Annotated in this window: 120 protein-coding genes, 10 tRNA genes, 2 rRNA genes, 1 other RNA gene and 4 pseudogenes (2 of these 137 cut by a window edge); 90 read left to right on the top strand and 47 right to left on the bottom strand. The window is 25.1% G+C overall.

Annotation, left to right across the window (positions count from 1 at the left end):
* From hscA to FQV33_RS02015, 4 genes are all read right to left on the bottom strand, one after another.
* Positions 1-327: the 5' portion of a Fe-S protein assembly chaperone HscA gene (hscA, locus tag FQV33_RS02030; RefSeq protein WP_158348134.1), read on the bottom strand. The gene continues 1,500 nt to the left of window position 1, outside the view; 327 of the gene's 1,827 nt are visible here — the first part of the coding sequence; its start codon is at positions 325-327; its stop codon lies beyond the left edge, outside the window.
* A 40-nt stretch (positions 328-367) separates the two neighbouring features.
* Complete coding sequence (gene hscB, locus FQV33_RS02025; RefSeq protein WP_158348132.1) at positions 368-865, bottom strand: Fe-S protein assembly co-chaperone HscB; 498 nt, start codon at positions 863-865, stop codon at positions 368-370.
* A gap of 93 nt (positions 866-958) precedes the next feature.
* On the bottom strand, positions 959-1,345 hold the full coding sequence (iscU, locus tag FQV33_RS02020; RefSeq protein WP_158348130.1) for a Fe-S cluster assembly scaffold IscU: 387 nt from the start codon (positions 1,343-1,345) through the stop codon (positions 959-961).
* A gap of 33 nt (positions 1,346-1,378) precedes the next feature.
* Positions 1,379-2,593, bottom strand: a complete 1,215-nt coding sequence (locus FQV33_RS02015; RefSeq protein WP_158348128.1) for an IscS subfamily cysteine desulfurase — start codon at positions 2,591-2,593, stop codon at positions 1,379-1,381.
* A gap of 171 nt (positions 2,594-2,764) precedes the next feature.
* Here FQV33_RS02015 and FQV33_RS02010 point away from each other — a divergent pair.
* The 9 genes from FQV33_RS02010 (at position 2,765) to FQV33_RS01970 (ending at position 10,685) form a co-directional block, all read left to right on the top strand.
* A tRNA-Trp gene (locus tag FQV33_RS02010) sits at positions 2,765-2,840 on the top strand.
* Positions 2,841-2,981: 141 nt separating this feature from the next.
* Positions 2,982-4,835 carry a dihydroxy-acid dehydratase gene (gene ilvD / locus FQV33_RS02005; RefSeq protein ID WP_158348126.1) on the top strand — a complete coding sequence of 618 codons (1,854 nt, stop codon included), beginning with the start codon at positions 2,982-2,984 and terminating at the stop codon, positions 4,833-4,835.
* A 43-nt stretch (positions 4,836-4,878) separates the two neighbouring features.
* Positions 4,879-6,351 (top strand): ketol-acid reductoisomerase, encoded by a 1,473-nt coding sequence (gene ilvC, locus FQV33_RS02000; protein WP_158348124.1) that lies wholly within the window; start codon positions 4,879-4,881, stop codon positions 6,349-6,351.
* 61 nt (positions 6,352-6,412) lie between these two features.
* Positions 6,413-8,428, top strand: coding sequence for a DNA helicase Rep (gene rep / locus FQV33_RS01995; protein WP_158348122.1), 2,016 nt, complete (start codon positions 6,413-6,415; stop codon positions 8,426-8,428).
* A 147-nt stretch (positions 8,429-8,575) separates the two neighbouring features.
* Positions 8,576-8,902 (top strand): thioredoxin TrxA, encoded by a 327-nt coding sequence (trxA, locus tag FQV33_RS01990; RefSeq protein ID WP_158348120.1) that lies wholly within the window; start codon positions 8,576-8,578, stop codon positions 8,900-8,902.
* Between the two features lie 119 nt (positions 8,903-9,021).
* On the top strand, positions 9,022-10,281 hold the full coding sequence (rho, locus tag FQV33_RS01985) for a transcription termination factor Rho (protein WP_158348118.1): 1,260 nt from the start codon (positions 9,022-9,024) through the stop codon (positions 10,279-10,281).
* Positions 10,282-10,415: 134 nt separating this feature from the next.
* Positions 10,416-10,489, top strand: a tRNA-Arg gene (locus FQV33_RS01980).
* Between the two features lie 35 nt (positions 10,490-10,524).
* A tRNA-His gene (locus FQV33_RS01975) sits at positions 10,525-10,597 on the top strand.
* Between the two features lie 14 nt (positions 10,598-10,611).
* Positions 10,612-10,685, top strand: a tRNA-Pro gene (locus FQV33_RS01970).
* A gap of 6 nt (positions 10,686-10,691) precedes the next feature.
* Here FQV33_RS01970 and FQV33_RS01965 read toward each other — a convergent pair.
* From FQV33_RS01965 to cyaY, 4 genes are all read right to left on the bottom strand, one after another.
* On the bottom strand, positions 10,692-11,135 hold the full coding sequence (locus FQV33_RS01965) for a uroporphyrinogen-III synthase (RefSeq protein WP_158348116.1): 444 nt from the start codon (positions 11,133-11,135) through the stop codon (positions 10,692-10,694).
* Positions 11,093-11,440 carry a uroporphyrinogen-III synthase gene (locus FQV33_RS01960; protein ID WP_158348114.1) on the bottom strand — a complete coding sequence of 116 codons (348 nt, stop codon included), beginning with the start codon at positions 11,438-11,440 and terminating at the stop codon, positions 11,093-11,095. Before FQV33_RS01960 ends, FQV33_RS01965 begins: the two co-directional genes overlap by 43 nt.
* Positions 11,441-11,442: 2 nt before the next feature.
* Complete coding sequence (gene hemC, locus FQV33_RS01955; protein ID WP_158348112.1) at positions 11,443-12,381, bottom strand: hydroxymethylbilane synthase; 939 nt, start codon at positions 12,379-12,381, stop codon at positions 11,443-11,445.
* A gap of 90 nt (positions 12,382-12,471) precedes the next feature.
* Complete coding sequence (gene cyaY, locus FQV33_RS01950) at positions 12,472-12,819, bottom strand: iron donor protein CyaY (RefSeq protein ID WP_158348110.1); 348 nt, start codon at positions 12,817-12,819, stop codon at positions 12,472-12,474.
* 141 nt (positions 12,820-12,960) lie between these two features.
* Between cyaY and dapF the strand changes: the two genes are divergently transcribed.
* The 3 genes from dapF to FQV33_RS01935 all read left to right on the top strand — a co-directional run bounded on the left by dapF (position 12,961) and on the right by FQV33_RS01935 (position 16,580).
* On the top strand, positions 12,961-13,785 hold the full coding sequence (gene dapF, locus FQV33_RS01945; protein ID WP_193201191.1) for a diaminopimelate epimerase: 825 nt from the start codon (positions 12,961-12,963) through the stop codon (positions 13,783-13,785).
* Between the two features lie 29 nt (positions 13,786-13,814).
* Entirely contained in the window at positions 13,815-15,020 is a 1,206-nt protein-coding gene (locus FQV33_RS01940) for an MFS transporter (protein WP_158348106.1), read from the top strand.
* A 102-nt stretch (positions 15,021-15,122) separates the two neighbouring features.
* The gene (locus FQV33_RS01935; RefSeq protein WP_158348104.1) at positions 15,123-16,580 is read left to right on the top strand and encodes an inorganic phosphate transporter; all 1,458 of its coding nucleotides are present in this window, start codon (positions 15,123-15,125) and stop codon (positions 16,578-16,580) included.
* Between the two features lie 57 nt (positions 16,581-16,637).
* On the opposite strand, the gene FQV33_RS01930 is transcribed toward FQV33_RS01935, so the two are convergent.
* Positions 16,638-17,381, bottom strand: a complete 744-nt coding sequence (locus FQV33_RS01930; RefSeq protein ID WP_158348101.1) for a class I SAM-dependent methyltransferase — start codon at positions 17,379-17,381, stop codon at positions 16,638-16,640.
* A gap of 222 nt (positions 17,382-17,603) precedes the next feature.
* Between FQV33_RS01930 and FQV33_RS01925 the strand changes: the two genes are divergently transcribed.
* Positions 17,604-18,020: a hypothetical protein gene (locus FQV33_RS01925; RefSeq protein ID WP_158348099.1), complete on the top strand. Its 417-nt coding sequence runs from the start codon at positions 17,604-17,606 to the stop codon at positions 18,018-18,020.
* 218 nt (positions 18,021-18,238) lie between these two features.
* The gene (locus FQV33_RS01920) at positions 18,239-19,129 is read left to right on the top strand and encodes a hypothetical protein (protein ID WP_158348097.1); all 891 of its coding nucleotides are present in this window, start codon (positions 18,239-18,241) and stop codon (positions 19,127-19,129) included.
* A 90-nt stretch (positions 19,130-19,219) separates the two neighbouring features.
* Here the strand turns inward: FQV33_RS01920 and coaD are convergent, their stop codons facing one another.
* Positions 19,220-19,720, bottom strand: a complete 501-nt coding sequence (gene coaD, locus FQV33_RS01915) for a pantetheine-phosphate adenylyltransferase (RefSeq protein ID WP_158348095.1) — start codon at positions 19,718-19,720, stop codon at positions 19,220-19,222.
* Between the two features lie 106 nt (positions 19,721-19,826).
* Between coaD and epmA the strand changes: the two genes are divergently transcribed.
* Positions 19,827-20,801: an elongation factor P--(R)-beta-lysine ligase gene (epmA, locus tag FQV33_RS01910; protein WP_158348093.1), complete on the top strand. Its 975-nt coding sequence runs from the start codon at positions 19,827-19,829 to the stop codon at positions 20,799-20,801.
* 6 nt (positions 20,802-20,807) lie between these two features.
* On the opposite strand, the gene FQV33_RS01905 is transcribed toward epmA, so the two are convergent.
* From FQV33_RS01905 to FQV33_RS01885, 4 genes are all read right to left on the bottom strand, one after another.
* Positions 20,808-21,563 (bottom strand): FAD-binding oxidoreductase, encoded by a 756-nt coding sequence (locus tag FQV33_RS01905; RefSeq protein WP_158348091.1) that lies wholly within the window; start codon positions 21,561-21,563, stop codon positions 20,808-20,810.
* 720 nt (positions 21,564-22,283) lie between these two features.
* Complete coding sequence (hslU, locus tag FQV33_RS01895) at positions 22,284-23,615, bottom strand: HslU--HslV peptidase ATPase subunit (protein ID WP_158348089.1); 1,332 nt, start codon at positions 23,613-23,615, stop codon at positions 22,284-22,286.
* A gap of 11 nt (positions 23,616-23,626) precedes the next feature.
* Positions 23,627-24,157 carry an ATP-dependent protease subunit HslV gene (hslV, locus tag FQV33_RS01890; RefSeq protein ID WP_158348087.1) on the bottom strand — a complete coding sequence of 177 codons (531 nt, stop codon included), beginning with the start codon at positions 24,155-24,157 and terminating at the stop codon, positions 23,627-23,629.
* 162 nt (positions 24,158-24,319) lie between these two features.
* A complete protein-coding gene (locus FQV33_RS01885; RefSeq protein ID WP_158348085.1) occupies positions 24,320-24,565 on the bottom strand; it encodes a hypothetical protein in 246 nt (81 codons plus the stop codon).
* 95 nt (positions 24,566-24,660) lie between these two features.
* On the opposite strand from FQV33_RS01885, the gene rpmE reads away from it, so the two are divergent.
* The gene (rpmE, locus tag FQV33_RS01880; RefSeq protein ID WP_158348083.1) at positions 24,661-24,867 is read left to right on the top strand and encodes a 50S ribosomal protein L31; all 207 of its coding nucleotides are present in this window, start codon (positions 24,661-24,663) and stop codon (positions 24,865-24,867) included.
* A gap of 152 nt (positions 24,868-25,019) precedes the next feature.
* Here the strand turns inward: rpmE and FQV33_RS01875 are convergent, their stop codons facing one another.
* The 3 genes and pseudogenes from FQV33_RS01875 to orn form a co-directional block, all read right to left on the bottom strand.
* Positions 25,020-25,721: an N-acetylmuramoyl-L-alanine amidase gene (locus tag FQV33_RS01875; protein WP_226856639.1), complete on the bottom strand. Its 702-nt coding sequence runs from the start codon at positions 25,719-25,721 to the stop codon at positions 25,020-25,022.
* A 191-nt stretch (positions 25,722-25,912) separates the two neighbouring features.
* A tRNA-Gly gene (locus FQV33_RS01870) sits at positions 25,913-25,988 on the bottom strand.
* 117 nt (positions 25,989-26,105) lie between these two features.
* Positions 26,106-26,647: pseudogene (gene orn, locus FQV33_RS01865) on the bottom strand (oligoribonuclease).
* A gap of 171 nt (positions 26,648-26,818) precedes the next feature.
* Between orn and pgi the strand changes: the two are divergent.
* The 14 genes from pgi to dut all read left to right on the top strand — a co-directional run bounded on the left by pgi (position 26,819) and on the right by dut (position 43,021).
* Positions 26,819-28,477 carry a glucose-6-phosphate isomerase gene (gene pgi / locus FQV33_RS01860; protein ID WP_158348081.1) on the top strand — a complete coding sequence of 553 codons (1,659 nt, stop codon included), beginning with the start codon at positions 26,819-26,821 and terminating at the stop codon, positions 28,475-28,477.
* 125 nt (positions 28,478-28,602) lie between these two features.
* Positions 28,603-30,489: a PTS mannitol transporter subunit IICBA gene (locus FQV33_RS01855; RefSeq protein ID WP_158348079.1), complete on the top strand. Its 1,887-nt coding sequence runs from the start codon at positions 28,603-28,605 to the stop codon at positions 30,487-30,489.
* Positions 30,490-30,510: 21 nt separating this feature from the next.
* Positions 30,511-31,689 (top strand): mannitol-1-phosphate 5-dehydrogenase, encoded by a 1,179-nt coding sequence (locus FQV33_RS01850; RefSeq protein WP_158348077.1) that lies wholly within the window; start codon positions 30,511-30,513, stop codon positions 31,687-31,689.
* 37 nt (positions 31,690-31,726) lie between these two features.
* Positions 31,727-33,466 (top strand): DNA mismatch repair endonuclease MutL, encoded by a 1,740-nt coding sequence (gene mutL / locus FQV33_RS01845; RefSeq protein ID WP_158348075.1) that lies wholly within the window; start codon positions 31,727-31,729, stop codon positions 33,464-33,466.
* Between the two features lie 38 nt (positions 33,467-33,504).
* On the top strand, positions 33,505-34,416 hold the full coding sequence (gene miaA / locus FQV33_RS01840; protein ID WP_226856638.1) for a tRNA (adenosine(37)-N6)-dimethylallyltransferase MiaA: 912 nt from the start codon (positions 33,505-33,507) through the stop codon (positions 34,414-34,416).
* A 196-nt stretch (positions 34,417-34,612) separates the two neighbouring features.
* Positions 34,613-35,842, top strand: a complete 1,230-nt coding sequence (gene hflK / locus FQV33_RS01835; RefSeq protein ID WP_158348071.1) for an FtsH protease activity modulator HflK — start codon at positions 34,613-34,615, stop codon at positions 35,840-35,842.
* A 4-nt stretch (positions 35,843-35,846) separates the two neighbouring features.
* Positions 35,847-36,770, top strand: a complete 924-nt coding sequence (gene hflC, locus FQV33_RS01830; protein ID WP_158348069.1) for a protease modulator HflC — start codon at positions 35,847-35,849, stop codon at positions 36,768-36,770.
* A gap of 26 nt (positions 36,771-36,796) precedes the next feature.
* The gene (locus tag FQV33_RS01825; protein WP_158348067.1) at positions 36,797-38,089 is read left to right on the top strand and encodes an adenylosuccinate synthase; all 1,293 of its coding nucleotides are present in this window, start codon (positions 36,797-36,799) and stop codon (positions 38,087-38,089) included.
* Between the two features lie 77 nt (positions 38,090-38,166).
* On the top strand, positions 38,167-40,371 hold the full coding sequence (rnr, locus tag FQV33_RS01820) for a ribonuclease R (protein WP_158348065.1): 2,205 nt from the start codon (positions 38,167-38,169) through the stop codon (positions 40,369-40,371).
* Between the two features lie 197 nt (positions 40,372-40,568).
* Positions 40,569-40,910, top strand: a complete 342-nt coding sequence (gene rpsF / locus FQV33_RS01815; protein WP_158348063.1) for a 30S ribosomal protein S6 — start codon at positions 40,569-40,571, stop codon at positions 40,908-40,910.
* 105 nt (positions 40,911-41,015) lie between these two features.
* Positions 41,016-41,243, top strand: a complete 228-nt coding sequence (rpsR, locus tag FQV33_RS01810) for a 30S ribosomal protein S18 (protein WP_158348061.1) — start codon at positions 41,016-41,018, stop codon at positions 41,241-41,243.
* 48 nt (positions 41,244-41,291) lie between these two features.
* Complete coding sequence (gene rplI / locus FQV33_RS01805) at positions 41,292-41,744, top strand: 50S ribosomal protein L9 (protein WP_158348060.1); 453 nt, start codon at positions 41,292-41,294, stop codon at positions 41,742-41,744.
* A gap of 22 nt (positions 41,745-41,766) precedes the next feature.
* The gene (cysQ, locus tag FQV33_RS01800; protein ID WP_158348058.1) at positions 41,767-42,519 is read left to right on the top strand and encodes a 3'(2'),5'-bisphosphate nucleotidase CysQ; all 753 of its coding nucleotides are present in this window, start codon (positions 41,767-41,769) and stop codon (positions 42,517-42,519) included.
* Positions 42,520-42,553: 34 nt separating this feature from the next.
* Entirely contained in the window at positions 42,554-43,021 is a 468-nt protein-coding gene (gene dut / locus FQV33_RS01795; protein WP_158348056.1) for a dUTP diphosphatase, read from the top strand.
* Positions 43,022-43,032: 11 nt separating this feature from the next.
* Here dut and pyrE read toward each other — a convergent pair.
* Together pyrE and FQV33_RS01785 are read right to left on the bottom strand one after the other, a co-directional pair.
* Positions 43,033-43,676: pseudogene (pyrE, locus tag FQV33_RS01790) on the bottom strand (orotate phosphoribosyltransferase).
* 83 nt (positions 43,677-43,759) lie between these two features.
* Positions 43,760-43,832: transfer RNA gene (locus FQV33_RS01785), tRNA-Ile, on the bottom strand.
* Between the two features lie 135 nt (positions 43,833-43,967).
* On the opposite strand from FQV33_RS01785, the gene FQV33_RS01780 reads away from it, so the two are divergent.
* A tRNA-Asn gene (locus FQV33_RS01780) sits at positions 43,968-44,040 on the top strand.
* An 81-nt stretch (positions 44,041-44,121) separates the two neighbouring features.
* On the opposite strand, the pseudogene FQV33_RS03160 reads toward FQV33_RS01780, so the two are convergent.
* Positions 44,122-44,298 (bottom strand): annotated as a pseudogene (locus tag FQV33_RS03160) (DUF496 family protein); the annotation flags it as partial.
* A 118-nt stretch (positions 44,299-44,416) separates the two neighbouring features.
* Here FQV33_RS03160 and sbcB point away from each other — a divergent pair.
* Positions 44,417-45,877, top strand: a complete 1,461-nt coding sequence (gene sbcB, locus FQV33_RS01775) for an exodeoxyribonuclease I (protein ID WP_158348054.1) — start codon at positions 44,417-44,419, stop codon at positions 45,875-45,877.
* On the opposite strand, the gene murI is transcribed toward sbcB, so the two are convergent.
* The 3 genes from murI to mutY all read right to left on the bottom strand — a co-directional run bounded on the left by murI (position 45,864) and on the right by mutY (position 48,020).
* Entirely contained in the window at positions 45,864-46,646 is a 783-nt protein-coding gene (gene murI / locus FQV33_RS01770) for a glutamate racemase (protein WP_158348052.1), read from the bottom strand. The genes sbcB and murI overlap by 14 nt on opposite strands.
* 64 nt (positions 46,647-46,710) lie before the next feature.
* The gene (locus FQV33_RS01765; protein ID WP_158348050.1) at positions 46,711-46,950 is read right to left on the bottom strand and encodes an oxidative damage protection protein; all 240 of its coding nucleotides are present in this window, start codon (positions 46,948-46,950) and stop codon (positions 46,711-46,713) included.
* A gap of 29 nt (positions 46,951-46,979) precedes the next feature.
* Positions 46,980-48,020, bottom strand: coding sequence for an A/G-specific adenine glycosylase (gene mutY, locus FQV33_RS01760; protein WP_158348048.1), 1,041 nt, complete (start codon positions 48,018-48,020; stop codon positions 46,980-46,982).
* A 115-nt stretch (positions 48,021-48,135) separates the two neighbouring features.
* Here mutY and trmB point away from each other — a divergent pair, with 115 nt between their 5' ends.
* Complete coding sequence (trmB, locus tag FQV33_RS01755) at positions 48,136-48,852, top strand: tRNA (guanosine(46)-N7)-methyltransferase TrmB (protein ID WP_158348046.1); 717 nt, start codon at positions 48,136-48,138, stop codon at positions 48,850-48,852.
* 8 nt (positions 48,853-48,860) lie between these two features.
* Here the strand turns inward: trmB and hemW are convergent, their stop codons facing one another.
* From hemW to dnaB, 5 genes are all read right to left on the bottom strand, one after another.
* Entirely contained in the window at positions 48,861-49,991 is a 1,131-nt protein-coding gene (hemW, locus tag FQV33_RS01750; protein ID WP_158348044.1) for a radical SAM family heme chaperone HemW, read from the bottom strand.
* Positions 49,992-50,033: 42 nt separating this feature from the next.
* Entirely contained in the window at positions 50,034-50,711 is a 678-nt protein-coding gene (locus tag FQV33_RS01745; protein ID WP_158348042.1) for a YggS family pyridoxal phosphate-dependent enzyme, read from the bottom strand.
* Positions 50,712-50,737: 26 nt separating this feature from the next.
* On the bottom strand, positions 50,738-51,145 hold the full coding sequence (ruvX, locus tag FQV33_RS01740; RefSeq protein WP_158348040.1) for a Holliday junction resolvase RuvX: 408 nt from the start codon (positions 51,143-51,145) through the stop codon (positions 50,738-50,740).
* Between the two features lie 16 nt (positions 51,146-51,161).
* Positions 51,162-52,121 (bottom strand): glutathione synthase, encoded by a 960-nt coding sequence (gene gshB / locus FQV33_RS01735; protein WP_158348038.1) that lies wholly within the window; start codon positions 52,119-52,121, stop codon positions 51,162-51,164.
* Between the two features lie 136 nt (positions 52,122-52,257).
* A complete protein-coding gene (gene dnaB / locus FQV33_RS01730; protein ID WP_158348036.1) occupies positions 52,258-53,655 on the bottom strand; it encodes a replicative DNA helicase in 1,398 nt (465 codons plus the stop codon).
* A gap of 824 nt (positions 53,656-54,479) precedes the next feature.
* Here dnaB and FQV33_RS01725 point away from each other — a divergent pair.
* Positions 54,480-54,989 carry a single-stranded DNA-binding protein gene (locus FQV33_RS01725; protein WP_158348034.1) on the top strand — a complete coding sequence of 170 codons (510 nt, stop codon included), beginning with the start codon at positions 54,480-54,482 and terminating at the stop codon, positions 54,987-54,989.
* Positions 54,990-55,060: 71 nt separating this feature from the next.
* Here FQV33_RS01725 and bioH read toward each other — a convergent pair whose 3' ends face one another.
* Positions 55,061-55,837 carry a pimeloyl-ACP methyl ester esterase BioH gene (gene bioH, locus FQV33_RS01720; protein ID WP_158348032.1) on the bottom strand — a complete coding sequence of 259 codons (777 nt, stop codon included), beginning with the start codon at positions 55,835-55,837 and terminating at the stop codon, positions 55,061-55,063.
* Positions 55,838-55,974: 137 nt separating this feature from the next.
* Here bioH and FQV33_RS01715 point away from each other — a divergent pair, with 137 nt between their 5' ends.
* The gene (locus FQV33_RS01715; RefSeq protein ID WP_158348030.1) at positions 55,975-56,550 is read left to right on the top strand and encodes an NfuA family Fe-S biogenesis protein; all 576 of its coding nucleotides are present in this window, start codon (positions 55,975-55,977) and stop codon (positions 56,548-56,550) included.
* Between the two features lie 33 nt (positions 56,551-56,583).
* On the opposite strand, the gene ansA is transcribed toward FQV33_RS01715, so the two are convergent.
* The gene (gene ansA / locus FQV33_RS01710) at positions 56,584-57,609 is read right to left on the bottom strand and encodes an asparaginase (protein WP_158348028.1); all 1,026 of its coding nucleotides are present in this window, start codon (positions 57,607-57,609) and stop codon (positions 56,584-56,586) included.
* Positions 57,610-57,816: 207 nt separating this feature from the next.
* Here ansA and FQV33_RS01705 point away from each other — a divergent pair, with 207 nt between their 5' ends.
* The 3 genes from FQV33_RS01705 to deoD are packed head-to-tail and all read left to right on the top strand — an operon-like array spanning position 57,817 to position 61,412.
* Entirely contained in the window at positions 57,817-59,403 is a 1,587-nt protein-coding gene (locus FQV33_RS01705; protein WP_158348026.1) for a peptide chain release factor 3, read from the top strand.
* 35 nt (positions 59,404-59,438) lie between these two features.
* Positions 59,439-60,671, top strand: coding sequence for a phosphopentomutase (locus FQV33_RS01700; RefSeq protein WP_158348024.1), 1,233 nt, complete (start codon positions 59,439-59,441; stop codon positions 60,669-60,671).
* Positions 60,672-60,704: 33 nt separating this feature from the next.
* Positions 60,705-61,412, top strand: coding sequence for a purine-nucleoside phosphorylase (deoD, locus tag FQV33_RS01695; RefSeq protein WP_158348022.1), 708 nt, complete (start codon positions 60,705-60,707; stop codon positions 61,410-61,412).
* Between the two features lie 13 nt (positions 61,413-61,425).
* Here the strand turns inward: deoD and FQV33_RS01690 are convergent.
* Positions 61,426-61,510 (bottom strand) — tRNA-Ser (locus FQV33_RS01690).
* Positions 61,511-61,972: 462 nt separating this feature from the next.
* Between FQV33_RS01690 and aroK the strand changes: the two genes are divergently transcribed.
* From aroK to trpS, 4 genes and pseudogenes are all read left to right on the top strand, one after another.
* Entirely contained in the window at positions 61,973-62,494 is a 522-nt protein-coding gene (gene aroK, locus FQV33_RS01685) for a shikimate kinase AroK (RefSeq protein WP_158348020.1), read from the top strand.
* A 42-nt stretch (positions 62,495-62,536) separates the two neighbouring features.
* On the top strand, positions 62,537-63,619 hold the full coding sequence (aroB, locus tag FQV33_RS01680; RefSeq protein WP_226856618.1) for a 3-dehydroquinate synthase: 1,083 nt from the start codon (positions 62,537-62,539) through the stop codon (positions 63,617-63,619).
* Between the two features lie 324 nt (positions 63,620-63,943).
* Positions 63,944-64,630, top strand: coding sequence for a ribulose-phosphate 3-epimerase (gene rpe / locus FQV33_RS01675; RefSeq protein WP_158348016.1), 687 nt, complete (start codon positions 63,944-63,946; stop codon positions 64,628-64,630).
* 28 nt (positions 64,631-64,658) lie between these two features.
* Positions 64,659-65,665 (top strand): annotated as a pseudogene (gene trpS / locus FQV33_RS01670) (tryptophan--tRNA ligase).
* An 88-nt stretch (positions 65,666-65,753) separates the two neighbouring features.
* Here trpS and tsgA read toward each other — a convergent pair.
* Positions 65,754-66,923, bottom strand: a complete 1,170-nt coding sequence (tsgA, locus tag FQV33_RS01665) for an MFS transporter TsgA (RefSeq protein ID WP_158348014.1) — start codon at positions 66,921-66,923, stop codon at positions 65,754-65,756.
* A gap of 338 nt (positions 66,924-67,261) precedes the next feature.
* Here tsgA and FQV33_RS01660 point away from each other — a divergent pair, with 338 nt between their 5' ends.
* From FQV33_RS01660 to rplQ, 37 genes are all read left to right on the top strand, one after another.
* The gene (locus tag FQV33_RS01660; protein WP_158348012.1) at positions 67,262-68,476 is read left to right on the top strand and encodes an acetylornithine/succinyldiaminopimelate transaminase; all 1,215 of its coding nucleotides are present in this window, start codon (positions 67,262-67,264) and stop codon (positions 68,474-68,476) included.
* A gap of 349 nt (positions 68,477-68,825) precedes the next feature.
* On the top strand, positions 68,826-69,581 hold the full coding sequence (gene fkpA, locus FQV33_RS01655) for an FKBP-type peptidyl-prolyl cis-trans isomerase (protein WP_158348010.1): 756 nt from the start codon (positions 68,826-68,828) through the stop codon (positions 69,579-69,581).
* A gap of 26 nt (positions 69,582-69,607) precedes the next feature.
* Complete coding sequence (gene tusD / locus FQV33_RS01650; RefSeq protein WP_158348008.1) at positions 69,608-69,988, top strand: sulfurtransferase complex subunit TusD; 381 nt, start codon at positions 69,608-69,610, stop codon at positions 69,986-69,988.
* 18 nt (positions 69,989-70,006) lie between these two features.
* Positions 70,007-70,366: a sulfurtransferase complex subunit TusC gene (gene tusC, locus FQV33_RS01645; RefSeq protein WP_158348006.1), complete on the top strand. Its 360-nt coding sequence runs from the start codon at positions 70,007-70,009 to the stop codon at positions 70,364-70,366.
* Positions 70,367-70,378: 12 nt separating this feature from the next.
* Positions 70,379-70,666, top strand: coding sequence for a sulfurtransferase complex subunit TusB (gene tusB / locus FQV33_RS01640; RefSeq protein WP_158348004.1), 288 nt, complete (start codon positions 70,379-70,381; stop codon positions 70,664-70,666).
* Positions 70,667-70,783: 117 nt separating this feature from the next.
* Complete coding sequence (rpsL, locus tag FQV33_RS01635) at positions 70,784-71,158, top strand: 30S ribosomal protein S12 (RefSeq protein ID WP_158348002.1); 375 nt, start codon at positions 70,784-70,786, stop codon at positions 71,156-71,158.
* Positions 71,159-71,211: 53 nt separating this feature from the next.
* Positions 71,212-71,682, top strand: a complete 471-nt coding sequence (gene rpsG / locus FQV33_RS01630) for a 30S ribosomal protein S7 (protein WP_158348000.1) — start codon at positions 71,212-71,214, stop codon at positions 71,680-71,682.
* Between the two features lie 81 nt (positions 71,683-71,763).
* A complete protein-coding gene (gene fusA / locus FQV33_RS01625) occupies positions 71,764-73,872 on the top strand; it encodes an elongation factor G (RefSeq protein ID WP_158347998.1) in 2,109 nt (702 codons plus the stop codon).
* A 44-nt stretch (positions 73,873-73,916) separates the two neighbouring features.
* Entirely contained in the window at positions 73,917-75,101 is a 1,185-nt protein-coding gene (gene tuf / locus FQV33_RS01620; RefSeq protein ID WP_158347996.1) for an elongation factor Tu, read from the top strand.
* Positions 75,102-75,363: 262 nt separating this feature from the next.
* Positions 75,364-75,675 carry a 30S ribosomal protein S10 gene (gene rpsJ, locus FQV33_RS01615; protein WP_053940444.1) on the top strand — a complete coding sequence of 104 codons (312 nt, stop codon included), beginning with the start codon at positions 75,364-75,366 and terminating at the stop codon, positions 75,673-75,675.
* Positions 75,676-75,701: 26 nt separating this feature from the next.
* The gene (gene rplC, locus FQV33_RS01610; protein ID WP_158347994.1) at positions 75,702-76,331 is read left to right on the top strand and encodes a 50S ribosomal protein L3; all 630 of its coding nucleotides are present in this window, start codon (positions 75,702-75,704) and stop codon (positions 76,329-76,331) included.
* 17 nt (positions 76,332-76,348) lie between these two features.
* Positions 76,349-76,954, top strand: coding sequence for a 50S ribosomal protein L4 (gene rplD, locus FQV33_RS01605; protein ID WP_158347992.1), 606 nt, complete (start codon positions 76,349-76,351; stop codon positions 76,952-76,954).
* Complete coding sequence (gene rplW / locus FQV33_RS01600) at positions 76,951-77,253, top strand: 50S ribosomal protein L23 (protein WP_158347990.1); 303 nt, start codon at positions 76,951-76,953, stop codon at positions 77,251-77,253. The genes rplD and rplW overlap by 4 nt, the downstream gene beginning before the upstream one ends.
* A gap of 15 nt (positions 77,254-77,268) precedes the next feature.
* Entirely contained in the window at positions 77,269-78,090 is an 822-nt protein-coding gene (gene rplB, locus FQV33_RS01595; RefSeq protein ID WP_158347988.1) for a 50S ribosomal protein L2, read from the top strand.
* A 17-nt stretch (positions 78,091-78,107) separates the two neighbouring features.
* Entirely contained in the window at positions 78,108-78,386 is a 279-nt protein-coding gene (gene rpsS, locus FQV33_RS01590; RefSeq protein WP_158347986.1) for a 30S ribosomal protein S19, read from the top strand.
* A gap of 15 nt (positions 78,387-78,401) precedes the next feature.
* Entirely contained in the window at positions 78,402-78,734 is a 333-nt protein-coding gene (gene rplV, locus FQV33_RS01585; protein WP_158347984.1) for a 50S ribosomal protein L22, read from the top strand.
* Between the two features lie 18 nt (positions 78,735-78,752).
* Positions 78,753-79,457 carry a 30S ribosomal protein S3 gene (gene rpsC, locus FQV33_RS01580; protein ID WP_158347982.1) on the top strand — a complete coding sequence of 235 codons (705 nt, stop codon included), beginning with the start codon at positions 78,753-78,755 and terminating at the stop codon, positions 79,455-79,457.
* A gap of 12 nt (positions 79,458-79,469) precedes the next feature.
* Positions 79,470-79,880 carry a 50S ribosomal protein L16 gene (gene rplP / locus FQV33_RS01575; RefSeq protein WP_158347981.1) on the top strand — a complete coding sequence of 137 codons (411 nt, stop codon included), beginning with the start codon at positions 79,470-79,472 and terminating at the stop codon, positions 79,878-79,880.
* Positions 79,880-80,077, top strand: coding sequence for a 50S ribosomal protein L29 (gene rpmC / locus FQV33_RS01570; RefSeq protein ID WP_158347980.1), 198 nt, complete (start codon positions 79,880-79,882; stop codon positions 80,075-80,077). Before rplP ends, rpmC begins: the two co-directional genes overlap by 1 nt.
* A complete protein-coding gene (rpsQ, locus tag FQV33_RS01565) occupies positions 80,074-80,328 on the top strand; it encodes a 30S ribosomal protein S17 (protein ID WP_226856637.1) in 255 nt (84 codons plus the stop codon). Before rpmC ends, rpsQ begins: the two co-directional genes overlap by 4 nt.
* A gap of 111 nt (positions 80,329-80,439) precedes the next feature.
* On the top strand, positions 80,440-80,808 hold the full coding sequence (rplN, locus tag FQV33_RS01560; protein WP_158347978.1) for a 50S ribosomal protein L14: 369 nt from the start codon (positions 80,440-80,442) through the stop codon (positions 80,806-80,808).
* Positions 80,809-80,829: 21 nt separating this feature from the next.
* Positions 80,830-81,147 carry a 50S ribosomal protein L24 gene (gene rplX, locus FQV33_RS01555; RefSeq protein WP_158347977.1) on the top strand — a complete coding sequence of 106 codons (318 nt, stop codon included), beginning with the start codon at positions 80,830-80,832 and terminating at the stop codon, positions 81,145-81,147.
* A 22-nt stretch (positions 81,148-81,169) separates the two neighbouring features.
* Positions 81,170-81,709: a 50S ribosomal protein L5 gene (rplE, locus tag FQV33_RS01550; RefSeq protein ID WP_158347976.1), complete on the top strand. Its 540-nt coding sequence runs from the start codon at positions 81,170-81,172 to the stop codon at positions 81,707-81,709.
* A 29-nt stretch (positions 81,710-81,738) separates the two neighbouring features.
* Positions 81,739-82,044, top strand: coding sequence for a 30S ribosomal protein S14 (gene rpsN / locus FQV33_RS01545; protein WP_158347975.1), 306 nt, complete (start codon positions 81,739-81,741; stop codon positions 82,042-82,044).
* 20 nt (positions 82,045-82,064) lie between these two features.
* A complete protein-coding gene (gene rpsH / locus FQV33_RS01540; RefSeq protein WP_158347974.1) occupies positions 82,065-82,466 on the top strand; it encodes a 30S ribosomal protein S8 in 402 nt (133 codons plus the stop codon).
* A 10-nt stretch (positions 82,467-82,476) separates the two neighbouring features.
* A complete protein-coding gene (rplF, locus tag FQV33_RS01535; RefSeq protein WP_158347973.1) occupies positions 82,477-83,013 on the top strand; it encodes a 50S ribosomal protein L6 in 537 nt (178 codons plus the stop codon).
* 1 nt (position 83,014) lies between these two features.
* Complete coding sequence (gene rplR, locus FQV33_RS01530) at positions 83,015-83,380, top strand: 50S ribosomal protein L18 (protein ID WP_158347972.1); 366 nt, start codon at positions 83,015-83,017, stop codon at positions 83,378-83,380.
* A gap of 13 nt (positions 83,381-83,393) precedes the next feature.
* Entirely contained in the window at positions 83,394-83,900 is a 507-nt protein-coding gene (gene rpsE / locus FQV33_RS01525) for a 30S ribosomal protein S5 (RefSeq protein WP_158347971.1), read from the top strand.
* Positions 83,901-83,910: 10 nt separating this feature from the next.
* The gene (gene rpmD / locus FQV33_RS01520) at positions 83,911-84,090 is read left to right on the top strand and encodes a 50S ribosomal protein L30 (RefSeq protein ID WP_158347969.1); all 180 of its coding nucleotides are present in this window, start codon (positions 83,911-83,913) and stop codon (positions 84,088-84,090) included.
* Between the two features lie 3 nt (positions 84,091-84,093).
* Positions 84,094-84,528, top strand: coding sequence for a 50S ribosomal protein L15 (gene rplO, locus FQV33_RS01515; protein ID WP_158347967.1), 435 nt, complete (start codon positions 84,094-84,096; stop codon positions 84,526-84,528).
* Positions 84,529-84,538: 10 nt separating this feature from the next.
* Positions 84,539-85,858 carry a preprotein translocase subunit SecY gene (gene secY, locus FQV33_RS01510; RefSeq protein ID WP_158347965.1) on the top strand — a complete coding sequence of 440 codons (1,320 nt, stop codon included), beginning with the start codon at positions 84,539-84,541 and terminating at the stop codon, positions 85,856-85,858.
* Between the two features lie 32 nt (positions 85,859-85,890).
* Complete coding sequence (rpmJ, locus tag FQV33_RS01505) at positions 85,891-86,007, top strand: 50S ribosomal protein L36 (protein ID WP_071880116.1); 117 nt, start codon at positions 85,891-85,893, stop codon at positions 86,005-86,007.
* A 104-nt stretch (positions 86,008-86,111) separates the two neighbouring features.
* On the top strand, positions 86,112-86,468 hold the full coding sequence (gene rpsM / locus FQV33_RS01500) for a 30S ribosomal protein S13 (RefSeq protein WP_158347963.1): 357 nt from the start codon (positions 86,112-86,114) through the stop codon (positions 86,466-86,468).
* A 17-nt stretch (positions 86,469-86,485) separates the two neighbouring features.
* Positions 86,486-86,878 carry a 30S ribosomal protein S11 gene (gene rpsK / locus FQV33_RS01495; RefSeq protein ID WP_158347961.1) on the top strand — a complete coding sequence of 131 codons (393 nt, stop codon included), beginning with the start codon at positions 86,486-86,488 and terminating at the stop codon, positions 86,876-86,878.
* A 25-nt stretch (positions 86,879-86,903) separates the two neighbouring features.
* Positions 86,904-87,524 (top strand): 30S ribosomal protein S4, encoded by a 621-nt coding sequence (rpsD, locus tag FQV33_RS01490; RefSeq protein ID WP_158347960.1) that lies wholly within the window; start codon positions 86,904-86,906, stop codon positions 87,522-87,524.
* Between the two features lie 30 nt (positions 87,525-87,554).
* Positions 87,555-88,544, top strand: a complete 990-nt coding sequence (locus FQV33_RS01485; protein ID WP_158347958.1) for a DNA-directed RNA polymerase subunit alpha — start codon at positions 87,555-87,557, stop codon at positions 88,542-88,544.
* A 60-nt stretch (positions 88,545-88,604) separates the two neighbouring features.
* The gene (gene rplQ / locus FQV33_RS01480; protein WP_158347957.1) at positions 88,605-89,006 is read left to right on the top strand and encodes a 50S ribosomal protein L17; all 402 of its coding nucleotides are present in this window, start codon (positions 88,605-88,607) and stop codon (positions 89,004-89,006) included.
* Positions 89,007-89,089: 83 nt separating this feature from the next.
* Here rplQ and fmt read toward each other — a convergent pair whose 3' ends face one another.
* Both fmt and def read right to left on the bottom strand, forming a co-directional pair.
* Positions 89,090-90,037 (bottom strand): methionyl-tRNA formyltransferase, encoded by a 948-nt coding sequence (fmt, locus tag FQV33_RS01475; protein WP_158347955.1) that lies wholly within the window; start codon positions 90,035-90,037, stop codon positions 89,090-89,092.
* 15 nt (positions 90,038-90,052) lie between these two features.
* On the bottom strand, positions 90,053-90,562 hold the full coding sequence (gene def / locus FQV33_RS01470; protein WP_158347953.1) for a peptide deformylase: 510 nt from the start codon (positions 90,560-90,562) through the stop codon (positions 90,053-90,055).
* Positions 90,563-90,817: 255 nt separating this feature from the next.
* On the opposite strand from def, the gene FQV33_RS01465 reads away from it, so the two are divergent.
* From FQV33_RS01465 to cspE, 7 genes are all read left to right on the top strand, one after another.
* Positions 90,818-91,291 (top strand): DUF494 family protein, encoded by a 474-nt coding sequence (locus tag FQV33_RS01465; protein WP_158347951.1) that lies wholly within the window; start codon positions 90,818-90,820, stop codon positions 91,289-91,291.
* A gap of 36 nt (positions 91,292-91,327) precedes the next feature.
* The gene (locus FQV33_RS01460) at positions 91,328-91,900 is read left to right on the top strand and encodes a Sua5/YciO/YrdC/YwlC family protein (RefSeq protein ID WP_158347949.1); all 573 of its coding nucleotides are present in this window, start codon (positions 91,328-91,330) and stop codon (positions 91,898-91,900) included.
* Positions 91,893-92,723 (top strand): shikimate dehydrogenase, encoded by an 831-nt coding sequence (aroE, locus tag FQV33_RS01455; RefSeq protein ID WP_158347947.1) that lies wholly within the window; start codon positions 91,893-91,895, stop codon positions 92,721-92,723. The genes FQV33_RS01460 and aroE overlap by 8 nt, the downstream gene beginning before the upstream one ends.
* A 157-nt stretch (positions 92,724-92,880) precedes the next feature.
* A tRNA-Glu gene (locus tag FQV33_RS01450) sits at positions 92,881-92,952 on the top strand.
* 157 nt (positions 92,953-93,109) lie between these two features.
* Positions 93,110-96,022, top strand: a 23S ribosomal RNA gene (locus FQV33_RS01445).
* A 113-nt stretch (positions 96,023-96,135) separates the two neighbouring features.
* Positions 96,136-96,251, top strand: a 5S ribosomal RNA gene (rrf, locus tag FQV33_RS01440).
* A gap of 292 nt (positions 96,252-96,543) precedes the next feature.
* Positions 96,544-96,753 (top strand): transcription antiterminator/RNA stability regulator CspE, encoded by a 210-nt coding sequence (gene cspE, locus FQV33_RS01435; RefSeq protein WP_009874442.1) that lies wholly within the window; start codon positions 96,544-96,546, stop codon positions 96,751-96,753.
* A 112-nt stretch (positions 96,754-96,865) separates the two neighbouring features.
* Here the strand turns inward: cspE and ybeD are convergent, their stop codons facing one another.
* Positions 96,866-97,129 carry a DUF493 family protein YbeD gene (gene ybeD, locus FQV33_RS01430; RefSeq protein ID WP_158347945.1) on the bottom strand — a complete coding sequence of 88 codons (264 nt, stop codon included), beginning with the start codon at positions 97,127-97,129 and terminating at the stop codon, positions 96,866-96,868.
* 256 nt (positions 97,130-97,385) lie between these two features.
* Between ybeD and cysS the strand changes: the two genes are divergently transcribed.
* A complete protein-coding gene (cysS, locus tag FQV33_RS01425) occupies positions 97,386-98,777 on the top strand; it encodes a cysteine--tRNA ligase (protein WP_158347943.1) in 1,392 nt (463 codons plus the stop codon).
* 18 nt (positions 98,778-98,795) lie between these two features.
* Here the strand turns inward: cysS and folD are convergent, their stop codons facing one another.
* Complete coding sequence (folD, locus tag FQV33_RS01420) at positions 98,796-99,653, bottom strand: bifunctional methylenetetrahydrofolate dehydrogenase/methenyltetrahydrofolate cyclohydrolase FolD (protein ID WP_158347941.1); 858 nt, start codon at positions 99,651-99,653, stop codon at positions 98,796-98,798.
* Positions 99,654-99,781: 128 nt separating this feature from the next.
* Here folD and FQV33_RS01415 point away from each other — a divergent pair.
* Positions 99,782-99,855, top strand: a tRNA-Arg gene (locus FQV33_RS01415).
* Here the strand turns inward: FQV33_RS01415 and adk are convergent.
* The 4 genes from adk to dnaX all read right to left on the bottom strand — a co-directional run bounded on the left by adk (position 99,829) and on the right by dnaX (position 104,007).
* Positions 99,829-100,506: an adenylate kinase gene (gene adk, locus FQV33_RS01410; RefSeq protein ID WP_158347939.1), complete on the bottom strand. Its 678-nt coding sequence runs from the start codon at positions 100,504-100,506 to the stop codon at positions 99,829-99,831. The genes FQV33_RS01415 and adk overlap by 27 nt on opposite strands.
* Before the next feature lie 73 nt (positions 100,507-100,579).
* The gene (htpG, locus tag FQV33_RS01405) at positions 100,580-102,454 is read right to left on the bottom strand and encodes a molecular chaperone HtpG (protein ID WP_158347937.1); all 1,875 of its coding nucleotides are present in this window, start codon (positions 102,452-102,454) and stop codon (positions 100,580-100,582) included.
* Positions 102,455-102,526: 72 nt separating this feature from the next.
* Positions 102,527-102,859: a YbaB/EbfC family nucleoid-associated protein gene (locus tag FQV33_RS01400; RefSeq protein WP_158347935.1), complete on the bottom strand. Its 333-nt coding sequence runs from the start codon at positions 102,857-102,859 to the stop codon at positions 102,527-102,529.
* 47 nt (positions 102,860-102,906) lie between these two features.
* Positions 102,907-104,007: a DNA polymerase III subunit gamma/tau gene (gene dnaX, locus FQV33_RS01395; RefSeq protein WP_158347933.1), complete on the bottom strand. Its 1,101-nt coding sequence runs from the start codon at positions 104,005-104,007 to the stop codon at positions 102,907-102,909.
* A gap of 135 nt (positions 104,008-104,142) precedes the next feature.
* Here dnaX and ffs point away from each other — a divergent pair.
* Positions 104,143-104,236: signal recognition particle sRNA small type (gene ffs / locus FQV33_RS01390), an RNA gene on the top strand.
* Between the two features lie 21 nt (positions 104,237-104,257).
* On the opposite strand, the gene FQV33_RS01385 is transcribed toward ffs, so the two are convergent.
* Both FQV33_RS01385 and FQV33_RS01380 read right to left on the bottom strand, forming a co-directional pair.
* Positions 104,258-106,000 (bottom strand): SmdB family multidrug efflux ABC transporter permease/ATP-binding protein, encoded by a 1,743-nt coding sequence (locus FQV33_RS01385; RefSeq protein WP_158347932.1) that lies wholly within the window; start codon positions 105,998-106,000, stop codon positions 104,258-104,260.
* A 16-nt stretch (positions 106,001-106,016) separates the two neighbouring features.
* Positions 106,017-107,765 carry a SmdA family multidrug ABC transporter permease/ATP-binding protein gene (locus FQV33_RS01380; protein WP_158347930.1) on the bottom strand — a complete coding sequence of 583 codons (1,749 nt, stop codon included), beginning with the start codon at positions 107,763-107,765 and terminating at the stop codon, positions 106,017-106,019.
* 153 nt (positions 107,766-107,918) lie between these two features.
* Between FQV33_RS01380 and queC the strand changes: the two genes are divergently transcribed.
* Positions 107,919-108,629 carry a 7-cyano-7-deazaguanine synthase QueC gene (queC, locus tag FQV33_RS01375; protein ID WP_158347928.1) on the top strand — a complete coding sequence of 237 codons (711 nt, stop codon included), beginning with the start codon at positions 107,919-107,921 and terminating at the stop codon, positions 108,627-108,629.
* A 73-nt stretch (positions 108,630-108,702) separates the two neighbouring features.
* On the opposite strand, the gene FQV33_RS01370 is transcribed toward queC, so the two are convergent.
* The 5 genes from FQV33_RS01370 to tig all read right to left on the bottom strand — a co-directional run.
* Positions 108,703-110,562, bottom strand: a complete 1,860-nt coding sequence (locus tag FQV33_RS01370) for a SurA N-terminal domain-containing protein (RefSeq protein ID WP_158347926.1) — start codon at positions 110,560-110,562, stop codon at positions 108,703-108,705.
* Positions 110,563-110,684: 122 nt separating this feature from the next.
* Entirely contained in the window at positions 110,685-113,018 is a 2,334-nt protein-coding gene (lon, locus tag FQV33_RS01365; RefSeq protein ID WP_158347924.1) for an endopeptidase La, read from the bottom strand.
* Positions 113,019-113,192: 174 nt separating this feature from the next.
* Positions 113,193-114,473 (bottom strand): ATP-dependent Clp protease ATP-binding subunit ClpX, encoded by a 1,281-nt coding sequence (gene clpX / locus FQV33_RS01360; protein WP_158347922.1) that lies wholly within the window; start codon positions 114,471-114,473, stop codon positions 113,193-113,195.
* A 113-nt stretch (positions 114,474-114,586) separates the two neighbouring features.
* Positions 114,587-115,180, bottom strand: a complete 594-nt coding sequence (gene clpP / locus FQV33_RS01355) for an ATP-dependent Clp endopeptidase proteolytic subunit ClpP (RefSeq protein ID WP_158347920.1) — start codon at positions 115,178-115,180, stop codon at positions 114,587-114,589.
* 117 nt (positions 115,181-115,297) lie between these two features.
* Positions 115,298-115,343, bottom strand: the end of a protein-coding gene (gene tig, locus FQV33_RS01350) for a trigger factor (protein WP_158347918.1). Its footprint extends 1,262 nt past the window's final position; 46 of the gene's 1,308 nt are visible here — the last part of the coding sequence; the start codon falls outside the window, past its right edge; it ends in the stop codon at positions 115,298-115,300.

The following is a 115,343-nucleotide window of genomic DNA, read 5'->3' as shown; positions in this document are numbered from 1 at the left end:
AAATAAAATATCTCCATTTTTATCTTGTTCTATAATATAAGGTAAAACTGGAAATTCTTTTTTAATAAAACTAATTGATCGACCAATTAAACGTTTTACTGACACAATTGTATTCGTTGGATCATTAAGTATTTTTGTTTCAGCTTCCCAACCAACTGTAAAATTATTTTTTTCATAATTTACAATAGATGGTAATAAATAACGTTGTTTGTTATCAGTTAGTAATATAGGATGATTTTTTTCTATAGTAGATATAAGAGAGTAGGTAGTACCGAAATCAATGCCTAAAATTAATTTTTTATTAAATTTTTCTTTTAAAAAAATCATATAAAAACATCCTAATTTATTTAATTTAAGTAAAAAATTGTTATGTTTTTAAGTTTTTTTTTATTTTTGTTAAAAACAGTAATTGAGATATCACATTAATAATTTTATTCCAATTCTTATTTTGAAATTCATAGTTAATTATATTTTCACAATCTTTTATTTCACTTTCTATTTTTTTTAAAAAATTATTAAAATGAATTACATTTGAATTATTTCTTGTTTTTAAAATTTCTAATTCTTCATATAAAAAAAAATATTTTTTTAAAAAACATTGATTTTTAGATAATAATTTTTCTTGGTTAACTTTAATACCATTTAATAAAAGTAAATAAATTGATCGATCTAATGAATTGTTTAAAATTTTATATCCTTTATTAATTTTAATAGATTTTTCTAAAACCCATTGTTTTTTAGACTCAGAGTCGTTGATAAATAAATCAGGATGAAATTGTAATTGCAATTTATAAAAATTTTTATCTAATAAATCTTTATTTATTTTAAATTTCATTGGCAATGTAAATAATGTAAAATAATTCATAAAATACCTAAATTACACTAATTTTAAAATATTCAATTAAAACTTAATGTTGAAAAGACTTTCTTTTCAACATTAAATTATACAAAAGAAATCTTATTCTTTATTTTTTTTATTTTTATAATCTGTAATAGCTGCTTTAATAGCATCTTCTGCTAAAATTGAACAATGAATTTTTACTGGTGGTAATTCTAATTCTTCTACTATACTTGTATTTTTAATAGATTCTGCTTCTTTGATTGATTTTCCTTTTATCCATTCTGTTACAAGTGAACTAGATGCAATTGCAGAACCACAGCCATATGTTTTAAAACAAGCATCTTCAATAATACCTTTTGAATTAACTTTAATTTGTAATTTCATTACATCGCCACAAGCAGGAGCTCCTACTAAACCACTTCCAACATTGATATCTTCATTAGAAAAAGAACCAACATTACGAGGATTTTCATAATGATCCATAACTTTTTTACTATATGCCATGTTGACTACCTTTCTATATTAAATTTTATTGCTTTAACTATGATCCCACTCTATACTATTTAAATCAACTCCTGATTTAAACATTTCCCATAATGGTGAAAGTGCTCGAAGTTTAGAAATTGATTTATGAACTAATTTGATTGTATGTTGAATTTCTTCTTTTGTCGTAAATCTACCAATAGAAAAACGAATTGAACTATGTGCTAATTCGTCTTTTATGCCTAAAGCTCTTAATACATAAGATGGTTCTAAACTAGATGAAGTACATGCTGAACCTGAAGAAATAGCTAAATCTTTAAGCGACATAATTAATGATTCACCTTCAACATAGTTAAAACTCACATTTAAAATATGAGGTGCTCCTTGTTTTAAATCACTATTTAAATACACTTCTTCAATGTTTTTAATTCCATTCCACAAATCATTTCTTAAGTCATTGAGATGAATAAAATCATTTTTTATTTTTTTTCTTGCTAATTCAAAAGCTTCTCCCATACCAACAATTTGGTGAACTGGTAAGGTTCCGGCTCTCATTCCTCGTTCATGTCCTCCTCCATGTAAAGATGCTAATAAACGAACTCGAGGTTTACGACGAACATATAAACCCCCGATACCCTTTGGTCCATATAACTTATGTGCTGAAAAAGACATTAAATCTATAAATGAATTTTTTATGTTAACATTGATTTTCCCTATACTTTGTGTTGCATCGACATGAAAAAAAATATCACGAGATTTACAAATTTCAGAAATACTATTAATATCTTGTATGATTCCAGTTTCATTATTTACATGCATTATGGAAACAAGTATAGTATTTTTTCTTATATTTTTTTTTAAATCGTTTAAATCAATAATTCCATTGTTTTTAGGGGTTAGATACGTTACAGAAAAACCTTCTCCTTCTAAATATCTACAAGTATCCAAAACTGATTTATGTTCTGTTTTACTTGTAATAATATGATTTCCTTTTTTTTTATTAAATAATGCAATACCTTTAATAGCTAAATTATTTGCTTCAGTTGCTCCAGAAGTAAATATAATTTCACGTGAATCTGCTCCAATCAAATTGGATATTTGATTGCGAGCAATATCAACTATTTCTTCTGCTTCCCAACCAAATTTATGAGATCGAGAAGCTGGATTTCCAAACATTCCATCTATTGTTAAATAATTCATCATTTTTTTAGCAACTTGTAAATCTACTGGAGTAGTAGCTGCATAATCTAAATAAATTGGAGTTTTCATAAAATTAATCACCTTACTTAAGTTTTTAATCAAACCAACATTCTATCATTTTCAGAAAAATTTAGATCTAAAAATTAATATACTTTTGTAATTAGATTTTTATAAAATACAAACTAGACTTTTTTATTAATTAAGAATATAATTAATTTTTTTAAAGATTTAAATATCATTAGGGGTGTAGTTCAATTGGTAGAGCATCGGTCTCCAAAACCGAAAGTTGTAGGTTCAAATCCTTCCACCCCTGCCAAAATTTCACTCATCATATTTATAAAATAATTTTTAAAATCTATTGATCATAAAAAATTATCATTCCTATAAAAAATAAAAAATATATATATTTTTAAAATTATATTAAATAAAACTAATATTCTATGAGGTTATTTAAAAAATGCCTAAATATCGTTCTTTTACAACGACACAAGGAAGAAATATGTCTGGAGCCAGATCTTTATGGCGTGCAACAGGAATGAATGATGAAGATTTCAAAAAACCAATTATTGCAATAGTTAATTCATTTTCTCAATTTGTACCAGGTCATATTCATTTACAAGAAGTAGCTAAAATTATTTCCAAAGAAATTTCGAAATCAGGTGGTGTGCCTAAAGAATTCAACACTATTGCAATAGATGATGGAATAGCGATGGGACATTCAGGAATGCTATATTCTTTACCTTCTCGTGAATTAATCGCAGATTCTATAGAATATGTGATTAATGCACATTGTGTAGATGCAATGATATGTGTATCTAATTGTGATAAAATTACACCTGCAATGTTTATGGCTGCAATGCGTTTAAATATACCTTCGGTATTTGTTTCAGGAGGACCGATGGAAGCAGGAAAAATACAAATTAAACAAAAAACAGAAAAAATTGATTTAGTTGATGCAATTGTCCATGCTGGAAATCCTAATAATTCAGATGCATTTATAAAAAAAATTGAATTATCATCATGTCCTACATGCGGATCTTGCTCAGGTATGTTTACTGCGAATTCTATGAATTGTTTAATGGAAGCAATAGGTTTAGCATTACCTGGAAACGGAACATTACTAGCTACTCATGTTGATCGAAAAAAACTATTCAAAAAATCAGCTAAAATAATAGTTAAAATCACAAAAGATTATTATGAAAATAATAAGGAACAATTTTTACCTAGAAATATTGCAAGTAAAGAATCGTTTGAAAACGCCATGATGTTAGATATTGCAATGGGCGGTTCTACAAATACTATATTGCATTTATTAGCTGCATCAAATGAAGGAAATATTGATTTTAAAATGTCTAATATTGATAATCTTTCTAAAAAAACTCCACATATTTGTAAAGTAGCTCCAAGTACTAAATTATATCATGTAGAAGATGTACACCGAGCTGGTGGTGTACTTGGTATATTAGGCGAATTAAATCGTTTTAATTTATTAAATAATAAAACTAAAAACATATTAGGATTAACTTTAAAAGAAACACTAAATAATTATGATATTTTATCTACTAAAAAAAGAAATATAATCAAAATGTTTCATGCAGGTCCTGGAGGTATAAAAACAATTAAACCATTTTCTCAAAATTTTAGATGGAATAAATTAGATAAAAATCGTGTCACGGGATGTATTCGGTCTTGCAATAATGCTTATAGTAAAGAAGGTGGTTTATCTGTTTTATATGGTAATATAGCAAAAAATGGTTGTATAATAAAAACTGCCAGTATAAGTAAAGAAAATTATATTTTTTCTGGAATAGCAAAAGTATATGAAAGCCAAGAAGATGCAGTTAAATCAATATTAGCAGGAGAAATTGTTTCTGGAAATGTTGTAGTTATTCGATATGAAGGTCCAAAAGGTGGTCCAGGCATGCAAGAAATGTTATACCCAACAACATATTTAAAGTCTATGAATCTAGACAAAACATGTGCATTAATTACTGATGGTCGATTTTCTGGAGGTACATCAGGACTTTCAATAGGACATATTTCACCGGAAGCTGCAAATCAAGGAATAATAGCATTAGTTCAAAATGGAGATAATATTCAAATTAATATTTATCAGAAGAAAATTCACTTAAATATTACTGAACAAGAACTAAAAAATCGAATAATAAAAGAAAAATTAAAAGGTGATAAAGCATTTAAACCATTAAATCGTAAAAGAAAAATTTCTTTAGCCTTGCAATTTTATGCTTCTTGTGCAACCAGTGCAGATACTGGTGCTATAAGAGATAAAAAAAAATTATTCAATCTTTAAAATATTTGATAAAAAATTAATTTTTATACTGGGAAATACTAAAATGAACTATTTTAATAAATTATCTTTTCGCCAAAAAATAAAAGAAATCAACAAGTGTCGTTTTATGGAAAAAAAAGAGTTTAAAAATCAAAATAACATTTTAAAAAATAAAAAAATTGTTATTTTAGGTTGTGGATCACAAGGTTTAAATCAAGGTTTAAACATGAGGGATTCAGGGCTCAATGTATCCTTTGCACTTAAAAACGATAGTATTTTAAAAAAAAATAAATCTTGGTTGAATGCTGTAAATAATAATTTCAAAGTAAATAATTATGAAAATTTAATTCCAGCTGCTGATTTAGTTATTAATTTAACACCCGATAAACAACATAAAAATGTAATTCAAAAAGTTCAAAAGTTGATGAAACCTAATGCATGGTTAGGATATTCACATGGCTTTAATATTGTAGAATGTGGTGAAAAAATAAGAAAAGATATCACAGTTGTTATGGTGGCTCCAAAATGTCCGGGAACAGAAGTTCGTGAAGAATTTAAGAGAGGATTTGGAGTACCAACATTAATTGCTGTTCACCCTGATAATAATCCTCAAAAAATTGGTTTAGATATTGCTAAAGCATGGGCTTTTTCAACAGGTGGACACCGTGCTGGAGTTTTAGAATCATCATTTATAGCTGAAGTAAAGTCAGATTTAATGGGCGAACAAACAATTTTATGTGGAATGTTACAAACAGCATCATTAATATGTTATGAAAAATTAATTAAAGATCAAATTGAACCTGGTTATGCAGGTAAGTTAATACAATATGGATGGGAAACAATTACTGAGTCATTAAAACATGGAGGTATTACATTAATGATGGATAGACTGTCAAATCAATCTAAAATAAGAGCTTTTAAATTATCTCAAACAATAAAAATAATGTTAAAACCATTATTTCAAAAACATATGGATGATATTATTTCAGGTGAATTTTCTAATGAAATGATAAATGATTGGAATAACAATGATTTAAAACTATTAAATTGGCGTAATGATATAAAAGAAAAATCTTTTGAAAAAGCTCCTATTTATTCAAAAAAAATATGTGAACAAGAATACTATGATCATGGCACACTAATGGTTGCGCTATTAAAAGCTGGAATTGAATTAGCTTTTGAAACAATGTTAAAATCAGGTATTAAAAGTGAATCAGCTTATTATGAATCTTTACATGAACTACCATTAATAGCTAATACAATTGCAAGAAAAAAATTATATGAAATGAATATAGTTATTTCAGATACAGCTGAATATGGTAGTTATCTTTTTACTCAATCAGCTTATCCGATCTTAAAAAATTTTATAATGACTCTTGATAAATCTAATTTAGGATCATCGTTACCTAATACATTAATAGATAATATTGAATTATATAAAATCAATGAAAATATACGAAACCATCCAATTGAAATTATCGGATATAAATTAAGAAATTATATGAAAGAAATAAAATCAATTGAAGTAGCTAAATAATTATATTCTTATATTTTTCTTTAAAAAACTTTAATCTAACTAATTTAATTACTATTTTATTATGTCTCTTAATTATGTTCAAAAACATGCTGTAGAACTTGTCAATGGTCCCTGTTTGATATTAGCAGGGGCTGGTTCTGGCAAAACAAAAGTAATTATTAATAAAATTATTTATTTAATAAAATATTGTCAATATCAACCTGATAATATTATTGCTTTAACTTTTACTAATAAAGCAGCTCATGAAATAAAAATACGTCTTTTAGAACATTTAAATACATTTCAAATACAACAAATAATTATTTCAACATTCCATTCATTTGGATTAAAAATTATTAAAAATGAAATTGATTTTTTAGGATTCAACTCTAATTTTTCTTTATTTGATGAAAAAGATCAAATATCGTTACTAAAAAAAATAACTAATAAAAAAATAAAAAATGATACAAAATTATTAAAACAGTTAATTTTAATGATTTCTTATTGGAAAAATAAATTTTATACACCTTTAGATGTTGAATTATTATCAAAATCTAGTCAAGAAAAAGATTTTGCATATTTTTATAAAAAATACACTATTCATTTAAATGAATCAAATATATTAGATTTTGATGATCTCATTTGTCTGCCAATATTATTATTTAAAAAAAATAAAATTATAAAAAATCGTTGGCAAAAAAAAATCACTTATTTATTAGTAGATGAATATCAAGATACTAGCAACAGTCAATATGAATTAATTAAAATGTTAACAAATATAAATTCTAATTTTACTTTAGTAGGAGATGATGATCAATCAATATATTCATGGAGAGGTGCCACAACTCAAAATATTTTTTTATTAAAAAAAGATTTTCCTACTTTAAATATCATAAAAATGGAACAAAATTATCGTTCTTATGGAAGAATACTAAAAGCTGCAAATAAACTTATTTCATATAATCCAAATTATTTTAAAAAAAAATTATTTTCTAAATTAAAATATGGAAATAAAATAAAAATTATAATTGGTAAAAACGAAGAAGTTGAAGCAGAAAAAATAGCACAAAAAATAATTTGTCAATGTGCTAAAAATAAAGTAGAATATAAAGATTATGCTATATTATATCGAGGTAATTATCAATCTCAAATTCTTGAAAAAATTTTTTTAAAACGAAATATTCCTTATAACATTTCTAATAATTCATCGTTTTTTTCACGTCCTGAAATTAAAGACTTATTAAGCTATCTTCGATTAATTCTTAACCACAATGATAATTATGCTTTTTCAAAAGTGTTAAATATTCCATGTCGTCGCATAGGAATTACTACACTTAATAAAATAGAAGAATTTGCTATTAAAAAAAATATAAGTTTTTTCCAAGTTAGTAGTGACCCAGAAATAAAAAATTTTTTACGGATATCAACAATAAATCAAATAACAAAATTTATTTCTTGGATAAAAAAAATTACCTTATTATCTATTTCAAAACCTTCTAATATTTTAGATATTATTATTCATGATATTAAATATGAATCATGGTTATCAAAAAATCTAAAAGAACCTGATAAAATAAAAAATAGCATAAATAATATTTATATGCTATCTAATTGGATAAAAAGCTTAATAAAAGGAAGTAATTTTGAAAAACCTATGAGTTTGTTAGAAATTGTTACAAAAATGACGCTTCGTGATATAATTAATAATGAAAAAAAATATAAAGATTCTAATCAAGTTCAATTAATGACCTTACATTCATCTAAAGGATTAGAATTTTCTTCTGTTTTTATTATTGGAATGAGTGAAGGTATTTTACCTAACATCAAAAGTATTAATGAAAACAACATAGAAGAAGAACGAAGATTAGCTTATGTAGGAATGACTCGAGCAAAAAAACAATTATTTTTAACATATTGTCAAACAAGAATGCAATATGGTCAAAAATTATATACAGTACCTAGCAGATTTTTATTTGAATTACCTGAAGAAGATTTACATTGGGATCAAAATATTCTTTTAAATGATTCTACAGGTAACATAGAATATAATATAAAAAAAATAAATTACTTAAAACAAACAATTAAAATAAAAAAATAATTTTTTTGAAATAGTAAAATATAAAAATTCTGTAATTTTAGTTTGAATCAATTTTTAAAAATGATAATATTGTAAATAACATTTATAAAAAAATTTAATTTTTTAAACTTTAATTGTTTTAATTTTCTTTATAGAGTAAATAAAAAAATGAATAATATCATTGAATTAACTGATCAAAATTTCGAAGAAAAAGTATTAAAAACAACAGGTTTTATATTAGTTGATTTTTGGGCAGAATGGTGTAATCCATGTAAAATGTTAGCACCTATTTTAGAAGATATAGCAAATGAATATTTGAATAAAATACAAATTGGAAAACTCAATATTGAAAAAAATCCAAAAACAGCACCAATGTATTCTATTCGAGGAATTCCTGCATTATTATTGTTTCATAATAGTCAGGTTCTTGCGACTAAAATTGGAGCAATTTCTAAATTACAACTCCAAAAATTTTTAGATGAAAACATTAAATAAATTTACTAATTTTTAATGTAATAATTAAATTTTACAAAAAAATTTATTAATAAAAAATATACATTATGTCACAATTATCATTTCAAGATTTACCCCGATTTTACTAAGAACCCACCATTATGAACCTTACCGCACTTAAAAATATGCCAGTTTCCGAATTAATTATTCTTGGTGAAAAAATGGGGTTGGAAAATTTAGCGCGTATGCGTAAACAAGATATTATTTTTGCCATCCTTAAACAACATGCAAAAAGTGGAGAAGATATATTTGGAGATGGAGTTTTAGAAATATTACAAGATGGATTTGGATTTCTTCGTTCTTCTGATAGTTCTTATTTAGCTGGTCCTGATGATATATATGTATCACCTAGTCAAATTCGTAGATTTAATTTAAGAACTGGTGATACTATTTCTGGAAAGATAAGACCACCTAAAGAAGGCGAAAGATATTTTGCGTTATTAAAAGTGAATGAAGTTAATTATGATAAACCTGAAAATGCAAGAAGTAAAATTTTGTTTGAAAATTTAACACCCTTGCATGCTAATTCTCGATTAAGAATGGAAAGAGGAAATGGTTCAACAGAAGATCTAACTGCAAGGGTATTAGATTTGGCTTCACCTATAGGACGAGGTCAAAGAGGTCTAATTGTAGCTCCTCCAAAAGCAGGAAAAACAATATTACTGCAAAATATTGCACAAAGCATAGCTTATAATCATCCAGATTGTGTTTTAATGGTTTTGTTAATTGATGAACGACCAGAAGAAGTTACTGAAATGCAACGATTAGTTAAAGGGGAGGTTGTGGCTTCTACTTTTGATGAACCTGCATCAAGACATGTACAAGTAGCAGAAATGGTTATTGAAAAAGCTAAGCGATTAGTTGAACACAAAAAAGATGTTATTATATTACTTGATTCTATTACTCGTTTAGCACGTGCTTATAACACTGTTGTACCAGCTTCAGGAAAAGTGTTAACAGGAGGAGTTGATGCAAATGCATTACATAGACCGAAACGATTTTTTGGTGCTGCACGGAATGTTGAAGAAGGTGGTAGTTTAACAATAATTGCAACTGCATTAATTGACACAGGTTCAAAAATGGATGAAGTAATTTATGAAGAATTTAAAGGTACAGGTAATATGGAGCTACCATTATCTAGAAAAATAGCAGAAAAACGTGTTTTTCCAGCTATTGATTATAATAGATCTGGAACTAGAAAAGAAGAATTATTAACCTTGCCAGACGAACTTCAAAAAATGTGGATACTAAGAAAAATTATTCATCCTATGAGTGAAATAGACGCAATGGAGTTTTTATTAAATAAATTATCTATGACTAAAACTAATGATGAATTTTTTGATATGATGAAACGTTCTTAAAATCTTTAATATGTATATAATGTTAATATATATAATTTGATTTAAAAAATAATTTTTTTAATCTTAAAATTTTTACAAAAAAAGCTGGACAACAACCATGATTAATCATAAAATTTAATCTATATCTTGTAAATGCGCTCGTAGCTCATTTGGATAGAGCACTATCTTCCGAAGGTAGAGGTATCAGGTTCAAACCCTGTCGAGCGCACTTATTAAGATAAAAATATTATTATTGTTTATTTGGTGGCTATAGCTCAGTTGGTAGAGTGCTGGATTGTGATTCCAGTGGTCATGGGTTCAAATCCCATTAGCCACCCAAAAATGTAGAAACGGCGAATAGCGCAGCTTGGTAGCGCAACTGGTTTGGGACCAGTAGGTCAGAGGTTCAAATCCTCTTTCGCCGAAAAAATTTAATTATACTTTTTGATAATTTTTAATAAATTTTGATTATTAGCATAATTAGATATAATAATATCTTTCCATCCTATTTTTTTAGCCATTTGGCTTAACCTATTACCTACTACAAATATTCTACATTTAAATAGCCATTCATTTTTATTTAAAATATCAATTGTGTCATTTAATCTATTTAAAATTTCACCACTAGTTACTATTAATGTATTTATTTGATAAGCACGCCACTTTTTTATTTCTAGATAATTGTTTATTTTTTTAAAAACTTTTTTATAACATTCGATAACAGATATATTAAAATTATTTTTTCTTAAGTTTTTTTCTACTAATTTTCTTCCTTTTTCTCCTTTTAATAAAATTATTTTAGATTTACTAATATCATTTTGATTTAAAAGTTTTAATAAAGATTCACTATTTTCTTCATTTTCTGGAAATAAAATTTTTTTTTAATGTATTTTTTAAGAACTAATGCTGTTCCTTTTCCAATTGTGTAATAATCTGGACTAAGAGGCCAATGTAAATTATTTTTATTTAAATATAAATTTGTGTAATAAACAGATTTTTTAGAAAAAATAATAATTTTATCTGACGTATATAATTCATATTTTTTTTTTGATAAACTAATTGAAGTTGTGCTAGGTAAAAAATCAAATAAAGAAATATGCCAAGATAAAATTCCTATATTATTCAGTATATTTGCTAATTTTCTTCCTTCAGAAGAAGGCCTCATCACTAGTATTTTCATTTTTAATTTAATTGTTTAGTATAAATATTATCCAGAATTCTTCGAGCGCCATTATCAAGTAATTCATTAGCTAAAGAGTATGCCATTTCTTCTGCAGTATCATACCATCCGATTCTTTCTCCTTTTAATATAATGGCTCCATCAGGCGAACCAACTAATCCTCTAAGCCAAATTTTATTTTTTTTAAGAATTGCATAACTTCCAATTGGAATTTGACATCCTGCTTCTAAAGTTTTACAAAATGCACGTTCTGTGTTTATTTCAATAAAAGTATTAATATGATTCAAACGTGATAAAAAAAACAGTATTTTTTTATCATGTAATCTAGATTGTATTCCAATAGCTCCTTGTCCACATGAAGGAAGTGATAATTCAGCAGGTATAATTTGAGTAATACGATGTTTTAAACTTAATCTATTTAATCCCTCGGTTGCTAAAATTATTGCGTCATATTTACCTTGATCTAATTTAGCTATTCTTGTTTCTATATTTCCTCTTAAAGGAGATACAACTAAGTCTGGTCGGCGAGTTATCAATTGACATTGTCTTCTTAAACTTGATGTTCCAATTACTGCTCCTTTAGGTAATTGATTAATAGAGTTATAATTATTAGAAATTAATGAATCTAATGGATTTCCTCTTTTACATATGCTAACTAAACATAATTCTTTGGTAATATGAACAGGAAGATCTTTCATGGAATGTATTGCAATATCTGCTTTATTTTCAAGAAGAGCAAATTCTAATTCTTTTATAAAAAGTCCTTTCCCCCCAATTTTAGAAAGTGATTTATTTAAAATATTATCTCCATGTGTCACTATGGGTACTAATTGTATATTTAAATCTGGATATAAAGATAATATTTTTTTTTCAACATATTTAGTTTGTTCTAAAGCTAAAGGGCTTTTTCTAGTAGCAATTCTTAATATTTTTTTTTTCATATTACTATTCATTTAGTATAAAATATTTTTTCAAAAATCATTATGAAATCATAATAAAATATATAGTTAGTCATGATATATTTAACATTTTTAAATATTATAAAAGATTAAATTTTTATTGGATTGTATAGAAAAAGATTTTTGAAATATTTCCCAAAAACTTTTTTTACTACGATTGCAAATCCATTTATCTACATGATAATTAAAATGATATGCATTTAATTTTGTAGCCAACCAAACTTGTTTTAAAAATTCCTGTTTGTTAATTATAATTACGCTTTTATTTGAAAAAGTAATAGTCATCATATAATCTTGTATTTCATAATCAAAATCAATTTTATCAATATATAAATTTAAATTATCTTCAATCTTAAGAAATAATTCATTTACTAATTTATAAAAATTGTTTTTTCGATTATCAATTATTTTAGTTTTCATTAATATTTCCTAAAATTTATTTAATTAATTTTTACAAATAAATAAAATCTGTATAATTTTATTTAATTTAAAAAAATTTATATAAAAATTAACAACTATGTGGAATTTTAAATGTACTTAAACGTTAATAACAGAAAAAAAATTAATTTTTCTAAAATGCATGGTTTAGGTAATGATTTTATGGTTATTGAATCAATTACACAAGATTTTGTTATATCTTCATTAAAAATAAAAGAATTATCAAATCGAAATACTGGAATAGGGTTCGATCAGTTATTACTCATTGAAAAATCGTATAGTTCTAAATTTGATTTTCATTATCGTATTTTTAATTCAAATGGAAATGAAGTAGAACAATGTGGAAATGGTGCTAGATGTGTAGGATTATTTCTTATATTGAAAGGTTTAACTACCAAGAAAAGAATTAATCTTAGCACTAATCAAAAAAATATAATAATTAATTTTATTTCTAAAGATATAATTGAAGTAAATATGAATGAACCTATCTTCAAATTACACTCAATAATTAATTCTGAAAAATTAAAAAATTATAATTTTTCAGTGAAAATTATTAATAATAATTTATTATGTAGTTTAGTTTCGATTGGTAATCCTCACTGTGTTATTCAAGTAGAATCTATAAAATATGCACCTGTACAAACTATTAGTAAAATAATAAAAGAAAAATCTATTTTTCCTAAAGGCATAAATATAGGTTTTATGCAAATTTTAAAAAAGAATCATATTAAATTAAGAGTTTATGAACGAAATGAAGGAGAAACTCAGGCTTGTGGAAGTGGTGCATGTGCTGCGGTTGCAGTGGGTATTGTAAAGAATCTTCTTTCCAATAATGTAAAAGTTGAATTATTAGGTGGAACTTTATTTATTAAATGGAAAGGTTTTAACAATCCTTTATATATGATCGGACCAGCGAAATATATTTATGAAGGTTATATATATATATAAAATATTAATTATAGGAGTTTTTAAGAGTTTTGAAAAATCAAAATTTTACTAAAAAAAATATATATATTAAAAAAAATACAAAAGAATTTAATCAAATTATTTTATCTCTTTTTTTAGGAGGATTTTCTAGTTTTTCTATTTTATATTGTGTACAATCAATTTTACCAATATTTTCTAAACAATTTTGTTTAACTGCCACTGAAAGCAGTTTATCTTTATCGGCAACAACTGCAACTATGGCCATAGGTACATTGTTTACTGGGATTTTATCAGATGTAATTGGTCGAAAATTAATTATGTCTATATCTTTATTCATAGCATCAGTCTTAACAATTATTTGTGCTACTGTAGATCATTGGAAAATGATAATTTTTCTTCGTGCTTTAATAGGATTATCTTTAAGCGGAGTTGTTGCAATTGGTATTACATATATAGTTGAGGAAATTCATTCTAATTCACTATCATTTTGTATTGGATTATATATTAGCGGAAATACTATAGGTGGTTGTTCTGGAAGAATTATTAGTAGTATTATCGCAGAATATTTTTCATGGAATATTTCATTATTTATAATTGGTTGTTTTTCTTTAATATCATCGTTTCTATTTCTATATCTTTTACCATCTTCAAAAAATTTTTATCCAATTTCTATTGATTATAAAAAATTTTTAAATTATTTTTATTTACATTTAAAAAATCCAATATTATCTATTCTTTTCATGATAGGTTTTTTATTAATGGGAAGTTTTATTACTATTTTTAATTATATTGGATATCGATTGATATTAAAACCATTTTTATTTAGTTCATCAAGTATAGGATTATTATCTATTATATATTTAACTGGAGTTTATAGTTCTCCTAAAGCTGGAATTTTAATAAATAAATATAACAAAGGAAATATCTTAATAATTTCATTATTATTAATGATCTTAGGTATACTAATTACTCAGTTTAATCAAATTATAATTATTATTTTAGGATTGATAATTTTTTCAGGAGGATTTTTTGCCTCTCATTCAATTGCTAGTAGTTGGGTTGGTTTATATGCAAAATTTGCAAAAGTTCAAGCTACTTCTTTATATTTATTTTTTTATTATTTAGGTTCTAGTGTATTTGGTACATTTAGTGGATTTTTTTGGTTTTATTCAAAATGGTTAGGAATTTCAATTTTTATGATAATTATTTTAATTTATGGAATATTTTTATGTTTCAAACTAAAAAAAAATAATTAAATTAAATATTTTTTAAAAAAATTTATTATATTTTACTTTCCTAAAAGATAGTTTCTCAAGGATAATAAGCTTAGTTCAATTCATCAAAATGGCTAAAATATTATGCTATATTTATTTTCTTATTCTGACTTGAATCATAGTTTATTTATTTTTTTAGCTTTATTTTTTGTTTTATTTTATGAAGCTATTAATGGTTTTCATGACACAGCAAATGCTGTCTCCACTTTAATTTATACTAGAGCTATGTCTGCAAATCTTGCAGTTATAATGTCTGGTATATTTAATTTCTTAGGTGTCGTACTTGGAGGTTTAACAGTAGCATATGCTATTGTTCATTTATTACCTAATGATTTACTATTAAATAGTAATCCTCAGCATGCACTTGCAATGGTTTTTTCTATTTTACTTGCTGCTATTTTATGGAATTTATCTACTTGGTATTTTTGTTTGCCTGCATCTAGTTCTCATTCTCTTATTGGAGCAATTATTGGAATTGGTCTAACTAATGCAATTACTACAGGATCTTCTTTAGTGAATGCATTAAATATACCTAAAATTTTAAATGTTTTTATATCGTTAATTTTATCTCCTATTATAGGATTAATAATTTCTGGAAGTTTAATATTTTTGTTAAGGTATATTACCAATAAATATAAAAAATTTAATAGAATTCATATGACTCCATTAGAACGTGAACAAAATGAAGGAAAAAAAAATCCTCCACTTTCAATTAAAATAGCATTGATTTTATCATCTATTGGGGTTAGTTATGCACATGGTGCAAATGATGGTCAAAAAGGTATTGGACTAATTATGCTTGTATTAATTAGCATTATACCAGCTAACTTTTTAGTTAATTTAAATGCTTCTAAAAAAGAAATTATTTATACAAAAAATACAATTGATTATTTAAATAAATATTACTCAAATAGTTATTTAAAAGATATTAAAAAAAATAATAATAATGAAAAATTATATTTGAATTACTCTAATATGATAAAAAATGTTAAAAAAACTCAAATATTATTACATAATGTATATAATTATAAGATATTAAATATAAAGGAACGATTTCAATTACGTCATTTTTTACTTTGTATTTCTGAAAACATTGATCAAATAACTAGTTTTGATATCAATAAAAATGAAAAAATTCTTTTATATAAGATTAAAAAAGAAATACTTACAACTGTAGAATATGCACCGATTTGGATAATATTAATTATTGCTTTTGCTTTATCTATAGGAACAATGTTTGGTTGGAAACGTATAGTTGTAACTATTGGTGAAAAAATAGGAAAAAAAAGAATGACATATGCACAAGCTATGTCCGCTCAAATCACAGCTTCTTTTTCTATTGGAATAGCTAGCTATACAGGAATCCCTGTTTCTACAACACATATTTTATCATCATCAGTAGCAGGTTCAATGTTAGCTGATGGAGATCGAATTCAAAACAGCACTATAAAAAACATTATTGTTGCATGGATATTAACTTTGCCTGTTTCGATTTTACTTTCTAGTTTCTTATATTGGATAGCATTATTTTTAATCCAATAAATAATATTAGTTGTCATTTTTAACAGGAGTACATTTTAATTTAATTGTACTCTTGTTTTATTTAATAGGTAAATATATATCAAAACGATGATTTTTATTACTTATTGAAAATTTTACTTTTTCTTTAGATAAAGGTTGTGCATAAGAAGGTCTTTTAACAATTATTCTTTTTTTTGCGAATTTTCTAGAAATATTTAGTAAATTTTCATGATTATCACTATTTTTTATTATATTTCGCAAAAATTGCATATTTTTTTTAGGCAATGCTTTTTTCTTATTTATTGGATACATTGGATCTAAATAAATAATATCTGGTTGTAAAATTGGAATTTCTAACATTTTGAAACTATCATAAAACATTAAATGTAGTCTTTGTTTTAACCAATTTCCAATTTTTTGACTTTCATGTGCTCGCTGTAAACCATCTTTCAATAAAGCGGCAATTATTGGATGCCGTTCAAGCATAAGAACATAACAACCCCAAAAAGCAATTAAAAATGCATCTCTTCCAAATCCAGCTGTTGCATCTATTACATAAGGAAAATAATTTTTTTTAATTCCTAGTGCTTTATAAAGTGCTTCATTTTTTTTTTTAAACTTTAAACATCTGTAATTATTTTGTTTAGATAAGAAATCAACTTTAATAGTTTTTTCATGTGGTGTTAAACGATGATATAGTTCTAATGTATTATTATTTATTATTAAAGCTATAGAAGCATTTTCATCATGATTAATATTGTATTCTTTAATTATTTTTTGTATTCTTATATTTTTGCTTTTTATAATTAAATATATATTCATAATATTTTTATTTTTTATTATTAATAATTGACTTTTCTAAAAATAGTTTTAAAATATACTAAATAAGAATTTTTTATTTTTTATATATCTTAAAAATAAAAAATACTTCATTTAAAATAAATTTATTTATATTGATTTTAAAAAAGTTTATTTAATCAATAAAAATATTTTTATATAAACAAGTTTATAGTTTAAAATAGTTTAAAAAAAGGAAACAAAATTATGTCATCTAATGTTAATCTAGTTGATAAATTAAATCCAATATCTTTTGAACAAAATGAACCAAATGATAAATTAAAAATTAAAATAGATCCTAAAATTATTGAAAGTATTCGAAAAGAAATTAGTGAAACAATTAAAAATAATAAAAATAAAAATCAAAAAGACAGTAAAATTACAATTTCTTATTCTGATACGGAAGAAAAATTAGTTAAGTTAGAGAAATTATATAATAAATGTCTTGATCAGCTAGAATTTATAGAAAAAAACGCAATAAAACAAAAGCAAGGCAATGAAATTAATATTAATAACACTAATGAATTAAATACTGAAAATGCTTTGAAAAAAAAACTGTTTCTGAACCCCCTTCTCAATTTCCTGCCGAAACACCTTCTAAATCAACTATTGAATCTATTTTAGATTTTTTCCCAAATACTTTTTATGCTTTAATAGATTTTATTAAAGAAACAATTAATAGTATAAATTTAAAAGAAATAAGTGAATTTATAATTAATGAATTAAAAGAAAAAATATCTGCAGTTTGCAAAGTAATTAAAGATATAACTATAAATTTATTTAATGGTAATATATTTAAAAAAATTTTTAATGCAGGATATGAATTTATTGTAGGATCCTCAATGGATGAATCTACAAGAAAAGTAAATGAAAAAATTGATAGTTTAGTTGAATATGTTAAAAAATTAAAAGAAACAATTGAGTCTTCTAAATTATTTATACATGCTTTAATAGAGAAAATAAGAGAGCAAGGAAGATTAAGAATAATTAATAAATTAAATCATAATCCTAAACATCCTGAATACGAAAGTTCTTTTCCTGATTTAAACGTAAAAATTCCAAAAGAAGAAAATTTTAAAATACAATATCCAATTGATTTAGATGAAACTTTTAATGTCGAAGTAAAAGAAAGAAATTTAAAAGATAATCAAAGCTTTAAAGAAAAAATAAATCAAAGTATTAAAAAATCTGACGTTAATTATTTTAAAAATGCTCAAAATACTCCAATAGTTTTCGATCAGTTTCCATCATTTCCACAGCCAGAGACTAAAATTTCTTATAAAGATATGTATGAAAAATTAGAAGTTCCTGAAAATTTAAATAAATATTTTATGATAGATTTTCATTCTGCTGTTTTTATAATTGATGGACATTTAATATCTGCTAGAACTAAAGAAGATATGCTTCAAGGTTTTAAAAAATTAATTACTAATGATATAGAACAAAAATTTATTTCTCAATATGCAAATCCAGCATTATTAAAACAAGCTTACTTAAAATTAATTGCTGAACATCCAGAATTAAATAATTCTAGGATTGTGCGTGCAAAGAATTTTTATGAGATTACTCATTTAGAAGATGGTACTATTAGAATCATTGCTACTAATATGTCTGAATTTTACTCTATAGATGCAAATGATGTAACACATCACCATTCTTATGGAGTAAAAACACAAGTAATTTTTTCATATACAAAAGCACCAATAATAGAACATTCATATTTTATTAATTAATATTTTGAAAAATATCTTTGTTTAAAAAATAATAGGGTTATATGCCCTATTATTTTTTTATTAATTGTTAAAAATTGCATTAATAAAGTACTACTTATTTGAAATTTTTTTGATTTTTTTTAACAAAGCAAAATGTATTTCTTTTGGAAGATATGGTTTTACATTACCTTTATATTTTGCAATTTCTTTTACAAAAGATGATGATATAAATGAAACTTCCTTAGATGAAAGTAAAAATATACTATCTAGTTCAGGATATATCTGTTTATTGATAGCAGCCAATTTAAGTTCATAATCAAAATCAAATATGGTTCGTACTCCTCTAATTAAAATATTAGTATTTTCTTTTTTTGCTAAATTAGCTAATAAATCATTAAAACCAATTATTTTTTTTATATTATTAAGATGCAAAGTAGCTAATTTAGTTAATTTAATACGTTCTTGTAAACTAAAAATAGTTTTTTTATTTAAATTGTTAGAAGAAACAGCAATAATTATATTATCAAAAATTTTTATTGCACGAGTTATAATGTCTAAATGTCCATATGTAATTGGATCAAATGTGCCTGGATATATTGCTGTTTTTTTCATTTTTTTATTTTTTCATTGTTTTTTATTTATAGATGATTTTTATTTTAACTGTAATAAAATTAAAATATTAAATTTTATTTTTATATAAATTTTAAAAGGAAATTGTATGCACGAAAGTTGGAAACCAAGTGCTTCTATTAAAAATTTAATTAAAAGATCAAAGATTATTAATAATATTCGTTTATTTTTTTTAGAAAACAAAATTTTAGAAGTAGAAACTCCATCATTATCTAAATCAACAATTACAGATATAAATTTAACACCATTTGAAACTAATTATTTTTCTCCAGGAAATAATTTAAATAAATTAAAATTATGGTTAATAACTAGTCCAGAATATCATATGAAACGTTTACTATCAGCTAGTAGTGGACCAATATATCAAATATGTCGTAGTTTCAGAAATAAAGAATATGGCCAACGTCATAATCCAGAATTTACTATTCTTGAATGGTATCAAATTTCATGTTCTATGAATAAATTTATTGATAAAATAGATTTATTTTTTCAAAAAATATTAAAATTCGAAAAATCAGAAAAAATTTCTTATCAAGAAGTTTTTGTAAAATATTTAAATATAGATCCATTTTCTACTAATATCACTGAACTATATAAAATTTCAAAAAAATTTAATTTAGCACATTTAACATGTTCTGAAAAAAATTTAAATACAGTAATGGAAATATTATTTACTTTGTTAATAGAACCCTTTTTAGGGGAAAAAAGACCTATATTTGTATATCATTTTCCTGCAGAACAAGCTTCTCTTGCTTCTTTAAATAAAAAAAACAATCATATTGCAGAAAGATTTGAAATATTTTTCAAGGGAATAGAATTAGGAAATGGATTTTATGAACTAACAGATTATTTAGAGAATAAAAAACGTTTAATTAATGAGAATAAGAAAAGATATGAAATGAATTTACCTATACGGGAAATAGATAGTAATTTTTTAAATGCAATAAATTACGGTTTACCTTCATGCTCTGGAGTTGCAATAGGTTTAGATCGTTTAATAATGATCGCATTAAATAAGAAAAGTATTGATGAAGTTATATCATTTGCTTTTGATCGTTGTTAATTAAAATTACCAATAATTTTCCATAGTAATATGTCCATGTTTTTTTCTTAGATGTTTAGTCATATTTCTTTCTTTATTTAATAATAAATATGTTTCCTTTACCATTGATGGATTTCCACATAACATGATATGTGTATTTTTTTGATTAATTTCTAATCCAATTGTGTTTTCTATAATTTTATTTTTTAGTAAAAACGGAATTCTTCCTAATAAAGAATCATTATCTTTTTCTCTACTTATTATAGTTTGAATCTTTAATTTTCTATTATATTTTAGATATAGTTGTTTCATTAAAGGAAGATAAGTTAACTCATTTTTATATCGTACAGCATGTATTAAAACAATATTTTTAAATCTTTCGATATCTTTACCACCTTCTTGTAAAATAGAACAATAAGGACCAATGGCAGTTCCAGTAGCAAACATCCATAATGTTTCACAATCAGGTATTTCTTTAAGAATAAAAAATCCAAATGCATTCTGTTTAATAAATACATTATCTCCACTTTGTAAAGTATATAAAAGATTACTTAATTTTCCATTTGGAATACGAACAATATAAATTTCTAAATTTTGATTACTTGGAGCATTAACAAAAGAATATGCTCTCTGAATTTTTTTTGTTTGATTATTTTCATATAAAGCTAATTTTGTAAATTGTCCAGCTTGAAAAGTTGATATTGGTGCTTTTAAAAAAATACTAAATAAATTTTTAGTCCATTTTTTTATTTTTAAAACTTTCGCATTAATCCATGGATTCATTCTATATGCCTATGTATTATTTAAAATTATTTTAAATAATCATTGTATTTATTTGAATTTCAGTACAATGATTATTAAAATTTTTTATTTTTGAACATTACTTATATTTTATTTATTTTTAATTTTTATATTATTAGAGATATTAATGGATATTTTTTAGGTTTTTATTCTATCTAGAATGTTACATTTAAAATGTAATTCTAATCAAATCAAAGATAAATTTGATTTATTTTCTTGTATCTTATAATCAAAATTACTAAATAAAATATATTTATGTAAATATTTATTTGTTTTCTCATGATTTTTATTTATTTTTAAACTATAATTTAATCATTATAAACAAATATATAATTCTTTTTTTTAATATCAAAAAATATTTAACATTAATCTGTATTTTTTATTAATTTAAATAAGATTGTATAGTGGTTTATCTAATAGTGATTTTTCTCCTGTTAAATTACTAAATATTTTATCAATTTGATTGAATCTATTTGAACAATACTATTATAATAAATTTTTGGAAAGATATAAAATAAACGATAAGATATAAAAAACTATTTTTTATTTATAAAATATATTTTAATTATTTAATTTAAATAATACCTTTAAGATTTAAAAAGTTTATTAATTTATATATAATATTTTTGTAAATATTAATTAATAAATAAAAAATATTCATCCATTTGAGCTTATTTTTAATGGATAAATATTTTAATTATTTTATAAAATAAAACGACTAAGATCTTCATTAGATATTAACTGATCTAAATGTTTTGCAACGTACTGTGAATCTATTTTAATTGTATTCCCACTATTATTACTAGCATTAAATGAAATATCTTCCATTAATTTTTCTAATATTGTATGTAATCTACGAGCTCCTATATTTTCCATAGATTCGTTAACTTTCCATGCTGCTTCTGCAATATTTCTAATTCCTTCTTTTGTAAATTTTATATATACTCCTTCTGTTTTCATCAGTGCTGTATATTGAGTTGTAATTGCTGCGGTAGGTTCAGTAAGTATTTTTTCAAAATCATCTATTGTTAATGCTTTTAATTCTACTTTAATTGGAAGTCGACCTTGTAATTCAGGTATCAAATCGGAAGGTGTAGATGTTTGAAATGCACCAGATGTAATAAATAAAATATGATCTGTTTTTACCATACCATATTTAGTAGATACAGTACAACCTTCAATTAATGGCAGTAAATCCCTTTGTACACCTTCTCTTGAAATATCTGGACCGGACACATCACTTCGTTTGCATATTTTATCAATTTCATCAATAAATACTATGCCGTTTTGTTCGACTGCATTTATAGCTTCTTTTTTTATATCTTCTGGATTCACTAATTTTGCAGCTTCTTCTTCTTTAAGTAATAAAATTGCATCTTTAATTTTGAGTCTTCTTGTATTTTTTTTATGACCACTTAAATTTTGAAATAAAGATTGTAATTGATTTGTTAGTTCTTCCATACCAGGAGGAGCCATAATTTCAACACCCATAGTAGTGGCTAATAAATTAATCTCGATTTCCTTATTATCAAGAACACCTTCTCTTAATTTTTTACGAAATATCTGTAAAGTATTTAAAAGACTTTCATTTTTTTCGTTTTCTGTCCAATTATTTTTAGGTCTTGGAACTAAAATATCTAATATTCTTTCCTCAACGATTTCTTCTACCCTAACTTTATTTTTTTCAATGTTTTTAATTCTAATCATTTTTATAGCAGCATCTGTTAAATCTCTAATAATTGAATCTACTTCTTTCCCTACATATCCTACTTCAGTGAATTTAGTTGCTTCTACTTTAATAAATGGAGAATTAGCTAATTTAGCCAATCTTCTAGCGATTTCTGTTTTTCCAACTCCAGTAGGACCAATCATTAAAATATTTTTAGGTGTAATTTCTTGTCTTAATTCATCATTTAATTGCATTCTACGCCAACGATTTCTTAATGCAATAGATACGGCTTTTTTTGCTTTTTCTTGACCAACAATAAATTTATCAAGTTCAGCAACAATTTGAGGAGGAGTCATTTCAGACATATAAATAATCCTTACTTTTCTGAAAGTAGTTCTTTTATGGTAAAAATATGATTGGTATATATACAAATATTTGCAGCAATGTTAAGTGATTTTTCTACTATTTTTTTAGCATTAAGATTGGTATTTTCTATTAATGCACGAGCAGCTGATTGAGCATAAGACCCTCCTGATCCGATTGCAATTAAATCATCTTCAGGCTGTATTACATCTCCATTTCCAGTAATAATTAATGAAGTATTTTTATCAGCAACTGCTAATAAAGCTTCTAATTTTCTCAGCATTTTATCAGATCTCCAATCTTTTGCTAATTCAATAGCTGATCGTTGTAATTGACCTTGATATATAGATAATTTTTTTTCAAACATATCAAATAAAGTAAAAGCGTCTGCAGTTCCTCCTGCAAAACCGGCAATTACTTTTTCATGATAAAGAGTTCTAATTTTTTTGACATTACTTTTCATAATAGTATTGCCTAAAGTTGCTTGTCCATCACCTCCGATTACTACTTTATTTTTTAATCTTACACTTAGTATTGTGGTCACAAGAAAAACCTCTTAAAAATAACGTTTTTATTTAGAAACATATAAATTTTTTATAAAAATTAAATTTTATTCTAATTCAGTAATTAATTTAAATTTTTTAATTAATTAAAATTTAAGAATAATGTATTTTATTAAATAAATATTTTTTTAAAAGTATTTATTTTATAAATTTTCTAATTTTTTAATGTATTTCCATCTTTCCTTTGGTTTAGCAGGTAATATATTTTCGTCTTCTTTTTTTTGAAGAAATATTTTTTTTTGTGTATTATTTGTTTTCTTTAAAAATATATTGAAAAAAATTAAAGAAATAATTATTACTAATAGGATAGTAAATACATTATATTTATTAAATTTAATTTTTTTTTTTTTAAAATACATTGAATTAATTTTATTTTGATTTTTATACATATTTTTATTTTTTATTTTTTGAAAAAATTAATAATTAATATACTAATAATTGTATAATACAATAAATATTTTTAACAAATTTAGGAAAATTTTCTATGAAAAAAAAAATACATCCTTATTATTCTCAGATAACAGCTACTTGTTCATGTGGAAATATAATTGAAATTTTTTCAACTGTTAATCATAATCTAAATCTAGATATATGTGCAAAATGTCATCCGTTTTATACTGGAAAACAAAGAATTATTGATACTGGAGGACGTGTTGAAAGATTTAAAAAACGTTTTAAAATGACCAAATAAGAAACGATATAAAAGTATTTTTTTTTATTTATAATCTAAAAAATAATTTTTATTTTAAGCATCTTAAATGATATTTTGATGCTTAAAAGATATTCTATTTAAAAACTATTTTAATTATTTTATTCAATTTTTTTTAAAAAACAAGATGTAGATTAATTTTGGAAATAATTTTTTAATGCAACATAAATAGCATTAGCTATATTTTTCTGATAGGAAATTGTTTTTAATTTTCTTTCTTCTGAAAAATTTGTAATAAATCCAGTTTCAATTAAAATAGACGGTGTATTTATAGAACTTAATATTTCTAAACTAGCATAATTTGGTTGTTCTTTATTTACTTTTGTAATTTTTTTAAATTCTTGGAATATATAATTTGATAATTTAATTTCCATAGTTTGAAAATTATTGAATTGTAAATCAAGAATTGTTTTTTTTAAATCTACATCATTTTTATTGTTTTTAAATAGATCTGAAATACTTTTAGAAAAATAAATTTTTTCTTTTTTGTTTTTTATAATGTTATTAATTTCACGATGCATTCTATTTTTTGAAACAATCCAAATTGATATTCCTGATACGTATGATTGTTTTGAAGAATCTACGTGAATTGATAGTAATAAACTTGGATTTTTATGTTTTAAAAAATTTTTTCTGTTTTTTAAAGATAGATCAGAGTCATTATTACGTGTTAAAACAGCATGGAATAGTTTATTATTATCTAATAATTTTTTTAGTTTAATAGCAATTTTTAAGGTTATTTCTTTTTCTTTTAGTCCTTTATGTCCAATCGATCCTGGATCTTGTCCACCATGTCCTGCATCTATTAATATAGTAATTTTCTTTGTTTTTTTAATTAGTTCGTTTTTAAATTTATTGGAAAAAACTATTTTTTTTTTCAACGAATATTATTTTATTAATATTTTCCTGAACTTTAACTTGAAAACTAATTAATAAAAAAGCTAATATGATCCATTTATAAGAATAATAAGAAATCATGAATTTTCCTTAATTTTTTAGCAAATATTCATTTTAATAAATTCTAGTTTGGAGCGGGAAACGAGATTCGAACTCGCGACCCCAACCTTGGCAAGGTTGTGCTCTACCAGCTGAGCTATTCCCGCATAATTTAAAATACTTTTAAATTTTCTATATATTTTATATAGAGAAAGGTTATTAATCAAGCTTTACTTTTAAAAAAGTTATTTTATATTAATTTTTTATAAAATTTTTTAGTTTGATTAAATATCAAAAAAAATTTTTTTATAAAAATTCAATTCCATTATTGATTCTTTTATATCGTCTAAAGCAGTATGATTTTTTTTTTTTTAAATTTTTTTATCTGAGGATGCCAACGTGCTGCTAATTCTTTGATAGTACTAACATCAATACAACGATAATGAAAATAATTTTCTAAATTTGGCATATACTGATCTAAAAATTTTCGATCTTGATAGATACTATTTCCACATATAGGAGATGATTTTATAGGAACCCATTGTTTTAAAAAAAATATAGTTTTAGACTCAGCTCTAGATTCATTATAATTACTTTTTTTAACTCTTTCAATTAATCCAGTATGCATATGAGTTTTTTGATTCCACTCATTCATCAGCAACATGTGTTTTTCTGCTTGATGAATAGCAATAACTGGTCCTTTTGAAATTATATTTAATTTTGTATCTGTAATTAAAGTAGCTATTTCAATAATTCGATGAATTTTAGGATTTAGTCCTGTCATTTCCAAATCAATCCAAATTAAATTTTTATTGTTAAATTTCATAAAGTGTTTTATCTAATATATAAACTATATTTTATTGTATAACATTTTTTTGTTTTTAAAAGATCAAAAATCTTCAAAAATATTTTAAAAATTTATTTTTAATAGATATTAGATACTTAAAACATTATAGTATAATAAGTAAATATGTATAAAATTTAAGAGATTATTTAAATGAAATACGTTAATCTTATGCAAACTAGATCTTGGAATATTTTAAAAAATCATTTTGATATAATGAAAAATGTACATTTAAGAGATCTTTTTTTATTAGATTCTAATCGATTTAAAAAATTCTCCATTTATTTTGAAAATGAAATATTAGTTGATTTTTCAAAAAATCGTATCACTGAAAATACTTTAAAATATTTATTAGATTTAGCTCAAGAAATGAATGTTAAACAAGCAATTCAATCAATGTTTTCTGGAGAAAAAATAAATGAAACAGAAAACCGATCTGTACTGCATATTGCTTTGCGTAATAGACAAAATTCTCCTATTTTTGTAGATAATTATAATATTATGTTTGAAGTTAATCATGTATTAAAAAAAATGAAAGATTTTTCAGAGTCAGTAATTACTGGAAAATGGAAAGGTTACACTGGAAAATCCATTTCAGATATTATCAATATAGGAATTGGAGGCTCTGATTTAGGTCCGTATATGGTTACAGAAGCATTACGTCCATATAAAAATCATTTGAATATACATTATGTTTCAAATATAGATGGTACTCATCTTGCTGAGGTGTTAAAAAAAATTAATCCTGAAACAACTATTTTTTTAATAGCTTCTAAAACATTTACTACAGAAGAAACAATAACTAATGCAAATAGCTCAAAAATATGGTTTTTAAGATATTCTAAAGATAAATCTAGTTTGGATAAACATTTTTTTGCTTTATCAGCTAATATACAAAATGCATTAGATTTTGGTATTAATATAAAAAATATTTTTCAATTTTGGGATTGGGTTGGTGGTCGTTTTTCATTATGGTCTTCTGCAGGATTATCTATTATTTTATCTATTGGATTTAAAAATTTTGAAAAGTTTTTGAATGGCGCTCATTCTATGGATAACCATTTTTATAATTCAGAGTACAAAAAAAATATACCGATAATATTAGCGCTTATTAGTATTTGGTATGCTAATTTTTTTGGTTCTGAAACAGAAGCAATATTTCCATATGATCAATATATGCATAGATTTTCAGCTTATTTTCAACAATCTAATATGGAATCTAATGGTAAATCAGTAGATAAAAAAGGCCAAAAGATATCTTATCAAACTGGACCTATTATTTGGGGAGAACCAGGAACTAATGGTCAACATGCTTTTTTTCAATTAATACATCAAGGTACTAAATTAATTCCAAGTGATTTTATTGTTCCTATTATTTCGCATAATCATTTAAAAAATCATCATATAAAACTAATATGTAATTTTCTAGCTCAAACTAAAGCACTGGCTTTTGGAACTGCAGAAAAATCTTTTGCAAAAGAATCAACGTTTTTTAAAAAAAATATAAAAAATTTCAACCAAATAGATAAAAATTTTTTATTTAAAGAGTGTATAGGAAATCAACCGACAAATTCTATTTTAATACGAAAAATCACACCTTATAATTTAGGTGCATTGATTGCTTTATATGAGCATAAAATTTTTGTACAAGGTCATTTATTAAATATTTTTAGTTTTGATCAATGGGGTGTAGAATTAGGAAAAATTTTAGCTAAAAATATTTATAAAAATTTTTCTAATATAGAAAATGATCAAGTTTTAGACTCTTCTACACAAGGTTTAATAAGTTTTTATAAGTCTTTTCATAAATAAAATATTTAATTAATTATTTTAAAATAATTAATATTGTATTTTACATTACATGTTAAATCATCATTTATTATGTAATTTGTATTATTACTTGACTGAATGTGTTTTTTAACTTATGAGTAATGCATATGTTTAAATCAATTAAATTTAAAATACAGAATTTTGGTCAATTTTTAAGTAATATAATGATGCCTAATGTAAGTATTTTTATTGCATGGGGTATTATGAGCGCATTATTTATGCCCTTAGGTTGGAAACCAAATAAAATTTTGGCAGAATTAATTCCACCTATTATATTTTATCTCTTACCTATTCTTATTGGTTATACGGGAGGTCGTTTAGTTGGAGGAGAACGAGGAGGTGTAATTGGAAGTATTACTACAATTGGTATGATTATAAGTGCTAAAATACCTATGTTATTAGGAGGAATGGTCTCGGGAATTTTAGGTGGATGGATTATTAAAAATTTTGATATCTTAGTGAAAGATAAAATAAAAAATGGATTTGAAATGTTAGTTAATAATTTTTCTATTGCAATAATTGGAATATTTTTAACAATTACTTCATTTTTTGTTATTGGACCTTGTATCGAATGGACTTCAAGTTCAATAAGTCATTTATTAAAGACAATTATACATTATAATTTATTGCCAATTATAGCTATTATAGTTGAACCTGCTAAAATATTTTTTTTAAATAATACAATTAACCATGGAGTTTTTTCTCCTTTAGGTCTTCAAGATATATTAGAAAATAAAAATTCGATATTTTTCTTAATCGAGTCTAATCCTGGACCAGGATTGGGAATATTACTCGCATGTTTTTTTTTCGGAGAAGGCGATTGTTATAAATCTGCTGGAGGAGCTGCGATTATTGAGTTTTTAGGTGGAGTTCATGAAGTTTATTTTCCTTATGTTTTAATGAATCCAAGATTTTTATTATCTCTTATTTTAGGAAGTATGACTAATATTTTTATACTGACTTTTTTTCAAGGTGGTTTAATTGGAGCTGTTTCTCCAGGATCTATTTTATCCATTTTAGCAATGACAAAAAAAAATTTTTATTATATTAATATTTTCTCTATTTTTTCTTCTTTTTTTATTTCTTTTTTAACTGCTATTGTATTATTAAAACTAGTCAATCGTAAAAATAAGAAGTTTATTAAGCAATCCAAAAAAATAATTAACAATAATGCATTAAATTATAAAAATGATAAATTAGATTATTTTGTTAAAGATATTAATACTATTGTAGTTGCTTGTGATGCTGGAATGGGATCTAGTGCAATAGGTGCCAGTATTCTACGTGAAAAAATAAGAAAAAAGAATTTAATGAATATATCTATATCTAATGTTTCTATTAGTTGTATACCTAAAAATGCTGATATTGTAATCACACATAAAAATTTAACTTCTCGTGCCAAAACATATGCTCCTAATGCTAAACACATATCCTTAGTAAACTTTATTGATCATGTTTTTTATGATTTTTTAGTAAATAAATTAATTAAAAATAAAAATTTTTATAATCAAATATATACAACTAAAATAAATGATTTTAATAAAAAAAATAAATCAGAAAAATTATTTCAATTAAGTGAGAAAAATATTATTCTTAATCAATTTGCTAATAATAAAGAGCAAGCTATTAAAATAGTTGGAAAATATTTAGTAGAACAGGGTTATGTTAAAGATGATTATATTGATGCAATGTTAGAAAGAGAAAAAATTACATCTACTTGGTTAGGCGAACACGTTGCATTACCACATGGTACAATACAAGCAAAAGATAATATTTTAAAAACTGGAATAATTTTTTGTCAGTTTCCAGAAGGTGTACGTTTTGGAGATAATATTGATGATATAGCTTATCTTGTAATTGGTATTGCAGCTAAAAACAATGAACATATTATGGTAGTGAGTAAGATTACAAATGCATTAGATGATCCAGATATTATTACTAAACTATCTAAAACAAAAAATATAAAAGAGGTTTTATTACATTTTAATATTTAAAAATTTAATTAGGATTTTAGTATGAAAGTTTTACATTTTGGCGCTGGAAATATTGGTCGTGGTTTCATTGGAAAAACAATGTTACAGTCTGGTGTTAATCTGACTTTTTCTGATGTGAATCAAAATTTAATAGATGCATTAAATTATTATAAAAAATATAAAGTAAAGTTAGTAGGGTATAATTATGAAAGAATTATTGATGTAAATAATTTTCAAGCGGTTGATTTAAATAATCCTGATATATTAAATATTATATCTAACGTGAATTTAATTACAACGGCAATTGGATCGTGTTCTCTTAATAAAATTGGACTTATCTTAGCAAAAGGAATTATATTAAAGATTAAATTAAAATCTACAATTCCATTAAATATTATTGCTTGTGAAAATAAAATTCAAGCCAGTTCTTATTTAAAAGGTATTGTTTTTAAACAAATTCCTATTAAATATCATAAATATTTAAATGAATATATTGGTTTTATCGATTGTAGTATTGATACTATTGTACCATCAACATCTTCTTTTGAAAAAAATATACTATCTTTGATTGCTGAAAATTTTCAAGAATGGATTGTTAATAAAAAACAATTTAAAGGAACTATACCTAAAATTATTGATATGATAATCAGTAATAATTTGCCATCTTTTATAGATAGAAAAATTTTAACATTAAATACAGGTCATGCTATAACAGCATATTTAGGTTGGATAAAAAAGTATATATATATACATGAAAGTATTAAAGATCAAGACATAATTAATATTGTAAAGGGTGCAATGAAAGAAAGTGGATTAACTTTGATTAAAAAGTATAATTTCAATCAAAAAAGTCATTTTGCTTATATTGATAAAATTTTAACTCGATTTCAAAATCCTTTTTTATTAGATAAAATTGAGCGTATTGCACGAAATCCATTACAAAAACTAGCTAAAGATGAACGTTTAATAAAACCGTTATTATCAGCAAAAAAATATAATTTATCATATTATAATTTAATCAAAGGTATTGCAGCAGCATTATATTATAGAAATAAAAATGATTTAGAATCATTGAAGATTGATAATTTAATAAAAACATTAGGAATAAGAAAAACTTTAACTCAAATTTCTAATTTACAAATAGATAGTCAAGAGATGGATTTAATTGTTTGTGAATACACGTCAATTAATAAAATTTTTTCTAAAAAACTATATAATTAATTTAAATATTATTTAACTAAATAGAGAATAAGGTAAAATGCCTATTCGTATATTGCCAATTAGTGTATCTAGTCAAATTGCAGCAGGAGAGATAATTGAAAGACCTGCTTCTGTAATTAAAGAACTATTAGAAAATAGCATTGATGCGAAATCTCAAAATATTGATATTAATATCGAAGAACATGGTTTTAAATCAATTACTATTAAAGACGACGGTTACGGAATTAACAAAAATGAATTACTACTTGCAATTTCTCCTTATGCCACAAGTAAAATTTTTACTTTTTCTGATTTAACTACTATTAATACATTCGGATTTCGAGGTGAAGCATTATCAAGCATTAGATCGGTTTCAAGAATGACATTAATTTCTTGTTATAAATATAATAATATTGGATGGAAAATATATACTGAAGGATTTAATCAAAAAATTATATTATTACCTATCGCTCATCCGATCGGAACCAGTGTTATAGTAGAAAATTTATTTTATAATATACCAGTTCGTCTGAAATTTTTAAACAATAAAAAATCAGAGTTTTTAAAAATTTATGATGTAATTAAAAAAATAGCTTTATCTCATTTTAACTTGAATATTTTATTTAAAAAAAATAAAAATTTAGTTGTTAATTACAATAAAATAAAAAGTTTTGATGATAGAATTTTTCGGTTACAACAAGTTTTTGATAAGCTTGATATTAATTCCTTGCTAACAGTTAAACAAGAGATAGGTAATCTTAAATTATTTGGATGGATTGTATATCCTTCATATTTTTTAAATTCCTTTAAAAACATTCAATATTGTTATATTAATAATCGATTTGTACATAATAGTGTAATCAGTAATGCAGTTTTAAATGCTTATTATGAAATAACAGGAGTAAAAATTAATCGATCATTTATTTTATATATTCATATACCTTCTAGCGAAATAGACATTAATATTCATCCTACTAAAAATCAAGTTAGATTTAATAAATCTAATGAAATTTATATTCTTATATATAATACTATTATAAATATTTTAAAAAAAAATAAAATTCAGTCATTTACACATAATTTTTCTTTAGCAAAAAAAGAGCAGTGTTTTATTAAAGATTTTTATACTTTTTATTTTCAATTAATAAAACAAAATTCTTTAGAAAAACAAAAAAAATTGTTTTTTAAAAATTTAACTAATAATATTCCTCATATTTATTCAAAAAAACAAATAAAAAATGAGTTTTTTTATTCCGTAAAATTATTAATCATTGTTAAAAAATATTATGGATTAATTTATTATCTAAACAATTTTATATTAATTTCATTTCCTTTAGCAAAAAAAATTGTTAATCAACATAAGTTACAACATTATATAAAAAACAATATTATACCTAAATCTTATTTATTTAACTTTGAATTCTTAATTAATTCTATACAATATAAAATTTTATTTAGTAATCAATTAATACTCTATAAATTTGGATTTTCTTTTATTTTATTAGAAAAATATATTAATTTAACAAAAATACCTTATATTCTAAAACAACAAAATACTAATCTGTTAATATCAAATTTTTTTTCATTTATTTTTTCTAATAATGAACTAAATATTAAAAAAATTTTACAATGGTTTAATAGTAATATATTAATATACAAAAAATCTTGGAGTTATTTGGATGGTATTCTATTATTATTAGAAATAGAGTATTTTTGCCCATTGATACTAAAAAAACCTCCTTTACAATTATTACACAAAATAAATATTGATGAAGCATTATGTGTATTAAAAATATAAAAATTTTTCAATTAAGAAAACCAATTGTTTTTTTTTTAATAGGTCCTACTTGCTGTGGTAAAAGTCAAATTGCTATGTATCTTAGAAAACACTTACCAATAGAACTTATTAGTGTAGATTCTGCTTTAATTTATCGTGATATGGATATTGGCACAGACAAACCAAATTATTTAGATTTAAAAATGCATCCACATCGATTATTAAATATTAAAGATCCTAGTGAAGTTTATTCAGCAGCTGAATTTAGAAAAGATGCCTATAAAGAGATTAAGAATATTTTAAAGCTAGGGAAAATACCATTACTTGTTGGAGGTACAATGTTTTATTATCATGTATTATTATATGGTTTATCTAATTTACCTCCTTCAAATCTTGAAATTCGAAAATATTTATTAGATAAAGCAAAATATAATAAATATTTTTTATATGAAAAATTAAATTTAATAGATCCTATATCTGCTAATAATATTCATCAAAATGATTTTCAAAGATTATTAAGAGCATTAGAAGTATTTTATATTTCTGGAAAAACTTTGACATCTTTGAAAAATAACACACTTAGTGAACTACCATATAATATCATTCAATTCTCTATTTTACCTAAAAGTAAAAAATGGTTATATGAGAAAATTGAATTTCGTGTAAAAAAAATGTTAATGTTAGGTTTTCAAAAAGAAGTAGAAAATTTATTTTTTAGAGGTGATTTAAATAAACAATTACCATCTATACGATGTATAGGATATCGACAGATGTGGGAATATCTTGAATATAAAATTAGTTATAATGAAATGGTTTCAAGAATTATTTTTGCAACAAGAAAATTAGCTAAACATCAATTAACATGGTTAAAAAAATGGAAAAATATTCATTTTTTAATTAGTTCTACTCCAAGTATTATTTTTAAAGAAATATCAGATATTCTTAAAAAAAAACATAAATTTGATATTTAATTTTAAAAATATATAGAATATTATATTTTTTTAGAATATAAAATTTAAGTTTTATTTTATTAAAGAATTTCATATTAATTAATTTTTAAAAGATTCTAAAAAAATACAGTTTTCATATCTTTAAATATAAGATATATTATTTTGAATTTGTTAAAAATATATGATATAGCATTAAAACTAATAAATGAGGCATAAAATGGCCTGGAACAAACCAAATAATCATGAACCAGAACTCGATCCCTGGGGAAAAAAAAATGGTTCAGAAAAAGATTATTCTGAAAAAAAAGAACAAAAAAAAAGTAATGAAAAAAAAACTTTAATAAACTTTAAAAAATTTTTACATAATATTAATAATATAATTAATACAGCGAATTCTTCAAATTCATTAAATAAAAAAATTAATCCTGTTTTAATTTTAATTTTTATAGCTTTTTTAATTTGGTGTGCTCGTGGGTTTTATACTATTAAAGAAGCTGAACGTGGAGTAGTCACTCATTTTGGAAAATTCAGTCATTTAGTTGAACCAGGATTAAATTGGAGACCAGTTTTCATTAATAATGTACAAGCTGTTAACGTTGAAACAGTTAGAGAATTAGCCACTTCTGGTGTAATGTTAACTTCTGATGAAAATGTAGTACGTGTAGAAATGAACGTACAATATAAAATTACAAATCCCTCTAGTTATCTTTTTTCTGTTGCATATCCAGATGATAGTTTAAGACAAGCAACTGATAGTGCTTTACGTGGAGTTATTGGACGTTCTACTATGGATCGTATATTAACAGAAGGACGAACTTTAGTTAGACATGATACTCAAAAAGAAATTGAAGAAACTATTAAACCATATAATATGGGTATAACTATATTGGATGTTAATTTCCAAACAGCTAGACCTCCTGAAGAAGTAAAAGCTGCTTTTGATGATGCAATTGCCGCTCGTGAAAATCGAGAGCAATATGTACGTGAAGCTGAAGCATATGCAAATGAAGTTCAACCTAAAGCTAATGGAAAAGCTCAACGTATTTTAGAGGAAGCTAAAGCATATTCTTCTCGTATAATTTTAGAAGCTCAAGGAGAAGTCATACGATTTTTAAAAATTTTACCAGAGTATAAAAAAGCAAAAGAAATGACTCTTAAAAGAATTTATATCGAATCTATGGAAAGATTGTTAAGTCATACTAAGAAAGTTTTTATTGATAAAAATAGTAACTCAACATTATTTTTATCTTTAAATAATTTTATTAATGATACAAAAAAAAATAATAAATTATTTTTAAATTCAATCAAATCGATAAAAAATAAATCTAATGTTTTAAAAAAAGATCAAGATATTAATTGTTTATCTGCATTATCTCCTAATAATTTTTTTAAACAACGACGTATAAATTCAATACGCAATGACATTAAAAATATAGAGAGAGAATGAAGATATGAATAAATTATTGATTTGTTTATCAAGTATTTTACTTCTTTTAGTTTCTTCTTCATTATTTATTGTTAAAGAAGGAGAGCGTGGAATTGTATTGCAATTTGGAAAAGTTTTAAGAAATAACGATCAAAAAACATTAGTTTATAATCCTGGATTACATTTTAAAATTCCATTTTTAGAAACTGTAAAAATGTTAGATGCTCGTATTCATACAATGGATAATCAAGCCGATCGTTTTGTTACAAAAGAAAAAAAAGATCTGATTGTAGATTCTTATATAAAATGGCGTATTAGTGATTTTAGTCGTTATTATTTAGCTACTGGAAATGGAGATATTTTTCAAGCTGAAGTATTATTAAAAAGAAAATTTAGTGATCGATTACGCTCTGAAATAGGATGTTTAAACGTAAAAGAAATTGTGACTGATTCTAGAGGAAGGTTAACAACAGATGTACTTCGATCTTTAAACAAAGGAACAGTAAACTTAACAAATTCATCTGGAATAAATGTAAATAGCATGAATGCTTTAGGTATTGAAGTTGTAGATGTTCGTATTAAACAAATTAATTTACCTATTGAGGTTTCTGAAGCTATATATAATAGAATGCGAGCAGAACGAGAAGCTGTTGCTAGAAGTCAACGTTCTCGAGGACAAGAAAAAGCAGAAAAATTACGTGCAATGGCTGATTATAAAGTTTCAATGATATTAGCAAAAGCAAAAAAAGAAGCTTTAATATTGAGGGGGCAAGGAGAAGCTGAAGTAGCAAAATTATTTTCAGATAATCTTCGAGAAAATTCTTCTTTTTATTTATTTGTTCGAAGTTTACATGCTTATGAAAACAGTTTTAAAAATCAAAATAATCTTATCTTAATTAGTTCAGATAATAAATTTTTTCAATATATGAATCAAATTATTTCAAATTAAAAGTAAAAAATAGGTATTTTAAAGAAATGAAAAAAAACATTGTAATATTAGGTACTCAATGGGGTGATGAAGGCAAAGGGAAAATAGTTGATTATTTATCTAGATATAGTGCTTATGTAGTTAGATATCATGGAGGACATAATGCTGGTCATACTTTGGTAGTAGATCAAAAAAAAATCGTTCTTCATTTGATTCCATCAGGTTTATTACATCCAGATGTTATTGGTATAATTTCAAATGGAGTTGTCATCTCTATTTCAGAGTTAGTTAAAGAAATAGAGATGTTAAAAAAAAATAATTTTTTTATTGATAAACGTCTCTTTATTTCTAATTCTGCTTCTTTAATTTTACCATTTCATATTGCGCTAGATTTAGAACGTGAAAAAAAACTAGGAGTGAATGCTATTGGTACAACAGGAAGAGGTATTGGACCAGCTTATGAAGATAAAATTGCTCGTCGTTCTTTACGTATTGGAGATTTAAACAATGAAAAAAAATTATCTATAAAATTAGAAAAAATAGTTAATTACTATAATGATCAATTAGTTTCAATTTATAAACATAAATCTTTTGATTATAAAGTGATTTTAAAAGATTTATTAGAATCTAAAAATATAATTAATGACATGATAACAGATACTAATATTATGTTATATAGTGCGATTAAAAATAAAAAAACAATTATTTTTGAAGGCGCACAAGGTAGTCTTTTAGATATTGATCATGGTACATATCCTTATGTTACCTCTTCTAATAGTACTATAGGTGGAGTTATTACTGGTACAGGAGTTGGTCCAAAAAGTTTAGATTATATCTTAGGAGTAACAAAAGCTTATTCTACACGAGTAGGTAATGGACCTTTTCCTACTGAACTTTTTAACGATATAGATAATTATCTTTCTAAGAAAGGTAATGAATTTGGATCTACTACAGGTCGAAAAAGACGTACGGGATGGTTAGATGGTGTAGCTTTACGTTATGCTGTACAATTAAATTCTTTATCTGCACTATGTATAACAAAATTAGATGTTTTAGATAACTTAAAAGAGATAAAAGTTTGTATAGCTTATCAAAATATGAATACATTAGAAATTCATACTAATACATCTTTTAATAACTTAGAAAACATGAAGCCAGTATATGAAATATATCCAGGTTGGATGGAAAAAACTTCAGGTATTACAAAAATAGAAGATTTACCTAATGCTGCACAGCATTATATAAAATGTATTGAAAAAATTGCAGGAATTCCAGTTGATATAATTTCTACAGGTCCAAATCGTAATGATACTATTTTAGTAAGAAATATTTTTTTATAATTTTTAATTTAAAAATAAATTTTAATATAAAAATATTTAAAAATATTTTATTAAACAATGTAACTGGAGAAGTAAATATGGTAGTAGATACCTACCAAAAAAGTGAGTATAAAAAATATACACATCCTATTCCTAATCGAGAATGTATTTTATCTTTTTTAAAAACACATAAAGATTTAATAAATTTAAAAAAAATAGAAAAAAAATTTGGAATTAATAACCAAGAAGCTAAAAAAGCATTGCGTCGTAGATTAAGAGCAATGGAACGAGATAAGCAAATTATATATACATATAATTTTTATTATATTGTTTTAGAAAATCTTAATACAGTAATAGGAAAAGTAATAGGTCATAGAGATGGTTATGGTTTTCTTAGAAGTGAAACATTAAAAGAAGATCTTTGGCTTTCTGTTGAACAAATGAAACTATGTATTCATGGTGATATTATTTTAGCACGTGTTATAAAATCTGAAAAGAAAGGACGAAGTTCAGCAAAATTATTAAAAATATTAAAACCAAATAATGTTTTAATTGTAGGTCGTTATTATATTGAAAAAAAAATTCAATTTGTCGTTCCGTATGATAGTCGATTTAATTTTAAAATATTTGTTTTTTCATCAATTTTAACAAAAAAACTTTCTATAGGATCTATTGTTGTTGTTAAATTAAATAAAAATTATTTAAATAAAAAAAATAAAGTTGAAGGAATAATAGTAGAGGTTCTTGGCGGGAAAGAAATGAGAACTACTCTTGCTGTAGATATTGCTATACGCACTCATTCTATTCCTTATTTATGGTCTACAGAAGTTAAAAATCAATTATATAAAATAAACACTAAAATTGATCAAAAAGAATTTAAAAATCGTATAGATTTAAGACATCTTCCATTTTTTACTATTGATGAAGAAGATGCTTGTGATTTCGATGATGCTATTTATTGTAAAAAAAAAAATAGTGGAGAAGGAGGTTGGAATTTATGGGTTGCTATTTCGGATGTTAGTTATTATGTCAAACCTGGTACTCCTATAGATCAAGAAGCTTTAAAAAGAGGAAATTCTGTGTATTTTCCTTCGTTAGTTGTACCTATGTTACCAGAAAAAATATCTACAAATTTATGTTCTTTAAATCCTCACGTAGAACGTTTATGTTTAATATGTGAGATGAGTTTATCAGATGAAGGAGAATTAATTAAATACAAACATTATGAAGCAGTGATATGTTCTCAAGGACGTTTCACATATGATGAGATATTTAAAATTTGGAATGGTGATATTAAACTTTGTTTAAAGTATAATAAATTACTAAAGTACATTAAAAATTTGTTTTTATTGCAAAGAACATTAAAAAAATATGATATTTCTAAAAAAGGTGTTTATTTTGAAAATGTTGAAACTAAATTTATTTTAGATTCTAATTTTAAAATTAAAAATATTTACCAACATATAAGAAATGATGCACATAAATTTATTGAATCATGTATGATTTTAGCCAATATAGCTTCAGCTAAATTTATAAAAAAATATCAATATCCAATTTTATTTAGAAATCATGATCGACCTGATCAAGATAGCATTATGAATTTTCGAATTATTTTAAATGAATTGGGATTATCATTATCTGGTGGTGTAACTCCAGAATCTATTCATTACTCAGATTTATTAAAAAAAATCAAAAATCGTTCAGATTATGAAATGATTCAAACTTTATTATTAAGGTCTATGAAACAAGCTGTATATTCCCCAGAAAACCAAGGACATTTTGGTTTATCTTTGTCTAGTTATGTTCATTTTACTTCTCCAATTAGAAGATATCCTGATCTTGTTTTACATAGAGCGATTAAAAAAACATTATATACATTGGATAACAATAAAAAAAATTTGAAAACAAACAGTTTTTTAAAGTTTAATTCATATTATATAGGTAATATAAAAAAAATTGGAACACATTGCTCTATGACTGAAAGACGTGCAGATGAAGCTAATAGAGATGTTATGGATTGGTTAAAGTGTGATTTTATGGAAAAAAAAATTGGAAATATATTTACTGGTGTAGTTTCAAATGTAACTTCTTTTGGTTTTTTTGTTCGTTTAAATAAGTATTTTATCGATGGGTTAATTCGTTTAGAACATCTCAGTGATGATTATTATTATTTTGATTCTGTTGGATTAAAATTTATTGGAAAATCTACCAAAAATACTTTTTGTCTTGGTGATATATTAAAAGTAAAAGTAGTTTCTGTTAATTTAAATCAAAGAAAAATAGAATTATCTTTATGTCGTTAGTTAAGTTAATTCTTAAAAATTTTATTTTTTTATATTTTTTATCAAACCAAATTTAATTGATTTTTTTATTAAATTCAAATACCATGTATTTAAAATAGCTATAATTTTATAATAGTTCCTTGTTTCCTTGAAATAGCTACTATTTTTTATAATTTTTTTATAATCTAGGAAATGAAAAAATCCAAAAGGAGCATTTTGTGCGTCATTACGAAATAATTTTTATAGTTCATCCTGACTATAGCGATAAAATTAGTACAATAATTGAAAAATATAAAAAAATAATTCTTGATAATTCAGGAACTATACATCGTTTAGAAGATTGGGGTAGAAGACAATTAGCATATTCTATTAATAAATTACATAAAGCACATTATATTCTTATTAATATAGAAGCTTATCCTAAAGTTATTGATTTATTAGAAACAGATTTTCGTTTTAATATTGCAATTATTAGAAATATGATTATATCAGTTAAAAAAGCAATTCATGAAGCATCTCCTATAATCAAGTTAAAAGAAGAAAAAAAAGAAAAAAAATAATTATTGAAAAGTAATTTATTTTTACTTAAATATTTTTTATAAAATTTTTTAAAATATATATAAATTTAAAAAGCATTTTATTTTTAATTTTAAAGGAAGTTTTATATGGCACGTTATTTTCGTCGTCGAAAGTTTTGTCGTTTTACAGCAGAAGGTATTCAAGAAATAGATTATAAAGATATTTCTACGTTAAAAAATTATATTACAGAAAATGGTAAAATTGTTCCAAGTCGTATTACTGGAACAAGAGCTAAATATCAACGTCAGTTATCAAGAGCTATTAAAAAAGCAAGATATCTTGCTTTACTTCCATATACTGACCAACATCGTTGATAGAAAATTAATTATTATATTTTTAAATTTAAAAGAGAATAATAAATAATGGAAGTAATTCTTTTGTTAAAAGTTAATAAACTAGGTGATTCTGGTAAAATTGTTAAAGTTAAATCAGGTTATGCTAGAAATTATTTAATTCCTCAAGGAAAGGCTATTTTAGCTGATAAAAAAAATATTAAATCTTTTGAGGCTCAACAAGTTAAATTAAAAGAAAAAAACATTAGTGAATTACTTTTTGCTAAATCTCGTGCTGAAAAAGTAAGACAAATAAAATCTATAACTATTCCTTCAAAAGTTGGAAAAGAAAATAAAATATTTGGTTCTGTAGGTATTAGAGATATTATTAAAGAAATGTCTCAAATAGGTATAAAAATTCATAAAAAAGAAATAAAATTACCAAATGGGTTATTACGTTATGTAGGAGAACATAAAGTAATTTTTCAACCACATAGTGAAGTATATGAATATTTTGTAGTTAATATAATTGCTAAAAAATAATTTATTTTTAGAATGGTGTTAGATGTTGAGAGAAATTTGCAAGATAGCTCGTAATGCTGGAGCTGCTATTATGAAAGTTTATTATTCTGATAAATTAATAGATATTTCTTATAAATTTGATACAAGTCCTGTGACTAATGCAGATAAAATTGCTAATAAAATTATTAAAAACGGCTTAGTTACTATTACTCCTAATATTCCAATATTATCGGAAGAAGATGTAAATAATTTTAAATATAATAAAAATTGGAATATTTATTGGTTAATTGATCCATTAGATGGAACTAAAGAGTTTTTAAAAAAAAATGGTGAATTTACAGTTAATATTAGTTTAATTGAATATGGTATACCTATATTAGGTGTTATATATGCTCCTTATTTTAATACTTTATATTACGCTTATAAACAAAAATCTTGGAAAATAAATTCATTAGGATATAAAGAAAAAATTTCTGTAGTCCAATCTAATATACCAAAATTTATTATTAGTCGTTCACACCCCAATGAAAAACTACATGATTTTTTAAATAAAACAGAAAAAAAGTATACAATAAAAAAACTAGGTTCATCGCTGAAATTTTGTTATATAGCAGAAGGAAAAGCACAAGTTTATCCAAGATTTGGACAAACATATATTTGGGATACTGCAGCGGGGCATGCGATTGTTACAGCTGCAGGAGGAAAAGTCATAACATATAATGAAAAAAAAGATTTAAATTATTCTTTGCTTTCTAGAAGATCTTTAACCAATTCAGATTTTTTAGTTTTATCATAATTTTAAAATATATTTTAATAGTACATTAATGATTATGAATACAAATCAAATTCAAATTCAAATTAAATTTTTAAGTTCTGAAATTAAAAATAATGATACTTTTTTGCCTGAATATGCTACTTCTGGTTCTTCTGCATTAGATCTTAAAGCATGTATAAGTAAAAAAATAATTTTACCTTCTAAAGAAGTTATTTTAATTCCAACTGGAATTTCAATATATATTGAAAATCCTTATATTACTGCTTTAATTTTACCTCGTTCTGGATTAGGTCATAAAGATGGTATTGTTTTAGGTAATTTAGTCGGTTTAATTGATTCAGATTATCAAGGGGAATTAATGGTTTCATTATGGAATAGAAGCATAAAAGATTTTTGTATTTATCCTAATAATCGAATCGCGCAAATAGTATTTGTTCCAATTATTCGTCCTATATTCACTGTAGTAAAAAAATTTAAAAAAACTACTCGTTTTAAAAGTGGATTTGGTCATTCTGGAATATAAATACTAAACTTTTAAAAAGTTCCATGTTCTTCATGATATTCTATTAATTTATTAGCGTATTTTTTTAATTTGTCTTTTTTTGAAAGATAAATAATTAAATCATTAATTGTAATGATAGAGTTAATTTTATGAGTTTTTTGTTTATTTAGATAATTAATTTTATGTAAGTTACTTTCTCTTTTTTCTTTTCTGTCAAGTAGAACGAAAATCGAAGATATTTTAGAATTTTCTTTTTCAATTATTTTAATTGAATGATTTATTGACATTCCTGATGTTATTACATCATCTAAAATAATAATTTTTTTATTTTTTATATTTCCACCTATCAATTCTCCTTTTTCTCCATATTTTTTTTCTTCTTTTCTATTAAAAGAATATGGAATATTTAAATTATATTGATTTTTTAATGCGATTGAAGTAGAAACTACAATAGGAATTCCTTTATAAGCAGGTCCAAATAATACATCAAACTTAATATTTAAATCCATTATTGCACGTGCGTAAAATAATCCAATTTTAGCAGTATCTTTACCCGTTGATAATAGTCCTGAGTTAAAAAAGTAAGGACTGATTCGTCCAGATTTTAGTATAAATGTGCCAAAATTTAAGACTTTTTTTTTAAAAGAAATTCAATAAATTCTTTTTTCCATTCCATCAAATCAAATCCTAATTAATGGTAAAAATTTAGTTAATATTTTTATAAATATATGAAAATATTTTTTATTTTATAATTTTTTATGGCCCTTGCTGGATTTGAACCAGCGACCAAGCGATTATGAGTCGCCTGCTCTAACCACTGAGCTAAAGGGCCTTAATATTTTTATATCTTGTACTATAAATGAATTTCTTATAATAATCTAGACTTCTTTTAAAAATTTTATAGTTAATTTTTAATTTTATATATATATTTGACAGATATATAAATTTTTGATATATATATTAGTATTCCTCTGTAGTTCAGTTGGTAGAACGGCGGACTGTTAATCCGTATGTCACTGGTTCGAGCCCAGTCAGGGGAGAAAAATTTTATATACTCTTTTTATTAGTTATTAATGTAATTACAAAAATTTAGTTATTTCTTAATTTTATTATAAAAATTATTTTTTAATTTCCTCATAATCCATATCTGATATAATATATTATTTTAAATTTCAAAAGTAATAATATTCTTTTTTAATTATATTTTTTATATAATTCTTTTTTACATAATCAAAGATTTCATGTTTTATTTTATTTTTTCTTTTAAATTTATGTGTAAAATCTAATATATATTTAATTTTTTATATTGATAGTACTTAGAATCTTTATAAAAATTTCTTTTAATACAATTTATATCTAATTATTTAAAAAAAATTTTTTTAGAAATTTAATTATTTAAATTATTAAGATTATATAATGGACAAACATAAAAATTTTTTTTCTCAAAAAAATCAATTTACTTTATTATTTTATGATTATGAAACTTTTGGAACACATACATCATTAGATAAACCAGCTCAATTTGCATCTATTAGAACAGATGAAAATTTAAATATTATTGAAGAACCAAAATGTTTTTATTGTTTTCCATCAGATGATTATTTACCAGAACCATATTCTGTTTTAATAACTAAAATTACTCCACAGTATACGTTTAAATATGGTACTAATGAATATGAATTTTCTAGAAAAATATATAATATTTTAATTCAACCTAATACTTGTATAGTAGGTTATAATAATATTACTTTTGATGACGAAATTACAAGAAATATATTTTATCGCAATTTTTTAGATCCATATGAATGGAGTTGGAAAAACAATAATTCCCGTTGGGATTTATTAAATATTATGAGAGTATGTTATCTTTTAAGACCTAATGGTATTAAATGGCCTAAAAATAATCTTGGTTTACCTGTTTTTAAATTATCTGATTTAACTCAAGAAAATAATATATTTCATTATAATGCTCATGATGCGACTGCTGATGTCTATGCTACTATTGAATTAGCAAAATTAGTAAAAACACAACAACCAAAATTATTTGACTTTTTTTTTAAATATCGGAAAAAAAATGAATTATATAAATTAATTAATTTAGACAGTTTTCAACCTATACTTTATATTTCTAGTTATTTTAGTGCTCTACGTAATAATATGAGTTTTATATTACCTTTATTTTGGGATAAATATAATAGCAATATATTAATTGCAATAGATTTATTTAAAGATATTAAAAAGTTGATTAATTTTTTTAAAAAAAAACACTATCAAGATATAAGTAATAAAAATTTCTTTGATTTAGGAATAGTACTAATATATTTGAATCGTTGTCCTGTATTAGTTCCTATTCAGTTTATTCGAATAGAAGATATTGAAAGATTAAAAGTAAAAGATTTTTACATTAATGACAAAATAAATTTAATTAAATCAAATTATTTTATAATAAATTATATAAAACATTTTTTTTCTAAAAAAAATATATTTCAAGAAATTTCAAATGTAGATTTGAAAATCTATCATAGTTTTTTTAATGTGAAAGATAAACAATTAATAAAAAAAATTAGTAATACTAAACCGATGAATTTAAAAAATATTAAATTAGATTTTCAAGATATACGTTTAAACGAACTCTTTTTTCGATATAAAGCTCGTAATTTTATGTTTTTATTAAATACTAATGAAAAAAAAATTTGGTTTAATCATTGTTTGAAAGTTTTTGATCGGTGTATTTTGAAAGCATATATAAACAAGATTGAAAGTCTTTTAGAAGAATTTTCTTCTGATGCAGAAAAAGTAAGTTTATTAAATAAACTATTAAAATATATTTTTAAAAAATATAAAACTTTATTTTATCAAAAAATTAATTTAGATTAATTTCTTTAATACAACTAAATTGATATTTTTTTAAGATCCAAAATAATTTATGAAATTCTTTGTTATACTTTGAATATAAAAAAATATTTTTTTTTATATTTTGTTTTTTTTTATTTTTTAAAAAATGTTTTTGAACTATTTTAGAAACATTTTCATGAGAATCTAAAAAAATAATTGGTTGATAAAAAATATTTTGAATTTCATTTTTTAAAAATGAAAAATGGGTACATCCTAGATATATTGTATCAGGTTGTTCTGAAAGTATAATCCAGGAATGAAAAATTTTTTTTAGTTCTAAACTAGAAATTGATAGTTTTTTAATTTTTTTTTCAGCAATTTTTGCTAGTTGATTTGTAGCTATTATTTGTATATTTTGATGATGTGTATATTTAGCAATAATTTTTTTAATATATAAACTTTTTACTGTAGCTTTAGTTGCTATAAAACCAATATTATTGTTTTTTGTAACTTTAGTTGCTTTATCTAATAAAGGTAAAACCCCAATAATAGGAATATTAAAAGCTTTTTTTAATATAGTTAAAGATATTGTACTTGCAGTATTACAAGCAATAACAACTAATTTAATTGGATAAATTTTTTTAATTATATTAATTATTTTAATACTTCTTTCAATAATAAAAGATTCTTTTTTTTCTCCATAAGGAAATCCTTCATTATCTAATAAATATATATAATTTATATTAGGAATATTTTTTTTAATATTTTCTAATATAGAAATCCCACCTATGCCAGAATCAAATATAAGCACTTTTTTAGTAAATTAATATGTTGAACTTAATGTAAATTTGATTTAGTAAATATATTTTTTATTTTTAAACAATATTTTTAAATAAAAATAATTTCATATATTTTTCTATTTTTTTTTGATCTGTTTGATTCATCATATTTAATTTTTTCTCATTTATTAATTTAGTTTGTTGTATTATCCATTTTTTCCAAGCTTTTTTAGATATTTTATGGTATATTTTTTTTCCTAATTCTCCTGGATATGGTGGGGATTCATGACCTTCAGATTCTTTTTTTAAAAATATACAAAAAATTTTACGAGACATTAATTTTAATTTTTCCTTTTATTAGCAAATTATATTAATAATTTTAAGATTTTTTCTACTAATTTAGGTAATCCTATTTTTTGAGGTTTTCTTAAATTATACCAAATTCCTTGTTTTTTAATATCTAAAAAATTGTGTTTAAAAAATAATTTTATTAATATTGGAGTAGCTTGTATTGTAAAATGACTAAACTCATGATTAAATGAATTAATTTCTTTATATTTTTTAATATTAATTTTATTTTCTTTAAGCCATTGTATGGCTTTATTTTTTTTTTCGAAACTTGGAAAACAAAATAAATTATTCCAAATATTTTTTATGGTGTTTTTTTTTAGCCAAATTTCATCTTTAAAATAAATTATGATAAACCAGTATTTTTTTGTTAATTTTATTTTTTTATTGTTTTGAAAAGAATATTTTTTCCATTCTTTTTCTTGATAAGCAGTACATTTTATATTTAATGGACAAATATTACATTTAGGTGTTTTAGCAGTACAAATTAATGAACCTATATCAATTATTCCTTGATTAAAAGCACCAGTGTGATGAATAGGAGTTACATTTTCTATTAGATTCCATAGTTTTTTTTCGGTTTTAGTGTTTTTTAAGCATCCAGAAACTCCGTAATATCGGATTAAAATTCTTTTGACATTACCATCTAAAATAGAAAAAAAATAGTTTAATGTAAAAGATAAAATAGCTCCTGCAGTAGATTTTCCTATACCTGGTAATTTTACTAAATCTAAAATATTTTTTGGAAATTTTCCGTTAAATTTATTTTTTATGATTTTAGCTGTTTCATAAATATTTTTAGCTCTGTTATAATATCCCAGTCCACTCCATAAATATAAAATGTCATTTAAAGTACCATCATTTAAAGCATTTAAATTTGGAAATTTTGATATAAATTTATTAAAATATGGAATAACAGTTGTTACTTGAGTTTGTTGTAACATTATTTCAGATATCCAAACTTTATATAATGTTTTATCTTTTTGCCAAGGAAGATTTTTTCTTCCATTTAAATGATACCAGTTTAGAACTAACTGTGAAAAAATATAAAATGTCATTTTAATAAAACTATTTATTAGTTAAAAAGTAATATATATGTATTTTTTTTAAAATAAGTTAAAATATAAATGTATTAATTTATAAAATATTTTATAATCAATAATTTACTGAAATATGAAAAACAATATTATAACACCTAAATATAAAAACGGGATATTTTTAAGACAAAATCAAAGTTTTGTATGTCGAAAAGGTCGAATAACTAAATCCCAGTTGAAATCAATTAAAGAATATTGGTCTTTATTTGGTATTAATTATCAATTAAAACCTATAAATTTTAAATCAGTTTTTAAACATAATTATCCAATTGTTTTAGATATTGGTTTTGGCTCAGGTGAATCTTTAGTACAAACAGCAATTCATTCTTGTGATCAAAATTTTTTAGGTGTTGAAGTATATCAATCAGGAATAGGTTCTTGTTTGCGTTTTGCTTATATTTCTAATTTAGAAAATTTAAAAATTATACACTACAATGTAGTTGAAGTAATTGAAAATATGATCGACAATCATACATTGTCAAAAATACAAATTTTTTTTCCTGATCCATGGCCTAAAAAACGACATCATAAAAGAAGAATGATACAATATATTTTTTTAAAAAAAATTTTAAAAAAATTAATTTTTGGTGGTATTTTACATATTAAAACTGATTCACAAGAATATGCTTCTTATATATTAAAAACAATAAAAAATATTGATAATTATTTAGATTTATCTCATACAAATACTTGTATTGAAAATTTTGTCCCTCATGTAAAAACTAAATTTGAAAAAAAAGCATATGTATTAGAAAAAAAAATTTTTAATTTGATGTTTCAGTCTAAATTTTAAGTATGTTCTTAATTTAAAAAAATTTTTAATAGTGAATTAAGAAATATTTTTCCTTTTTTTGTTGTTTCCCAAGAATCTTTGTTTTCTATTAAATATTCTTTTTGTAATGCTTTGTTAATATTATTTTGTATATCTGATATACTAATATTAGTACGTTCTTGAAAATGTTTTTTATAAACAGGTTGATGAAGTCTAAAAGTATTCATGAAATATTCAAAAGGTTTATCTTTTTCTAAAATAAGTTGTTTAGTGTTTAAATATTTTCCTTTTATAAATTCATTAATATTTTTATTTTTAACCGTTCTAATAATATCTCCGTTTATTTTAGTGATTTTACCATGCGCACCACATCCTATTCCAATATAATCTCCAAAATTCCAATAATTAAGATTATGTTGACATTTATAGTTTGATTTCATGTATGAAGATATTTCATATTTTATATAACCTGATTTTTTTAAAAATTTTTCACCTTGATTAAACATTTTGAATATAATATTTTCATCAGGTAAATGTAAATTTTTTGCATAGAAAGAAGTATTAGGTTCTATTGTTAATTGATACCATGATATATGTGTTGGATTATATTTAACAGTGTTTTTTAAATCTGATAAAACATTATTTAATGATTGATCTGGTAATCCATACATAATATCTATATTAAAATTATTATTAATTTTTTTTATTTCTTTTATTGCTTTAATAGCTTCTTTTTTATTATATGTACGTTCTATTTTTTTTAATAAATTTGAATTAAATGTTTGAATTCCTAAAGAAAATCGATTAATTCCTGATTTTTTATAATTTCTAAAATTTTTGTATTCTATTAATTTTGGATTAGATTCTATGGTAATTTCTGAAAATTTAGAAAGCTGTGTTCTTTTTTTTATTCCTTTTATTAAATTTTTAATAGATTCATTATGTAGTAAACTAGGTGTTCCTCCACCAATAAAAATATTATTTATCTTTCTTGTATATATTAATTTTAAATCCTTTTCTAAATCTTTTAGTAAATTTTTAATATATTCTGCTTCTGGAATAATTTCTTTGCTAACATACGAATAAAAATCACAATATCCACATTTTTTAATGCACCAAGGAATATGAATATACAAACTAATTGGAGGTAATTTGAGCATAATATTTTATTTTTAAAAAAGTAATATATATATTTAAAAATATTAACGATTAAAAATATCTTTTCCTATTCTAATCATATTACTATTATAAATAAGAGCAGTATCAATATCAAAACTTGTTCCTAATGATAATGTATCAACTGATTTATATTCATTTTTTAAAATATTAAATATGTTTCGGATATTTTCATAATTATAATATTTTATTACTTCTTTTTCTTTTTTAGGCATTGCCATAATTCCACGAAAATTAAGATGAGGCATTTTAGAAATAATTTTTGCTAGTTTTTTATAATTTTTTATACAAATACCATTTTTATTTTCTTCTTTAGAAATATTGATTTGCATTAAAACATTTATTGGAAGCTGTTTATTGGTTCTATGTTTGTTTAATAAAATTGCAATTTTTTCTCTATCAATAGTTTGACACCAATCAAAATATTGAGCAACTAATTTAGTTTTTTTTGATTGTAATTTTCCTATAAAATGCCAAATAATTTTGTTATTTTTTTTTAGTTTATTAATTTTAATAATACTTTCTTGAATATAATTTTCTCCAAACTCATATATTCCAGATGATAGAACTGTTTGAATTTTTTCAACTGATTGATTTTTACTAGCTGCAATAATTTTAATTTCTTTGAATAAAGAATTATTATTTTTTAATAAATATTGTATTTTTTTTTTAAGAATTTTTATATTATTTTCGATATTTTTCATATTTTAAAATTATATGTAATTAATTTTTATAAAGATTGATTAAACCAACTTTCCAATATAACAACAGCTGCAGTAGAATGAATTTTATCTTTTTTAAATGCTTTAAAACCATATTTATTAAACATTAAAGATCTAGCTTCTTTTGTGCTTAAACGTTCATCATGTAATACAACAGAAGTATGAAATTTATTTTTTAATAAATTAGCAAATTGTTCTGCTTTTTTTGTCATATTTTGTCGTGTTCCATCCATATTTAAAGGCAGTCCTACAACAATGCAATTAGGTTTCCATATTTTTAATAAATATTTTATATCGTTCCAATTTGGACATCCATTATATGCAATTAATTTATTTAAAGCTTTTCCTTTTTTAAGAATATTCTCTCCTACAGCTACTCCAATATTTTTAATTCCGAAATCAAATGCAATCACCATTGTTTTTTAATCTCTATTAATATATTTGATTTTCAATATAATCAATTAACATGCTAGTAATAGAAATATTTGTATTTAACTCAATTTCACAAATACATGTTGGACTGGTAACATTAATTTCTGTTAACTTATCGCCGATAATGTCTAATCCAACAAAAATTAGTCCTTTTTCTTTTAATATAGGAGATAAATAATCTGCTATTTCCCAATCCTTTTTATCAAGTTTTTGTATTTTAGCTGTACCTCCAGCTGCTATATTTGCTCTTGTTTCATTTTTTTTTGGAATTCTTGCTACACACCAAGGTATCGTTTGTCCATTAATAATTATTATTCTTTTATCTCCATATTTTACTAATGGTAAATAAGTTTGAATCATACAGTATTTTTTTTCATAATTAGTCATAATTTCTGCAATTACTAAGAAATTTAAATCATTTTCTTTAATACGGAAAATACTTGCTCCTCCCATATTATCTAAAGGTTTAATAATTATATCTTTATGTTGTTTCCAAAAATTATATATTTGAGATATATTTCTGGTAACTAATGTATCTGGTGTAAACTTATCAAATAACGATGCAAATATCTTTTCATTACAATCTCTTAAACTTTGTGGTTTATTAATAATTAATACACCTTCTTTTTCTGCACGTTCAAGAATATAGGTTGCATATATAAATTCTATATTAAATGGTGGATCTTTACGCATTAATATAACATCTAATTGATTTAATGAAATATTTTGTTCTTGAATAAAATTAAAATAATTCGTTGTTTTTTTGTGTATTCTTATACAACGTGTTCTTGCATATGCTTGATTTTTTTTTAAATATAAATCATTCATTTCCATATAATGAATTTGATGATTTCTTTTTTGTGCTTCAAGTAAAATAGCAAAACTAGAGTCTTTTTCGACTTTAATGAATTGAATTGGATCCATTACTATACCAATTTTTAAAATCTTTTTTTTATTCATATATTTTAATTGTATGTTAAGTTGAATTATATAAAAACTATAGTTATATATTATATAAAAATTTTTAGTTAAAATTTTTTATTATAATAAAATGATAGTTTTCTTCAAAAATAATATTTTTATTTAATTTTTTAAATCAATCATATTTAGAGTGACAATAGTTGTCAAATCTAGACCAATGGCCATTAAATGTTAAACTAATTGTTCCAATAGGTCCATTTCTCTGTTTTCCAATTATAATTTCTGCTATACCTTTAAAATCACTGTTTTCATGGTATATTTCATCACGATATATAAACATAATTAAATCTGCATCTTGTTCTAAAGAGCCAGATTCTCGTAAATCTGAATTTACTGGTCTTTTATCTGCTCTTTGTTCTAAAGAACGATTTAATTGTGATAAAGCGATTACTGGTACTTGTAATTCTTTTGCAAGTGCTTTTAATGTTCTTGAAATTTCAGCAATTTCAAGAGTTCTATTATCTGAAAGAGATGGAACTCGCATTAGTTGTAAATAATCTACCATAATTAAAGTTAAACCATTATTTTCACGATAAATACGGCGTGCCCGAGAACGCACTTCACTAGGTGTAAGTGCTGAAGAGTCATCTATATAAATATTTTTTTTCTTAAGCAAAACATTAATTGTGCCTGACATTCTAGACCAATCTTCATCATTTAATTTTCCCGTTCTGATGCGTGCTTGATTAACCCTAGATAATGAAGCTAACATACGCATCATAATTTGTTCTCCAGGCATTTCTAAACTAAAAATTAAAACTGGTTTATCATATAACATAGCAGCATTTTCACATAGGTTCATAGCAAAAGTTGTTTTTCCCATAGAAGGTCTTGCTGCGATTATGATTAGTTCAGAACGTTGTAATCCTGATGTTTTTTTGTTTAAATCTTGATATCCTGTATTAATTCCTGTTACTCCATCATTAGGAGATAAAAATAGTTTTTCAATACTACCAATAGTTTCATCAAGTACTTGTTCAATATTTTTTGGTCCTGAATCTTTTTTAAAACGTTTTTCCGCTATTTTAAAAACACTAGATTCTGCATAATCTAAGAGTTCTTCACTTTTTCGTCCTTGTGTATCATATCCTGCATTTGCTATTTTATTAGCAACTAATATCATTTCTCTTACAATTGCACGTTCTCTTACTATGTCAGCATAAGCAATAATATTTGCTGTGCTGGGGGTATTTTTTGATAATTCAGCCAAATAAGAAAATCTACCAACACTTTCTAATTTTCCTTTTTGTTCTAAAGATTCAGATAATGTAATTAAGTCAATTGGATGTCCTGAATTTAATAATTGTTTCATTTCTTGAAATATTAAACGATGTGGTTTACTAAAAAAATCATCAGCAACTACATGTTCTGAAACAGAATCCCATTGTTCATTATCTAACATTAAACCACCTAATACTGATTGTTCTGCTTCTATTGAATGTGGAGGAATTTTTAATCTATTAATCTGATTTAAATATAATTTATTTTTACCCATATATATTGCATATACCATTATTTAGCAAATCACTTTGAAATTATATTCTAATATTACAACAATAAACTATTTGCTGATAAACTTACTTTATATCTTTTAAATTATTTTCAATATTATTCTCATAGTGTTGAAAGTATTTATTTAATTTTTTCACAAGATATGTATCTTATATCTTATTTGTAATAAAATTATTTTTTAAGTTATACTTTTACTATATAACATAAGAGGAATATCTTTATAAGGGGATATTTTTTACATGAATTTTTAAATAAACATTAATTTACTAAGATAAATTTTTTTATATTATAAATTAATATAAACGAAATTTAAAAATTTATACGTTCTTTTATTTAAATAATTTTATCATATTTTATATTTTTATAAATATTTAGATTTTTTTAAAATATATGTCAAATTTTATTTATTTTTTAGTAAAAACTTGTATAAGTTTTTTTATTATTTAAGATAGAATAAAAATAAATATTTTAAATATGTTTTTAAAAATATGTAATAATTTTATTTTTACAAAAAATAATTTAATAAAAGTAAAAAAATAATTTTAATTTACATAAATTAATATCGTAAAATTTATTTTAATATATAAATTTTTATTTTAATTATATATATTCTATTTATTCAAAATATAAATTAATTTAACTTTTTAAATATTTTTTAAATAATTATAGTTAAAGTATTTTTATTGTTTTATATATTTTATTACTAAATATATCTTTTTTGTTTATTAATATAATAAATTAAATATTTATTACGTACTTTAAATAATTAAAAATTCTATTTAAAAATATATTTATATTAATTAATTTAGAAATGGAGTTTTTATTATGGCAAGTCGAGGTATAAATAAAGTAATTTTAATTGGTCATTTAGGTCAAGATCCAGAAGTAAGATATATGCCAAATGGTAATGCAGTAGTAAATATGACGCTTGCTACTTCAGAAAATTGGAAAGATAAAAATACAGGTGAAACTAAAGAGAAAACAGAATGGCATAGAGTAGTATTATTTGGAAAATTAGCAGAAATAGCTGGAGAATATTTGCGAAAAGGTTCTCAAGTGTATATTGAAGGTTCGCTTCAAACAAGAAAGTGGCAAGACCAAAATGGTCTAGAGCGATATACAACAGAAGTTGTAGTAAATATTAGTGGTACAATGCAAATGCTGGGAAACCGAAATTCTAATTCTCATAATCTTTCTGCGAACGAAAACAAGAGTATTTTAAAAACAAAAAAAGTAGAAACTATTGATCCATCTAAGAATTTAGAAAAATATAAATTAAAGAAAGAACAAATTGATTCTTCAGAAATAGATTTTGATGATGAAATTCCATTTTAATTTAATTTAAAAATATATTTTAGCCCCATTTTTTGGGGCCGATGTTTTTTAGTATTATTTTAAATAATACTTTATATTTTTTTAAAAAAGTATTCTAATAAAATAGAGCAGAATTCTTCTTTATGCGAAATAAATGGAATATGTCCTGCTTTTTCAATGATTATAGACTGACTATTAGGACATATTAAATCAATTAAATTAGAAATTTTTTTAGGTACTAAAGTATCTAAAGATCCATATATACGTAAAAATGGAACTTTAATCATAGATATTTTAGATCTTAAATCCATTGATAATAGTATTTCTAATCCTTTTTTTAGTGTTTTTCGATTGGGTATATTATCTTTCTGAAATAATATTTTTTTTAATACCTCTAAATCTTCAAAATATTTTTTTTGTTTTAATATTTGTAAGGATAAAAAGTCATTTATTGTTTCGTAGTATTTATTTGATAAATTATGGTATATACGATATATATTTTTCTTTTCTATTCCTGGCCAATTTTTTTGATTGATAAAATAAGGAGAAGAAGCTACATGTACAAGTCCTAAAGTTTTTTTGGGATATAATAGGGCAAAATTAGTTGCAATTAATCCTCCAAGTGACCATCCTAAATAGATAGAATTTTTAGGCATATAAAAATTTAATATTTCAATTATTTGTTTAATACTAATAAGACTAAGTTTTTTATTCGATCCTATTCCAGGTAAATCAATTAGATGTAATTTAAAATATATGCTAAGTTTTTGAACTATAAAAAACCATATTTTACAGTTAATACCCCATCCATTTAATATCACAATATTAATATCTCCATTTCCTTGAGTTTTCCAAGTAAATTTTTTCATTTTTATTTCTAATAGTTATAAATATTATTCATAAAATATTAAATTATAATTATCTTGTATTTAAATTAATTAATTAGTAAAATTATTATAATTAAAATCAACAATTAAAACCAATAAAATATATTATAAAAATTACTATGATTAAAATTTCCAATGAAGCTCAAAATTATTTTATTTCACTTTTATCTAAAGAACCCAAAGGAACTCAAATCCGTGTTTTTATTGTTAATCCAGGTATGCAAAATGCAGAATGTAAAGTAGCGTATTGTGCTTTAGATGAAATCGAAGAATCTGACATTAAGTTAGAGTATAATAATTTTTATGTTTATGTTAATAAATCTATTATTCATTTTTTAAAAAATTCTGAAATTGACCTAATAGTGGACAAATTAAATTCACAACTTACTTTTAGAGCTCCTTATGCAAAAAAAAATATTGTGCATAAACAACTTTCTTTAGAAGAAAAAATAAAACATTTTTTAAATATAGAGATTAACCCACAGTTATTATTACATGGTGGAAAAGTAAATTTAATTAATATTTCTGAAAATAATATAGCATTAATAGAATTTAGCGGAGGATGTAATGGATGTTCAATGATAGGAGTAACTTTGAAAGAAATGGTTGAAAAAAAAATATTATCTTTGTTCCCTGAAATAAAAAAAGTAATTGATAAAACTCAACATTTACGTGGACATCATTCTTTTTATTAATAGATATTTAGAACAGTTAAATATTTTTTAATATTATAAAATATGTGAATAATTTGTCAGTTCCCCTCTCAAATTATTTTGCATTTGTATACGAATTTTTTTTATTGAAATATTTTGACTTAATAAAAAATGCAATTTAGTTAAAGCTGCTTCAATTGTCAAATCATAACCACTAATAACTCCAACTTTTTTAAGTGAATTACCTGTTGCATATCCATTCATATTAACGTTTCCAGATGTGCATTGTGTTAGATTAATTATAATAATATTTTTTTTAGCAGCAATATATAATTCTTTTAAAAAATCTTTATTTTGAGGTGCGTTTCCGATTCCGTATGTACATAAAATTAATGCTTTTACTGGATATAATAAAAAATTTTTTAAAATTTTGCTAGAAATTCCTGGATATATAGTAATAATGCTAATAGGTTGGGGTTTAATTTTATATACCTTTAATTTTTTTTGTTTTTTTAAAAGCTTATTTTTATATAGATAACGAATATTTATTCCTACTTCTAATAAAGGAGCTATATTAGGAGAAGAAAATGCATTAAAACCATTAGCATTAGATTTAGTCGTTCTATTACCTCTGTATAATTTGTGATTAAAAAGTAAAGTTACTTCATTAATAGGATAATTTACTATCATTAATAATGAATTTAACAAGTTTTGTCTTCCATCTGATCGTACTTCTGATATAGGAATTTGAGAGCCAGTTATAATAATAGGTTTTTCTAGATTTTCTAAAATAAAAGATAATGCTGAAGCAGTATATGCCATGGTGTCTGTACCATGAAGAATAACAAATCCGTCATACGTATAATAGTTTTTTTTAATATCATCTGCAATTTTTTGCCATTCTATTGGACTCATATTAGAAGAATCAATTAGTGGGTTATATTCTTTAATAAAAAAATTTGGAATTTCTGGACTATGAAATTCTGGCATTTTAATTAATTGTTGCTGAAAGTAACCAGCTGTAGGAACATATCCATTATTCGATTTTTGCATACCAATAGTTCCACCTGTATATGCAATATATATATTTTTTTTTTTCATTACAGTAACTCTGTTTTTATTTATAATTTAATTATAAATATTTTTATTATTACATAAAATTTAATTTATACCCATTTATTTATTTTAAAAATATTTTTAAATATAAAAAATACGATAATTTAAATTCATATGTTTTAAATAAATTATCTTTAATAAAAAGTTTTATAAAAAAATTTTTTAAAAACAAATTATTTCAATAGAGTCTATATGTGTAATTTAAATCATCAATTAGAAATAAAAAAAAGACGTACTTTTGCTATTATTTCTCATCCGGACGCTGGTAAAACAACTGTTACAGAAAAAATGTTGCTTTTAGGAAAAGTACTTCGAACTTCTGGTACAGTAAAAGCAAGAGGAAGTGGGAAATATGCTAAATCAGATTGGATGAAAATTGAAAAAGATCGTGGAATTTCTATTACAACATCTGTTATGCAATTTCAATATAAAAACATTTTAGTTAATTTATTAGATACTCCTGGTCACCAAGATTTTTCAGAAGATACATATCGTATTCTTACTGCTGTAGATTGTTGTTTGTTAGTTATTGATGCTGCAAAGGGAATAGAAGAAAGAACAAAAAAATTAATGGATGTAAGTCGTTTGCATAATACTCCTATTATTACATTTGTTAATAAGTTAGATCGTGATAGTCTTGAACCAATAGAAATTTTAGATCAAATTGAAAAAGAGTTGAAATTATCTTGTGTACCTATCACGTGGCCTATTAGTTGTGGAAGAAATTTTAAAGGTGTTATTAATTTAGATAAAAAATTAATTTATTTTTATAACAAATTTAATAAATCTAATGTTTTGAAAACTAATTGTGATTATTCAGATAAAAATGTATTAAAAAAATATATTAGCTCAGATTTACATTTACAAATTTATGAAGAATTAAAATTAATTAGTAATATATATTTGGACTTTAATAAAAAAGATTTTTTAAGAAGTATTATTACACCTATTTTTTTTGGTAGTGCATTAACTAATTTTGGTATTGATCATATATTAAAAAGTTTAATAAAATGGGCACCGCCTCCTATTTATCGAAGTACTAATACAAGAAAAGTACAACCTGCAGAAAAACATTTTACAGGTTTTGTGTTTAAAATTCAGGCTAATATGGATTTAAAACATCATGATCGTATGGCTTTTATTAGAATTGTATCTGGAAAATATACAAAAGGTATTAAATTAAGACATGTAAGAATAAAGAAAAATATTATTGTTTCTGATGCATTTTATTTTATAGCTGGAGATAGATTTTCTATAGAAACAGCATATCCTGGAGATATAATTGGGATACACAATCATGGAACAATAAAAATTGGAGATTCTTTTACAGAAGGAGAAGAAATTAATTTTATTGGCATTCCTAGTTTTGCTCCAGAGATATTTCGTCGAATTTTTTTAAAAAACCCATTACAACAAAAGCAATTAAAAAAAGGTTTAATGCAATTATCAGAAGAAGGTGCGATACAAGTTTTTTATCCTCTTCATAACAATCATCTAATTTTAGGAGCTATTGGTATATTACAATTTGATGTAGTAATTCAACGTTTAAAAATCGAATATAAAATAGATGCAATATACGAAAAAGTTAATATTAAATTTGCTCGGTGGATTACATCAGATAATAAAAAGAGTATCGATATATTTTCAAATAAAAATCAATCCTATTTAGCATTAGATAACTTTAATAATTTAACATATTTAGCACCTAATAAAGCAAACTTGAATATTATGATATCTCGATATATTGATATTAATTTTAATAAAGTAAGAGAGCAGTAATGTAGATTTTTTTAATTTATTTTTAGGTATTCAAAATGAAACGAGTTTTTTTAATGATCTTAGACTCTTTTGGGATTGGATCAAGTATTGATGCTGATAAATTTAATGATCATGGTGCTGATACATTTGGGCACATAGTAGAAAAATGTTTTTTAGGAGAAGCGAATAAAGAAAGAGAAGGTTCTTTAAAAATTCCTAATTTAAAAAAATTAGGATTAATTCAAGCATATCAAGCTTCAACAGGAAAATACCCTTTAGGTTTTCATAAAAAATTAGATGAATCTGAAATTATTGCTAGTTATGGTTTTGCTAGTGAAATCTCGTCAGGAAAAGATACTACTTCTGGACATTGGGAGATAGCTGGGGTTCCCGTTTTAGATGATTGGTATTATTTTAAAAAAGTTAATAATACATTTCCGAATATTTTAATAAATGAAATTTTAAAAAATTTTAAATTACCTGGTATTCTTGGTAACTGTCATGCATCTGGAACCGAAATAATTACTACATTAGGTGAAAAACATTTAGAAACAGGAAAACCAATTTTATATACTTCATCTGATTCTGTTTTTCAAGTGGCATGTCATGAACATATATTTGGATTATCTAATCTTTATAAATTATGTCATGTAATTCGTGTATTATTAAATAAAAATAAGTATAAAATAGCGCGAGTTATTGCTCGTCCTTTTATTGGCAGTAATAAATTAAATTTTCAGAGAACAGGAAATAGATTGGATTTATCAATAAAACCTCCTTCTATGACTGTGATGGAAAAATTAATAAATGAGAAACAAGGTAAAGTAGTTGCAATAGGAAAAATTTCAGATATTTATGCAGGTGTCGGTATTAGCAAAAGTATAAAATCCTTTGGATTAGAAGAATTATGTAATACAACTATAAACGAAATGAAATTAGCAAAAAACAATACTATTGTATTTACTAATTTTGTAGATTTTGATTCTGTTTGGGGACATCGTCGTGATGTTTCTGGGTATGCTAAAGGTTTAGAATTTTTTGATAGTCAGTTATTAAATATGATTAATTTAGTTAAAGAAAAAGACTTGCTTATTATTACTGCAGATCATGGCTGTGATCCTACTTGGGTAGGAACAGATCATACTAGAGAAAATGTTCCTATACTCATATATTCTCCTGCTAAAAAGACAAATTTTTTAGGTCATCGCAAAACTTTTTCTGATATAGGACAAACAATTTCAAAATATTTTTCATTATCAGAAATGAAATATGGTAAACATATGTTTTAAAAAATATTGATTTTAAAAACAAGGAAAAAATAAGTGTCTACTGTCCATATTAATAGCAAAAAAAATGATTTTTCAGATATAATTTTAATGCCTGGCGATCCTATAAGAGCAAAATATATTGCTGAAAATTATTTGAATAATTTTAAACAAATTAATAAAACACGTTTAATGTTAGCTTATACAGGATATTATAAAAATAAAAAAATTTCAGTTATGAGCCATGGAATAGGAATACCATCTGCTGCTCTTTATGTTAGAGAACTAATAACAGAATATAATGTAAAAAAAATTATTCGAATAGGAACTTGTGGTGCTGTACGAGATGATATAAACTTGCGTGATATTGTGCTTGGATTAGGTGCTTCTACAGATTCAAAATTTAATAGAATTCAATTTCATAATCATGATTATTCTGCTATCGCAGATTTTAATATCACTTATAATGTTTTTTTAGCTGCAAAAAAAATGAATTTTAAAATTCACATTGGTAATTTTTTTACTACTGATTCATTTTATACTGATCAAGATATGCTAGGTATTTTAAAAAAGTATAATATTGTTGGTATAGATATGGAGACAGCAGGAATATATTCTGTTGCATCTGAATTTAAAGTACAAGCTTTATCTATTTGTACAGTTTCTGATCATATTTTAAAAAAAGAGTCTGTTTCATCGAAAGATAGAGAATCTAGTTTTGATGATATGATTATTTTAGCCCTAGAGTCTACTTTATTAATTTAAATTTTTTTGTTTTTGGTGAGAAAGGGATTCGAACCCTTGATACGTTTCCATATACACGCTTTCCAGGCGTGCTCCTTAAGCCTCTCGGACACCTCACCTTAAATAAAAAATAATACAATAAATATTTGTTCTATTTAATCTGAAAAAGTAAATCACGTCAAGTTTTTAGTTTATAAAATATTTAAAAAATATTTGCAATAAAATTATAAAGAAATATAGAAAAAATAATCTTTACTCTGATAGAATATATTTTTTAGTTTTAAACTATCTTTAAATATTTTTTTAAAAATAACTAATTTGCTAAAAAATAACTAATTAACTATAAGGAATAAAATAATTCATGAAATATCTATAAAGTTTTTAAATGTTTATAATATTATTTTTTTTCGAATACTCTAGGTACGTTAATTTAGAATATTTATTAAATATTTTTGTTAATTAAAAAATTTAGAAGTAATATGATTTAAATTTAATTATTCTATTTTTAACGTTTTATATCTTTGCTAGCATTCATATATGCGGCACAGGTGGTTTTAACGAATTATTTTAGTAATAAAAATATGGCAGAAAAACGAAATATCTTTTTGATTGGACCTATGGGTGCTGGAAAAAGCACAATTGGTCGTCAATTGTCTCAACAACTTAATATGGAATTTTTTGATTCTGATCAGGAAATCGAAAAACGTACTGGAGCTACTATAAGTTGGGTGTTTGATATTGAAGGTGAAAATGGTTTCCGAGAAAGAGAAATGAAAGTTATTAATGAAATTACACAAAAACAAGGAATTATACTTGCTACCGGTGGAGGATCAGTACAATTTAAAGAAAATAGAAATATATTATCAGCTCGAGGTATTGTGATATATTTGGCAACGACAATTGAAAAACAGTTATCACGTACAAAAAGAGATAAAAAACGGCCATTATTACAAACAAATATATCAAATAGAATTATATTAGAAAATTTAGCGATTGAAAGAAACCCATTATATGAGGAAATATCGGATTTTAAAATTCATACTGATACTCAAAGTGCTAAGTCAGTTGCATATAATATAATTCGTTTATTAGAAAAAATATAGTATTAATAACTATTCACAACACATTATTAGAGTATGATAATTATGGAACAGTTAAAAGTTGTTTTAGGTGAACGTAGTTATCCAATTAGTATTGGATCTGGTATAATTGAAGAAGATAATATTTTTTTTCCTTTAAAACCAGGCAATCAAGCTATGTTAGTCACAAATAAAACATTAGCTAATCTTTTAAAAGATAAAGTATTTTTTCAGTTAAGAAAATCAGGGATAAAAGTAGACCAAGTAATTATATCAGATGGTGAACAATTTAAAACATTAAATGAAATAGAAATGGTAATTTCTGCTTTACTTGAAAAAAAACATTCTCGTGATACTACGTTAATTGCTTTAGGTGGAGGTGTAGTAGGTGATTTAGCTGGTTTTTCAGCATCTATTTATCAAAGGGGAGTGCGTTTTATTCAAATTCCAACTACTCTTTTAGCTCAAGTGGATGCTTCTGTTGGAGGAAAGACAGGGGTAAATCATTTATTGGGTAAAAATATGATAGGTTCTTTTTGGCAACCATCTTCGGTTATTATGGATATTAACTTTTTAAATACATTGCCTCATAACGAATTAATTTCAGGAATATCTGAAATTATTAAATATGCTATTATTTTTGATGAAATATTTTTTAATTGGTTAGAAAATAATATTGAAAAAATATTATTATTAGATCATAAGTCTATGTGTTTCTGTATTAAAAAATGTTGTGAATTAAAATCAAAAATTATTTCTCTTGATGAACGAGAAAAAAATTTTAGAGCGTTATTAAATTTTGGTCATACATATGGCCATGCTATTGAAGCACATGCTGGATATGGTAGTTGGTTACATGGAGAGGCAATAGCAGTGGGTATGGTTATGGCATCTCGTACATCAGAATTACTTGGCTATTTAAAAAAAGTAGATTATAACAGAATCATTTCTTTATTGAAAAAAGTTGGATTACCTATAAAAGGACCAAAAAATATGTCTGCAATTTCATATTTACCATATATGATGCGAGATAAAAAAGTAATTTCAGGAGAAATGAGATTAGTTCTTCCTGTTTCTATAGGAAAAGCGAAAGTTTTTTCTGGAATCGATAAAAATGTTATTTTAACTGCAATTAAAGATTCGCAATAAATTTTTTATACTATAGAATACTTTTTAAATAATTTATTTTTGAAAATTAACTTAGTTTTAAAAAAGTAAAAATTTTTAATATTAAAAGAATTTTTCGTATTATTTGTAAAATAATATTCATTTAAACTAAATTATTTATATACTTTAATTTAATATTTTAGTTAAAATATATTTTTTATAACTTTTAGTAAATAATTTTTAATATTATAAAAATTAAAGCGAATAAAAACTGATAATGCTAGTTTATTAAATATTTTTATTTTTATAAATTTTATGTTTTTATTATTAATTATCTACAAAGTTATATTAAATAGGACAATTAATATGAAAAATTTTTTATTAGCCCCATCAATTTTATCTGCTGATTTTGCTCGTTTAGGAAAAGATTCAAAAAAAGTTATTGATTCAGGTGGTGATTGGATTCATTTTGATGTAATGGATAATCATTATGTCCCTAATTTGACAATGGGTCCTATGATTTTAAAATCACTTCGAAATTATAATATTACTGCACCTATTGATGTTCATTTAATGACTAAACCTGTAGATAATTTAATTCCTCAATTTGCTAATGCAGGTGCTAATTTTATTACTTTTCATCCAGAAGCAACTGATCATATTGATCGTACTATAAATTTAATTAAAGAATACGGATGTAAAGCTGGTTTAGCATTTAATCCATCTACTTCTCTGAATTATTTAGATTATGTGATAGATAAAATAGATTTAATTTTATTAATGTCAGTAAACCCTGGTTTTGGAAACCAATCATTTTTACCTTCTACGTTTAATAAATTACGTGAAGTTCGTAAACGAATTGATTTAAATGCATTAGATATTTTTTTAGAAGTAGATGGAGGAGTAAAATTAGAAAATATTTCTGAAATAGCTTTTTCTGGAGCGAATGTATTTGTAATTGGTTCTGGAATTTTTGATTATCCTGACTATCAGAGAATTATTGAAAATATCCGTCAAGAATTAAAATATTCTCATTTTAAGTCTATTCATTAATACTTTTTTTATTTAGGATCTTTAATTTATGCTTATTAATTCTAAGCCAATATTGTTTAGTGCTATACAGCCTTCTGGTAAATTAACTATTGGAAATTATATTGGAACAATGCGTCATTGGACAAAGATGCAAGATAAATATAACTGTTTATATTGCATTGCAGATTTACATGCTTTAACTACGATAAATAAAAAAAAAAATTAAAAAATGCAATATTAGATACTTTAGCATTATATTTAGCTTGCGGTGTCGATCCTAATAAAAGTATTATTTTTGTGCAATCTCAGGTTCATCAACATAGTCAACTAAATTGGATTTTAAGTTGTTTTAGTAAATTTAGTGAATTATCTAGAATGACTCAGTTTAAAGTGAAAAGAAATCAAAATTGTCTTGAAAATAGTAATATTGGTTTATTTAATTATCCTATTTTAATGGCTTCGGATATTTTATTATATCAAACAAATTTTGTTCCAGTAGGAAGTGATCAAAAACAACATTTAGAATTAACTTGTAATATAGCTCATCGATTTAATCTTTTATATGGGAATATTTTCACTGTACCTCAACCAATTATTAGTGAAAATGGTTCTAAAATTATGTCTTTATTAGATCCTACAAAAAAAATGTCTAAATCTGATATTAATAAAAATAATGTTATTTTTTTATTAGAAGATGTTTCTTCTATTTTTTTTAAAATTAAAAATTGTATTACAGATTCAGATAATCCTCCAAAAATATATTATAATACTAATAAAAAATTAGGTATTTCAAATTTACTAGAAATTCTTTCTGCTATAACTAATAAAGAAATTAATATTTTAGAACAAGAATTAAATGGAATATTATATAGTGAATTTAAAAATATTGTTTCGGATAGTATATCTAAATTTTTAATAAAATTACAAAAATCTTATATGAATTATCGCAATGATGAGTATTTTTTAAAAAAAATTATTCAAAATGGAGCAATTAAAGCTCGTTTAAAATCTCAAGAAACTTTAAAAAAAGTATATTCTGTTATAGGAATAGATTAATTTTTTTTATTAATTAAATAAATAAACCAGAAATAATTATATTCTAGTTTATTTATTATATGAAATATTATTTTTTATAAAAAAATTATTATTCTTTAAAATATATTTTATTTTTGCTATTTACTAAAATTACTAAAGATAAAGAGAATACTATACTATATAATATATTTGAGCATATTAAAGTTGCATACAGTCCTTTTTTTTCGACAATTGGACTAGTGATAATAAATGTTAGTAATGTTCCGATAGTTCCAAAAAATAAAATCATATTTATTATTTTTGCGGATGGTTTTTTTGTCTGTAATGAAGCTAATGTAAGAATTATAGTATAAATAGCACTAGAAAAAAATCCTAAACTAATAATAATGTATTTCATTATTAAATAATTTGAACTATGTATGTAAACATACATAAGTATTGCAGAAATACCAGATAAAAAAACAAATATGCGGTTTAAATTAAAAAATTTTATTATAAAACTAAAACACCACATGCCAATCATATATGCCATCCAAAAATTGCTTACTAAATTACCTGTTTTTTTTATATTAATATTCATCATTTCTGTTGCGTATTGAGGAACCCAAGAAATAAAACTTAATTGACCTAAAATATATAGTAACGCAGATATTGATAATAAAACTATATTAAAATTCCATTGTTTAATTTTTTCTGTATGATTTATTTTTTCTTTTGATTCTGGGAAATTTACGCTAACTGATAAAATGAAAATTATAAAATAAACCATTCCTATACATACATATATCCAATACCATAAAAATTTATTTTCTAACAAATATGCTGTAATAATAGGAAATATCATTCCAGACATACTAAAAAAAGAATCAGTCAGTAAAAGCTGTGATCCTCTTTTTGATCCAGAATATAATTTTGTAATAATAAAAGTACCAATTGACATGGTAATACCACTGACTAATCCTAATATAAAAATATTTATAGAAAATAATAATATATTTTTAGAAAATATTATGCCAATAATTGCAATTATTGAAAGTATAAATCCATATATTAATTGTTTTTTTAATGAAAAAATATTAATTAACCAAGAATTAAGTAAAATTGATATTAATATACCTGCATTTAAACAAGTAAAAATATTACTCATTTGAGATATAGACAGATTAAAATAAGCAGCAATATCTCCCATTATCATTCCTGTAACTACTATTAATGCACCTGTGAAAGCGTATGAAAAAAAACTAATCCATGTAAGTCCTATTTGGTTAATGTTTTTCACTTTTTTCACCTGTTTTTATAAAATTTAAAATTTTTAAAGTATTAAAAACTATTTTATATTTTTAATATATTGTTGATTACAATTACAATTTTATTAAGATGTTAAAAGTTTAAAATATTTTTTAAACTAGATATAAATAAGCTATTTAGTTATTACTTTATTGCTAAAATAAGTTTAAATTTAATAAAATATAATGTATATTTTAATTTTGTTAATTTAAACTTATTTTATTTGATAAATTTTTAAATTTTTTTTTAAATCCTTAAATATTTTAAAAATATATTTTTTATTTTTTTAAAAGTTTATTAGTTTTTAAAATACATATTTTAGGAAATTTAATGATATTAAAAAATACATCAGTTACAAGAAATAGTTTTAATAATTTAATTTTACCTTTTTATAATCCCTATTGTTTTATCCCTGTAAAAGGAAGAGGTAGTCGTATTTGGGATCAAGAAGGGAAAGAATATATTGATTTTTCTGGTGGAATTGCAGTTACATCATTAGGGCATTGTCATCCTGTATTAAATAAGGTTTTAAATTATCAAAGTAAAAAACTATGGCATACTAGTAATATTTTTACAAATGAGCCAGCTTTAAGATTAGCTAAAAAATTAGTTACATCAAGTTTTGCATCTTATGTATTTTTTGCTAATTCAGGAGCTGAAGCAAATGAAGCAGCATTTAAATTAGCACGTTATTATTCTACTAAGAAATATCATTTAAAAAAAAATAATATTATTTCTTTTTATAATTCATTTCACGGTAGAACATTATTTACAGTATCTGTTGGTGGACAGTCAAAATATTCTGATTTTTTCGGACCTAATCCTTTAGGAATTCAGCATGCTGAATTTAATAAAATTGAAACTGTACAAAAAATAATTAATAAAGATACTTGTGCAATAGTTTTAGAATTAATTCAAGGTGAAGGTGGAATTATTCCTGCTTCAAAAACTTTTGTTCAAGAACTTCGGTGGTTATGTGATAAATATAATGTTTTATTGATTTTCGATGAAGTACAAACAGGTATAGGTAGAACTGGAAAATTATTTGCATATGAACATTATGGAATAAAACCGGATATTTTAACTATTGCTAAATCTTTAGGTGGTGGTTTTCCAATTAGTGCAATGTTAACGACTAGTGAAATTAAATCGCTAATAACACCTGGTATTCATGGGACAACATATGGAGGGAATCCTCTTGCTTGTGCTGTTGCTGAAGCAACGATTGATATTATTAATACAAAAGATGTTTTATCTGGTGTTGAAAAAAAATTAAATAGAATTATATTTGAATTAAATATTATTAATAAACGTTTTAAATTATTTACAGAAATAAGAGGAATAGGTTTGCTTATTGGTATTGTTTTAGAAAAAAAATTTGTTAAAAAAATAAATGATATCTTGCATGCTTCATTTTTAGAAGGTGTAATTTTTTTAGCTGCCGGTAATAATGTAATTAGAATGGTACCTTCATTAATTATTAACGAATCTGATATTATCGAAGGAATGAATCGTTTTTATTGTGCTTTAGAAAAAACTTTATAAAGTTGTTTTTTAAAATATCGATATAAAAATGCTATTATAAATTAATTAATGTGGAGGTCGTGTTATCCCTGATAGTTCATTGATATATAATTTTATATCATTTAATTTTTTTGATAAATTTTTTATATTGTCTTGAATATTTTTTATTTCTTTTTGATATATTAAAATTTTATTTGTAAGTTTATTAATATATTTTTTTTGACGATAAATATTTTTATTATTTTTATTCTTATTTTTTTAAAATTTTTTTTTATTTTCTATTTAATATTATATAAAATAATTTTATCTTAAGAAAGATTATTTAATATAAAATTTTTAAAAAATAAAAATTTCTTTAATGGAGCAATAAATGATTTTTTTTCTACTAAAAAGAATTATGTTTTTATTTTTATTATGTTATATTCCTACTTCATATTCAGAAACACAGTCAACTTCTCAAGTTCAATCTTCTTCAGAAAATAAAAAAATTTTTAAAAATGAAAATGAAAAAATAGGATATGCATTAGGCGTTTCGTTAGGAAATTATATCAATCAGTCTTTTGAAAAACAACAAAAATTAGGAATTGAACTAGATAAATATAGTCTTTTATTAGGCATTCAAGATGCTATTTCAAATAATCTACAGTTATCTAGTCAAGAAATTTCCGAAATTCTTGAAAAGTTAGAAAAAAAACTTAAAAATGCAACTAAAATTCAAATCAAAAAAGATGAAACAGAAAATTTAATTCAAGGACAATTATATATGAAAAAATTTTCTCAAACTAAAGGTGTTCGTACAACTCAAAGTGGGTTAATGTATATTATAGAAAAACCAGGTGAAGGTGAAGAAATTACAGAAAATACAGAGATTACCGTTCATTATAAAGGTTCTTTAATTAATGGAGAAGAGTTTGACAATTCATATAGTCGAGGAAAACCTGTTGTATTTACATTAAAAGATGTAATATTAGGTTGGAAAGAAGGTTTAAAATATATTAAAAAAGGTGGAAAAATTAAATTAGTTATACCTCCTTCATTAGCATATGGAAATACTGCTTTAAATGGAATTCCAGGAAACTCTACTTTAATTTTTGATATAGATTTAATTGACGCAAAAAACAATTAAAACATTAAGTAATATAAGAACATATAATGAATTATACAGTTTTAGTTACAGGTCCTGCTTATGGTACACAAAATTCTAGTACAGCTTTTTTATTTTGCAAATCGTTAATTAAAATAAATCATGTATTAAATAGTGTTTTTTTTTATTGTGATGGTGTACTTAATGCTAATATTATAAATAAATCACCAATTGATGAATTTGATTTAACTAATGGTTGGCAAAAATTACATCAAAAACACAATGTAAAATTATATGTGTGTACTAGTTCAGCTTTGAGAAGAGGTATAATAGAAGATAACACTGTATCTAGATTTAAGCGGGGAAATTTAGCTCCTTTTTTTCAGTTCAGCGGATTATTAGAACTTGGAAATTCTATACATATTTCAGATCGTATAATACAATTTTAATTTAATATAATATTTTTTATGAAAAAAATTGCTTTTATCTTTTCTCATGCTCCACATGGAACAACTTTAGGAAAAGAAGGATTAGACGCTGTTTTAGGAACTTCTTCTATTTTGAAAAAAATCAGCTTATTTTTCATCGGTGATGGTGTATTTCAATTATTAAAAAGTTATAAATCAGAAAGAATTTTAGCTCGTGATTATACTTCTTTATTTTCTATCTTATCTTTATATGAAATAAAAGATTTTTATTGTTGTAAATTATCTTTATTTGAAAGAGGATTAAATTTTGATACTGAATTTATATTACAAGTTAATATATTAAATTCATATTTTTTACGTTTAAAATTAGATGATCATGATGCAATTATTAATTTTTAAGGTAAGTTTATTATGCTACATACTTTAATACAATCTCCTTATAAAACTAATATGCCTCTTCTTATAAGTATATTGAAAAAAAAAGACGATTTTTTAGCTTTACAGGATGGTGTTTTAATTGCTTTAACTAATAGTTTTTTTTTAGATAGTATTGTTTTAAGCTCGGCAAATTTATATCTGATAAAAGAAGATGTTCATGCTCGAGGAATTATAAATAATATATCTAGTGATTTTATATTAATTAATTATATTCATTTCGTTTCATTAACACTTACAAATAAAACACAGATGACTTGGTAAAGTATACTTAGTTATTTTGATTTATATATCCAGTCCCAGAATTCTACATTATAATATAATCTCAATTTTTTATTATGTTAAAATTAATCATAAAATTCATTAAAAATAGGAACATATATGGCCACAGTGAATCAATTGGTCCGAAAACCTCGTTTACGAAAAGTAATCAAAACAAATGTACCAGCTTTATCAAATAGTCCTCAAAAAAGAGGAGTATGTACTCGGGTTTACACAACTACTCCTAAAAAACCTAATTCGGCGTTACGTAAAGTTTGTCGAGTAAGGCTAACTAATGGATTTGAAGTAACAGCATATATAGGCGGAGAAGGTCATAATTTACAAGAACATTCTGTTATTTTAATACGTGGTGGAAGAGTTAAAGATTTACCAGGTGTTCGATATCATGTGATTAGAGGTTCTTTAGATTGTGCTGGCGTTAAAGACCGAAAAAAAAGTCGATCTAAATACGGTGTGAAAAAAACAAAAGTTTAATTGCTTTAATATAATAAACAAATAATAAACAATATAAATTTTAAGGAGTGTTTATGCCTCGTCGTCGTATTATTACTGCTCGAAAAATTTTACCAGATCCAAAATTTTCTTCAGATTTATTAGCTAAATTTATTAATATTTTAATGATAGACGGGAAAAAATCTATTGCGGAAGTAATTGTGTATACTGCTTTGAAAAACCTCTCAAAACGAACAGAAAAAAAAGAATTAGAAGCATTTGAAATTGCTTTAGAAAACGTTCGTCCAACTGTAGAAGTTAAATCACGTCGAGTTGGTGGTTCTACATATCAAGTTCCTGTAGAAGTACGTCCAATACGTCGAAATGCTTTAGCTATGCGATGGATTATAGATTCAGCTCGTAAAAGAGCAGACAAATCTATGGCTTTACGTTTATCAAATGAATTATATGATGCACTTGAAAATAAAGGAGCTTCTGTCAAAAAACGGGAAGAAGTTCACCGTATGGCTGAAGCAAATAAAGCGTTTGCTCATTATCGTTGGTAATTTTTTAAAATTTATATTTAGCAAATATTTTAATATTGCTTAATTACAATAACCTTCAAAAAACTAAAAGTAAAATTTATTATGTCTCGTACAACACCTATTTCTCGATATCGAAACATTGGAATTAGTGCACATATAGATGCTGGTAAAACTACTACTACAGAAAGAATTCTTTTTTATACTGGAATTAATCATAAAATTGGTGAAGTACATGACGGTGCTGCAACTATGGATTGGATGGCACAAGAACAAGAAAGAGGCATTACAATTACATCTGCTGCCACTACTGCTTTTTGGAGTGGTATGGGTAAACAGTTCCAACCTCATAGAATTAATATTATTGATACTCCAGGACATGTGGATTTTACTATAGAAGTAGAACGTTCTATGCGTGTTTTAGATGGAGCAGTAATGGTTTATTGTGCAGTAGGTGGTGTTCAACCTCAATCAGAAACAGTTTGGAGACAAGCAAATAAGTATAATGTACCTCGTATAGCTTTTATTAATAAAATGGATCGTATGGGTGCTAATTTTTTAAAAGCTGTAAAACAAATTAAAACACGATTAGGAGGTAATCCTGTACCTTTACAATTACCAATTGGTTCAGAAGAATGTTTTACAGGTGTCATAGATTTAATTAAAATGAAAGCGATTGAATGGCAAGATGTTGATCAGGGAATTACTTTTACTTATAAAGATATTCCTATAGATATGTTTGAATTATCTGAACAATGGCATCAAAATTTAATTGAATCAGCTGTTGAATCTAATGAAGATCTTATGGAAAAATATTTAAATGGACAAGAATTATCTGAAGAAGAAATAAAATCAGAATTACGAAAACGTTCTTTAAATAATGAAATTACACTTATTACCTGTGGTTCTGCTTTTAAAAATAAAGGAGTGCAAGCATTATTAGATGCAATAGTTGAATATTTACCTGCTCCTAATGATATTCAAGCTATTAAAGGTATTTCAAATAACCGAACAAATATTCCAGCTGTTAGATCATCGAATGACAATGCTCCATTTTCGGCTTTAGCATTTAAAATTGCTAGTGATCCATTTGTAGGAAATTTAACATTTTTTAGAGTATATTCTGGCATAGTAAAGTCAGGGGATACTGTGTTTAATTCTGTTAAATCTCAACGTGAAAGATTTGGTAGAATTGTTCAAATGCATGCAAATAAAAGAGAAGAGATTAAAGAAGTATATGCAGGTGATATAGCAGCAGCTATTGGATTAAAAGATGTCACTACTGGTGATACATTATGTGATTTACATGAACCCATTATATTAGAACGTATGGAGTTTCCAGAACCAGTAATATCAATTTCTGTAGAACCTAAAACAAAAGCTGATCAAGAAAAAATGGGTTTAGCATTAAGTAGATTAGCTAAAGAAGATCCTTCTTTTAAAGTTCATACTGATCAGGAATCTAATCAAACAATTATTTCCGGAATGGGTGAACTACATTTAGAAATTATTGTTGATCGAATGAAACGAGAATTTAGTGTTGATGCTAATATTGGAAAACCTCAAGTAGCATATCGTGAGACTATTTTAAATAAAGTTACTGATATTGAAGGGAAGCATATTAAACAATCTGGTGGTCGAGGACAGTATGGTCATGTCGTTATAGAATTATTTCCATTAGAACCCGGAGGATTAGGCTATTCGTTTGTTAATGATATTAAAGGTGGTGTAATACCTAGCGAGTATATTTCTGCAATTGATAAAGGTATTCAGGAACAATTAAAATATGGGCCCTTAGCAGGATATCCAGTTGTAGATATAGGAGTTCGTCTTTATTTCGGATCTTATCATGACGTTGATTCTTCAGAATTAGCGTTTAAGATTGCTGCTTCTTTAGCATTTAAAAAAGGTTTTAAGCAAGCTAAACCTATTTTATTAGAACCTATTATGAAAGTTGAAGTAGAAACACCAGATGACTATATGGGAGATGTTATTGGTGATTTAAATCGTCGTAGGGGTATTATTGAAGGTATGCAAGATTTATCTATAGGAAAAATTATTAATGCTTGTGTTCCTTTGTCTGAAATGTTTGGTTATGCGACTGATTTAAGATCTCAAACACAAGGAAGAGCTTCTTATTCGATGGAGTTTTTAAAATATATTGAAGCACCATCTAGTGTTTCTGATCTCATTATTCAAAGAAAAACTAAGTAATTCTGTTTAAAATATTTTTAATTAAAATTATTAAGGACAAAATAATGTCAAAAGAAAAATTTCAACGTTTAAAACCTCATATTAATGTAGGAACTATTGGTCATGTAGATCACGGTAAAACAACATTAACTGCTGCAATTACGACTGTATTATCAAAAAAATATGGAGGTTCTGCGCGTGCTTTTGATCAAATAGACAACGCTCCGGAAGAAAAAGCTAGGGGTATTACAATTAATACTTCTCATGTAGAATACGATACTGAATTAAGACATTATGCACATGTTGATTGCCCAGGACATGCAGATTATATTAAAAATATGATTACTGGTGCAGCTCAAATGGATGGAGCTATTTTAGTAGTTGCTGCTACTGATGGACCAATGCCTCAAACACGTGAACATATTTTACTTGGAAGACAAGTTGGTGTTCCCTATATTGTTGTTTTTTTAAATAAATGTGATATGGTAGACGACGAAGAATTATTAGAACTAGTAGAAATGGAAGTTCGTGATTTATTAACTCAATATGATTTTCCAGGAGATGATACTCCTATTGTACGAGGATCCGCATTAAAAGCATTAGAAGGGGATCCTGAATGGGAATCTAAAATATTAGAATTATCTAAATTTTTAGATAGCTATATTCCTGAACCAAAAAGAGCGATTGATCAACCTTTTTTATTGCCTATAGAAGATGTTTTTTCTATATCCGGAAGAGGAACAGTTGTTACTGGAAGAGTTGAAAAAGGAATTGTTAAAGTTGGTGAGGAAGTGGAAATTGTAGGAATTAAAAAAACAACTAAAACCACTTGTACTGGTGTTGAAATGTTTAGAAAATTATTAGATGAAGGTCGTGCTGGAGAAAATGTAGGTGTTTTACTTCGTGGTACAAAACGTGATGAAATTGAAAGAGGGCAAGTTTTAGCGAAGCCTGGTAGCATTCACCCACATACAACATTTGAATCTGAAGTATATGTTTTATCCAAAGAAGAAGGAGGTCGGCATACTCCATTTTTTAAAGGATATCGCCCTCAGTTTTATTTTCGGACTACTGATGTTACAGGATCTATTGAATTACCTGAAGGTGTAGAAATGGTTATGCCAGGAGATAACATAAAAATGACTGTTACTTTAATTCATCCAATTGCTATGGCAGATGGACTAAGGTTTGCAATACGTGAAGGTGGTAGAACTGTTGGTGCCGGGGTAGTTTCTAAAGTGTTAGTTTAATCTTTTTCAATTTAATATTTTATACTGTACTTAGTTGAATTTATTAAGAAAAGAGTATACAATGCTCTTTTCTTGGTATTACAATATATTGTGTAGGTTTATTTGATTTAAATAAAATAATTTTATAGAATTAAAAATATTTTTATATTTTAAAATACTCCTGATATAGGAGTTATATTGAAGTTATTGTTAATTACATCCAATCTCTTAATAGAGATAGGGTAAAATTTTTATTTTTTAACAAAATTGGAGTTCTGGTATAATGCAGAACCAAAGAATTCGTATTCGTTTAAAAGCATTTGATCATAGATTAATTGATCAATCAACTACAGAAATTGTTGAAACAGCAAAAAGAACTGGTGCACAAGTACGTGGGCCTATTCCACTTCCGACTCGTAAAGAACGATTTACTATTTTAATTTCTCCACATGTTAATAAGGATGCACGTGATCAATATGAAATTCGTACACATAAACGATTAATTGATATAGTAGAGCCTACTGAAAAAACTGTTGATGCGCTAATGCGACTTGATCTTGCTGCTGGTGTAGATGTTCAAATTAGTTTGGGTTAATTAGACAGATATATAAGGTTTTTAAAATGATTGGTTTAGTTGGTAAAAAAATTGGTATGACTCGTATTTTTACCAAGGAAGGATGCTCGGTTCCTGTCACTGTAATCGAGTTTAAAGAAAATAGAATAACACAAATAAAAAATATAAAAACTGATGGATATTGTTCGATTCAAATTACAACAGGTATAAAAAAGTTAAATAGACTTAAAAAACCACAATCAGGTCATTTTTTAAAGGCAGGTGTTATTCCAGGTTGTGGTTTGTGGGAATTTAAAATTAATGTAAATGAAGATTTTAAATTAGGTCAAAGTATTAAAATTAATATTTTTAATGAAGTTAAAAAAGTGGATATTACAGGTATTTCTAAAGGAAAAGGTTTTTCTGGTACTGTAAAACGTTGGAATTTTCGCACTCAAGACGCAACACATGGAAACTCATTGTCTCATAGAGTTCCAGGATCTATTGGTCAAAATCAAACTCCTGGTAGAGTATTTAAAGGAAAGAAAATGGCAGGACAATTAGGAAATAAACGTGTTACAGTGCAAAATTTAAACATAATACGTATTGATGAAAATCGTAATTTACTTCTAGTAAAAGGTGCTGTCCCAGGACCTATAGGTAGTGATCTTATTGTTAAACCAGCTATTAAGATTTGAGGAATAAGGAATTAAGCATGGAATTAGTAGTTAAAGACGTGCAAAACCTTCTTAGTGTTTCTGAAATCATTTTTGCTCGAGATTTTAATGAAGCTCTAATTCATCAAGTGGTTGTTGCTTATTCAGCGTCTACTCGTCAAGGTACGAGAGCACAAAAAAGTCGTGCTGATGTTTCTGGTTCAGGTAAAAAACCATGGCGCCAAAAAGGAACTGGACGTGCTCGTGCAGGTTCTTTTAGAAGTCCTATTTGGCGTTCAGGAGGAGTAACATTTGCTGCAAAACCTCAAGAACATTCTCAGAAAATCAATAAAAAAATGTATCGTGGTGCATTAAAAAGTATTTTTTCTGAATTAATACGTCAAAAAAGATTAATTATTTTTAAAGATTTTTCATTAATATTACCTAAAACAAAGCTATTAGTTGAAAAATTAAAAGAAATAAATTTAAATAATGTTCTAATTATTACCAATAGATCAGATAAAAATCTACTTCTAGCTTCTAGAAATTTATATTCAGTTGATGTAAAAGATTCATATTCTATAGATCCAGTTAGTTTGATTGCTTTTGAGCATGTTTTAATTACTGTGGAAGCTTTAAAAAAAATAGAGGAAATACTTTCATGATTTCTGAAGAGCGTTTGTTAAAAATATTACTCTCTCCACATATTTCTGAAAAATCATCTATATTGATGGAAAAGTTTAATACTGTTGTTTTAAAAGTTTTAAAAAGCTCTACTAAATATGAAATTAAATCTGCAATACAAAAATTATTTAATATAGAAGTAGAAAGTGTTAAAACAGTACGTGTTCAAGGAAAAAAAAAGCGTCAATCTAATCGTATTGTTTTGCGTAGAGATTGGAAAAAAGCATATATTAAAGTAAAAAAAGGTCAAAATTTAGACTTTATGGGTAATTTAGAGTAGCCAGAGGAAATAAAAATGGCAATTATTAAATGTAAGCCAACATCCCCAGGTCGACGTCATGTGATTAAAATTGTCAATAAGGAGTTATATAAAGGTAAGCCATATTCTTCACTTATTACAAAAAAAAATAAAACTGGAGGACGAAATAATAACGGTAGGATTACAACTAGACATATTGGAGGTGGACATAAACGAGCTTATCGTGTTATCGATTTTAAAAGAAATAAAGATAATATAGATGCTGTGATAGAAAGATTTGAATACGATCCTAATCGTTCTTCTAATATTGCTTTAATATTATATAAAGATGGACAAAGAAGTTATATTTTAGCTCCTAAGGGTTTAAAAATAGGTGATACTATTATATCAGGAATGAATGCTCCTATTAAAATAGGAAATACTTTGCCAATTAAAAATATTCCTATTGGTTCATTTATTCATAATGTAGAGATAAAACCAGGAAAAGGAGGTCAAATTGCTAGATCTGCAGGAAGTTATGTGCAATTAGTTGCTCGTGATAAAGATTATGCAACTTTACGATTACGATCTGGTGAAATGAGAAAAACTGAGTCTAATTGTAGAGGAACAATTGGTGAAGTAGGAAATGCAGAACATATGTTGCAAGTTTTAGGAAAAGCTGGTGCTTCACGTTGGATTGGGATTCGACCAACTGTTCGAGGTACTGCTATGAATCCAGTAGATCATCCTCATGGAGGGGGTGAAGGAAGAAATTTTGGCAAGCATCCAGTAACTCCTTGGGGTGTTCAAACAAAGGGAAAGAAAACTCGAAGAAATAAACGTACTGAGAAATTTATTTTACGTCATCGTCATAAATAACTTTAGAGAATAATTTTATGCCACGTTCCTTGAAAAAAGGTCCTTTTATTGATATTAGTTTATTAAAAAAAGTAGAAAAAGCAGTAAAATTAAATGATAAAAAACCTTTAAAAACTTGGTCCAGACGTTCTACAGTATTTCCCAATATGGTGGGTTTAACAATATCTGTTCATAATGGTCGAAATCATATTCCAATTTTTATTACTGAAGAAATGGTTGGACATAAATTAGGTGAATTTTCTTTAACTCGTACCTATAGAGGACATACTGCAGATAAAAAAGTAAAAAAACGTTAGACAAAAGAGGAATAAATGGAAACTTTAGCTCAATATCGAAAAGCTCGATCTTCTGCTCAAAAAATTCGTTTAATAGCAGATTTAATTCGTGGTAAAAAAGTGCCAAAAGCATTAAATATATTAAATTTTAATAATAAAAAAGCAGCAATTTTAGTAAAAAAAGTACTAGAATCAGCCATAGCAAATGCAGAGCATAACGCAGGAATTGATATAGATCAATTAAAAGTAAAAAATATATTCGTAGATGAAGGTTCTACAATGAAAAGAATGATGCCTCGTGCTAAAGGACGGGCAGATCGTATTTTAAAACGTACTAGTCATATTACTGTAATTGTTTCTGATTGTTAATGTTTTGGAGAATAAGTAATGGGTCAAAAAGTCCATCCTAATGGCATGCGATTGGGTATAATTAAAAAATGGAACTCTGTATGGTTTTCAAACACTAAAGAGTTTGCAGATCATTTAGATAGTGATTATAAAGTTCGTCAATTTTTAATGAAAGAATTAATAAAAGCATCTGTTTCTCGTATTATAATTGAAAGACCCGCTAAAAGTATTCGTGTTACTATTTATACAGCTAGACCAGGTATTGTAATAGGTAAAAAAGGCGAAGATGTTGAAAAGTTAAGAATTGTTATTGCAAAAATAACTGGTGTTCCAGCTCAAATAAATATCTCTGAAGTTAGAAAACCTGAATTAGATGCAAAACTTGTTTCAGATAGTATAACTTCGCAATTAGAACGAAGAGTTATGTTTCGAAGAGCTATGAAAAGGTCTGTTCAAAATGCAATGAGACAAGGAGCTAAAGGTATTAAGGTAGAAGTAAGTGGTAGATTAGGCGGTGCTGAAATAGCCCGAAGAGAATGGTATAGAGAGGGAAGAGTGCCATTACATACTCTTCGTGCAAATATTGATTATAGTATTTCAGAAGCCCATACAACATATGGTGTAATAGGTGTAAAAGTTTGGATTTTTAAAGGTGAAATACTAGGTGGAATGTCAGCTATTGAACAATTAGAAAAAAAACCATCTATTCAGTCAAAAAAGCAACATCGTAAAAATCGAAAGTAGGAGAAGCTGCTAATGTTGCAACCAAAACGAACTAAATTCCGTAAAATGCATAAAGGTAGAAATCGTGGACTTGCAATTGGTACTAATGTTGATTTTGGTGTTTTTGGATTAAAAGCTGTTGATCGAGGACGTTTAACAGCTCGACAAATTGAATCTGCACGAAGAGCTATAACACGTTGTATCAAACGACAAGGTAAAATTTGGATACGTATTTTCCCGGATAAACCTATTACTCAAAAACCATTAGAAGTTAGAATGGGAAAAGGAAAAGGCAATGTTGAATATTGGGTTGCTTTAATACAACCTGGTAAAATTCTTTATGAATTAGATGGAGTATCTGAAGAAGAGTCTCGTATAGCGTTTAAGTTAGCTGCATCAAAATTACCCATTAAAACTACTTTTGTAACTAAAATGGTGATGTAATGAAGGAATTATTAAAATTTCGTAAAAAAAATTTTCAAGATCTTAATATAGAACTCTTACAATTATTAAGAGAACAATTTAATCTTCGTATGCAATCTGCATCTGGAAAATTAAAACAACCACATTTATTGCGAAAAGTTAAACGAAATATTGCACAAGTAAAAACGATATTAACTGAAAAAGAGCGTCTTAAATAATGGAAAAAATTCGTACCTTACAAGGTCGTGTTATAGGCGATAAAATGCATAAATCAGCTGTGGTTTCAATTGAACGCTTTGTAAAACATGCAATTTATAAAAAATTTGTTAAAAAAACTACAAAACTTCATATTCATGATGAAAAAAATGAGTGTTCTATAGGTGATTTAATAGAAATTAGAGAATCTCGACCAATCTCTAAAACTAAATCTTGGGTTTTAGTCCGTATTATTGAAAAAACTATTTTTTAAAAACATGTTAAAACATGATCAAACTTAGGTCTGTTCATGTTTTTTATTAATAGAAAATTACTACTATTATAATAAAGATTATATAATATAATTTTATTTGGAATAATATAAATGATTCAAGAACAAACTATTTTGAATGTAGCTGATAATTCTGGAGCACGTTCAGCTATGTGTATTAAAGTGTTAGGTGGTTCTCGTCGTCGTTATGCTAGAATCGGTGATATCATTAAAATCACAGTGAAAGAAGCTATACCTAGAGGAAAGGTCAAAAAAGGAGAAGTATTAAAAGCCGTAGTTGTTAGAACAAAGAAAGGAGTTAGAAGAGCTGATGGTTCTACGATTCGTTTTGATAATAACGCTTGTGTTGTTTTAAATAACAATGAACAACCTGTGGGAACTCGTATTTTTGGACCAGTAACTCGAGAATTAAGAAATGAAAAATTTATGAAAATTATTTCATTAGCTCCTGAAGTTTTATAATAAAAATTAAAGGAATATAAAATGGCATTAAAGTTTCGTCAAAATGATGAAGTAATTATTTTAACAGGAAAAGAAAAAGGGAAAAAAGGTTTTATTAAAAGTATTTTATCTTCTAATAAAGTAATTATTCAAGGTTTAAATTTAGTTAAAAAACATCAAAAACCCGTTCCTGCTCAAAATAAAAATGGTGGTATTCTTGAAAAAGAAGCACCTATACATATTTCAAATATTGCTATTTTAAATCCAGAATCTAAAAAATCAGATCGTATTGGTTTTAGATTTGAAGAAAATAAAAAAGTGCGTTTTTTCAAATCAAATGGAAAAACAGTTAAAAAATAGTTGTAATATTTTGGAGTAATGAATGACTAAATTATATAGTTATTATAAAACTAACATAGTTAAAAATCTTATGGTAGCATTAAATTATAGTTCTATTATGCAAGTACCTAGAATTGATAAAATTGTTTTAAATATGGGTGTAGGATCTGCTGCTTCTGATAAAAAAGTTTTAGATAATGCTGTTTTAGATTTAACTGCAATATCTGGACAAAAACCAATAATTACTAAAGCAAGAAAGTCTGTAGCCGGTTTTAAAATTCGAAAAGGTTATCCGATTGGTTGTAAAGTAACATTACGTGGTAAAAGAAAATGGGATTTTTTAGAACGTTTAATTAGCATTGCAATTCCTCGAATTAGAGATTTTAGAGGTTTATCAATTAATTCTTTTGATGGTCAAGGAAATTATAGTTTAGGAATACGAGAACAGATTATTTTCCCTGAAATTGATTATGATAAAATAGATCGTGTTCGTGGGTTAGATATAACTATTGCAACTACTGCAAAATCAAATAATGAGGGGCATTTATTATTATCTGCGTTTAATTTTCCTTTCCGCAAATAATATAAATCAATATAATTTAAGGTTATCTAATGGCTAAACAATCAATGAAAGCACGTGAAGTAAAACGTATAAAATTAGCTAATAAATTTTATATGCAACGTATAGCACTCAAAAATATTATTAATAATATTAAGCTTCCCGAAGAAGAACGTTGGGATGCTGTGCTTAAATTACAAGTTTTTCCTCGCGATTCTAGTCCATCTCGTCAAAGAAATAGATGTCGTCAAACAGGTCGTCCACATGCTTTTTTACGAAAATTTGGTCTTAGTCGTATTAAAGTGAGAGAAGCAGCTATGAAAGGTGAAATTCCTGGGCTAAAAAAAGCTAGTTGGTAATTTTTTTTGGGAGTTAAAAAATGAGTATGCAAGATCCAGTAGCTGATATGTTAACACGTATTAGAAATGGTCAATCATCTAATAAATATTCTGTTAAAATACCTGCTTCTAAATTAAAAAATTCAATAATAAAATTATTAAAAAAAGAAGGTTATATTAATAATTATAGTATAAATAGTATAAAAGGTAAAAATAAATTAGAATTAGAAGTTATTTTAAAATATTTTAAAGGAAAATCTGTAATAGAAAAAATTCAAAGGGTAAGTCGTCCAAGTTTACGTATATATAAAAAAAAGAATGATTTGCCCAAAGTTATGGCTGGATTAGGTATCGCTATAATTTCAACTTCTCATGGCATTATGACAGATCATATGGCACGGAAATTTGGTCTTGGTGGCGAAGTTATATGTTACGTAGCTTAAAGGAGGGAAAATGTCTCGTGTTGCTAAACGTCCAATTTCTATTCCTAAAGATATTAAAGTTGAATTAAATTCACAATTAATATCTATTCAAGGAAAATATGGTCATCTTTCACGCACTATTCATCGTTCAGTTGAAGTAAAATATTTAAATAATATAATTACTTTTTCAGCACGTTTAGGTTTTTCTGATGGCTGGGCACAAGCTGGTACATCAAGAGCTCTCGTTTGTTCAATGATTATAGGGGTATCACAAAAGTTTAGTAAAAAATTACAGTTTTCTGGTGTAGGTTATCGTGTTTCAATAACAAAAGATAATATTATTAATATGTCTTTAGGATACTCTCATCCTGTTTTATATGCTTTACCTCCTTATATTGAAGTTGAATATTTGTCTCCTACAGAGATCATTATTAAAGGAGTAGACAAGCAATTAGTCGGACAAGTTGCAGCTAATTTAAGATCTTATCGTAAACCTGAACCTTATAAAGGAAAAGGTATTCGATATTCAGATGAAATTGTGCGTGTAAAAGAGGCTAAAAAAAAGTAAAATGATTGTTTCTAAAAATTCTAAAATAAACTCTCGTATACGTCGATCTAAAAAATCACGTTATCAAATGAAATCATTAGGTGTTACTCGTTTAGTTGTACATCGTACTTCTAGGCATATTTATGCTCAAATATTTTCTTCTGAATCAAAAGTATTAGTTTTTGCTTCTACTTTAGAAAAACAAATTAAATTTGATTTAAAATATACTGGAAATAAAGAAGCTGCTAAAATTATTGGAAAAATTATTGCTGAAAGAGCTCTATCAAAAGGAATATCCAATGTTTCATTTGATCGTTCTGGTTTTAAATATCATGGCCGTATAAAAACATTAGCAAATTCTGCTCGAAATTTTGGATTGAAGTTTTAAGGTGAAATATAGTATGGCTAACATTGATAAAAAAAATAATAGTGAATTACAAGAAAAACTAATTACTGTTAATCGTGTTTCAAAAACAGTTAAAGGTGGTCGTATTTTTTCATTTACAGCTTTAACAGTAGTAGGAAATGGGAATGGACGTGTTGGTTTCGGATATGGAAAAGCTCGAGAAGTTCCGGCGGCAATTCAAAAAGCTATGGAAAAAGCAAGACGTAATATGATTACTATACCATTAGTTAATAAAACTTTACAACATCCTTTAAAAGGATCTCATACTGGATCTAATATTTTTATGAAACCGGCTTCAGACGGAACTGGTATTATTGCTGGGGGTGCTATGCGTGCAGTTTTAGAAGTTGCGGGAATACACAATGTACTTGCTAAAACATATGGATCAACTAATCCAATCAATGTAGTTCGGGCTACTATGAATGGTTTGATTAATATGAAATCTCCAGAGATGATAGCGGCAAAAAGAGATAAGTCTATTGAAGATATATTAGGAGGATAAATTCTAATAAATGAAAACTATTAAAATTACTCAAGTTAAAAGTTCAATAGGAAGAATTCCTAAACATAAAAAAACATTGTCTGGTTTAGGATTACGTTATATTGGGCATACTGTAATTCTTGAAGATACTCCTTCGATTCGAGGAATGATTAAAAAAGTATCATATATTTTAAAAATACAAGAGGAATAATTTATGTATTTAAATAGTTTATCTCCATCATTTGGATCTAAAAAAAATCGAAAAAGATTAGGTCGTGGTATTGGTTCTGGATTTGGGAAAACAGCTGGAAGAGGTCATAAAGGTCAAAAATCTAGGTCTGGTGGTAGTATAAATCGTGGTTTTGAAGGTGGACAAATGCCGTTATATAGAAGGCTTCCTAAATTTGGATTTAAATCTAGAAAAAAGAATATTACCACTGAAGTAAGATTGTCTCAAATATCACAATTGTCAGCTGATGTAATTGATTTAAATACTTTAAAAAAACAAAATATTATTAATAAAAATATTAAATATGTAAAAATTATTTTTTCAGGAGAATTAAAAGTACCTTTAATATTGCGTGGTTTACGTGTTACTCGAGGTGCCCGTACAGCAATTGAAAATTATGGCGGTAAAATTGAAGGATAATTAGTAAATAATGATTAATAAATTAGGAATGAATTTTAAAAATTCTAAAAAAAGTATTAATGAACTTAAAAGTAGAGTTTTTTTTGTAATAATTTCATTAATTATTTTTCGTATTGGTTCTTTTATTCCTATACCTGGAATTGATACTACAATTTTAGCTAGAATATTAAACAATCAAAAAGGAACTATTTTTGAAATGTTTAATATGTTTTCTGGTGGAGCTCTTAATCGTGCTTCTATTTTTGCATTAGGAATTATGCCTTATATATCTGCTTCTATTATTATTCAGTTGTTAACTTTAGTAGTACCTTTTTTATCTGAAATGAAAAAAGAAGGAGAGTCTGGTCGTCATAAAATCAATCAATATACAAGATATGCGACTTTAATACTAGCTTTGTTTCAGTCAGTTGGTGTTGTTACAGGTTTATCTAGTATATCTAGTGTACGTTCTATTATAGTTAATGCAGATTTTTATTTTTATTTTACTTCTATTATTATATTAGTAACTGGTACTATGTTTTTAATGTGGTTAGGAGAATTAATTACAGAATGTGGTATTGGAAATGGCATTTCTATTATAATTTTTACAGGTATAATTGCAGGTCTTCCTTCGGCTATAATACATACAATTGAACAGACTAGACAAGGACATTTACATTTATTATTATTTTTATCTATTTTGATATTAATTTTTTTAGTTGTTTTTTTAGTTGTTTTTGTTGAACGTAGTCAAAGAAAAATTATTGTTCATTATGCTCAACGTCAACAAGGTCGTCGTATTTATTCAGCACAAAGTACTCATTTACCTTTAAAAGTTAATATGTCTGGTGTTATACCTGCAATATTTGCTTCTAGTATTGTTTTATTTCCTGCTACTATTATATCTTGGTTTGAAATAGATAAAAAATATAGTTTTTTTAAAACTATTTTGTTTTATTTTCAACCAAACCAACCTTTATATTTAGTTTTATATATCACTTCTATTATTTTCTTTTGTTTTTTTTATACTGGATTAATTTTTAATCCTCGAGAAACTGCAGATAATTTAAAAAAATCAGGTGCTTTTATTTCAGGAATTAGACCAGGTGAGAAAACAGCTGAATATATTAATAAAATTATGTTGCGATTAACATTATTTGGTTCTTTATATATTACATTTATTTGTTTAGTTCCAGAATTTATGAGAAGTGCTATGAATGTTCCATTTTATTTTGGTGGTACATCATTATTAATTGTAGTTGTAGTCATTATGGATTTTATTGCTCAAATTCAAACGATGATAATGTCTAGTCAATATGAGTCTATATTAAAAAAAGCAAAGTTAAATTAAATAAAAATTTTTTAATGGTTGAGGATTTTGTAATGAAAGTAAAAGCTTCGGTTAAAACACTTTGTCGTAATTGTAAAATTATACGTCGTAATAACGTTGTCAGAGTTATTTGTAGTAATGATCCAAAGCATAAACAACGTCAAGGTTAAATCTAAATAAAAGTAAAACACTTTATTAAAATTTATTAATATTAATATATATTGATAAATTTATTATGTTGATTTATCTTAATAAATTTTAAGGATTATATAACATGGCTCGTATTGCAGGTATTAATATTCCTGAAAATAAACACACATTAATTGCATTAACAGCAATATATGGAATTGGAAAAAAAAGATCTAAAATAATTTGTATGCATTCAAAGATTCCAGAAACTATGAAAATTATAGATCTAAAAGAATCAGATATTGAATTATTAAGAGAAAATGTTGCTAAATACCTTGTCGAAGGTGATTTAAGAAGAGAAAAAACTTTAAATATTAAACGTTTAATTGATCTTAACTGTTATCGTGGTGTACGTCATCGTAAGAGTCTTCCAGTTCGTGGACAAAGAACAAAAACAAATGCTCGTACTTGTAAAGGCCCTAGAAAAGCAATAAAAAAATAATTTAGGTAATTTTAATTATGGTTAAAAATTCAGTTATTCGAACACGTAAACGTATAAAAAAACAAATAACAGATGGAATAGCACATATTCATGCATCATTTAACAACACCATTGTCACTATCACTGATCGTCAAGGTAATTCTTTAGGCTGGGCAACTTCTGGAGGTTCTGGTTTTAGAGGTTCTAGGAAATCGACTCCTTTTGCTGCACAAGTTGCAGCTGAACGTTGTGCAGAAATAGTTAAAGATTATGGTATAAAAAATTTAGAAGTAATGGTAAAAGGTCCTGGTCCAGGAAGAGAATCTACTATTAGGGCTTTAAACGCCGCTGGATTTCGTATTACAAATATTACTGATGTTACACCTATTCCTCATAATGGTTGCCGTCCTCCTAAAAAACGTCGTGTTTAAATTTTAGGAATTATTGGAGAATCAAATGGCAAAATATTTAGGTCCTAAATTAAAGTTAAGTCGACGTGAAGGAACTGATTTATTTTTAAAATCTGGATTTCGTTCAATAGAATCAAAATGTAAGTTAGAACATCCACCTGGACAACATGGTATTCGAAAACCTAGGTTGTCTGATTATGCAATTCAATTACGTGAGAAACAGAAAGTACGTCGTCTTTATGGTGTATTAGAAAGACAATTTAGAATATATTATAAAAAAGCATCGCGTTTAAAAGGTAATACTGGAGAAAATTTATTACAGATTTTAGAGCGCAGACTAGACAATGTAGTCTATCGCATGGGATTTGGATGTACACGTGCTGAATCAAGACAGTTAATTAGTCATAAATCTATTCAAGTTAACAATCATGTTGTTAATATTGGATCATATCAAGTTTCTCCTGATGATCGGATATCTATTAGAGATAAATCAAAGAGTCAATCTCGAATAAAAGCTGCTTTAGAAATAACTGAACAAAGAGAAAAACCAATTTGGATTGAAGTAGATGTTATCAAAATGGAAGGAATTTTTAAACGTTTTCCTGAACGTTCAGATTTATCTGCAGAAATTAACGAACATTTGATTGTCGAACTTTATTCTAAGTAATAAATTTATTATTAGATATAGAGGTTTATTGTGCAGAATTCTATTATAGGTTTTTTAAAACCACGTTTAGTTGATATTGAGCAAATTACTCCGACTCATACTAAAGTTACACTAGAACCATTAGAACGAGGTTTCGGTCATACGCTTGGAAATGCATTGCGAAGGATATTATTATCTTCTATTCCAGGTTGTGCTGTAACAGAGGTAGAAATTGATGGTGTTCTACATGAGTATAGTACTAAAGAAGGAATTCAAGAAGATATTTTAGAGATTTTATTAAATTTAAAAGGATTAGCAATTAAACTACATGGAAAAGATGAAGCTTTTATTACTCTTAAAAAATCAGGAATTTGTTGTGTGACTGCTGCAGATATTATACATGATAGCGATGTTGAAATCATTAAACTAAATCATATTATTTGTCATTTAACAGATAATAATTCTTCTATTCAGATGAGAATTAAAGTACAACGTGGAAGGGGTTATATCCCAGCTTCTTCTAGAATACATGCAGAAGATGATTTAAGACCTATAGGTTGTTTATTAGTAGATGCATGTTATAGCCCTATTAATAGGATTGTGTATAATGTTGAAGCTGCACGAGTTGAACAAAGAACAGATCTAGATAAGTTAATTATTGAAATGAAAACAAATGGAACAATTGATCCTGAAGAAGCTATAAGACGTGCAGCAACTATTTTATCAGAACAATTAGAAGCATTTGTTGATTTACGAGATGTTAAAGAACCTGAAGTTAAAGAAGAAAAACCTGAATTTGAACCTATTTTATTACGTCCTGTAGATGATTTAGAGTTAACTGTTCGATCAGCTAATTGTCTTAAAGCTGAATCTATACATTATATAGGTGATTTAGTACAAAAAACTGAAGTTGAACTTTTAAAAACACCTAATCTAGGTAAAAAATCATTAACTGAAATTAAAGATATATTAGCTTCTCGTAATTTATCTCTTGGGATGAAGTTAGAAAAATGGCCTCCATTAAATATTTTAGAAGAATAATTTTATTATTATACTTATGCATTAATATGTGATTAATTTTTTTTACAAAGGTATTAAATTATGAGACATCGGAAAATTGGTCGTCAGTTAAATTGTAACAGTAGTCATCGTAATGCCATATTCAAAAATATGGCATGTTCATTGTTCTTAAATGAAATTATAAAAACTACATTAGCAAAAGCAAAAGAACTTCGTAGAATTGTCGAACCTATGATTACTTTTTCAAAAATAGACAATGTTGCTCGTAGAAGATTAGTTTTTTCAAGGGTTCGAAACAATGAAGTAGTTGCTAAATTATTTCAAAATTTAGGCCCTGTTTTTTCTGAGAGATGTGGTGGTTATACTCGTATTTTAAAATGTGGGTTTCGAGCTGGAGATAAAGCTCCAATGGCTTATATTGAGCTAGTTGATCGGGTGAAAAAAAACTCCAAAACAAGTAGTGTAAAAAATATTAAAAATTGATATTTAGATACAATAAATATTATTATATGTTTAAGCAAACGGAAGTATACCGTTTGCTAGTTTATTCGAGAAATAAAATATTTTTATAATAATATTTTTCCAACTTTAAAATTATATTTTTTTGAAAGTATTATTTCTTTTATACTTAAAATATTTTTACCAGGTATTTGTATTTTTTCAATATTTAAGATGTTGTTTTTTGTAATTATTTGAATTCCATTTTTATCAATAGAAACAATTTTACCTATTGAATTATTGTCAATAGTATTTTTTATTACGCTTGCCTGCCAAACTTTAATAGGTATTTCATCCATAATAAAATAACATATTGGCCAAGGATTAAAAGCACGTATTAGTCGTTCTAAAAAATCGGCATCTTTATTCCAATTTAATAATGCATCTTTTTTAAGAATTTTTTTTGAAAAAGTTACGTATTTTTCATTTTGTTGAGTTTCTATTAATATGTTATTTTTTATTTGATCTAAAGTTTTTAGTAATATATCAATTCCAATTTCAACTAGTTTTAAAGTTAATGTTGCTGATGTTTCTTGAGAAGAGATTTTACATTCTTTTAACATTATTATATTTCCAGCATCAATTTTATTATTCATTTTGATAATACTTATACCAGTTTTTTTATCGCCAAATAAAATTGCTGATTGAATTGGTGATGCTCCTCTCCATCTAGGTAGCAATGAAGCATGAACATTAATACATCCTTGTGGAAATATAGATAATATTTTTTGGGGTATTATTTGACCATATGAAACTACTATCATAATTTCTGCAGAAAAATTTGATACTATTTTTTGAAATTTTTCATCATCTAGTTTTAATGGTTGTAAAATAGGAATGTTTTCTTTAATTGCTGTTTTTTTGACGGGGGAAAAAATTATTTTTTGCCCTCTTCCAGATGGAAGATCTGGCTGAGTAATTACAGCTTTTATATTATATTGGTGTTTTATTAAAGCAGATAAATGTTTTTCAGAAAAATATGATGTTCCTGCAAAAATAATTTTCAGTTTTTTCAAATTAGTTTATATCCTTTAAAGTATTTTATTTTTTTTGTTTATTTTTTTAATTTTTTTTTCAATTCTTGTTTGTTTTAATAAGGATAAATAATCTATAAATAATTTTCCTTGCAAATGATCAATTTCATGTTGTATACAAATAGATAACACTGAATTTGCTTCTATTTCTATTTCTTTTCCAAATAAGTTTAAAGCTTTTACTTTAATATAATCTGATCTTGGTATAAAAGCACGGTATTCTGGAATAGATAAGCATCCTTCTTGGATACTATTATTTCCTTTTTTTTCAATAATTTTAGGATTAATTAGTATTAAATGTTCTTTGTTGATATTTTCTTTACTAATAACTACGATTTGTAATTGAATATCAACCTGAGTTGCTGCTAAACCTATTCCTTCGTTTGTATACATAGTATCTAACATATTAAAAGCTAAATTTTTTATTTCTTTTGTAATTATATTAACAGGTTTTGCAATAAGTCTTAATCTTGGATCTGGATATTGTAATATTTTTAAAACAGACATATATTTATTTGTATTAGTTATAAAATTATTTAATTTTATAGTATAAACTCTTTTAATATAATTAAAAGTTAACTTTCAATACTTTTAAAAAATTTTCACTCTTTATTTAAATAAAAATTAATTATTATTAAATTGACTTATTAACTTTCAATATATTATAAATTTTTATATATTAAATAGTTAAAATATTTAAAAAATAATATATCAAATATGTTATTAAATATTTAAATTTTTCAATATGTAGTTGAGGATATAATGTTTGAAATATTAATATATTTATTTGAAACTTATGTTCATAGTGAATCAGAAATGTCTATTGATTATGAAAGTCTAACAAATGATTTGTCAGATATAGGTTTTCAACAAAAAGATATTTATAATGCACTACTCTGGTTAAAAAATTTATCTTGTTATAAAAAAAACGATCTTTCATCTATTAGTTTAGCTTCAAATCAAATTTCAACACGTATTTATAATCAAGAAGAATTGTTTAAGTTAAATTCTGATTGTCGTGGTTTTATGCTGTTTTTAGAACAATTAGAAATATTAACTTTAGATACACGTGAAATGATTATTGAAAGAATTATGGCTTTAGAAATTAATGAGTTAAATCTAGAGGATTTAAAATGGATTATTTTAATTGTTTTATTTAATGCTCCAGGGTGTGAAATAGTTTATAGAAAGCTGGAAAATTTATTATTTAATTTTACAACAGAAATAATACATTAAGTTTTTAAATAATATTTTTTATATGAGAATTATTCAATGAGTAAAAATTTTCATTTAAATTCGTTAGCGTGTTGTATACAAAAATTATATTGTAAAAAAATAATTGCATATCCTACAGAATCTATGTTTGGCTTAGGATGTGATCCTGATAGTCAAATAGCTGTTGAAAACTTATTAAGTTTAAAGAAAAGAAGTATAAAAAAAGGTTTTATATTAGTAGCCGCTTATTATAATCAAATAAAAAAATATATTGATGAAACTAAAATATCAGCAAATCAAAAAAAAAATATGTTTCATTATTGGCCAGGACCTTTTACGTTTTTAGTTCCATCAAATGCTTTAACTCCGTATTGGTTAACTGGAAAATCTAATACTATAGCAGTACGTATTAGCAACCATTTAAGCATAGTTAAATTATGTACTATTTTTGGAAAACCATTAATATCAACAAGTGCTAATTTTTCAAATATGCCTCCATGTCTTACTAGAGCAAGTGTGTTAAAAAATTTTGGAAAAGATTTTCCATTACTGAATGGTAATATAGGAAGTGAAAAAAATCCTTCTAAAATAATTAATATTATGAATGGAAATTTAATTCGTTATGCGTAAATACAACAATGAGAATTTTAACTATGCTTTGTTTGGAAATCCTATTAATCATAGTAAATCTCCTCAGATTCATGATCTTTTTTCTAAACAAACTAAGATTTTACATATTTATAAATCTATTAATATTCCATTAAATCAATTTTCTTTATTAGTAACTTATTTTTTTAATAATCATATTCAAGGAGCTAATGTTACTTCTCCTTTTAAAAAAGAAGCTTATTATTTTTCTAATAAACTAAGTAAAAGAGCTCAAATCGCTAAATCTGTAAATACATTAAAAAAAGTAGATAATCAATATATTTTAGGAGATAACACTGATGGTATTGGATTATTATCTGATTTAAATAGATTGAAATTTATAAAAAAAAATTTTTCTATATTAATATTAGGAGCAGGAGGAGCAGTTCAAGGTGTTCTTTTATCAATTTTATCTTTAGGATGCTCAGTTTATATTTTAAATAGAACCGTTTCCAATGCTATAAATTTAGTTAATCAATTTAAACAATATGGAAATATTAAAATATTTGAAAAAGATGACTTAAAAAATAAATTTTTTGATTTAGTAATTAATGGTTTATCTAGGAATATTCAATATAATACCAGTTTTATTCCATTATATTTATTTTCTTCTGAAACTTTTTTTTATGATATGAATTATGGGTTAGAAAATACATCTTTTCTTAATTGGTGTCTGAAAATAAATGCTAAGTATGTTTCAGATGGAATAGGAATGTTAGTTTTTCAGGCTGCTCATTCTTTTTTAGAATGGCATGGTATATTGCCAAAAACAGATTATATTATCGATATCTTAAAGAAAAATTAATTTTTTATATAAATTAATTTACAGAATACTTAAAATATACAAAAAAAAATTTTATATATTCACTGAATATGAAAGAAAATACTTGACTCTTTTTTTTCGATCTGTATTATTTAATATAATACTTATTTAAAACAATAATTTTATATACAACTTAAAAGTCCCCTTCGTCTAGAGGTTAGGACATCGCCCTTTCACGGCGGCAACAGGGGTTCAAATCCCCTAGGGGACGAAATAAAAATAATTTTTTAAAATTAATTCTATACTAATTTAAATTATTGTGTTATTCTTTAAAAAATGTTAAAAAACATATATAAATAAAGCTCTTTAAAAATTCGGAAAACAAGCATATATTTTTTATTTTTAAAAAAGACACCTGTGGGTTGTAAGGTTAAGCAAATAAGCGTACATGGTGAATGCCTTGGCAGTCAGAGGCGAAGAAGGACGTGCTAATCTGCGAAAAGCGTCGGTAAGCTGATATGAAGCGATATAACCGTCGATATCCGAATGGGGAAACCCGATACATTTATGTATCATTATTAATTGAATTAAATAGATTAATAAAGCAAACCAAGGGAACTGAAACATCTAAGTACCTTGAGGAAAAGAAATCAACCGAGATTCCCTTAGTAGTGGCGAGCGAAAAGGGAAAAGCCCAGAACTATAATCAATATATTTTATAGTAGAATGATTTGGAAAATTCAGCGATACATGGTGATAGCCCAGTATACGAAATAAAATATTTTGTGAGTTCGAAAAGTAGAGCGGGACACGAGAAATCCTGTTTGAATATGGGGGGACCATCCTCTAAGGCTAAATACTCCTGACTGACCGATAGTGAACTAGTACCGTAAGGGAAAGGCGAAAAGAACCCCGGCTAGGGGAGTGAAATAGAACCTGAAACCGTGTACGTACAAGCAGTGGAAGCATTTGGAAATATGAAATGTGACTGCGTACCTTTTGTATAATGGGTCAGCGACTTGTATTCTGTAGCAAGGTTAACCGAATAGGGGAGCCGAAGGGAAACCGAGTCCTAAATAGGCGTTAAGTTTCAGGATACAGACCCGAAACCCGGTGATCTAGCCACGGGCAGGTTGAAGGTTGGGTAAAACCAACTGGAGGACCGAACCGACTGATGTTGAAAAATCAGCGGATGACCTATGGCTAGGGGTGAAAGGCCAATCAAACCGGGAGATAGCTGGTTCTCCCCGAAAGCTATTTAGGTAGCGCCTCGTGAATTCATCTACGGGGGTAGAGCACTGTTTCGGTTAGGGGGCCATCCCGGCTTACCAATCCGATGCAAACTCCGAATACCGTAGAATGCTATCACGGGAGACACACAGCGGGTGCTAACGTTCGTTGTGGAAAGGGAAACAACCCAGACCGCCAGCTAAGGTCCCAAAGTCATAGTTAAGTGGGAAACGATGTGGGAAGGCATAAACAGCCAGGATGTTGGCTTAGAAGCAGCCATCATTTAAAGAAAGCGTAATAGCTCACTGGTCAAGTCGGCCTGCGCGGAAGATGTAACGGGGCTCAAACTATGCACCGAAGCTGCGGCAGTAAAAATTAATTTTTTTACTGGGTAGGGGAGCGTTCTGTAAGCCGTCGAAGATATATTGTAAAATATATTGGAGGTATCAGAAGTGCGAATGCTGACATGAGTAACGATAAAGCAGGTGAAAAACCTGCTCGCCGAAAAACCAAGGTTTCCTGTCCAACGTTAATCGGGGCAGGGTAAGCCGACACCTAAGGCGAGGCTGAAAAGCGTAGTCGATGGACAACAGGTTAATATTCCTGTGCTTAGTTTTATTGCGAAGGGGGGACGAAGAAGGTTAGGTTATCCAGGTGACGGTTATCCTGGTTTAAGTGTGTAGGTATGATAGCTAGGCAAATCCGGTTATCTTTAATCTGAGGCATGACGACGAATCATTAAGGTGATGAAGTAACTAATACCACGCTTCCAAGAAAAGCCTCTAAGCTTCAGATAAAATTAAATCGTACCCAAAACCGACACAGGTGGTTAGGTAGAGAATACTAAGGCGCTTGAGAGAACCCAGGTGAAGGAACTAGGCAAAATAGTGCCGTAACTTCGGGAGAAGGCACGCTAGTTTAAGTGAAAGGATTTTCTCCTTAAGCTAAAGCTAGTCGAAGATACCAGCTGGCTGCAACTGTTTATTAAAAACACAGCACTGTGCAAACACGAAAGTGGACGTATACGGTGTGACGCCTGCCCGGTGCCGGAAGGTTAATCGAAGGGGTTAAAGGAAACTTGAAGCTCTGAACTGAAGCCCCGGTAAACGGCGGCCGTAACTATAACGGTCCTAAGGTAGCGAAATTCCTTGTCGGGTAAGTTCCGACCTGCACGAATGGCGTAATGATGGCCAGGCTGTCTCCACCTGGGACTCAGTGAAATTGAAATTGCTGTGAAGATGCAGTATACCCGCGGCAAGACGGAAAGACCCCGTGAACCTTTACTATAGCTTGACACTGAATTCTGAATTTTAATGTGTAGGATAGGTGGGAGGCTATGAAGTTAAAACGCTAGTTTTGATGGAGCCAATCTTGAAATACCACCCTTTACAATTCGGTATTCTAACCTAACGCCGTTATCCGGTGTAGAGACAGTGTCTGGTGGGTAGTTTGACTGGGGCGGTCTCCTCCCAAAGAGTAACGGAGGAGTACGAAGATTGGCTAATCACGGTCGGACATCGTGAGTTTAGTGCAAAGGCATAAGCCAGTTTGACTGTGAGCATGATAATGCGAGCAGGTGCGAAAGCAGGTCTTAGTGATCCGGTGGTTCTGTATGGAAGGGCCATCGCTCAACGGATAAAAGGTACTCCGGGGATAACAGGCTGATACCGCCCAAGAGTTCATATCGACGGCGGTGTTTGGCACCTCGATGTCGGCTCATCACATCCTGGGGCTGAAGCAGGTCCCAAGGGTATGGCTGTTCGCCATTTAAAGTGGTACGCGAGCTGGGTTTAGAACGTCGTGAGACAGTTCGGTCCCTATCTGCCGTGGGCGTTGGAAGATTGAGGGGGGCTGCTTCTAGTACGAGAGGACCGAAGTGGACGCATCACTGGTGTTCGGGTTGTCATGCCAATGGCATTGCCCGGTAGCTATATGCGGAAAAGATAAGTGCTGAACGCATATAAGCACGAAACTTGCCCCAAGATTAATCTTCCCTGAAACAGAAATGTTTACTGAAGGGACGTTGAAGACTACAACGTTGATAGGCTAGATGTGTAAGCATAGCAATATGTTGAGCTAACTAGTACTAATGACCCGAGAGGCTTAACCTTACAACACCAGAGGTGTTTTTAAATTAAATAAATTTAATAAAAAGCTTGTTTTACTGAATTTATTGTTGTATTAATATATATATATATTATAATAGCATTATAAAACTAAAATGCCTGGTAAAAATAGTGTAGTGGTACCACCTGAATCCATTCCGAACTCAGAAGTGAAACGCTTCATCGCCAATGGTAGTACGGGGTCTCCCCGTGTGAGAGTAGGTAAATTCCAGGCATAAAAAAACCCGAAAAAATTTTTTCGGGTTTTTTTATATGTAAAAAAAAGATTTTTTCAAGAATAAGTAATTATAAGAATATTTAATGTTTTAAAAAAAATAATTTTTTATAGAAATAGATATAAAAATTCTTTTTTAAATACATTACTTTCTAGCTAACAATAGATTTACATGTTAATCTATTAAAAATTTTATATTATTTTTGATTTTTTATTGTTTATGATAAAAATCATTTATAATTATTTTTGTTCGTTTTTTAATTTAGTATATTTTTATGTGAAGGTAATATAGATGTCCAAGATTAAAGGTAATGTTAAGTGGTTTAATGAATCTAAAGGTTTTGGTTTTATTACTCCAGAAGATGGAAGTAAAGATGTTTTTGTTCATTTTTCAGCTATACAGAGTAATGGATTTAAAACTTTAGCAGAAGGTCAAAGTGTTGAATTTGAAATTACTGAAGGAGCAAAGGGGCCATCTGCTGCTAACGTTATTAGTTTATAGAGTATTATCTATGATGTTTTATAGAGATAATAACAATTAAATATCTTTTTTTAGTACGGCTCTTTATCGAGCTGTACTATATGCAATATATTTTGTAGTTTTATATATTTTTTTATAAAACCATTCTTACCATATTGATTTGACTAATATCATGATATAAAGTTTCAATTTGTTTAAAATTTTTAGCGCATATTGTAATTGAAATAGAAATATAATTTCCCCTGTTACTTGATTTAACTTGAGGTGTATAATCTCCAGGAATCTGAATTTGAATGACTTTTATTATTTGATCAATAAGTTCAGGCTGAGCTAAACCAATGATCTTATAAGTAAAAAAACAAGGGAATTTTAACATTTCTCGTAATTTTGTCTTCATTAACTAATCCTGGTTTTATTTTTTATAAAATATTTATAATTTTAGAATAAATTTTATAAAATATTCTATAAATAATATATAATTATTTTAATAATTAACGTATATTTCGATATTTTACATATTTTAAAATTCAATTTACAGATATAAAATTTTTAAAATATTTAAATTCTAACTAATATAGTTAGTTTATCATATTGACAATATAGAAAATAATATATTTTATATTATTTTTTTTTAAATTTTTTATAGGAAAATTATGTTAAAATTTTTTAATACATTAACTAGTAAAAAAGAAAAATTTAAACCTATTAAAAATAAGAAAATTAATTTATATGTTTGTGGTGTTACTGTTTATGATTTTTGTCATATTGGTCACGCACGTACTTTTGTTGTATTTGACATGATAGTACGTTATTTAAGATTTTTAGGTTTTCAAGTAAAATATATTCGAAATATTACAGATATTGATGATAAAATTATTTTAAAATCTTTGGAAAAAGATGTAGATATTAAAATTTTTTCAAATTCTATGATAGATGCAATGAAACAGGATTTCTTACGTTTAGGGATTGATTCTCCCGATCAAGAACCACGAGTTACAGAACATATTTATGATATTATTCACATTATTAAAAAACTAATTCAGAACAAAAATGCATATATAAATAGTCAGGGTGATGTTGTTTTTTCAATAGATAGTGATAAGTATTATGGTTCTTTATCTCGTCAATCTTTAAAAAATTTAATTTCTAGTAAACGTATGACTTCAAATACAATAAAGCAAAATCCATTAGATTTTGTACTTTGGAAAAAATCTAAAGAAACAGATAAATGCTTTTGGGAATCACCTTGGGGAAAAGGTAGACCTGGATGGCATATTGAATGCACAGCTATTACTAATGTTGCTTTTGAAAATTATATAGATATTCATGGAGGTGGTTCAGATCTTTTATTTCCTCATCATGAAAATGAAATATCTCAATCAAGATGTTTTAATAATGAATTTAAAATTAATTTTTGGATTCACTCTGGTATGGTAATAATACATGATCAAAAAATGTCTAAATCATTAGGTAATGCATATTTTTTAAAAGATGTTTTATTACACTATCAACCTGAAGTATTGCGTTATTTTTTCTTATCTACACATTATCGTCATCCTCTTTATTATTCTGAAGAAAATTTAAAAACAGCAGAATCATCATTAAAGTACTTATATAATACACTGTATAATACCGATCCTATTCCTAATTCTACAGAAGGTATAAATTTAGAATGTCTATTTTATGATGCAATAAATGATGATTTTAACACTCCAGAAGCGTTTTTTATATTAATGAAAATAGCTAGAAAAATTAACTATTTTAAGAAAAATGATTTATATAAATCTAATTTGCTTGCTTTTCGATTGAAAAAATTAGCTATTAGTTTAAATTTTTTATTAGAAGAACCTGAAGATTTTTTACAAAAAAAATCTTTTTTTACTCAAGAAAAAATAAAAAAAATTGAAATTTTGATTGAAAAACGAAATATTTATAGAAATTTGAAACGTTGGAAAGAAGCTGATCAATTACGCGATGAAATACGAAAATTCAATGTAATTTTAGAAGATTCATCTGATAAAACATTTTGGAGATACAAGAAATAAATAATTTTTCTCAAATTTTTAAATGTCATGATATTTTTCACAAGCTTCTAACGTATTTTGAAGTAATGTTATAACAGTCATCGGCCCAACTCCACCTGGAACTGGAGTTATATAAGAAGCTTTTAAGGATGCGGATTTAAAATCAACATCACCAACTATAGAACCGTTTGGTAATTGATTAATTCCGACATCAATTACAATAGAATCTTGCTTTATCCAACTTCCTTTTAAAAAATTTGGTTTTCCAATAGCAACAATTAATAAATCAGCATTATTTACATGGTTTTTTAAATTTTTAGTAAATCTATGTGTAATAGTTGTTGTACATCCTGCTAATAATAATTCTAAACTCATAGGTCTTCCTACTATATTAGATGCCCCTACTACAACTGCATTCAGTCCATGTGTTTTAATTTTCATATAATTTAACATAGTAATGATACCTTTGGGAGTACAAGCTCTTAAAGTAGGATTTCTTTGACATAATAATCCTGTGTTATATGGGTGAAATCCGTCTACGTCTTTATCTGGTCTGATACTTGTAAAAATTTTAAAATGATTAATTTTTTTAGGAATAGGTAGTTGAATTAAAATACCATCTATATTAATGTCATTATTTAATTTATCAATAAGATGTAATATTTTTTCTTCTTTAACAGTGTTTGGAAAATTCCAATATTTAGAAATTAATCCAACATTTTTACAAGCTAATATTTTTTTATTTACATAAACTTGAGAAGCAGAATTGTTTCCTATTAAAATCATTGCTAATCCTGGAATTCTTTTTCCATTTTTTTGTCTTTTTTGTATTTTTTTTAAAATTTTTATTTCTAAATTTTCTGCTATTTTTCTACCATCTATAATTATTGCCGCCATTATTTAGTAACTCAATTAATTTGTATTTAATTAAAAATTATTTATCATTTAATATATTTTTTGAACATAATGTTAATTTAGTTGCATATATAGTATTTTAATGTTAAATTTTATATTATATTTTTAATGCGTTCTTAGCTCAGCTGGATAGAGCAACGGCCTTCTAAGCCGTAGGTCACAGGTTCGAATCCTGTAGAACGCAAAAATTACTTTCTATTATTTTTTGTATTTCTTTTTTAATAATATCAGGTTTTTTTATTCCATCAATTTTAAAAAATTTTAACTTTTTTAACTGTTCTTCTTTTAAATAATATTTATTCAATATATGATTATTTTTTTTGTAATTTTCAAGTCTATTTTGAATGCTTTCGATTTTATCATCTTCTCGAATAATCAGTGTTTCTTTGGTTATATCATCTTTTCCTTCTTGTTTTGGGGGATTAAAGTAGATATGATAAGTTCTACCTGATTGTATATGTATTCTTCTACCTGATATTCTTTGAAGTATTAATGCATCTGGTACAATAAATTCAAAAACAAAATTTATTTTAATATCTAAATTTGATATATATTCTGCTTGTTGAATTGTTCTTGGAAATCCATCTAATAAAAAACCTTGACTACAATCTTTTTGTTTGATTCTTTCATAAATAAGATTACAAACAATATTATCTGAAACTAATTCTCCATTTTTTAAAATATTATATATTTTTTTCCCAATTTTATTTTTTAATTTAATATGTGCACGTAATATATCTCCTGTAGATATTTGTGGGATTTTATATTTTTCTGTAATAAATTTAGATTGAGTTCCTTTTCCACTACCTGGTGCACCTAATAAAACAATACGCATAATTATTTTTTATTTTATTTTGAAATAGTTGTAAGATTCAGATTACTACTATAAATAAGTAGTAATCATATTTTTATAATTGTATAAATAATTTATTCATTCTAGAAATAAATTTATGTGGATTATCTAAATTACCTTTTTCAGCAAATAATGATTGATCTAATAATAATTTTATCCATTCTGAAAAGATTTCTTCTTCACTAATTTTAGATATTTTTTTAATTAATTCATGTTTTGGATTAATTTCAAATATATATTTTAATTCTGGAACAGGTTGTCCTGCAGCAGTAAAAAGTTTAGCCATTTGTGTGCTCATTTCATTTGAGTCGCTTAAAACAATACATGGAGTATCTGTTAATCTATTTGTTAATCTCACAGATTTTACTTTATTACCCAGTACTTTTTTAACCCTGCTTAAGAAATCAACTATTTCTTTTGATGTTTCTTCTTTATTTGTTAATTTTTCTTCTATAAGTTTATTTAGCGATGAATCTTCTTTGCTAATAGACTGAAATTTCTTACCTTCAAACTCAACAAGATAATTCATCATCCATTCGTCAATTCTATCTGATAACAATAAAACATCAATGTCTTTTTTGTTAAATAATTCCAGATGTGGACTATTCTTGGCAGATATATAACTATCAGCAGTTATATAATATATTTTTTCTTGTTTTTCAATCATATTAGATACATATTGTTTTAATGATATTTTTTGTTCTGCACTATTATTTTTAATTGATGTAAATCGCAATAGATTAGCTATTAAATTTAAATTTTCATTATCTTCTGCTGGCCCTTCTTTTAACACTAATCCAAACTGATTCCAAAAAGATTGATATTTTTCATTATCGTTCTTAGATAATTTATCTAACATTTTTAATGATCTTTTTACTAATGCTTTTTTTAAATTTTGAGTAATAGAATTATTTTGTAATATTTCTCTAGAAACGTTTAAAGGTAAACTATTTGAATCTATTATACCTCTAATAAATCTAAGATAGTTTGGTAGAAATTCTTGAGAATTATCCATAATATAAACACGTTTCACATATAATTTTAAACCATGTTTGTTTTCTCTATTCCAAATATCCCAAGCTGCTTTTTCTGGAACATATAATAAACTAGTATATTCGTGAGTACCTTCTACATAATTGTGGCTCCAAGTAATAGGATTATTTTGATCATGTGTTAGATACTTATAAAATTCTTGATATTCATTATCACTAATAGAAGATTTATTTCTAATCCATAATGCTTGGGCTTTATTTATTTGTTCCCAAAAATATGTTTTATTTTTTTCATCATATATTTGTATTTCTACTGGCACAGTAATATGATCTGAATATTTGTTGACAATATTTTTAATTTTCCATGTTTCTAAAAATTCATCTTCTTCTTTTTTTAAAAATAATGTAATTTCAGTACCTTTTGTTTTCTTAATAACGTTTGTTATATTATATTTACCTTCTCCTGAAGATTCCCATAATATTCCGTCATTAGATTTATTTCCAGCAAATTTTGTTCTTACTAATACCTTATCTGAAACTATAAAAGCTGAATAAAAACCTACTCCAAACTCGCCGATTAATTCATTTTTTATGTTGTTTTGTTTATTTTCTAAAGATTTTAAAAATGACTTAGTACCTGATTTGGCAATTGTTCCTAAATTTTCAATTATATCTTTTCTTGTCATTCCAATTCCATTGTCATTAATAATCAGTGTTCTTTGCGATTTATTAATAGAAATTTGAATTTTTGGTGTGTTATTAGATAATTCTGGTGATGATATAGATTCAAATCGTAGTTTATCTATTGCATCTGATGCATTAGATATTAATTCTCTTAAAAAAATTTCTTTGTTTGAATATAAAGAATGAATCATTAAATGCAATAATTGTTTTACTTCAGATTGGAAACTATATGTTTCTGTTTTTGGTATATTCATAGAAAAATCCTGTATTAAATTAAGATATAAAATATTTTTAAAAGTTTATTTAAAAATTAAAACTTTTAATATTTATATAGGCATATTAAAACCTGAAGGAAGTTGCATACCAGTAGATATATTAGACATTTTTTTCTTTTGAACTTCAGATATTCTTCTAGCTGCATCATTGAATGCAGCAGCTGCTAAATCTTCTAGCATATCTTTATCATTATCTTTTAATAAACTTGGATCTATTTCTACTCTTCTACAGTTGTGAGATCCATTAATAGTGACTTTTACTAATCCTGCTCCTGCTTCTCCTGTAACTTCCATTTTAGCAATTTCTTCCTGTATTTTTGCCATTTTTTCTTGCATTTGTTGAGCTTGTTTCATTAAATTGCCTAAACCACCTTTACTAAACATAATTTTCTCACTTTTAAAATTTTTAATAAAAATTTATGATTGATTTTTTATGAAATTTCTTTTTTTATTTCTGTAATTGCTTGAAGTAATGTCATTTTTACACCTATTTTATGATTAGGTGAAAAAGTTAAATTTTTTCTTCCATCTAGGAGAATTTTATAACATATTTGAATATTTTTTTTGTTTTTTTTATGTGCTATTTCTTTTATGTCATATTGATAATTTTTATAAATATTTTCATTCCATTCTAATGGATATGTTTTTATCATAGCAATATGATGTAATATACGTAATACTTCTATTAAAACATTTTCCCATTCTATATTTATCTTATCCATTTTATTTAATAAGAACATCATTTTTTTAGAATTTTTTTCTAATAAAAATTTAGTTAATAAATAAACATTTTTTTTACTTGGAATACTTAACATTTCATTAATATTTTTTAAATTAATATTGTTTTTACTAAAACTTATAGCATGTTCTAATAAATTTAATGCATCTCTCATACTTCCTTTAGCGTATTCAGATATTATTTTTAAAGCGTCTATATCAAAATTAATATTTTCATTATTTAAAACAAACTTTAAATAATTAAAAATATCTTCTTCAGATAATATATTTAGTGTAAAATATAAACAACGAGAGATAATAGTTTTAGGTATTTTTTCTATTTCTGTTGTCGCTAAAATAAATTTAACATGTTTAGGTGGTTCTTCAAGGGTTTTTAAAAGTGCATTAAAGCTATATCTAGAAAGCATATGTACTTCATCAATCAAGTATATTTTAAATCTACTTTTAATTGGAGCATAATAAATATTATCTAAAATTTCTCTCATATCTTCTATCTTTGTTCTAGAAGCAGCATCTATTTCAATAAAATCAAGAGAGGTTCCTTGTTCTATTTCTCTGCAAACAATACACTTTCTACAAGGTATGGCACTAATATTTTTTTGACAATTTAAACTTTTAGCTAATAATCGGCCAATAGTAGTTTTTCCAATTCCTCTAGTTCCAGAAAGCAACCATGCATGATGTATTCTTTTAATAGAAATTGCATTACATATCGAAGTTATAATATGATTTTGACCAATAATTTCTTTAAAATATTTAGGACGATATTTTCTTGCTAATATTTGATAGTTCATATTTTTTAAATGTTTTTATGATATTAATTGTATTTAAAGATTAAAAATTTCTTTAAAATATTAGTTGTAAATTATACATTTAGTGTATAGAATATGAAATTCAATTTTTTATATTAAAATGTAAAAAAGAAGATTCTGTTAGACCTAAACACTGTTAAATTGAAAAATGAGTCAGATCTGGAAAGAAGCAGCTAAATCAATGCATACAGGTGTTTTGTTTTAACTAACAGAATCTTCTAAATTTAATATTTTAGTATTTAGACAATTGAAAATTATACATTTTTGAATAATAACTTTTTGTTTTTAATAATTTGTTATGTGTTCCAAATTCAACAACTTTTCCTCTATCTAAAACTACAATAATATCCGCTTCAACTATTGTAGATAGTCTATGTGCTATAACAATTAATGTAGTATGTTTTTTTATGGAAGTTAAAGTAGTTTGAATTAATTTTTCAGTTCCAGAATCAATACTAGCAGTTGCTTCATCTAATATAAGTATTTTAGGAGTTTTGACAAGTATTCTAGCAATAGATAATAGTTGCTTTTGTCCGACAGATAAAGTATTACCTTCTTCTCCTAAAATAGAATATAAACCTTTCGGCATAGATTTAACTAAAGAAAAAAGATTAACAATTTTTAATATTTCCCATACTTTATCTTCTGATATCTTTCTTCCTAATGCAATATTAGAAAAAAAAGTATCTGCAAGAATTATTGGATCTTGTTGTACCATTAATATACTTTCTCTTAAAACACAATGACTTATAGAACTAATAGGTTTATTATCAAGATATATTTCTCCATTTTTAATTGGATAATATCCCATTAATAAATGAGCTAAAGTGCTTTTTCCACTTCCTGTATGACCGACAAATGCAATAAAACTTTTAGATGGAATATCTATATTAATATTATTAAGTATATTTTTGGGACTGTTTGAATAATTAAAATAAAGGTTTTTAATGTTGACTCTTCCAGTTTGTAATTTTTTTTTATTTTTTCCATATTCTTGTTTTTTTGAATCTATAAGAGAAAATATTCTTTCTCCAGCAACAATTGCTTGTTGTAATATAGATTGTTGAATAGTTATTGAAATTAAAGGTTCATTAAGACGTCCTAGATATGTAATAAAAGCATATAATACACCTACTTCAAATACTTCATTTTTTAAGCAACTAAATGAAAAAATAAAACTACATAATACTAAAGCTGATATTAAGCTTAACAACGGTCTTAGTAGAAAACCATCTAATTTTAATATTTTCATACGTGCTAAATAATGTAATTGACTACTATCTTGAATACTTTTTTTAAATCTACTTTGCTGACTAAATTGTTGAATTACATTCATTCCATTGATAGTTTCATTGAATTTATTATTAATATTTGCTAAATAATATCTAACATTTCGAAGTAATGGAGTACTATAATATTGATAAATTGACATAATAATTATTACTAATGGTATAATAAAAATTGCAATTATTGCCATATGCCATTCAAGAGTGAACATTGCGAATAATATAATAAGAATTAATGTTATACTACGAAATAAAGTAGGGGCAACAGTATCATATAGTTCTTTAATTACTTCAGTATCATTGGTAACTTTAGAAATAATTTGACCAATAGGTTGAGAATCAAATTGATAAATAGGTTGGTTTATTGCTGATTGCATAACGTCATTACGTAATTTATTAATCACTTTTACAGCTATTTTATTAAAATAAATACTTTGGAAATAGTTAAAAAAAACTGCTAATATTTGTAGTATAATAAATGTAATGATAATCATCAGTATTGATTGTAAATAAAATTCATGTTTAGATAAAATATTGTTAATAAAATAACTAATTAGAATGGGGCCTAATACTTCTGAAGTTGCACCACTTATCAGCAAAAAAAATGCTAATATAATTTTTTTTTTCCAAGGTCTGGCATATTGTATTAAACGTTGTAAAATTGGCCAAAATTCTATTAAATGATCCATATTATAAATTTCTCATCTATTTTAAATTATCCTCAATTTTTTTTGATTGTTGGTAATAATACATAGATTGATACCAATTTTTTTCTTGTATTAGTTTTTGATGATTTCCTTTTTGAATAATTACACCGTTTTTAATAACAATAATTTCATCTGCATTAATTAATCCAGATAAACGATGTGCTACAATTATGATTGAACGTTCGGTGTTTTTCCATTGTTCTAAATTATTTAAAATATTATTTTCAGTGTTTCCATCTACTGCAGATAAAGCATCATCTAAAATTAATATTTCTGTATTTAATAATAATGCTCGAGCTATAGAAATTCGTTGTTTTTGACCGCCAGATAACATTACACCTCGTTCACCAACTTTTGTTTGATATCCTTGAGGTAAACATATAATATCTTTGTGTATATCTGCTAATTTCGCTGCTTTTTCAATTTCACTTTTAGATGCATCAGGTTTTCCTAAAGAAATATTGTTATATATATTATCTGAAAATAAAAATGCAGTTTGATTGACTACAGAAATTTTACTTCTCCAGTAATCAATTTTTAATTGTAATAATGAAATTGAACCATAAGTTATTTCTCCTTCAGTAATTTTAAATTGTCTTTGTATTAGTTTTAATAAAGTGCTTTTTCCAGAACCAGTTGGACCACAAATACCTAAAATTTTTCCCGGCAAAAGAGTAAAACTAATTTTTTTTAAAGATGGAATGTTTCTTTTTGGATAAAAGAAAGTATTAATATAAACATCTATTATTTTTGAAGCATTAGATGTGGTTTTTTTACCATCTTCAATATATAGTTTTTGGTTAATAATTGAATAAATTCTTTCCCATGCTGCACTTCCTCTTTCAACAATATTAAACATCCATGCTAGTGCTAACATTGGCCAAATCATTAATCCTAAATACATAATAAAACTTGTTAATTGTCCTATAGTAATTGTATAATTCCATACTAAATATCCACCTATAGTAATAGCTAGTAAATTAGAAAATGCGACTGATAAGTAGATTACAGGATCAAATCGAGCATCTATCTTAGCTACTTGCATATTTTTTTTTCCAGCTTCATTAACAATATGATTAAATTTTTTTAATTGGTTCTTTTCTAATCCAAATGACCGAATCATTCGAATACTAGTTAATATCTCTTGTGTTTGATTATTTAATAAAGAAAATGAATGTTGTGCATGCCTAAATTTATCATGTAGTTCTTTTCCATATTTTTTAATTAAAATCGCCATAATCGGCATTGGTATAAGGGAAATAATTGTTAATAACCAACTAATTTGAGTAATCATTACAACTAACACAGATAAACCCATAATAGATGAATCTATAAGTGTTAAAACACCTTCTCCTGCTGCAAATACAACGCGATCAACATCATTTGTAGCTCTAGCAATTAAATCTCCAGTTCTATTTTTTAAAAAAAATATTTGACTTTGATTGCTAAGATGTGAGTAAAATTTTACTCTTAATTCTGTTGCTAGATTATAAGATGCTCCAAATAAAAGAATTCTCCATAAATATCTTAATATATATACAGTAATTGCAATTAAAAAAATAATTAAAATCCATGGTAATGTTTGTATGCCACTCATTTTTTCTTTGATAATTAAATCGATTAAAATTCCAATTATCTTAGGTGGTATTAATTGTAAAAATGCTATTGTTACTAATAAAATAATCGATCCTAAATAACGTTTCCATTCTTTTATAAAATACCATTTTAATTGATTAAACAATCTCACAAAATAATCCTAGAATGTAAATATGAAGAATATATATTTTAATATTATATATTTTTAATTGATTTTTTTTAAAATTAAAAATATTTTTTTTTCTTCTTAATATATAATATTAATTATAATGTTTTTAAATTATAGACGTATAAAAAGAACAATATGAATAAAAAGACAAAAAAAGTACTAATAGTTTTTAGTGGTGGTCAAGATTCAACAACTTGTCTAATACATTATGCCAATTTGTATAAAGAAATTTATTGTATTACTTTTGATTATAATCAATTACATAGATCTGAAATTAATGCTGCTCGTTTTATATCAAAATATTTTAGAGTTAAAAAACATATATTTATAGATATTAAATTTTTAAAAAATCTTTCTAAAAGTAGTTTAACAGATAAAAATATTTCTATTTGTAATAATCACCCATTAAACTCTTTATTACCTAGTACTTTTGTGCCAGGTCGAAATATTTTATTTTTAACTTTATCTTCTATGTATGCTTTTAATAATCAAATTGATTCTGTTATTTTAGGTGTAAATACAATTGATTTTTCTGGTTATCCGGATTGTAGAAATGAATTTATTACAGCAATGAATCATGTTATTCAAATTGGAATGGATTTTCAAATTAGTTTTAAAGTTCCTTTGATGAATTTAAGTAAACCAGAAATATGGTCTTTATCAGATTATTGGAATTCAAGTAAATTTATTCTTAACCATACAGTAACTTGTTATAAAGGTTTAATAGGAAATGGATGTGGTCAATGTCAAGCATGTATTATTCGTTATGAAGGATTTAACAAGTGGAAGTCTAATCCTTCATATTATATGACAAAATTAAAAGAAAAATTTAATTTTCATGATTAATTTGATTTTTGTAAATATATTCAAATATGTATGAATGTAAAAATATTTTGTTTTAATAAATATTAAAATATATTTATATGTTTTCTATGTTCTCATATGTAATTTTAGATTTTTTATGAAGGTTTTTAATAATACAATTAAATATTTTTTCTATACTATTTTTTTCTAAATATTTTACAAGAATTTCTTCTTCGTTTTTCGAAAATTTTTCATTGTAAATTTTAGATATAAATGCAATTACAAAATTTTTGTTTTTATCTTGATACATAGTATAAATTTTTTTCTTATTAATTCTATATGGCATGGAAAAAATTTTAGATACAATAGGATTATGATCATATCGAGATAGTATTTCTGAATCGTTAAAAAGTAAATTTTCTTTACTTAATATTTCTTTGTTTCCATTATTTAATTCAAATAAAATATTTTTTGTTTTTTCTTTTGTTTCTTGAAGAGCTTTAGTATATTTTAAAATATTTATAATATTATTTTTAACATCTGTAAAATTTTTTAATTTTTTTATTTTAAAATTTTTAACAGTTAATATGAATAGTTGATTGTTTTTTAATTCAATTAATCCTGAATGTGATTTTAGTTTTTTTTCTCTATCTAATAGTCCTGGTTGAAAAATTATTTTTTTCAAGGTAGGGTTTTGAAATATTTGTGGAATTGAATTTTTATCAAACCATAAAGTTTCTATAGATTTAATATTAGATTCTTTTTCAATTAAATCAAATCGATCTTTGTATTTTTTAGATAAAAATAAAATTTTATCTTTTAATTTGTAATATGTAGTTAAAGCTTTTTTATGTTTTATTTCAGATTTGATAATATCGGATACTTCTGAAATTTTTTTTATCTTTTTAAATAAAATTTTATTTAACTTAATAATTAAAAATTCATTATTAAATTTAATAACATCAGAAATTTGATTATTTTTATTTAAATTTGATTTTTTTATTTCTTCAGGTATTAAATTCGTTTCTATCCACCCAATATTTCCTCCGTTTTTAGAAGAGATGGGTTCTATTGATTTTTCTTTTGCTATTTTTGAAAAATTTTCTCCTTTTTTTAGTTTTAATAATATTAATAATGCTTCTTTTTTAGTTTTTGTTTGAATAATACTATAATTTCTTTTTTCTGGTGTTGAATATTTATCTATATTTTTTTTATACCAATCTTTAACTTCTTCATCATTGCATTTTATATTCAATTCATTTGGTTGTATGTGAATATAACTAATTTGAAATTGTTCTGGACTGTAAAATTTATTTTTATTATTATTAAAATAATTTAAAACTTCTACATTATTTATATTGTAATTTTTTATAGAATGAATTTTAAAAATTTCTTTTTTAATTATTCTTTTTTGAGATAATAACTTTATTATATGTTTTTTTTCACTATCTAATATAAAATTTGTTTCTGCAATCGTATTAACTAAATTTATTGTATTTAATTTTTTTTTAATTAATTCTATATATTCATAATTTGTTAAATTAACTGATTCTAAATAATTTAAATATTTTTTATTATTAAATTTATTATTTTCTTGAAACATATTAGAGTTTAATATTATTTTTTTAATTTCACTATTATCTAAATTAAATTCAATATTTTTTGTGTATTGTTCTAATAAAATATTATTTATTAATTGAGATAATACGTAATTGTATATATTTTCTCTAAATGTTTTATTATTAATTATATTAAAATGTGTTCCCAGTATTTCTTTTTGTTTATTTAATTCAAGATTAAATGTGTTTTTTAATGTTTCAAAACTAACTTTTTCTTTATTAATTTCTGCTACATATTTCGTTGTATCTCGATGAATATAATTATTTAAAGTACCAAATATTATTGATAAAATAACTATTCCTAAAATACATTTAACTAAAATGTGCTTTGATCGTGTTTTAAAAAATTTAATCATAATGCAACGATCCTAAATATTTTTAATTTTATATTAAAATTTTTTAATGTTTATAATTGATATTATAAAGGCTGACAACTTTTTGTCAGCCAAATTTATTTTTATTTAAATATATTTTGTGATTATATATAGGGTGTTTTTTCTAATGCTAATTTTAACACTTCTTCAATATGTTTTACTGGATATATTGTTAATCCATTAATGATATTTTTTGGTATTTCTTCTAAATGACGTTGATTTTCATATGGTATTAAGACTGTTTTAACACCTCCACGATGCGCTGCTAATAGTTTTTCTTTTAATCCTCCAATAGTAAGTACTTTCCCTTGTAAAGTAATTTCCCCTGTCATAGCAATATTAGATTTGACAGGATTTTTTGTTAAAGAAGAGACTATAGCAGTGCACATTGCAATACCTGCACTTGGACCATCTTTTGGAGTAGCACCTTCTGGGACATGTACATGAATATCATGTTTTTCATAAAAATCTTTTTTAATTCCTAGTTTTTCAGCTTGTGATCGAACAACTGTTAATGCAGCTTGAATTGATTCTTGCATTACTTCACCTAAAGAACCAGTATAAGTAAGTTTTCCTTTACCTGAAACACATGCTGTTTCAATTGTTAGTAATTCTCCACCAACTTCTGTCCATGCTAATCCAACTACTTGTCCAATTTGATTTAAGTTATTTGTTTTACCATAATCAAATCTTTTTATTCCTAAAAATTTATTTATGTTGTTTTTATTTATTTCGATATGTTTTAAAGATTTATTTAAAATTAATTTTTTTACGACTTTTCTACATATTTTAGATATTTCTCGTTCTAGACTACGAACGCCAGCTTCTCTTGTATAATAGTGAATAATATGCATTATAGCGCAATCAGTAATTGTTAGTTCATCTTTTTTTAAAGCATTTCTTTCAAGTTGTTTAGGATATAAATAGCATTTGGCTATATTTAATTTTTCATTTTCTGTATAGCCAGAAAGTCGAATAATTTCCATTCTATCAAGTAATGGGGCAGGTATATTCATTGAATTTGAAGTTGCTACAAACATTACATCAGAAAGATCATAATCTACTTCTAAATAATGATCATTAAAATTGATATTTTGTTCTGGATCAAGAACTTCTAATAGCGCGGAAGCTGGATCTACTCTGACATCACAAGACATTTTATCAATTTCATCAAGTAAAAATAATGGGTTTTTTACTTTTGCTTTAATCATTTTTTGAATTAATTTTCCAGGCATTGATCCTATATATGTACGACGGTGGCCTCTTATTTCCGCTTCATCTCTTATTCCACCTAATGCCATTCTTACGTATTTTCTACCTGTTGATCTTGCTATCGACTTTCCTAATGATGTTTTGCCTACACCTGGAGGACCAATTAAGCATAAAATAGGACCTTTAACTTTATTTGTTCTACTTTGTACTGCTAAATATTCTAATATTCTTTCTTTGACTTTTTCAAGTCCAAAATGATCAATGTCAAGAATTTTTTTAGCTTCTTTAATGTCTTTTTTTATTTTTGTTTTTGTATTCCAAGGAACTTGTATCATCCAATCAATATAACTTCGTACTACAGTTGCTTCTGCAGACATTGGTGACATCATTTTTAACTTTTGTAATTCTGATTCTGTTTTTTCTTTAGCTTCTTTAGGCATTTTTAAAGATTTGATTTTTTGTTTTAAAATTTTATTTTCATCTGGAATTTCATCCATGTCACCAAGTTCTTTTTGAATGGCTTTTATTTGTTCATTTAAATAATATTCTCTTTGACTTTTTTCCATTTGTTTTTTAACACGATTTCTAATTCTTTTTTCTACTTGTAATAAATCGATTTCTGATTCCATTATAGCCATTAAAAATTCTAGTCTTTTATTTACGTTATTTATTTCTAATACTGATTGTTTATCTTTTAATTTTAATGGCATATGTGCTGCGATTGTATCTGCTAGTTTTTCTGAGTTTGTTATATTATTAAGAGTATTTAATATTTCTGATGGAATTTTTTTATTCAGTTTAATATAAGATTCGAATTGATTTATTGTTGTTCTAATTAATACTGTATGTTCTTTATTTAAAATATTAGAAATATTAATTAATTCTACTTCAGCAATATAATGTTCTCCCGTATTAATTAAATTTTTAATATAGGCACGTTGTAAACCTTCAACTAATACTTTGACTGTACCATCTGGAAGTTTTAACATTTGTAAAATTGAACTAATAGTTCCTATATTAAATAAATCATTTGTATTTGGTTCATCTTTTGAAGCTTCTTTTTGTGCAATTAACATAATTTTTTTATCATTATTCATAGATGTTTCAATACATTTAATTGACTTTTTACGACCTACAAATAATGGAATGACCATATGAGGATATACAACTACATCTCTTAATGGTAAAACGGGAATTTTAATGCGTTCAGAACGCTCAGAATTCATAGAGCTCTCTCTTAGTTGAATTTCCGCTGCTGTGTGTAAATTTGAAAACTGCAAGATATAAAAATATACAGTTATATTTATAATAGATTTAATTTATATGAATAATCGTTTTATATTTAATATGCTTTTAAAAATAAAAAAGCTAGAATTAAACTTTATTAAGATTTTTGTTGTTTATTCACCAGATGCTTTTTTTGATTTATTTTTTTCATATATTATTTTAGGCAATGATTTTGAATGTATTACTGATTCAGTGATAAGTACTTTTTCTACATTTTTCATTGATGGTAATTCATACATTATATTTAACAAAACTTTTTCAATAATAGATCTTAATCCTCTTGCTCCTGTTTTTTTTAACATTGCTTGTTTTGAAATAGCTTTAATTGATTTTTTATCAAATTCTAATTTTACTTTTTCTAATTCAAATAATGTTTGATATTGTTTAATTAAAGCATTTTTAGGTTTGCATAAGATTTCAATAAGCGCGTTTTCTGTTAATTCATTTACTATTGTAATAATAGGCAAACGTCCAATAAATTCAGGAATTAATCCAAATTTTATTAAATCTTTTGGTTGAACTTGTTTTAATAAGTGTTCTTCTGATTTTTTTTTAGTTTTCTTGTTAATTTCTGCATTAAATCCAATTTCAGTGCTTATGTTAATTCTTTTTGAAATAATATTAGATAACCCTGAAAACGCACCTGCGCATATAAATAAAATATTTGAAGTATTAATTTGTAAAAATTCTTGTTGTGGATGTTTACGACCACCTTGTGGCGGAATAGATGCTAAAGTTCCTTCAATAATTTTTAGTAAAGCTTGTTGCACTCCTTCTCCTGAAACATCTCTAGTTATAGAAGGGTTATCAGATTTTCTTGAAATTTTATCAATTTCATCGATATATATAATACCTAGTTCCGCTTTTTTAACATTATATTTGCATTTTTGTAATAGTTTTTGTATTACATTTTCAACATCTTCTCCTACATATCCTGCTTCTGTTAAAGTAGTAGCATCTGCAATACTAAATGGTACATTTAATAGTTTTGCCAGTGTTTCTGCTAATAAAGTTTTTCCACTTCCAGTAGGCCCAATTAATAAAATATTACTTTTTCCAAGTTCAGTTTTTTCTTTATTTTTACTGATGTTTCTAATACGTTGATAGTGATTATAAACAGCTACAGATAAAACTTTCTTTGTGTGATCTTGTCCTATAACATAGCTATCAAGATATTTTTTTATTTCAGATGGTGTAGGTAAATTTTTTAAATCATCATTTTGAGTATCTTTTGGTATTTTAGTTTCTTCAATAATATTATTACATAGTTTTATACATTCATTGCATATACATACTGATGGACCAGCAATTAGTTTTTCCACTTCCTTTTGGTTTTTTCCACAAAAAGAGCAATGAAGCAATGTTTTAGAATCATCTTTACTCTTATCTTTCATATTTTAAACCTCTTTTTGATATTTATTGATTTTTTTTTTGAGTAAATAGATTCTATTTTGTTTTTTTTTTTTTTTTTTTTTTGACAAAAAAGAATATTTTATAAAAAATTTTTTTATTTTCTTTTAGTTAGGATTAAATCAATTAATCCATATTCGATGGATTCGTTTGCTGATAAAAAACAATCTCTTTCTGTGTCTTTATTTATTTTTTTAATAGATTGACCAGTATGTACAGAAAATAATTGATTTAATTTTTTTTTCATTTTAATTATTTCTTTTGCATGAATAGCAATATCTGATGCTTGTCCTTGAAATCCACCTAATGGTTGATGAATCATAATTCTAGAATTTAGTAAAGAAAATCTTTTTCCTTTCGTTCCGGATGCTAATAAAAAAGCAGCCATTGAACATGCTTGGCCAATGCAAATAGTTCTTATATCTGGACTAATAAATTGCATGGTATCATAAATAGACATACCTGAAGTAATAATACCACCTGGTGAGTTAATATATAAAAATATATCTTTTTCTGGATTTTCTGCCTCTAAAAAAAGCATTTGAGCTATTATAGTATTTGCCATACTATCTTCTATAGTTCCACTCATAAAAATTATACGTTCTTTTAATAATCTTGAATATATATCATATGAGCGTTCTCCTCTTGAATGTTGTTCAACCACCATTGGAATTAATATTGAATTAGACATTTTTTAGTATTCTCTTAATAAAAATTAAATTTAAAAAGTAAAATATTAAAATTTTTTTAATTAAAATATTGCTTTTTAAAAAGTATAAATACAGAATTATTAAAAAATTATTATTTTTTAAAAATATAATTCTTCTAAATAATTTAAGTTATAATTTATAAAT

Origin of the sequence: Buchnera aphidicola (Aphis fabae), from assembly GCF_009069125.1 — a bacterium.
In the GTDB taxonomy this organism is placed as follows: domain Bacteria; phylum Pseudomonadota; class Gammaproteobacteria; order Enterobacterales; family Enterobacteriaceae; genus Buchnera; species Buchnera aphidicola_BB.
This window is presented reverse-complemented; position numbering and strand designations above follow the sequence as displayed.

Coding starts and splice junctions, on each gene's coding strand:
- FQV33_RS01460 (WP_158347949.1), top strand. CDS start 91,328: ATGAGTAAAAATTTTCATTTAAATTCGTTAGCGTGTTGTATACAAAAA.
- hemC (WP_158348112.1), bottom strand. CDS start 12,381: ATGAAAAAAAAAATATTAAGAATTGCTACTAGAAAAAGCCCTTTAGCT.
- dnaB (WP_158348036.1), bottom strand. CDS start 53,655: ATGGTATATGCAATATATATGGGTAAAAATAAATTATATTTAAATCAG.
- tusD (WP_158348008.1), top strand. CDS start 69,608: ATGAATTATACAGTTTTAGTTACAGGTCCTGCTTATGGTACACAAAAT.
- rplB (WP_158347988.1), top strand. CDS start 77,269: ATGGCAATTATTAAATGTAAGCCAACATCCCCAGGTCGACGTCATGTG.
- cyaY (WP_158348110.1), bottom strand. CDS start 12,819: ATGAAAACTAAAATAATTGATAATCGAAAAAACAATTTTTATAAATTA.
- FQV33_RS01400 (WP_158347935.1), bottom strand. CDS start 102,859: ATGTTTAGTAAAGGTGGTTTAGGCAATTTAATGAAACAAGCTCAACAA.
- hscB (WP_158348132.1), bottom strand. CDS start 865: ATGAATTATTTTACATTATTTACATTGCCAATGAAATTTAAAATAAAT.
- FQV33_RS01765 (WP_158348050.1), bottom strand. CDS start 46,950: ATGTCTCGTAAAATTTTTTGTATATTTTTAAAAAAAGAATCTGAAGGT.
- rpmE (WP_158348083.1), top strand. CDS start 24,661: ATGAAAAAAAAAATACATCCTTATTATTCTCAGATAACAGCTACTTGT.
- trmB (WP_158348046.1), top strand. CDS start 48,136: ATGAAAAACAATATTATAACACCTAAATATAAAAACGGGATATTTTTA.
- rplR (WP_158347972.1), top strand. CDS start 83,015: ATGATTGTTTCTAAAAATTCTAAAATAAACTCTCGTATACGTCGATCT.
- rplX (WP_158347977.1), top strand. CDS start 80,830: ATGGCATTAAAGTTTCGTCAAAATGATGAAGTAATTATTTTAACAGGA.
- rpmC (WP_158347980.1), top strand. CDS start 79,880: ATGAAGGAATTATTAAAATTTCGTAAAAAAAATTTTCAAGATCTTAAT.
- FQV33_RS01935 (WP_158348104.1), top strand. CDS start 15,123: ATGCTATATTTATTTTCTTATTCTGACTTGAATCATAGTTTATTTATT.
- rplE (WP_158347976.1), top strand. CDS start 81,170: ATGACTAAATTATATAGTTATTATAAAACTAACATAGTTAAAAATCTT.
- gshB (WP_158348038.1), bottom strand. CDS start 52,121: ATGAATAAAAAAAAGATTTTAAAAATTGGTATAGTAATGGATCCAATT.
- tusB (WP_158348004.1), top strand. CDS start 70,379: ATGCTACATACTTTAATACAATCTCCTTATAAAACTAATATGCCTCTT.
- ilvC (WP_158348124.1), top strand. CDS start 4,879: ATGAACTATTTTAATAAATTATCTTTTCGCCAAAAAATAAAAGAAATC.
- FQV33_RS02015 (WP_158348128.1), bottom strand. CDS start 2,593: ATGAAAACTCCAATTTATTTAGATTATGCAGCTACTACTCCAGTAGAT.
- rplQ (WP_158347957.1), top strand. CDS start 88,605: ATGAGACATCGGAAAATTGGTCGTCAGTTAAATTGTAACAGTAGTCAT.
- rplF (WP_158347973.1), top strand. CDS start 82,477: ATGTCTCGTGTTGCTAAACGTCCAATTTCTATTCCTAAAGATATTAAA.
- hemW (WP_158348044.1), bottom strand. CDS start 49,991: ATGCTCAAATTACCTCCAATTAGTTTGTATATTCATATTCCTTGGTGC.
- rpsN (WP_158347975.1), top strand. CDS start 81,739: ATGGCTAAACAATCAATGAAAGCACGTGAAGTAAAACGTATAAAATTA.
- FQV33_RS01370 (WP_158347926.1), bottom strand. CDS start 110,562: ATGATTAAATTTTTTAAAACACGATCAAAGCACATTTTAGTTAAATGT.
- rplW (WP_158347990.1), top strand. CDS start 76,951: ATGATTTCTGAAGAGCGTTTGTTAAAAATATTACTCTCTCCACATATT.
- hslU (WP_158348089.1), bottom strand. CDS start 23,615: ATGTCTGAAATGACTCCTCCTCAAATTGTTGCTGAACTTGATAAATTT.
- FQV33_RS01855 (WP_158348079.1), top strand. CDS start 28,603: ATGTTTAAATCAATTAAATTTAAAATACAGAATTTTGGTCAATTTTTA.
- rpmD (WP_158347969.1), top strand. CDS start 83,911: ATGAAAACTATTAAAATTACTCAAGTTAAAAGTTCAATAGGAAGAATT.
- clpX (WP_158347922.1), bottom strand. CDS start 114,473: ATGAAAGATAAGAGTAAAGATGATTCTAAAACATTGCTTCATTGCTCT.
- queC (WP_158347928.1), top strand. CDS start 107,919: ATGAATAAAAAGACAAAAAAAGTACTAATAGTTTTTAGTGGTGGTCAA.
- rpmJ (WP_071880116.1), top strand. CDS start 85,891: ATGAAAGTAAAAGCTTCGGTTAAAACACTTTGTCGTAATTGTAAAATT.
- rpsS (WP_158347986.1), top strand. CDS start 78,108: ATGCCACGTTCCTTGAAAAAAGGTCCTTTTATTGATATTAGTTTATTA.
- rnr (WP_158348065.1), top strand. CDS start 38,167: ATGGTAGTAGATACCTACCAAAAAAGTGAGTATAAAAAATATACACAT.
- rplD (WP_158347992.1), top strand. CDS start 76,349: ATGGAATTAGTAGTTAAAGACGTGCAAAACCTTCTTAGTGTTTCTGAA.
- FQV33_RS01700 (WP_158348024.1), top strand. CDS start 59,439: ATGAAACGAGTTTTTTTAATGATCTTAGACTCTTTTGGGATTGGATCA.
- ilvD (WP_158348126.1), top strand. CDS start 2,982: ATGCCTAAATATCGTTCTTTTACAACGACACAAGGAAGAAATATGTCT.
- epmA (WP_158348093.1), top strand. CDS start 19,827: ATGCACGAAAGTTGGAAACCAAGTGCTTCTATTAAAAATTTAATTAAA.
- rpsD (WP_158347960.1), top strand. CDS start 86,904: ATGGCAAAATATTTAGGTCCTAAATTAAAGTTAAGTCGACGTGAAGGA.
- sbcB (WP_158348054.1), top strand. CDS start 44,417: ATGGACAAACATAAAAATTTTTTTTCTCAAAAAAATCAATTTACTTTA.
- rplO (WP_158347967.1), top strand. CDS start 84,094: ATGTATTTAAATAGTTTATCTCCATCATTTGGATCTAAAAAAAATCGA.
- rplC (WP_158347994.1), top strand. CDS start 75,702: ATGATTGGTTTAGTTGGTAAAAAAATTGGTATGACTCGTATTTTTACC.
- FQV33_RS01715 (WP_158348030.1), top strand. CDS start 55,975: ATGATTAAAATTTCCAATGAAGCTCAAAATTATTTTATTTCACTTTTA.
- FQV33_RS01725 (WP_158348034.1), top strand. CDS start 54,480: ATGGCAAGTCGAGGTATAAATAAAGTAATTTTAATTGGTCATTTAGGT.
- secY (WP_158347965.1), top strand. CDS start 84,539: ATGATTAATAAATTAGGAATGAATTTTAAAAATTCTAAAAAAAGTATT.
- rpsJ (WP_053940444.1), top strand. CDS start 75,364: ATGCAGAACCAAAGAATTCGTATTCGTTTAAAAGCATTTGATCATAGA.
- hflK (WP_158348071.1), top strand. CDS start 34,613: ATGGCCTGGAACAAACCAAATAATCATGAACCAGAACTCGATCCCTGG.
- rplV (WP_158347984.1), top strand. CDS start 78,402: ATGGAAACTTTAGCTCAATATCGAAAAGCTCGATCTTCTGCTCAAAAA.
- dnaX (WP_158347933.1), bottom strand. CDS start 104,007: ATGAACTATCAAATATTAGCAAGAAAATATCGTCCTAAATATTTTAAA.
- bioH (WP_158348032.1), bottom strand. CDS start 55,837: ATGAAAAAATTTACTTGGAAAACTCAAGGAAATGGAGATATTAATATT.
- rplN (WP_158347978.1), top strand. CDS start 80,440: ATGATTCAAGAACAAACTATTTTGAATGTAGCTGATAATTCTGGAGCA.
- coaD (WP_158348095.1), bottom strand. CDS start 19,720: ATGAAAAAAACAGCAATATATCCAGGCACATTTGATCCAATTACATAT.
- folD (WP_158347941.1), bottom strand. CDS start 99,653: ATGGCGGCAATAATTATAGATGGTAGAAAAATAGCAGAAAATTTAGAA.
- FQV33_RS01660 (WP_158348012.1), top strand. CDS start 67,262: ATGATATTAAAAAATACATCAGTTACAAGAAATAGTTTTAATAATTTA.
- cysS (WP_158347943.1), top strand. CDS start 97,386: ATGTTAAAATTTTTTAATACATTAACTAGTAAAAAAGAAAAATTTAAA.
- def (WP_158347953.1), bottom strand. CDS start 90,562: ATGTCTGTTTTAAAAATATTACAATATCCAGATCCAAGATTAAGACTT.
- FQV33_RS01825 (WP_158348067.1), top strand. CDS start 36,797: ATGAAAAAAAACATTGTAATATTAGGTACTCAATGGGGTGATGAAGGC.
- hflC (WP_158348069.1), top strand. CDS start 35,847: ATGAATAAATTATTGATTTGTTTATCAAGTATTTTACTTCTTTTAGTT.
- rpe (WP_158348016.1), top strand. CDS start 63,944: ATGAAAAATTTTTTATTAGCCCCATCAATTTTATCTGCTGATTTTGCT.
- rep (WP_158348122.1), top strand. CDS start 6,413: ATGTCTCTTAATTATGTTCAAAAACATGCTGTAGAACTTGTCAATGGT.
- FQV33_RS01930 (WP_158348101.1), bottom strand. CDS start 17,381: ATGAATATATATTTAATTATAAAAAGCAAAAATATAAGAATACAAAAA.
- rplP (WP_158347981.1), top strand. CDS start 79,470: ATGTTGCAACCAAAACGAACTAAATTCCGTAAAATGCATAAAGGTAGA.
- aroK (WP_158348020.1), top strand. CDS start 61,973: ATGGCAGAAAAACGAAATATCTTTTTGATTGGACCTATGGGTGCTGGA.
- FQV33_RS01925 (WP_158348099.1), top strand. CDS start 17,604: ATGTCATCTAATGTTAATCTAGTTGATAAATTAAATCCAATATCTTTT.
- clpP (WP_158347920.1), bottom strand. CDS start 115,180: ATGTCTAATTCAATATTAATTCCAATGGTGGTTGAACAACATTCAAGA.
- aroB (WP_226856618.1), top strand. CDS start 62,537: ATGGAACAGTTAAAAGTTGTTTTAGGTGAACGTAGTTATCCAATTAGT.
- ansA (WP_158348028.1), bottom strand. CDS start 57,609: ATGAAAAAAAAAAATATATATATTGCATATACAGGTGGAACTATTGGT.
- fkpA (WP_158348010.1), top strand. CDS start 68,826: ATGATTTTTTTTCTACTAAAAAGAATTATGTTTTTATTTTTATTATGT.
- rpsH (WP_158347974.1), top strand. CDS start 82,065: ATGAGTATGCAAGATCCAGTAGCTGATATGTTAACACGTATTAGAAAT.
- rpsM (WP_158347963.1), top strand. CDS start 86,112: ATGGCTCGTATTGCAGGTATTAATATTCCTGAAAATAAACACACATTA.
- pgi (WP_158348081.1), top strand. CDS start 26,819: ATGAAATACGTTAATCTTATGCAAACTAGATCTTGGAATATTTTAAAA.
- rpsK (WP_158347961.1), top strand. CDS start 86,486: ATGGTTAAAAATTCAGTTATTCGAACACGTAAACGTATAAAAAAACAA.
- rpsE (WP_158347971.1), top strand. CDS start 83,394: ATGGCTAACATTGATAAAAAAAATAATAGTGAATTACAAGAAAAACTA.
- tusC (WP_158348006.1), top strand. CDS start 70,007: ATGAAAAAAATTGCTTTTATCTTTTCTCATGCTCCACATGGAACAACT.
- iscU (WP_158348130.1), bottom strand. CDS start 1,345: ATGGCATATAGTAAAAAAGTTATGGATCATTATGAAAATCCTCGTAAT.
- FQV33_RS01905 (WP_158348091.1), bottom strand. CDS start 21,563: ATGAATCCATGGATTAATGCGAAAGTTTTAAAAATAAAAAAATGGACT.
- rho (WP_158348118.1), top strand. CDS start 9,022: ATGAACCTTACCGCACTTAAAAATATGCCAGTTTCCGAATTAATTATT.
- ruvX (WP_158348040.1), bottom strand. CDS start 51,145: ATGGTGATTGCATTTGATTTCGGAATTAAAAATATTGGAGTAGCTGTA.
- tuf (WP_158347996.1), top strand. CDS start 73,917: ATGTCAAAAGAAAAATTTCAACGTTTAAAACCTCATATTAATGTAGGA.
- aroE (WP_158347947.1), top strand. CDS start 91,893: ATGCGTAAATACAACAATGAGAATTTTAACTATGCTTTGTTTGGAAAT.
- cysQ (WP_158348058.1), top strand. CDS start 41,767: ATGTTGAGAGAAATTTGCAAGATAGCTCGTAATGCTGGAGCTGCTATT.
- trxA (WP_158348120.1), top strand. CDS start 8,576: ATGAATAATATCATTGAATTAACTGATCAAAATTTCGAAGAAAAAGTA.
- FQV33_RS01850 (WP_158348077.1), top strand. CDS start 30,511: ATGAAAGTTTTACATTTTGGCGCTGGAAATATTGGTCGTGGTTTCATT.
- htpG (WP_158347937.1), bottom strand. CDS start 102,454: ATGAATATACCAAAAACAGAAACATATAGTTTCCAATCTGAAGTAAAA.
- FQV33_RS01705 (WP_158348026.1), top strand. CDS start 57,817: ATGTGTAATTTAAATCATCAATTAGAAATAAAAAAAAGACGTACTTTT.
- FQV33_RS01885 (WP_158348085.1), bottom strand. CDS start 24,565: ATGTATAAAAATCAAAATAAAATTAATTCAATGTATTTTAAAAAAAAA.
- cspE (WP_009874442.1), top strand. CDS start 96,544: ATGTCCAAGATTAAAGGTAATGTTAAGTGGTTTAATGAATCTAAAGGT.
- mutY (WP_158348048.1), bottom strand. CDS start 48,020: ATGACATTTTATATTTTTTCACAGTTAGTTCTAAACTGGTATCATTTA.
- rpsR (WP_158348061.1), top strand. CDS start 41,016: ATGGCACGTTATTTTCGTCGTCGAAAGTTTTGTCGTTTTACAGCAGAA.
- lon (WP_158347924.1), bottom strand. CDS start 113,018: ATGAATTCTGAGCGTTCTGAACGCATTAAAATTCCCGTTTTACCATTA.
- mutL (WP_158348075.1), top strand. CDS start 31,727: ATGCCTATTCGTATATTGCCAATTAGTGTATCTAGTCAAATTGCAGCA.
- FQV33_RS01465 (WP_158347951.1), top strand. CDS start 90,818: ATGTTTGAAATATTAATATATTTATTTGAAACTTATGTTCATAGTGAA.
- FQV33_RS01960 (WP_158348114.1), bottom strand. CDS start 11,440: ATGAAAATACTAGTGATGAGGCCTTCTTCTGAAGGAAGAAAATTAGCA.
- rpsC (WP_158347982.1), top strand. CDS start 78,753: ATGGGTCAAAAAGTCCATCCTAATGGCATGCGATTGGGTATAATTAAA.
- adk (WP_158347939.1), bottom strand. CDS start 100,506: ATGCGTATTGTTTTATTAGGTGCACCAGGTAGTGGAAAAGGAACTCAA.
- rpsL (WP_158348002.1), top strand. CDS start 70,784: ATGGCCACAGTGAATCAATTGGTCCGAAAACCTCGTTTACGAAAAGTA.
- fusA (WP_158347998.1), top strand. CDS start 71,764: ATGTCTCGTACAACACCTATTTCTCGATATCGAAACATTGGAATTAGT.
- ybeD (WP_158347945.1), bottom strand. CDS start 97,129: ATGAAGACAAAATTACGAGAAATGTTAAAATTCCCTTGTTTTTTTACT.
- FQV33_RS01385 (WP_158347932.1), bottom strand. CDS start 106,000: ATGGATCATTTAATAGAATTTTGGCCAATTTTACAACGTTTAATACAA.
- dut (WP_158348056.1), top strand. CDS start 42,554: ATGAATACAAATCAAATTCAAATTCAAATTAAATTTTTAAGTTCTGAA.
- rplI (WP_158348060.1), top strand. CDS start 41,292: ATGGAAGTAATTCTTTTGTTAAAAGTTAATAAACTAGGTGATTCTGGT.
- rpsG (WP_158348000.1), top strand. CDS start 71,212: ATGCCTCGTCGTCGTATTATTACTGCTCGAAAAATTTTACCAGATCCA.
- FQV33_RS01920 (WP_158348097.1), top strand. CDS start 18,239: ATGGATGAATCTACAAGAAAAGTAAATGAAAAAATTGATAGTTTAGTT.
- FQV33_RS01745 (WP_158348042.1), bottom strand. CDS start 50,711: ATGAAAAATATCGAAAATAATATAAAAATTCTTAAAAAAAAAATACAA.